The organism is Nocardia sp. NPDC051900 (assembly GCF_044452545.1).
In the GTDB taxonomy this organism is placed as follows: Bacteria; Actinomycetota; Actinomycetes; order Mycobacteriales; family Mycobacteriaceae; genus Nocardia; species Nocardia sichangensis.
Genome location: NZ_JBITBU010000019.1, coordinates 1 through 112,196 on the forward strand (window position 1 = coordinate 1; position 112,196 = coordinate 112,196).

Consider the following 112,196-nt stretch of genomic DNA (forward strand, 5'->3'; position numbering starts at 1 on the left):
GGCCGCGCGGCCCCCCCCCCCCCCCATCAAAAAAAACCCCCCCCCCGCCCGGGGGGGGCGGGGCGGGGGCGGGGGGGGGGGGGCGGGGGGGGGGGGGCCCCCCCGGGCCCCCCCCCCCCCCCCCCCCCCCCCACGCCCGTGCCGAGCCTTATTCAGCGTGCGCCAGAGCGACCCGCTGCCTCTCGGTATCGATATCGAGGATGCGCACCGTCAGAGTGGCACCGACCTGCGGTTCGGTGGACCACTCGGTGCGGTGCAGCAATCCGTGAATTCCTGGAGCGACCTCCAGGAACGCGCCGAACGGCGCGATCTGCACGACAGTGGCCTCCAGCACTCCGCCCCGAGCGTGTGCGGCGACGAAGTCCGGCCATCCGCGCTGCGGTGATTCCGAATGGGACATGTGTTTCACCTCCTTCCGGCGTCCCTGTAGTGACATGGGATTCGCGAAGAAGGCGGCGGGCCCCTGGCCCGCCTGATGATCACAGCGCGGCCGGGTAACCGTTCTGTGTGCGGCGTGTCGCCGACCCGGCAGTCATGGCGACGACCATAACCCAGCGCGACGCGGCACGGCAAGATCAAGAGCCGGAGAACAACGAAAAGCACAGTCCATCACGGACTTTGGGCGATGGATCAGCGGTCGATTTCCGCCCAGAACGCGCAGTCGTGTCTGGCGGCGAAATCGTCCGTCATCACGCTGCCGGTCGCCCGCATGAGCAGAGCGGATCCATCGGGGCCGTTTCCCGTCGACGCAGGCCAGGGCTGCCATTCGGGGGAACCCGGCGCGTTCGGGTCACCGGTGTGGGCGAAGGTGGTCCACCATCGCTGCATCTGCGCGGCGAAAGCGGCGGACGCGCCGGTCCAAGGAATCGGCACGCCCATGAATCTGGTCAACAGATAGTAGAGCTCGGCGGAGTGAAAGGCGCCGGGCAGAACCGGATTGGCGGCACCGAGCGGCGCCTGATCGAATTCGTACTGCCACAGTGGATGTCCGGCATCGCGCGCCGTTCGGCTGGTGGACATGGTGGGACAGGCGAGCTCGCTGTCGGTGATCACCGCGACCTGGGCTGCTGCCGGTGACGGGAATCGGTCCAGCGGATATCGGGCCAGGACGCGGTCCGCGTCGGCGCCGAAGGACCGGCGCACGAAACGCTCGTAGCTCGCCGCGTCCGGGATGTGGCCGCGGGCATAGTCGGTTTCGGCGACGATCAACGCACCTTCCGCGGTGGTGGTCCCGATGAGGATCGGCGCTTTCCTCGGATCCCCCACCAGGCCCTCGTCGAGTGTCCGAGTGATGACGACGCCGTCGATGGCGGGAAACCAAATGGGATTCTCCCCCTCGGATCGGGCGATCGGCGAGTCCAGGAGTCTCGATACGGGCAGTGCGCGCAGGCAGGCCAGCCGGGTCGCCGCGTCGCCGCATCCGACGCTGTCCGCATAGCGCTGCGAGCGCGCGAAGGCGTCGGCACGATCGCTCGGTGCCAGGGGCGCTTGGGCACAGGGACCGCTCTGGATGATCGCCTTGGCGAACAGGGCGTCGGAGCCGGGTGCGGCGAAGTGGGTGCAGACACTGACGGCGCCGGCCGACTCCCCGAAGATCGTGATGTTGTCCGGATCGCCGCCGAAGACGTGGGCGTTGTCGCGCAACCAGCGCAGCGCGGCTTGCTGATCCTGGATGGCGACCGTACCGGTGGCGCCGCCGGATTCGGCCGCGAGTTCGGGCAGTGCCAGGAAGCCGAACGGTCCGAGGCGGTAGTTGGGGATGGCCACGACGACGTCGCCATCCGCGGCCATCCGGGTGGGACCGTCGTATTCGGTGTTGGAGCCGTCGAGATATCCGCCACCATGGAAGAACACCATGATCGGCCGCGCGCGGTCGCGGTCGCCGTCCGGCGCGTAGACATCGATGGTCAGGCAATCTTCGCCGGTAGGCGCGAGCGACGGTATGCCGGGCAGGTATCCCGTCTGCGGACACTGCGGCCCGTGGTCGCGCGCAGGGCGCACGCCGGGCCACGGCGACACGGGGCGCGGCGGCGCGAACCGCGCTTCGCCACCGGTGGGCGCGGCGAACGGGATGCCGAAGTATTCGGTGATCCCGTCGACGGCGCGGCCGGAGATCGCGCCGCCGGTCACCACCACATCCAGCGGCGGCGACGCGACCACGGGCGCCGGAGCACCCGCGAACCACGTACCGGCGGCGACCGTCAGAGCGGTCGCGGTTCGCACGATCGAGCGAATCATGGCTGTGCCCTACCTCCGATGCGAGCGCTACGGTCGGCGGCGAGGCAGGCGGCCTCGTCCACCGCGGTAGCCGGCATCGATCGGCTCGGCGTGCGCCCTCGGATCAGGAGTCGACCGGACGCACGCGGCGGGAACCGAATCGCCGCTCGAACCCTTCACCTGGCAGTCACACGTGTACGGCGCCCGTGGACCCTCCTGGCCGACTGCGTCGACGGCGTTCGAACAACACCCGACAGCGGACGCCGTGCCCGGCCCTCATCGTCCATCCAACCCGCGGAAAGTCGCCGTTACCGATTGAGCTGCGGCAATGGCACGCGGCTGATGCTACAGCGGTCCGGTGCGCGTCGCGGTACAGACGCAGCCGTTCCGGTCGCCGCGGACCGGTGGCCACCGTCGGTACGCGTGCGACCGGCGACAGCCGAGTCGCGCGTCAGCTGTCGGCGAGCAACGCGAGTTCCTCGGCAAGAATCTCGATCGTGTCGCGGATCTGGTCTTCGGTGTGGCAGGCGGTGACGAGGAACCGCAGGCGCGCCAGATTCTCCGGCACCGCCGGGTACAGGATCGGGTTGACGTTGACGCCGCGGCGCAGCAGCGCGTTCGACAGTTTCAGCGTCTTCAGCCGGCAGGTCCGGAATGTCGCCGTCCTGGCTGTAGACGCCTTCGATCAGGATCAGCACCCGCCGGTACCGGCCGCGGATCTCGGTCAGCAGTTCGTCGAGGGCGGCGTGGTCGTTGTGCGGGAACGGGCGGCGGGTCGCGCCCGACAGCTTGCAGCCCTGCACGATGCTGTCGTGCGCGAGGCTGTCGTGGATCACCAGGTCCTCCGCGCCGATCAGGTGCCCGATGATCGTGACGTTCGTGGAGTGGCCGCCGACCAACGCGCTGCTGCCGAACCGCCCACTACGCCGCACAATCGACATCAACCCCGCACCCGACCCGATGCGAGCCGAGGCTCGCACGGAGGCGGGACACGCGAGTGCCGCACAGCAGGACGCCAAACAACCGGCTCTGCTGGACTGAGTCGCGGATACGGGGTAGAGCTCCGAAGCCTTCGGGGCTCTACGCGTCTGTCACCAGTGCCGACTCAGCAGGGCGGACGCTCGGCGGAGCGCAAATCGACGGTCGTCGCCGAGGTCAGGGCGACGGCCAGGCAGCGCAACTCCCCTGGTATCAGTATCGATCGGATCGCGCCCTGGAAACACTCGAGCATCGCGCCGTCGGACCACCGCACGTCGTAGCGGTACCAGCACCGACCCGCGCCGCCGGCGCGCTGGACGTCCCGCTCGACCCGCACGGCCAGTTCGGCGAGCGCCGCGCGAACCTGACCGGGCGCGCCGGTGCTGGCGATCTTCCACCACGGCCGATTGAAGTAACCTGGCTCGGAGATCTCGACCAGGTAGAGCAACGGCATCCCCACGACGTCGGAGGCGGTCATACCGCTCAGACTGCCGCAAAACGGACTGGACAGATGGGTGAAACGCCGGGCGTCATCAATGCGAGACCTACCGCCCGGCGCTGACCGCGTCAGGAGCCGACGCGGTCGAGCAACCAGCGTGGACCGACCGCATCCGCGCCGTGAACCGCCACGCGGTCACGCAGTCCCCGGTCCGCCGTCACCACGGTGATCGGACGGCGGCCGTCCTGCGCACGAGCCGCGGCCACCACACCGACGATGGCGTCGTCGCCCGAACCGTCCGCCCGCACCACGCGCACGCCGCCGACCTCCGGGTCCGCCGCATCGACCGCGGTCTTCGCCGCTCCCTCGAGCACCACGATCACCTCGGTGCGTTCCGCCAGACGTCCCGGCAGTCCGGTCATCCGCTCGAGCAGTCGCCGAGCGGCACCGGGGCGGTCGCGCCACCATCCGTCGGGTCGTGAACCGATGACATTCGCGGCGTCCACCACGATCAACCGAACGCCCTCCGCCGTCACCCCCTCAGTCTCCTCCCACGGTGAGCACCGCATCGGCGGCGGATTCGGCTCCCTCGGGCCGCGCCGCTCGCACCGCGGCGAGGGCGTTGATCCTGCCGTACCCGTACTTGTCGCTGTGGCCGTCGGACCCGTAGCCGCCACCCTGCGGATCGATCTTGTCGCAGGCGCCTTTCAGCAGGTTCTTCACCTCGTCCCAGGACAGCCCGGGATTCACCGACAGCATCAGGGCGACTGTCCCGGCTGCTCCCGGGCAAGCGCTGGACGTACCACCGAAGTCGTTGGTGTAGTCGCCCGCCGCGTCGCCCGACGCCGTCGTGCCGGGGTTGTAGCCGTCGGCACCGTGCCGGTCCACCGTCCAGATTCCGGGCGTGAGCGGGGCGGGATGCCCGAACGGGCGGTGCCCGATGTCGCTGCTGGGGAACGCACACCACACCGCTTTGCCGAAATCGCTGTACACGCTGCGCTTACCTGTGTCGTTGCAGGCCGCGACGGCGATGACCTTCGCGAAACCGGCATAGCCGTCGTTGTCCACGGACTCGTTGCCGTTGCCCGCCGCGAACAGCACCACACAGCCCTTGCCGCCGCGTCCGCTGGTGACGGCGTGCTCGATTGCCAGCCTGGTGCTCGCGGGCAGCGCCACGACGCGGTTGTGCGCCGGATCGCCCGGCTGGAACCATGCGCCGTCGGCCGGGCCCCAGCTGCACGAGATGACGTCCGCGCCGTGGTCGGCGGCCCACTGAAAGGCGTCCGCCTCGGCCTGCGAACCGAGCCCGGAGGCGAGCCGGATCGGCATCAGCCGGGCTTCCGGCGCTACTCCGGATGCTCCGGCCGTGCCGTTGGCGCAGGCCACGCCCGCGCACGCGGTGCCGTGATTGTCACCGTTGTCGGGGCCGGTTCCGAAACTGTCCTTCGGGCGCGGATCGCCGGTCTTCGCCGTGACGTCCCGTGGCGCGACGATCTTGGCGGCACCGGCGAATTCGGGATGGTCGATGTCGATGCCGTCATCGATGATCGCGATCGTCACCCCGGCCCCTCGGGTGATCGCGTGGGCGGCTTCCACTCCGGCATGCGCGTCGATCGTGACACCGCCGATGGTGGTCTTCTTCAGATGCCACTGCTGGGGAAAGATGGTCTTCTTGGCGCGGCTGCGGATCAGCTCGGGATGGCAGTACTCGACGTCGTCGCGATTCAGCAGCGCGGCGGCGATGTCGAACACCTGTTGGCCGGTGCCCTCCGTTGCCGCCGTGAAGTACGCATTGTTCGCGTACGAAACCTCTTGCTTCACAGTAAGATTCGCAGCTGCGAGCACAGCGAGACAATGCTCCCGATCGACGCGGTCGACGAACTTCACGAAGATGTTCTCCGTATAGAGCACCGGTTCCCCGGTGCCCGGATCCACCAGGACGTGCCCGGCGAACCGCACCTCCGGCGCGGCGTCGAGCACCGGCTTGCGCTGCTCCACCGATCTCGATCCCGCGGGCAGCCGGTAGACCTCCACCCCCGCCTCCGGGTAGGCCTGCACCAGTGTCGCGTCGTCGAGTTCGGCGCCGAGCGGGGTGCGCACCGACCCCGATTGCCGCCGGATCCCGCGACCGCTGTGCGTGCGCACCACGATCAGATCGGGACTCTGCGCCAGCTCGAAACCAGGATCGTCCTTCGTACCGAAATTCGCCGTGGGCACCATGATCTCCTTCGCCGGGGGGACCGAAGCACCAACTATGAACCAAAACTCCGGCCACCGCGGAAACACGGAGTAGAGCGACACTCTCGTGTCGGCGGCTCCCGCCTCGGCAGACCCATGGAACCCGCAGGTCTCGCGCCCGGGACTTCTCGCCGTGGATCCGGACCGGTACGCGAATCCACGGCGAGAGACGACGGGTCACGCGGACAGCCGCGCGACGGGTCAGCGGAAGGCCCGCCGGTACTCCTGCGGCGTCACCCCCACGGTCTTGCGAAAGACCTTCCGGAATGCGGCCACCGAAGGAAATCCCGTTCGAACGGTGATGCACTCCATCGTCAGAATGGTCGTCTCGAGCAACACCTGCGCCCTGCGCACCCGGGCGGTCTGGAGCCACTCGTTCGGCGTCATCCGGACCTGCTCGTGGAAGCGCCGGATCAGCGTGCGCTTGCTGACTCCGGCTCGTTCCGCGAGATCCAGCACGGTGATCTGCTCACTGAGCATCATCTCCGCCCACTCCAGTGTGGGGTTGATGGACTTGCTGTCCGCCTCCGAGCGCGGACGTTCCACGATGAATTGCGCTTGTCCCCCGTCGCGGGTCAGCGGCATCACCGACAACCTGGCGGTATCCGCCGCCACCGCGGTCCCGTAATCCGTGCGCACCATGTGGAGGCACAGATCCAACCCGGCCGCGGCGCCGGCCGAAGTCAGGATGCTCCCGTTGTCCACGTAGAGCACCGTGGGATCCACTCGAACGCGCGGATAGCTCCTCGACAATTCGGTAGCGGCCATCCAATGCGTCGTCGCGCGTTTTCCGTCGAGCAACCCCACCGAGGCGAGGGTGAACGCGCCCAAGCAGATCGATGCCACCCTCGCACCGCGCTCATGGGCGCGCATCAACGCCTTTCGCAACCGATCCGGTATCTGCGACCGATAACTCATCGCTCCCGGCACGACGATGGTTTCGGCCTCGTCCTCGAGATAGTCGATTCCCCCGAGACATGAGATGTCGAAGAACTTCGACGGAACGTCCGACTGCACCCCGCAGACCTGAACCTCGTACGCCGCGGTGCCGTCTTCCTGCATGGCCCGCCCGAAGATTTCGAGCGGAACCGAGAGATCGAACGGAATCACGTCGTCGACGGCCAGAACAGCCAATGACCTCATGTCCTCGACCTAGTCGACCCGCTGCTGCGAGTCCGGTCCCGTCACCACCAACCCGGCTCGGATCAAGCGCTTCAGGGCTCGCCCTTGCAGCACCGTCAACTGTGGCGCCAGCTCCGACCACCGGGCGGGACCACGGTTCAGCGTCTCCCACAGTTGCTCGCCACCGTCGCGCTCCAGGCACCGCACCTCGATGTCCGGGTCGGCCGCGGAGTAGATCCGATGGCAGGCAACGGCGTCGGCGAGCGGCGACGGCGCCGCGTCGCTGTTGGCGATGGGGTCCCGCCAGTAGGCGGCCAGTCCGTCGCGAACCACCTGCGGAATCTCGAACGGCGGCGACATCCCCTTGAAGCCGGGGATGTCCGCCGCCACGCCGGTGCGAATGCGTGCGTCCGGAGACAGCGCCACGATGTGGTCCTGCGCCAGTTCGACCGCGTCGGCCGCGGTGAAGGCCCGCAGGTACGGTCCTTCGTTGGCGAGATCGCGCGGATCTCGGGTGCCCTTGGTCATGATGTTCAGCAGGTCGGGCACCAGCGCGGTGTTCAGCAACGCCTGGAAGGTTCCCTCCGTCGCGTTGTCGGCTTCGACTCGCCTGCCTTCCGCGCTCCAGTAGGGGCTGTCCGGATGCGAGCGAGAGATCTCGTGGTACCACTGGTCGATACTCAGCGCCCAGGTCTCCGCCATCCCGCGCCACTCGACGTCGTAGTCCCGCCAGAGATCTCGTTTGGACTGCTCGTCCAACTCCTGGTCGAACGTCTTGCGCAGGACCAAGGCGGCCGCCCACGCTTGCGTGACGGCGAAGGACATGCCGGAGGAGAAGAGCGGATCGACGAAGTACGACGCGTCCCCCACCGCCATCCAGCGATCCTCGTACGAGCCGAAGCATTCGCTGACCCTGGAATAGTTGGTGGCCGTCAGCATCTCGTCACGGATCGGCTCCGCGTTCGCCACCAGATCCTGGAGCACCGGAATCGACTTGATCGTCTTCAGGAAAATGTCCGGATCACGCAGATCCACCCGCGCGATCGACTCCGGATTGGTCACGACGCCGATCGACCACACCGTCTCCCGCACGCCGTCGACCAGCCGGGGCGTCGGGATGTACCACACCCATCCGTGCTCGAACGCCACCGCGTAGATCGGGGACAGATCGTCCGCACGGAACACGTTCCAGTCCCCCGCCGCCCGCTGGGCGGGCACGCAATTGCGGTAGTGCGACCACACGGCTACGTTGCGGTAGTCCGAGAGCCACTGCTTGTCGCGCTGCGACCCGCGGGCGGCCACTTGATTCGCCCGGCCGGAAGCGTCGACGAAATAGCGTGCCGTGACCTCGGTTCCGTCCTCCAGCACGACCGTGGCCCGGTCCGCGTCGGCGAGGAACCGCATCACCCGCACGCCCTGGAAGACGTGCGCGCCGCAGGACTCGGCGTGCTCGAGCAGCACGGTGTCGAATTCGGCGCGGTTGATGTGCACCGACCAGCGGTACACACCGTCGACCAGATAGTCCGAGTGCTCGAAGAAGCCGACGAACGGCCGCTCGGTGTCCCACTGGTAGATTCCGCCGAACTTCTGGATCCAGCACTCGCTCGCCAGCACCTTCTCGAGCGCGCCGCTGGCTTGCAGAACGGGGACCAGCGGGTGCGCACCCGATTCGCCGATGTGCTCGCGCGGGAACACCTCGCGGTCGAACACCGCCACACGCAGATCGGTGTCGCGGCAGAGCATCGCGGCGAGCGTGGATCCGGCGGGCCCACCACCCATGATGACGACGTCGTAGTCGTCCGCTGGTCCGGAGATTGAATTAGCCATTGATATTCCTCCCTGATGGCCGATGTCTCAGATGATCTGGATGCGCTGGAGGTGCCGCGAGACCGACCCGGTGAACGAGTTCCGGCCGTGCAGCAGAGCGTGGTTCTCGGCCACGACGATGTCGCCGGTCCGCCACTCGTGGGCGTAGCAGTAGCGGGCGTCGTGCAGCCGCTCGCGCAGGTCCTCCATGACGCGCACGCCGTCCTCGGCCGAGATGCCGTCGACGGTCAAGAACAGCGGATTGGCGTAGCGCGCGGGATCCAGGGGCTCGGCGTATCTGATCGTCGTCTCGCCGGTGGCCGGATGGGTGCCGAGCAAGGGCCATTCGGCCAGGCCGCCGTAGTGCGCGAGTTTGTCGGTGCGGTACGTGATCGAGGTACGGGCCCACAGTTCTTTCAGGTCTTCCGGCGCGTCCCGATAGGTTTGGACGCTGTCGCAGAACACGGTCTCGCCGCCCGCGCCCTCGCCGCGCAGACATTGGAAGAGGAAGAATCGAGGCACCTGCTCGGCGAACGCGCCGTCCCAGTGGAACGGGACATCGCCTTTGTCGAACAGATAGTTGTCGGGAGTGTCCCGGACCACCAGATCCAGGATCGACCCGAAGTTCCATTGCAGGATCTCTCCCGCTGCCCGGCAATAGTTTTCGAGTTCCTGCTTGCCGAGCAGGCCGAATCCGCGGAGTACGACCACTTTCGCATCCAGCGCCAGCGCGAGCAGTTCCTCGACCGGCACATCGGCGAGGCTTCGTCCTTCCGAACCGGACTCCACCAGGCGGCCGAACGGCCGCAGCGGCTCCCCCTCGAGCAGTACCTCGTTCAAGCTTTTCGTCATGTGTCTCCTCAGGTTCACTGTGTTTCGATCTCTGGCGTCCGTCCGAGGACGAAATGACTGGGGCGACTGTTGCGCCATACCAGACGAGCACCCATCTCCTCGGCGTGCATCCGCTTGACCAGCGAGTAGTTCGTTCCGTCGTCGAGCACCACGCCGTGCCACGGAGTCAGCCAGCTGTCCTGGGTCCGCAGCAGATGGAAGCCGATCTTCTCGGAGTGATTCGTCTGCGGATGGATCGACAGCCGCACCGCGTCGGGGAAGATCTCTCCCATCAGACGGCTCCACGCCTGACTGCGCTGCACCACCGCGTAAGCGGTCTCCTTCGATCGGTTGCGCCGCTGCGTGGCCGACAAGTCGGGCAACAGCACGGCGTTGTCCTCGACCATGAACCGGTGTATTCCGTTGAACATGCGCCGGGCCGCGGGTTCCGTCCGGATCGCCTCGCGCAGCGCGTCGATGCCCTCGGAGTACTCGGCGAGCAGGCGGCGCCTGCGTTCGTCCCAGGACATCTCCGGCATGGCGTCGCGCAGGCCGTACAGGCCGACGGAGCCGCCGCCGGTCGAGCGGATGACGCGGCGGAGTTCGTCACCGTAGTCGTCCACGTGAACGTCCGGGATGCCAAGCGTGTCACTGAACACGTGGCCGTCGGAGCAGATGGTGACGATGGCGCCCGGCCGGTAGACGGCCGAGATCTGGTCACAGAATCCCTGCAGGGACTCGATCGCCAGAGTTTCCGCCATGTCGGGCAGCCGCCCCAGCGTCTTGCGGCGGTTGCGCGACTTCGCCGGGAACGCGGGGATGATGAAATGGACCGGCACGCCGGCCTCGATGTATCGGATCACTTTGCTCAGGTGCGGCGCGAAGCAGTCCGCACAGGGAGCCACATCGCACAGCGACTTCTCCTCGGCACTGCGCCGACGGGCGAAGACCATGCGAAGGATCCGGGTGGCAACCGACTCGACGTCGTCGTCGGGTCTCGGGTGGGCTTGTGGTCGCTCGAGCTCCTGGAGTCGCTCGGAGCCGTTGTCGACAGTCGTACTCATCACTACCTTCCGGACACACAAAAAGAGCGCACGCAACCGGACGGCACAGAAAAATTCCCGCGATCAGCGCGGAGCGAGCCGTCGGCATCTGCTTGCGATCAGAACGTCGTGCTGGGATACGGATTCAGTGCCGAAATTAATTCGATACCCGAGAACCGCGAGCCCCGATGCTCACAGCCGGATCCGAATCACCTACCCCAATTGATCCAGCACCCCCCCATGTTTTAAACGGTTCTGTGGTTTATAACACCAGGATAGCGCTGCCCGGACAGGGCGGCAACCATATTGTTTTCCACCGCAGGGAAGGCAATTCGGCGGTGCATGGCATCGCCACGCACCGCCGAACAGGTAATTCGATTGTTGCCGACAGTAAACCGAAGCGCCTAACTCGCCACCTTTTCCGCGACAACCGCGACGCGTTTCGGCCGGGCGAAGCGGCGCATCGCGGGAGATTCCACGAAGGTGAACAAAGACCATGCGGCGAGAATATTCAGGAGGAACAACGCGACGATCAGCGATACCGCGACCGGCGCGCTGAAGGTGGCGGCGTCCATCGTGCGGCGGACGTAGAACAGCGTCACGCCTTGACAGATGTAGAAGGCGAAGGAGATCTCACCGAGCCGCACCATGAGCCTGCTGGACAGGAACCGCGAGGCGCCGTCGAGGTCGGACTGGGCGGCGGACCCGATCAACAGCGCGAGGGGCACCGCGGTCGCCAGGACGAAGCCGACGTAGAACGGCGTGTACATGGCCACCACGTATCCCGCGACCACCGCTGCGAGAGACGCCCAGAGCGGCACCCGTATCCAGCGCCCCTCTTGCACTATCCGTGCCACGAACACGCCGAGGAAGAATTCGAACAGCCGCGACGGCGGAAAGAGATAGCCGAACCAGAGCTGCAATACGGGTATCGGTGTGAGCTCCGACTTCTCGGAACTCGGTATGACGAATGCGGTCAGCAGCACGATCACACAGATGCCGGCCACCATGGCGGCGGCGCAGTACCACAGGTATTTCGACTCGATGCGCAGTACGACCGGTATCAGGAACGGGAACAGAACATAGAACAGGAGCTCACAGGACAATGTCCAGGACGGTGTGTTGACCCCCGCGTTGATGTAATTCTGCGGGAACCAGGCATGGATCAGGAATAAATTCGGCAGCCATGCCTTCCACGGCGTGATAGCCGCCGCGAACAACACCATCGAGGCCACCCACAGCGTCAAGTGATTGGGAAATATCTTGACCACTCGCCGCCGAATGAACTGCAATTTGCTCGATCCCGGTTTCCACGACCAGGTCAGCACGAAGCCGCTCAAGACGAAGAAGAACGACACCCCGAGAAAACCCGCCTTGCCGACCACCCATGCCGCGTCGTAGGCGATATCCGGGTCGGCGAACAGATTGACCGGTTTGTAAGGCGGTATCGGCGAGGCGGGCAGCATCACATGGAATACGAACACCGAGAACGCCGCGAAGAACCGCAGTCCGGTCAGGGACGGCAGCCGTTTGCGATTGTCGACTTCCATCGCGATCAGCCCAGACCGACGACGAAGGGGAATTCCGGCCGGCCGCCCATCACGAAGGCGCCGGTGGACTGGATCACCTGGTCGTGCGCGATGATGTGCCGCGCCATCGTGTTCGTGTCACGCAGCCAGATGTCCAGCGGATTCGGCCGGTAGATCGAATCGGTGCCGACGAGTTCGCACAGCCGGGTGAGGATGCGCTGCGCGGCGCGGAACGCGTTGGTCCTCGCCAACGCGGTCGCGATCCGGAGATCGGTCGGCAAGTCCGCGAAACGCCTGTGGTCCAACGCGTTCCACAGCTCCTCCACCGTGTTGACGACAGCGCCACGCGCGACGATGTACTCCATCTCGCACTCACCGAGCAGGTACTGGGCGCGGTAGTTGTCCGCCCACTTCTGACCGGTCGCGTTCACCGTCTTCCCGTCCGCCAGGCCGCGGACATAGTCGAGGGCCGCACGGGCCGTGCCGAGCGGCACACCCGGCATGATGCGGGCCAGCGCCTCCGGTTCGGACAGCTTCCCGCGACAGCTCTTCCGTTCACTGAACGCGAAGGAATGGTGCTCCGGGACGAAGAGACCCTCGACCGCGTAATCGTTGCTGCCGCTGCCGCGTAAGCCCGTGGTGTCCCAGGTGTCGAACACGGCGACCTGATCGCGGGGCATGAAGAAGAGCCGGACGACCGGCGCGCCCTCCGCGGTCTCTTCCATGCGGCCGCCCGACGTCACGAAAGCGCCGCCGATGACCAGGTCCGCGTGCGTGATGGCGCTGCCGAACTTCCAACGTCCCGTCAAGCGATAACCGTTCGCCACCCGCTCGGCGCGGCCGGCCGGGAAGATCAGTCCCGCGGTGATCAGATCCTGGGTCGGCATCAGCTCCGCGACGGCCCGCTCGTCGAGATAGCCGGCGTAGATGCCAGTCGCGGCGCCGATCATGGCGCACCAGCCGGTGGCGGTGTCCCCGTAGGACAGCGCCTCGACGACCTCGAATTGCTCCAGCGACGTCAGGCCGGGGCCATCGATCTCCGCACTGAAACACATGCGGTACACACCGATCTCACGCAGCCGCTCGACGATGTCGGAGGGAAGCCTGCGCTGCGCATCGATCTCGCTGCGACGTGCCGCCAGATCGGGAACCAGCGAACGCACCGCGGTCAGCAGGGATGTCGCCGAAATTGTTGCTGCAGTCATTGCGGAACTCCTAAGCCAGAGAAGGTGCGTGCGGTCGCGGCCGCTCACGCTGGAGCAGTTCGATCGCCGAAGTGGTCTGCTCGGGACCGAGGGCCGAGTAACCGCCGTCCACGGTCCATTCGGCTCCGGTGACGAAGCTGGCCTTGGACGAGGCGAGAAACGCCGCGACTTCGCCGATCTCGCGTGCGTCTCCCGCCCTGCCCAGCATGTGGAACCGGGATGCCACCGCATCGGTGCGGGCTCGGTCCCCTTCGGTGATCTCGTTCATCACGCGAGACCAGGTCCAGCCCGGGGAGACACTGTTCACCCGGATCCCGTCGCCCGCGTATTCCAATGCGAGACTGCGGGTCAGCTGCAACAACCCCGCCTTGCTGACCGGGTATCGAACGCGCCCGGCCTGAGCTACTCGCCCGCTGGGCGAGGTGAAGTTGACGATGGAGCCCGCCGTGTCCCGCAGTCGGTTTCGGGCCTCTTCGCACAACATCGCCGTACCGACGACATTGGTGTTCAGCACCTCGAGCCACTCGGCCCGCGCATCTGCGCCAGGCCCGTCGTCACCGTAGACGCAGGCGATGTTGACCAGCGCGTCGATACGTCCGTGCGCGTCGGCCGCGTCCGCGACGAACGACCTGACCGACGAATCGCTGCGCAGGTCGACGGGTACGAAGAGAGCGCGCTCGCCGATCTCGGCGGCCGCCTTCTCTCCCCCGTCCGTATCCAGGTCACCCAGTATGACATTCGCCGAATAATCGGCGAAGACGCGAGCGACTTCGGTGCCGATGATGGTTGCCGCACCGGTTACGAGTACTGTCTTACCTTCGAACAACGTCGACTCCCCTCGGCTGCGCCCTCCGACCGGCGCAAGCCATGGATCGAAGTATTCCGAACGGAAAGAACGACCAGCCAGTACCTTTCGCGACAGACATGCACACCTTTGCGCCAGCCCGCGCCGACACCCCCGTGAATGTGTCGTAGATCACTCTCGACTCTCGCTCGTCGGGCCGGTGCGATATCGTCTGAGCGCAGGCAGTCCATGTTTCGGGGGATTCACACTGCGGTCGACGCGTCACGGAATACCCCGTGCGAGAATCGGATCCGCTCCTCCCCTCGATGTCGGAACGGAGTCGAGGCGTTGCCGAGCGACCAAATGATCTTCTTGTTGTTGGATCTCGTACTGATCGTGGCCGCGGCGCGTGTGCTGGGTTGGCTGGCCGAGCGATTGGGCCAGCCTCCGGTGATCGGCGAGATCGTGGCAGGCGTGCTCGCGGGCCCGACGTTGCTCGGGGCGCACTTGTCCGAGACCGTCTTCCCGCACGATATTCGCTCGTATCTCACGGCATTCGCGAACGTCGGCGTGATGATCTTCATGTTCTCGGCGGGCCTCGAGATGGATCTGCGGTCCGTCGCGGGACGGCGACGATCGGTCACCGCGGTCGCGCTGTCGGCCTACCTCACACCGTTCGCGCTCGGTTCCGCCGTCGCGGTGTGGGCGCTGGCCCGGCACGACGGCGGCAACCGGCTGAACTTCGCGCTCTTCATCGGCTGCGCCCTGGCCGTCACGGCGTTTCCGGTGCTGGCCCGCATCCTGCACGACCGCAAGCTGCTCGGCACCCGGCTGGGCCAGACGGCAATGACCTGCGCGGCATTGGACGACGTCCTCGCCTGGTGCGTCCTGGCGGTGGTCATCGGCATCGCCCGGCCCGGCCTCGGTCACCACTGGCGGTTGCTGTTGTTCGTTCCGCTGGTCGTGGTGTTGTGGTGGGCGGTGCGCCCCGCCCTGGACCGCATCGCGGGCGCCGGATCCGAGAAGAACCCGTCCAACATGGTCTTCGTCGGCGTCTCCGGCGCCCTTCTGCTGGGAGCGACCACCGAATGGATCGGGTTGCACCTGATCTTCGGCGCGTTCCTGTTCGGGGTCGTCTTCCCCCGGCGGCTGCGCACGGCCGTCGACAGCGGCGCGCAACTACTGAGCAGCATCTTCCTGCCCGCGTTCTTCGTGGTGGCCGGCCTCCAGGTCGACCTGGGCGGACTGGATCGCACCAGTATCGCCGAGTTCGCGGCGATCATGTTCGCCGCGCTCGCGGGGAAACTCGGCGGTACCTACTCGGCGGCTCGGTTCGGCCGGACCGGCCGGACGGAATCCGCCGCGCTGGCCGCGCTCATGAACACCCGGGGGTTGACGGAACTGGTGATCCTGAATGTCGGGCTCACGATCGGCGTCATCGACCAGCGGCTGTACTCGCTGCTGGTCATGATGGCGTTGATCACCACGGCGATGACGGCGCCGTTGCTGAAACTTTTCGGTGTCCCGCACACCCTGCGCGACGACGGCGCGCCCCAGGGCACGGGGAAGACCGAGCGCCGCGCGGATTCCGCTGTTCAGACGGAGGCCGCGGCCTCGTGAACCAACCGCACGCGGCTCCCGATCCCGCCGGCGCGCCTGCGGTCGACGGCCGCCACGTCCCAGCGGCTTTCGTCGACGTCGACGAAACGTTGGTCCGTTGTGTCACCTTCCTGTCCTTGTTCGTCTTCGACGCGCGACGCCGTGGTCGAGGCGAGGAAGCCGACGCCGTGCTCGAGGAGTTCCGCGCGCTGCGCGCGGCGGGGATGAGCCGCGGCGAATCCCATCGGTGGTTCTATCGGCACTGGGCCGGCCGCGAAGTCGCCGAGGTGTCGCGCACCGGCCGTGACTGGTTCGCGTCCCGTGCCGCGGATTCGGCGTTCTTCAATATCGCGGTGCGGCGCCGGTTGGACGAGTTGCGCCGCGCCGGGACTCGCATCGTCCTGGTGTCCGGCTCGTTCGTCCCCGCACTCCATCCGATCGCCGAAGCCGTCGGCGCCACGTCGGTCTTGTGCACGACGCTGGAGACCGCGGGCGGCAGATACACCGGTGAGGTGCCCGCGACGATGGTCGGAGCCGACAAGTCCGCGGCGCTGCTGCGCTACGCCGAGCGAACGGCCGTGGACCTGTCGTCCTGCGCGGCGTTCGGCGATCACCACTCCGATATCGCGATGTTCGACCTGGTCGGCCACCCGGTCATCGTCGGCGACACCGACCGGCGGCTGCACGGCTATCCCGCGGAACGGCTGCCCGGCTAGCTTCCCTGCTGCCTTCCGTTGCCGATCGTGAACATGTGCCGATACTGCCCCGGGCTGACACCGAGATGGCGCTTGAACAGAGCCCTGGTGTTCGCCGGGTTCCCGAGGCCGACGCGGTAGCCGATCTGGTCGATCGGGAGTTCGGTCGTCTCGAGCAGTTCCCGCGCCTGGTTCAGGCGCGCGCTGGTGATCCAAACGTGCGTGGAGGTTCCGGTCTCTTGCCGGAATCGCCGTATGAAGCTGCGGCGTGAGAGATTCGAACGCTTCGCGAGATCCTCGAGCGAGTGCCTGCGGTCGAGGTTCGCCAGAATCCACGCCCGTGTCTCGGCGAGCGCGCCGGAGGAGGTCTGCTTGGCGAACTGCCGGGTGTACTGGGCTTGGCCGCCCTCGCGCACCGGGGGCGCCACCAGATCGCGAGCCCGTTCGTTGGCGGCCGCCGCGCCGATGTCTTTGCGCACCACGTGCAGGCAGAGATCGATACCGCTGGTCACTCCGGCGGAGGTCAGCACATCGCCGTCGTCCACGAACAGCCGATCCGCGTGCACCTCGACGTCGGGGTATTCGCTCTGGAGCAACGGAGCGGCCCGCCAATGCGTCGTGGCAGGCCGGTGCGACAGCAACCCCGCGGCGGCCAGCGCGAAAGCCCCGGTACAGATCGACAGCATTCGCGCGCCGCGGCCGTGGGCCGCGCGTAGCGCTCGCAGCACCGGTTCCGGCGGCGGCGTCGCGAAGGACGCGTACCCGGGCACCACCACCGTCTCCGCGTCACGCAGCGCCTCCAGCCCGGCCACCGTCACACACGACAGCCCCGGAACCGAGGTCGCCGCCGTCCGAGAGACCGCGCACACCTCGAGCCGGTAGTTCGGGTCGGATCCGAACACGTCGATCGGGATCGCGGCGTCCAGAAGCACTACTTCATCGGGAATGACCACCGTGACCCGACGCTCTCCCCCATCCGGTTGCATGGCCCGATCGTAGCGGTGAACGGCACTCGGGCTACTACCCCGGTCTTCCGGCGCGCACATAGCCTCGCTCGAGTATGCGAGCCGACAAGCCGAAAGAAGGGGTTTGATGTCCGATTTGACGGACTTCTCGACCAGCAACGGAGGGTTCCGGAGCGTCGTCGTGACCGCTGTCGAGATGTCGACCGCCGTCGGCACCGGCACCGATGCGACATGGAAGGGACTGCTCGCCGGAGAGACCGGGATCGCCAAGGTGCAGGACCCCGACTTCGAGCGTTTCCAGGTGCCCGTCGACATCGGCGGCCAGTTCAAGCTCGATCCGACCGAAGAGCTCAGCCGCGTCCAGAAGCGCCGCATGTCCTACGTCCAGCAGGTCGCCTATGTCATGGGCAAACGGATCTGGGACACCGCGGGCCGCCCGGAGGTCGATCCCGATCGACTCGGCGTCTGCATCGGCACCGGTCTCGGTGGCGCCGACACGATCATCGAGTCCAACGACCTGATGCGGGAATCGGGCTACCGCAAGGTGTCCCCTTTCGCGGTGCCCATGGCCATGCCGAATGGCGCCGCCGCGGTGGTCGGGCTGGAGCTCGGTGCGCGAGCCAGCGTGATCACACCCGTCTCGGCGTGCGCTTCGGGATGCGAGGCGCTGGTCCACGCGTGGCGCTCGATCATCCTGGGGGAAGCCGACATGATCGTGGCGGGCGGTGTGGAAGGCCGTATCAACCCGCTGGCGGTGGCCGGATTCGCGATGATGCGGGCATTGAGCACCCGGATCGACGAGCCCGAGCGCGCGTCGCGCCCGTTCGACCGTGACCGCGACGGTTTCGTCTTCGGCGAAGCCGCAGCGCTGTTCGTGCTGGAGTCCGAAGATCACGCGCGGGCGCGAGGCGCGAAGCCCATGGCTCGCCTGATGGGGGCAGGCCTGACCGCGGACGGCTACCACATGGTGCTCCCGCACCCGGAGGGCGCGGGAAACATTCGCGCGATGCGCCGCGCGCTGGAAACGGCAGGCGTGAGCGGCAAAGACATCGACCACGTCAACGCCCATGCGACGGCCACCTCGTTCGGCGACCTGGCGGAGGCCAAGGGGATCCGGGCGGCCGTGGGCGACCACCCCTCGGTCTACGCCCCCAAATCCGCGCTGGGGCACTCCGTAGGCGCGGTGGGCGCGGTCGAAGCCGCCTTGACCGTGCTCAGCGTGCGCGACGGTGTGGTGCCGCCCACCTTGAACCTCGACAACCAGGATCCCGAGATCGATCTCGACATCGTGCACGGCAGCGCGCGCACCCAGAACATCGAGTACGCGCTGAACAACTCGTACGGATTCGGCGGCCACAACGCGGCCGTGGTGTTCGGCCGCTGCTGACCGCGGCGACGCCCGGTGCGCCCGCCACTCATGCGTGGCGAGTTCGCCTGCCGGAATCCTCGCCGCCGGTTCGACCGGTCCCGCGACGCGCGCGTTTTCCACGGGCGATCTCCGTCGCGAGCGCGTCGAGCGGTTGAGCGAAATGGCGCATCGGGTCCGCCAGCCCGGTCAGCCAAGCCCGCGCGGCCTCGATACCGGCGGGGTCGAGGGCGTACAGCCGTCGTGTGCCTTCGGCGCGGACGTGTACCAGCCCGGCGTCGCGGAGCACCTTGAGGTGCTGGGAGACGCCGGGCTGGGAGATCCGCGTGCGCTGCTGCACGGCGGCGACCAGCGCGCCCGCGGGCTGCTCTTCGGCCGCCACCATTTCGAGAAGAAACCGGCGGACGGGGTCGCCGAGCGCCTCGAAGATCTTCGCCGGCGATCGATCCATCAGGACTCGGCGCCGTCCTCCGGGACGACCGTATAGAAGTCGATCGTCCGCCGCGCCGCCGAGTTCGCGGCGTCTGGATCGTCACCGTCACTTACGGCCGCCTCCGCCCAGCCGAGTGCCGCCGTCCGGACGAACGTCAGGCCCTCGGGTGTGGTCGGGAAGGCCAGCCCCTCGGCCGGGTCCACCGGATCTCCGCTCGACAAGTGCAACCCGAGACCCATGAGGGCGAGATCCCAGCCGACGCCCACCGCGCCCGGCCCGTATTGCGCCCAGAACTCGGGGGCGACCGGCGCCTCGTGCAGCAACTCCAATTCGGTGCCGTCCGCGGTCGGCGTGAGCACGAGGGTGAGCCAGGAGATCTGCGGTCCCATCTCCCAGGTCACGGCGAGCCGCTCCGGCGCGTCGCACTGTTGGACGACGCCGTTGGCGTTGCCTTCGAGCTGATAGCGCCCGCCGACCCGCAGATCACCGCTGATCGGCAGGAACCAGCGCGGAATCCGCTCGGCATCGGTGAGCGCGTCCCAGAGATCCGCTCGATCGGTCGGGTAGTTCCGACGGGCTACAGCTATTCGGGTGGGTACGCCGTCGCGGGATCCGGTGCGGACCTCGCGGGTCACGAGCCCGGCGATAGCGGCGGGATCGGTGAGCAACGCCATGACAACCTCCTTGATAAGTTTTGGCTTATATTAGCGGCGCGCGGCGTGACCGCAAGACCGGTGCGGCGCCACCCCGCGAGACCGGACGCGCGCCGCCCCGATCAGTCGTCTGGAGACAACCCCGCGATCGCGCGCAGCGCGGAGATCATTCCCGCGACCGGGATGCCGGGATCGATCGACCGGAACAGACCCAGCCCGACGCCGAGGGCCAGCACGGCGACGGCGGCTTCAGCCCGGGGCATCGGGGTGTCGAGATTGTCCGTCGCGCGCAAGGCGGCGCCGACCATGCCCACGATGTTGTCGAGCCGGGTCGCCAACTCGGCGCGCAGGTGCTCGTCGCGCCGAGCGTGCACGCTGAACTCCAGTTCGAGATGCGTCCAGTCGGGCTCGCCGACCACCCGTTCGGCCCATTCCGTCATCCGGAGCAGTCGCTGCGCGGCCGTCGGCGCGGCGATGATCTCGGCGACCTCCGTCGCCCGCTCAGCATGAATTTCGTCGAGCACCGCCAGACATAACTCGTCCTTGGTGCGGAAGTTCGAATACACCGCCCCTTTGGTGAAACCGGCGGCTTTCGCGACCTTGTCCAGTGTCGTGGCCTGAAAACCGTCCTCCAGAAAAAGCCGCTTGGCGGTCGCGATCAAAACAGCGCGCGTCCGCGCCTGGCTCTGCGCCCGGGTCGGACGGGAACGCCACGCCCCCGCGAGCCGCCGACACTCATCGCTATTCCCGGACAATTTCGACCCCTTACAGATACTCTCAGTATCCGATTCTAGATGCCAGGGGTATCCCAATCGCAGGAAGGATCGCATCGTGAGGAGCCGAATACTCAGATTGGCCACAGCTTTGACGGGAACCCTCCTCGTGGTCGGGGGTGGGGCCGTCGCCGCCCCACACGCATGGACGGAACCTGCCGCGGAAACCGTCGCCGGCGACGATTTCTACATCCCGCCTGCGGCACCGGCGGGCGCACCGGGCTCCATCATCCGCACCGAAGGGTCGCGGCTGGCGATCTCGGTCCCCGGCGTCCCAGGGCAGATCCCCGCGACGTCGACGCGCATCATGTACACCAGCAGCGATACCCACGGTGCCCGCACAGCGGTGACGGGAACCTATCTGGAACCGTCCCAGCCGTGGACCGGTCCGGGCGAACGACCGCTGATCTCCTACGCGGTCGGCACCAAGGGGCAAGGCGATCAGTGCGCGCCGTCGAAATTGCTGGCGCAATTCATCCAATACCAGCCCCCGTTCGACGTGATCGTCGAATACGACGTACTGGCGATCTACACGCTGCTGGCCCGCGGCATGTCGGTGATGGTGACCGACTACCACGGTCTGGGCACACCGGATGTGCACGACTACCTCAACCGCAAATCTCAGGCCTACGCGGTCCTCGACGCCGCGCGCGCGGCGCTGCAATTGCCGGGCACCAGCCTGAATCCCGGATCGCCGGTCATTCTGTACGGATACTCCCAGGGCGGCATGGCCTCCGCGGGCGCGGCCGAACTGCAGCCGAGCTACGCCCCCGATCTGAACGTGCGGGGCGCCTACGTCGGCGGGCCGGTGGTAGATGACGAGTACTTCATCGCCTTCAACGACGGACGAGCCCCGCTCGGACCCGCCTTCGCGTGGATCCTCAACGGCATCGCCGCCAATTACCCCGAGACCCGGCCGGTGCTCGACGCCGAACTCAACGACACCGGTAAGGCGATCATGCGCGAGTCGATGGACAAGTGCGCCGTGCCGCTGGGACTGGCCCAGCAGTTCCCGAATACCTCACAGTGGACCACCAGCGGGCAACCACTGACGGCGGTGATCGATCAGTCGCCGGTGTTGAAGGCGGCGTTCAACGACCAGCGGGTCGGCACGATGACCCCGGGAGTGCCCGTCCTCATCGCCTCGAACCAGGCCGACGAGGGCGCGCCGTACGTGCCCGTGCGCGAACTGGCCGCCGGATGGTGCGGCGGTGGCGCACCCGTCCAGCTGAATGCGAATGCCGAGCTACCCAGCGTCATCACCGGGTTGCGGGTTACCCACGTACTGGCGTTCTTCCCGTCGCTGGGGGCCTCGCAGGACTGGATGACCGAACGGCTCGCGGGCCAGCCCGCGCCGACCAACTGCGGAGCGCTGCCCTGATTTGCGAAAGCACGACCAACTCGGATACCGTCAGTATCTGAATCGGAGATTCGCGCGGCGCGCCGCGCACAGTAGTTCTGCTCGTAGTGCCGCGAACTTCGTGCACCTTGGTCGGCCGCGGTTCGGTTTTCACGACCGAGCCGCGGCCGACTGCCTGCCCGGAGGAGCACAGGCGTCCGCGCGGCAGGCGGAGCCTCACCCCACGGTCTCCCGGCGCCCCGGAGCCGGTGCATTGATTTGCAGAAAATTTGCTATTGATCTTCGCTAGCTGGGTCGAAATCGGGACGGAAAGGTGCGGATGTCGGAGTTGGCTCACCCCCGCCGACCTGAGCCACTCAGGTGTGCGCAACGGTGACACTCGGACGTCTGGCACGAGTCGACCCGCGTCGGATCCGGCAACTTCGACCGTCCGAAGGCCGGCTGTCGAACCTCGGCTGTCGAAATCCGCAGCGCTTCCAGACAGTCGACGTCACAGCGGCGAACAAGCACACCGTTGCCGATCCCGTCTACGCCACGCCGAACCGAACAGGCGACACACGCGAGACGGGTCCCGAAAACCTCCCCACCGATCGGGGGTCGGACCGTGTGCGCATGATGAGGATTGCCCGCTCAGGCAGCGGTTTCCACGGTTCACCACCACCTGGCGAACTTCCAGTTATCCTGGATTGGCGCGCATGGTTCAGGTGTTGTCCGCAGTCGGAACTGTCGGTTGAGTGTCGTCCTCACGGATCGGCGAGATGACTATGACGATCTTCGAGCACACGCGAGCCCGCGACCCCAAGCGGTACCTCTGGATTCTCGGCTTGATCGCCCCGGGTTGCGCACTGCTGCCTTCCACGTTGGTGGCACACACCGGACTGGAACTGTTCTGGTGGATCGGCCCGATCATCGTGCTGGTGGTGATCCCGTTGCTGGACTGGTTCATCGGCGACGACGGAAGCAACCCGCGCGACGAAGACTACGAAGCGCTGTCCAACGATCGTTATTACCGTTGGTGCACCTTTCTGTTCCTGCCGATGCAATTCATCGGCCTGCTCATCGCCGGCTATATGTGGGCCAGCCATGAGCTGAGCCTCGCCGACAAGCTCGGCTTGGCGGTCACTCTCGGCTTCGTTTCGGGTATCGGTATCAACGCCGCCCACGAACTCGGCCACCGCGCCGAACATCTCGAACGGTGGCTGGCCAAGATCGCGCTCGCGCAGTCCGGGTACGGACATTTCTTCGTCGAGCACAACCGCGGCCACCACGTTCGCGTCGCCACGCCCGAGGACCCGGCCAGCGCCCGCTTCGGCGAATCGCTGTGGCAGTTCCTGCCGCGCACGATGATGGGCGGGTTCCGGTCGGCACTGGCGCTGGAACGCACGCGCCTGGCCCGTAACGGCAAACGTTGGTTCAGTCCCGGTAACCATTTGTTGCAGGCCTGGGCGATGAGCGCGGTGCTGTTCGGCGGCCTGATCGTGACCTTCGGCCCCGTTATCACGCCGTACCTCGCCATCCAGGCGCTCATCGGCGCGGGCCTGCTGGAAACCGTCAACTACGTCGAACACTACGGACTGCTGCGTACCCGCCGACCCGACGGGCGTTACGCTCGCTGCTCGCCGCGCGACAGCTGGAACAGCGACCGCCTGGTCACCAACATCTTCCTGTTCCACCTCCAGCGCCACAGCGACCACCACGCCAACCCCGGCCGCCGCTATCAGACCCTGCGCAGCTGCGACGTGGCGCCGCAACTGCCCGCCGGCTACGCCACCATGGTCGTGCTCGCCGCGATCCCCCCGTTGTGGCGTGCGGTCATGGACCCCCGCGTCCTCGCCCACTACAACGGCGACATGACGCTCATCAACCTCAAGCTCCGCAGACGCAGGCTACCGCTGCCCATCCGGTACCCGCGCGATGACGTGCGATGGGCCGCGGACCCCGGCACGCACGGCATGAGCCCGTCGACCGGCGACGACGACCTGTTCCCCACGGAGGCGAATCGCTGATGCGGCCGCCGTCCGGCAGGCGAGGGTACGGATTCAGTGCGGCAGGCGCCGAGCGTCGGGTTTGAGACAGGTGAACTGCATGACGTCGGTATGCCCGCGGCGGAAGTACTCGGCGGAACCGGTCAGATACCGCATATAGGCGTTATAGGTGTCCCGCCCGGCGAGCTCGACAGCCCGGTCCCGGTTCTCGTGGAGGGCGTCGGCCCAGCAGTCCAGTGTCGTGGTGTAGTGCGGTCCCAGTGCCTGGATGTCGGCGACGGTGAATCCGGCGTCCTCGGCGTATTCGGTGACCCCTTTGGGATGATGACCGGTCGGCAGCGGAAGCTCGCCGCCGGGGAAGATGGTCTCGCGCAGAAATCGCAAGAACGCGAAGTCGTCGCTGGTGATCTGGGTACCGTGTGCCCGCAGATGTTCGCGGCTGTAGCTGACCACGGTCTGCAACAGCAGCACCCCGTCGGAGGGCATGATCCGGTAGGCGAAATCGAAGAACTCTCCGTAGCGGTCCACCGGCAGGTGTTCCAGCGCTCCGATGCAGACGATCCGGTCGGCGCGCCGGTCGAAGTCCTCCCAGCCCTGCACGCGCACCCCACCGTACGGACGGCCCCGGATCAGCCGGTCGACGAGCATGTCCCGCACGTATCGGTACTGGTTACGGCTGCGGGTCAGCCCGATCGTGTTCACCCCGTAGGTGTCCATGGCGCGCAGCATGGTGGAGCCCCAGCCACAACCGACGTCCAGCAGGGCCATTCCCGGCTGCAGATCGCACTTGGCCAAGGCCAGGTCGATCTTCGCCGTCTGGGCTTTTTCCAGGGTGTCGTCAGGATGGGACCAGAAAGCACAGCTGTAGGTGCGGGTCGGGTCGAGGAAGAGCCCGAAGAACTCGTCCGGCAACTCCTCGCGGGAGAGCACCTCGTGGTAAAGGGGGGCGTGAACACTCATGATGGCGGATCTTTCGCACGAACCGGCACTGCTTGTTCAGCGGAAGCCGCCGGGCGGCTTCCGGCCGGGTACGGACCACGATGTGAACGCACCGACCACGCGCTGCCGACGGGGACGACCACGCTGTTTCGCCGTGGCCGGCCTCGGCCGACACCTCTTCACGCTACCTCGCTCCACCAGAACACGTCCTAGAACGGTCCATCTCGGCAAACTCGAGGCCACTCGCGGCTCGCCCGACTCCCTGGGGCCGGATCGGGCGGCAAGGCAGCGCGCGGGCTTCGACCGGCAGCCCGATGCGGATGCCGGTGCGTCCGGGCCGCTGCCACCCCGGCCGCAGCTGTGAACGTGCCGCGCGAGGTTGTCAGGCCTGCTCGTACTGCGCGCAAGTGTCGGGCTGTTCCGCTCGCGACATCGGAAAGATGCCCAGTTGCCGTGCGAGTTCGGTGACCAATGACGCGCCGTGCCCGGCCGCGGCGGCGCCGAAGACGAATCGGTCGGGGCGCAGCACGAGGACGCCGCCGGGGCGCAGTCCGGCCTTGCCGAACCAGCTGGTCAGAGTGCCGGTGTGGTCTTCGATGTCGGTGACGTCGTCGCGGCCGTCGCCCGGTTTGCCCTGCGGGCGTCCACCGAGCGGATACACGGTGACGAAGGCGGCGTCGAGACCACGCAGGAATGTTAATTCCTCCGGCCCGAGGGCCCGGCGCGGATCGGTGCCGTAGCCCAGGACCGCGAATCCGATGCCCAGCGCCTCGTCCAAGCGCCGGTGACGTCCGTTGTAGTCGCGGATGTCCGGTTGCGGGGCAAGGGTTCCCTCGATACCACGCAGCACGCGCCGGGGCAGACCGAGATAGGCGCCGCGACGGAAGCGCGGCCGCGGTTTCATTTTCGCGCCGCGGATCCAGCCGCCGAGCCCCGGCACCCGCAGCGCGGTGGTGAGCCCGATGTCCCTGGCCGCCGCGAGCAGCCTGTTGTCGAGCGAGACGATCTGCTTGTTCAACACCGACAGATCGATCATCGCCTTCGCGTGCGGCCTCCGCTCGGACTCGTAGCTGTCCAGGATGTCCAGCGCCGCACCGTGTTCGATGATCGCGGTCAGCTTCCAGGACAGGTTGTCCGCATCGCGCACTCCGGAATTCATGCCTTGGCCGATGAACTGCGGGGTCATGTGCGCGGCGTCGCCCGCGACGAGGATCCGTCCGTCGCGCCAGCGATCGGCGACAACCGCGTTGAAGGTGTAGACGAGTTTGCGCAGTACCTCCACTTCGTCCGGGTCGATGAAGCGTGCGATGTAGCGGCGTACGGTCTCCGGGTCCTCCATCTCCGCTTTGGTCTGGGATTCCGACAGCATGAACTCGAACCGGTGATGCCGGTCCGGCTGCGGGCAGGACACGATCGGCAGTTCCGGGTCGCACACGAAGTTGAAATACGGCAGATGCCGGAACGCATCGACACCCTCACGGGCTCTCAGATCGACGACCAGCCACCGTTCCGGAAAACTGGTGCCGGACATCTCGATACCGAGCTTGGTGCGCACCACGCTCCGCCCGCCGTCGCAGCCGACCAGGAACTTCGCCCGCACCCGTTCGGCCGTGCGCGGATCGGTGTCCGCCGGGCGCTTGCCGTAGCCCGTACCCCGGCATTCGGCGTGCTCGACGTGCACCCCGTCGGCATCCTGGTCGAAGTCGACCGCCTCGCGACCGCGCCGCACCGTGACGTGCGGATAGCGGTCGAGTGCCCGTTCGAGCGTGTTCTCCAGATACGGCTGGTACAGGAAGTTGACCACGGGCCAGCCCAGCGGCCGGTCGGTCTGATGGAACTGCGCCAGCACCGAGCCGTCCCCGCGCACCCACTGCACGGTCGAATCGACGTTCATGTCCGCCGCCAATTCGTCCGCGGCCCCGGCGGTCTGGAAGACCCGCATGCCTTCGTCATCGGTATACACCGCGCGGGCCATCCCGTAGTACTCCGGCTCCCGTTCCAGCACCAGCACTCGCACCCCTCGCCGTCCCAGCAGGTTGGCCAGGGTCAAACCGGTCGGGCCGAGGCCGACCACCACCACATCGACATCGAACTCGCTCATCGCGACAGTCCTCCCGTCAGTTCGGCGACAGTGGGTTCCGGAGTCCTGAGGGTCCGCAGGGCTTGCCGGAACTGGGCGAACTTGTCCAGCACCGTCTCCCCCACCGTGGTGTGGCCCCAGATGCTGATGCCCTGATAGGTGCTCGGTTCCCAGGTCGATTCCAGTTCCGGGCCGATCACCACCGGATTCCAGCCGACCTCCAGCTCGAAACCGGACGGCGTCACGCAATAGAACGACAGTTCGCGATCGTTGGTGTGCTGGCCGACCGACCACGCCATCCGGAAACCCAGGTCGGTGACCCGGCCGAACGCGGCCAGCATGTCCTCCAGGCTCGCGGACTGGATATTGATGTGCTGCACCCGGGTCCGCAGCGGATCGATCTTCATCCCGCGCAGGTTCGCGATCGCGATCGAATGGTGACGCTCGTTCACTCGCAAGAACCGGATCTTCATCGTCAAGCCGGAGATGTTCTCGTCGATGTAGTCCGTCAACCGCGCGTCGAACACCGTGTCGTAGTAGCCGCGCATCGACTCCGGCTCACGGGAGACGATCGCCACGTGGCCCATCCCCGCCTCCCCGGTGACCCAGCCGGAACTGAGCATCCGCAAGGGTTCCGGACTGGTCACCGGCGTTGTGAAGATTTCGGTGGCGATGCCCTTGGGGCCGGGGAAGCGCCACAGGCGCTGCACGCCGCGCGCGGCCGCCTGCTCGGCGGTGCATTCCTCGATCGGCACGCCGCGGTCGCTGACCCGGGCAAGGATGCGGTCGAAGGTCTCGTGGTCGTCCACCTGCCAGCCCAGCGCGGTGACGTCCTCTGCCGTGCCGTGCCGGATGAGGAAGCGGCAGGCGTGGTCGTCCAGACGGAAGCGCAACACGTCGGTGTCCAGTTCGTCGACGTGCATCCCGATGGCCAATCCGCCGAACCGACGCCAGTCGGCCAGTCGCCGCGAATGCACGACGACATAGCCCAGATGCACCGCGCCGAACACCGACCCACCGGTTGCCCGGCCCGTGCGCTCGCTCATCACGCCGCTCCCAGGAACGCGACGGCCAGCGCGTTGAACAGCTCCGCGCGCTCCCACTGCACCCAGTGGCCGGTCTCCGCCGCCAGGTAAAGATCGCAGTTGGGCATCCGCTCGGCGAGCATGCGCCCACCGCCGGGCCGGTTCACCTTGTCCTCGGCGCCCCAGATCACCAGCGTCGGATTGCGCACGCCCGACAACCGGGCGTCGCGGGTGAAGTCCATCCGCCACAGCGTTCGCAATGCCGACGGTCCCGAGGGACGCCGCAAGGGCGGATCGGCGAGCACGTCGGGATCGAGACTGGCCCGATAACGGTCGTCGATGATCTCCTCGGTGACACCGCTGGCATCGTGAACCAGATACTCGCGGATGAACTCGGCCAGCTTGGCCCGGCTCGGGCCGTCACCGCCGTAATAGGACAGCAGTGACTGCAAGCCTTTGGTCGGCAACGCGCGCGTGGTGCCCACCCCACCGGGGCCCATGAGGATCAGCTTCCGCACCTTCTCGGGTCGGTCCATGGCCAACCGCAACGCCGCCGCTCCCCCATAGGAGTTGCCGATCAGGTGTGCGGAGTCGATATCGAGGGCGTCGAGCAACCCACCGACCGCCGCGGCCAAGTCGCCGAACGGATCGGACTGGTCGATCCGCTTGGTCGAGCGCCCGTAGCCGGGCATGTCCGGAACGATCACCCGGAAACGCCGGGCCAGCGCCTCGATGTTGCGGGAGTAGTTCGACCTGCCGCTGGCTCCAGGTCCGCCCCCGTGCAAGAGCACCACGGCGGCACCCGCGCCTGCTTCGCTGTAGAAGATGTCTCGATTGCCGACCCGGATCATCCGCCCGGTCTCGGCGGCACTGCCGATTGTCATCACTACCTCCCAGATCGTCGATCTGATGTAATCATCAGTTATGTAGAAATAGTCTGTCAAGCAAAAATGATGAAATCATCAGAATTGCTTGCGCAACGCCCCTGGAGTGCGCCAGAGTGAGGGTCCGGACCTCTTCGAGCCCGGTGGGCCCGGAGAAAGGACTGCTGGAACCCCATGAATCGCATCGACGTGCATCAGCACGTGATCCCGCCGGACTATGCCCAAGCGCTGCGGGCGCACGGTGTGACCGCCCCGGGCGGGCGTGCACTGCCCGAGTGGAGTCCCGAGGCGGCGCGTGCGTCGATGACGCGGGCCGGGATCGCTTCGGCGGTGCTGTCGGTGTCGACGCCCGGCACCACCTTCCTGGCCGACCCGGCACAGGCGGCCGCACTCGCCCGCTCGGTCAACGACTACACCGCCGCGCTGGCACAGGCCGAACCCGGCCGGTTCGGGTTCTTCGCCACCCTCGCCATGCCCGACGTCGCCGCGGCCGCCGACGAGGCTCGACGCGCCCTCGACGACCTGCGCGCCGACGGCGTCGTGCTGCTCGGCAACGCGGCGGGGACCTATCTCGGCGAGGACGGGCAGGACGACCTCTTCCGGGTGCTGGACCGGCGATCGGCCGTCGCGTTCGTCCACCCGGCGGACCTGCCCGCGCCCGCCGTGCCGGGCGTCGCGCCATTCGCCGCGGATTTCCTGCTCGACACCACCCGCGCGGCATACCTGCTCGTACGCAATGGCATTCGGCGGCGGTATCCCAACATCCGCTTCGTCCTCGCCCACGCAGGCGGGTTCGTCCCCTACGCCGCACACCGCATGGCACTGGCCATCTTCAACGACACCGGGCGCAGCCCGCTGGACATCCTGGACGACTTCGCCGGGTTCTATTTCGATACCGCGTTGTCGGCGAGCGCGGCGGCACTGCCGTCCCTGCTCGCGTTCGCCGAACCCGGGCACGTGCTCTACGGCAGCGACTGGCCCTTCGCGCCCGAACCCGCGGTCCACTATTTCAACGCCGGGCTCGACACTTTTCCCGGATGTGACGACAGCACGCGACGAAACATTCAGCGCGACAATGCCATCGCGCTCTTCCCCCGCTTCGGCGCGACCGCACCGGCGCCGGAGCCACCGCTGCTCGCCAGGGCACGGACGAGCCTTCGGCGCAAACTCTTTCGCAGCGTGGCGCGGGCGATCGCCCGGCGCTGAACCCGGCTTCGGCGCCGGCCGTCGCACCGATCCTTCGGTGTCGGATCATAGGCGCGTGCCGCTCCGGGCGTCGGGTGTCAACCGCGAAGTCGTTCGAACTCCGTCGCACAGTGAGCGGAGAAGACCGTCACCGCGTCGCCGTTGTCGTGGACGAGTTCCCGTAGCCGCTGCTGATTCTTGATGCGGGACTGTCGCCGAGTGTCCACGTACCACTGGAAGATTCGCGCGCCCAACGGCATCGACGGCTTCGCACGCATCTGCCCGTGATAGGTATATGCGTCACCGGCGTGCAACAGCCAGCCGTTTCCGGTGTCGACAGCGACGCCGACATGACCGCGCGTGTGTCCGGCCAGCGGAACCATGAGGATTTCCGGCGGCAGCCCCCGCAGTTCACGCACCGCCTGGAACCCGAACCAGCGCTCCGCGTCGCTGTCGGTTTCGTCGTACACCGACCACTCGGGTCCGTGCTCGAATTGCACCGGCCGATACCGCAACTTCTCGCGCCTGCCGAAGGGGCCCGCGACGGCATCGAGTTCCGCCCGGTGCACATGCACGGTGGCCTGCGGGAAATCGGCGAGGCCACCGGCGTGATCGAGATCGAGGTGCGTGACGATGACGTCGCGGACGTCGTCGCGGGAAAAGTCCAGCGCCTCGATCTGCCGTGCGATCGGCTGGTCGAGAACCGGATTCGATTGCCGGATGAGTTGACGCCCCACCCAGACATCCGGCCGCGACAGCGCCTGCTCGCCGTAACCTGTGTCGACCAGGACCAATCCAGCGGAGTGCTCGATCAACAAACAGTGGCAAGCTCCGGCGGCCGTACGCCGAAACCCCGGCCGGCCGTCGAACAAACGGCCTCCGAAGGGACGAGTTCCCCCTGCATCCAGATGATGGACACGCACCAGTCCGCTCCTATCCGCGCCGTCCGGCCAGCCACGCTACACGCTGACGCTTCCGGACGCGATAGATACCGGCGGAGCTCGTGATACCAAGTGCGCGAACGCATTCGACCCGGGAGACCATGCGGCGGGAGCACGAGAGCACTCCCGCCGCGGACCTCGTCAGGCGATCTTCAAGGTGCCTCCGTCGATGACGTAGTCCGCACCGACGATATTCGCGGCTTTCGGTGACGCGAGGAAGGCGACGAGAGCGGCGACCTCCTCCGGCTCGCTGATCCGGCCGGAGGCGATGCCGAACTGCTCGGGCACGGCCGCGAGCAGTTCCTCCTGCGAAAGCCCCTGCGCGGCAGCGAACTTGGCGCCGACGCCGTCGGGTCCACGCCACAGCGGCGTGCCGACCACGCCGGGAGAGACGGTGTTGACCCGCACTCCGCGCGGCCCGAACTCCTCGCTGAGCCGCTTGGTGAGCGCGGTCAACGCGGCCTTGGCCTCGCTGTAACCGACCGGGCCCGCGGCGGGCAGATGCTTGTTGATCGATGAGATGGTGACGATCGAGCCGCGCCGTTCCAGCAGGCTGGGCAGGGCCGCACGGGTGACCCAGATCGCGCTGAACAGATTCAGGTCGAACAGCTCGCGCCACTGCGCGTCCTCGACCTCGAGGAATCCGCCCAACTCCAAGCGCGCGGCGTTCACCGCGCCGACGTTGTTGATCACGATATCGACGCCGCCCAGTTCTTCGAGGGCGGCATCGATCAACCGAGTCGCCCCCTCGGAAGTGGAGAGGTCGACGGGAACGGCCGCGACACTGGCCTTTTCGAGCTCGGGGGTGATGGTGCGCGCGGCGCCGACCACCCGGACACCTTCGGCGGTCAATGCCTCCGCCACCGCGAGGCCGATGCCGCGACTGGCGCCGGTGACGACGGCGGTCTTGCCGGACAGTTCGAGATCCATGAGGGAACCTTTCTTTCTTGAATTACAGGTCAATAATGTGGGCAGCAAGCGGGCCGACGGTCGGGCATCGGAATTCAAAGGCTGGTCAGAGCGGTATCGATGACGCGATGCAACGTGGGCGCATCGTAGGTCTTGGCCATCACTCGCAGGCCGACGATGGTGTTCATCAAGAATTCGGCCGCCGCCCGAGGGTCGGCCTCGGCGCGCACGTCACCGTCGCGCCGCCCCTGATCGATGCGAGCCTCCAACGCTCCGATCACGCGGTCCTGCATGGCGCGGACCGCGCGGGTGATCTCCGGGTCGTGTCCGCCCAGTTCCATGGCGGTGTTCACCGCCAAGCAGCCGCGCCGAACCGGCTGGGCCAGGTCGGAATCCACCAGACCGCACAGGAACGTGGCCAGACAGTCGCGAGTGGAACCCGGGCGGGACAGGATCTCGGCGGCCAGCTCGGCACCGAGCCGGTCGTAGCGATTCAAAGCCTGGTCGAACAACGCGCGTTTGCTACCGAAAGCGTGGTAGAGACTCCCCTTGCCGACCCCGGTGGCCTCGGCCAGCTGCGCGGGCGAGGTGTTGGCGTACCCATGGGTCCAGAACGCCTCCATGGCCCGCTCCACCACCGTGTCCGGATCGAAGTTGCGCGGCCTGCCCATGATCCGAACCGTAATAGTTTTCGACCGGCAGGTCAAGAAAGCGTGTGATTCGGCGCCTCTCCGGCGCGCATGCCGGGCCATCGGCCATGAGATCGGGGCGATCCTAAAGCTTCCGATCGATTCGTCGCGGCTCGATACTTCCGGCATGCATGCGACGACCACCGGCGGCCGGATCAGGCCGGACGGCGGTGCGGGACTGGCGCCGAGTTGAGTCACTCACCGCAATCCTCGGTCACCCGCCCACCGGTCATCCGCGATCGGGCTGCCGCTCTCTGGTGCTGCCTGGGGGCGGGCTTCGCGACGCTGCTCGACTCGGCCGCGGTCGCTTTCACGGCGCCGGACGTGCGGTCGACGCTCGGTCTGGCGAACTCGGACGTGCAGTGGTATCTGGCGTCGTACTCGCTGACCTTCGGCCTCGGGCTCGCCCCCGCCGGGCGGCTCGGCGACGCGTACGGCCGCCGCAACCTGTTCGTCGCCGGACTCGGGCTGTTCCTCGTGGGCGCCGTCCTCTCCGCGTTCGCCCCCGGCGCGTGGCCGCTGATCGCGGGCCGGTTGGTGCAGGGTTTCGGCGCGGGGGTGATCAGCGCGCAGGTACTCGGCGTCATCCAGGACGTCTTCACCGGAGCCGCCCGCCTGCGCGCTCTCGCGGCGTACACCACCGCGGGCGCGCTGGCCGCGATCGCCGGGCCGGTCCTCGCCGGAACGGCACTCTGGATGCTGCCGCCGGATCTGGGCTGGCGCGCCGTACTGGTGCTGCCCGTGCCGTTCACGCTCGCGACGGTCGCGCTCGGCCTCCGCGGGCTCCCTCGCGACGTCCGTGGGCGCCGCTCGACCGATCTGGACCTTCCAGGGATCGCGGCGCTCGGGCTGCTCGTCGTCATCGTCACGATCCCCGTCATCGATCCGGGTCTCCCCGCGCCAGCGGTCGCCGCCATCGTCGTCGCGAGCGGCCTTCTCGTCATCGGACTGGCCCTCTGGGAGCGTGCATACGCCCGCCGCGGCCGTCTGCCGCTGTTCGCGCCGCCCTTGATGCGCTCCCGGGGCTACGTCACGGGAAATGTGGTGGCGCTGCTGTGGTTCGGATCGATGCTCGCGTTCACCACGGTGAAGACGGTGTACTTCCTCCAGGTCCACAAGATCCCCGCGCTGGTGGTCGCGCTGGCACTGATTCCCTCCGCGCTGGCCCGGATCTTCGCGGCGCGTTGGGGGCAACGGCTTTTCGCGGTCCACGGGTCCGTGGTCGTCGCCTACGGGCTCGTCGTCCAAACCGCCTGCATGGCGGCGACCGCCGCCACGACACTGTTCCTGGACGGGTGGACTCTGTTCCTCGTGCTGGCCGCGATCCAAGTCGCCTGCGGTCTCACCAGCGGTGTGGTGGAGCCGCCGCTGCGGGCGGTGACGTTGGCGTTCTCACCCTCGTCGTTGCACGGGGTGGCCGCGTCCTTCCTGCAGTTGACGCAGCGACTGTCGGCCACGTTCTGCATCGCCCTCACCACCGGCGTACTACTGGCATTCGGTGGAGCCGCGTCGTCGGCGTCACTGGGCTGGGCGGTGCTGCTGTGCTTCGCGGCCTCGGCCCTGGCGACAGTGGCGGCGTTCGCACCCGACTTCCGCACCGGCGCGAATACGCAGCAGACGTCGATGGTTTCGACACACGCGCGATGACCCGCCCGAGCCTCCACGCGGGTCGATGCGTCGGAATCGCGGTGAGCGCAACCCGTGTCGGGTGATCGTGCGCCTCGCTAACGTTCTCTCGTCGGACGCTGTTGTGGAGGAGTGCGCGGTGACCACTGATTCGATTGTCGACGTCGATACCTCGCTACACCCGCTCGACGACCCGGTGCGGGCGTCGCTGCGTGGCGAACACCGCCGGTTCGCCGGCTGGGTGGGCCGGATCGGCCGCTACGACCCGGAGGTCGCCAGGTTCGTCGGCCACCCGCCGGTGCTGGACGAACGAGACTGGGCCGACCTGGCCACACTTCTCGGGCCGGGTGGCAGCACCGCGTTGCGCGGCTACGGCCACGTGCCGCCCGAGGGCTGGACGGTCCTGAACCAAATGGACTCGGTGCAGATGGACGGCACCGCCCTGCGCGTCGCCCACGACCCGGAACTGGAACCGCTGACCGCGGCGGACGTGCCCGAGATCCTCGAGCTGATCGCTCGCACCCAACCCGGCCCATTCGCTCCGCGCACCATCGAGATGGGCACGTATCTGGGGCTGCGGGTCGACGGCACGCTGGTGGCGATGGCCGGAGAGCGCATGCACCCGCCGGGCTGGACCGAGATCAGCGCCGTGTGCACCGACGGCGGATTCCGTGGCCGCGGCTTCGCCACGCGCCTGGTCCGCGCGGTCGGCGCGGGCATCCGCGCGCGGGGTGAGACACCGTTTCTGCACGCTTCCGCCGGCAATACGTCGGCGATCCATTTGTACGAGACGCTGGGATTCACGCTGCGCAAACGTTCGAAATTGACTGTCGTGCAGGCCCCTGCGCAGTCGTCGCCCACGAGTGTCATGGTTTGACGCACCACGTCGGGGGGTGATCAGTTCACGCTTTGTTAGAGATGCGTTTACAAATATTCATGCCCGGGCAGAACCTCGCGGATGCGAATGTCTCGCGGGGCATGACTGTCTCGAATTGCTCGCGCTGCGAAGGGCGACAGACCTGGGTATGCTCCCCTCGTTAGTCGAATTACGCTGCGGTCGAACACTTTTGGCAGACCGGTCGGTATGACGGCCGGGTTCGGCCGTGGCGCCGAATGCCGGCGGCGTAAGCAGGGGAGCTCAGAAGTGTCGAGGTGGCACCGGGTACACGGATCGCCAGGATTCACGATCCGGTCGGCAGGCCTGCGACTATTTTCACCCACTGCGTGTCGTCGGTCTCTCGCACACGCTTTCCTTCGGTAGCCGACCCGGCTATTCCGCGCAGGGCCGGATTCGCGTACGCCAGAGAAGTCGTGCGGATTCCGCTCTCGATCGTGCATTTCCTTTCCAGGAGCCTGTCTTGACTGATCCCTCGTCTCTTGCGCTGCCCTTCGATCGCCACGGTGCGCGCGGGTGAAGCTGTATTCGAACGAGTTCGCGGCCGACCCGCACGCCGCATACCGGCGGATGCGCAGCGATCACGGCCCGCTCGTCCCGGTCGAAGTAGCGCCGGAGGTGCCCGCGACATTGATCATCGATTACCGCACGGCATTGGACGTGCTCACCGACGCCGTGCATTTCTCGGCCGATCCCAGCGAATGGGAACAGAACGTGCCGGAAGGATGTCCGCTGCCGTGGGCGATGCGCTGGCGGCCGGACGCGTCGCGGACGGCGGGAGAGGAGCATGCTCGCTACCGGAACGCCGTCACCGGCAGCCTCGATCGCATCGACCTGCACACGCTGCGCGACACCGTGGAACGCACCGCGCTGTCGCTGATCAACGGTTTCTGCGCGGCCGGTTCGGCGGATCTGCTCAGCCAGTACGCGATCCCGCTCACCGTCAGGGTGCTGGAAGAGGTATTGGGATTCCCGCCGGAGGTCCGGCAGAACGCCTACACGGCGATGATGAGCCTGCGCGACGCCGCCGACGAGGCCTCGGCGGAGGCGAGCCATCGAACGCTCGCCGCGGCGATGCTCGAGGTGATCTCGGCCAAACGCGCGGCGCCCGCGGCGGATGTGGCGTCCTGGCTGGTACAGCATCCGGCTCGGTTGAGCGAAACCGAACTCGTGCAGCAGATGGCCTCGTTGTACACCACGGGCGCAGAACCGACGTGGAACCTCATCGCGGTCACCGTGCTGTTGCTGATGACCGATGAACGATTCGGCGGCGAACTGCTCGGCGGAGCGCTGTCCACCCGGGACGCCATCGACGAGGTGCTGTTCACCGATCCTCCCACTGCGAATTCCTGCGTGCGATACCCGAACCAGCCGCAGATCGTCGGGAATGTGTGGCTGCCCCAGCACCAACCGGTGTTGATCGGTTTGGCGGCGTGCAACAACGATCCCGCGGCGGTGGCAGGCGAGCGCCAGGGCAACCGGTCACACCTGGCCTGGGGCGCCGGGCCACACACCTGTCCCGCCCAGTCGGTCGCCATGGTCATCGTCCAGGAAGCGCTCGACCAACTGCTGGACGCCCTTCCAGAGATCCGGCTGTCGGTGCCCGCCGACCAGCTGGAGTGGCTGCCGAGCTCCTTCCACCGCGCACCGGCGGCCGTTCCGGTGACCTTTCCGGCGTCTCCACCCCTGGCGTTCGGTTGACAGCGACGGGGCGGGTCGCGGTGCGAGGCAACGCACCTCGACTATCCACCGAGCGTCTAAAACAATTAGCCATTTGTAAAATAATGACCTAATCTGGGTATGTGGCGACACACCGCACACCTGATCCCGCTCACCGCGTCCGCGACGCCGAACGCACCAAACGCTGCCTGCTGGAGGCCGCTTTGGAGGAGTTCGCCGCCAAGGGCTACGCCGGTGCACGGGTGGGTGACATCGCCCAGCGGGCCGGTGTCAACAAGCAGTTGATCACCTACTACTTCGGCGGCAAGGAAGGTCTCTACCGGGCGCTCCAGCAGAACTGGCTGGAGCGCGAGGCCGCCTTCAGCGATCCGGCGCTGCCGTTGGCGGAGGTGGTCACGAACTATCTCCGCGACGGTCTGCGCGACCCCCGCGGCATCCGCTTGCTCATGTGGCGGGGATTGTCCGATGCCGCGCCTTCCGGTACGCACCCGATCTCCGAGACCGACATCGCCGAGACCACGCGCCGGCAAGAGCGCGGCGAGGTCGCCGCCGACCTCGACCCGGCCGCGTTCCAGCTCGCGGTGATGGGGATGGTCATCGCCCCACTGCTGCTGCCGGTCCAGGTTCGCGAACTGTTCGGCGTGGAGGCCCAGACCGCCGAATTCGAGCAGCGCTACGGCGAACAGTTGCGCCGCATTCTCGCCCATCTCACCGATTCCCGCTCCGAAGGAGATATTTCATGACCTACCTCGTCACCGGCGTTCGCGGTCTCGTCGGCCGGACCGTCGTCGACCAGCTGCGCGCGGCCGGAAAACCGGTGCGCGCGGCCAGCTCTCGCCCCGCCGAGACCACCGTGCCGGACGATATCGAACTCGTCGGACTCGACCTGACCGACCCGGAATCGGTCACCGCCGCGCTCGCGGGTGTGGACAAGGTCTTCTGCTACGCCGCCGCGGAAGGCATCGGCAACTTCATCGACGCCGCCGAGGCCGCCGGTGTCGCCCACGTCGTGCTGCTGTCGTCCATCGCGGCCGAGAACGACCAGAATCCCATCGGCGCAAGGCATCTCGCGGTCGAGAACCCGCTGCGCGCATCCGGCCTGCCGCTGACCGTCCTGCGGCCGGGAGCCTTCGCCGCCAACGCCCGCACTTGGTTTCCCACCATCCAGGCCGAGCGCGTCGTCCGCGTCCCCTTCCCCGACCTGCACCTGACCCCCATCCACGAGGCCGATATCGCCGACGCGGCCATCGCGGCGCTCGACGACCCCTCCCACGCGGGCAAGACCTACCCGCTCACCGGCCCCGAATCCCTGTCACACCACCAGCAGGTCGCCGCCATCGCCGCCGCCCTGGGCGAGCCGGTCCGACTGATCGAACTGACCTATGAGGAAGCAGCCGACGTCTACTACCGCCCCGTCCTCGACATGTGGGCGAAGGCCGGCTCGGAACCGAGCCCGGTCGGCCCCACTTCCGAGTCGGTCACCGGCATACCCGCCCGCACCTTCGCCCAATGGGCCGTAGACCATGTGGACGACTACCGCTGACCGCCCACCCCTCCCCCACCGGCGATCCACCCCGGCCAGCCCAACACTTCAACCCCCTCTGACCAGCCGATTAGCACCCCTCCAGCCTCGTGCGGTAATCTCTTCGAGCGCCCGCACAGCGGACGCAACGGGCTGTGGCGCAGTTTGGTAGCGCACTTGACTGGGGGTCAAGTGGTCGCAGGTTCAAATCCTGTCAGCCCGACAGACGAGAAAGCCCCTCTGACCAGCGTCGGAGGGGCCTTTCTCATTTTCCGACTACCCGCAGAGCGGGACCAGAACGGGACCGCAGATGCTCGGAGAGCTTGTCACCAGCCCCGGTGATCTCCCGCCGATCCGGGTGGAGGTACCGCTCCGTCGTCCGGCTATCGGCATGTCCGGCGATCTTCTGGAGCACGTGCAGGCTCACCCCCGCATCGGCCATCCAGGTCAGTCCGGTGTGCCGTAGATCGTGCCGACGTAGATGCTCGTAACCGAGCTTGGTCACGACCTCATCCCAGTGCGTGGCATCGCGAAGCACGCCGGTCGCGATCCGTCCTCCGCGCGGGCCGCGGAACAACCGGGCATCGGGCTTGTCGGTGCCGACGCTCGCGATGCGCTGGGCTACCAGTTGCCGAACTTCTTCGATCAGCGGAACGTACCGCGCACGGTTGCCCTTGGTGCCCTTGTCCTCCATGCCGCCCGGTCCGGGTGTGGTCTGCCGCCGCACTCGCCAAGTCCAGGTTTCGGTGTCGATGTCGCCCACGCGGCAGCCGGACACCTCGCCGATACGGGACGCGGTGCACGCGGCGAAGATCACCACATCGGCCCAGCCCCGGTAGTGATCTGCCGAACGATTCACCAGGGCATCGGCCAGCGTCACAAGCGCCGACCAGTTGGGCAGCGCCAGCGACCGCGGATCATCGAGTTCGTCCTCGATCTGCTGATAGAGCTTCTGCCAGCCGCGCACCCGCGCCGGGTTCGTCTCCCGAATCTCGTCCCGTACAGCCTGTTCCATCACCCGCACCAGCACCGCGAGACTGTTCTTCACCGTCGACTTACCAGCACCGTCGTTGATCCAGCCAACCACCGCGCGATCCACCGCACCATTGGTCAGCATGGCCACCGGGAGATGCCCCAGCGTCGGAACCACGCGCTTGCGCCAGCCAGCCATGTAGGGGTCGGTGGTCTTCTTCTCCAGACCCCGCAACGCCAACTCCATGTTTGCCTCGCCGTAGTCCGCCAAGCGCATCGTCGCCGTCTTCGGGTCGATCCCCTGGGCCGCCTTCCGCTCCAGACGGGCAATCCACGCCTCTGCCTCCTCCCGAGTCTCGAACGGCTCCGAGACGGAGGGGCGCTTCTTTGTCACCGGATCAGTCCAGCGGACCCGCGCTTTGAACGGACGCCGACCGTAGTCCGACCGCTCTTCGATGTCGGACGAAAGTCGCACTCCAACAGGTATATTCGCCTGCTCAGCCATTACGCCGCCGCCTGGGATGGATCAGTACGCCGACCCTGCAACCACACCTCGATGTCTTCCGCCGCGTACTTCACCACCCGCGGAGAGACCCGCACGAACGCAGGGCCGCACGGAGGATTTGCGGTACGCCACCGCCGAAGACTCGACGGATCAATGCCGAGCAGCAATGCCAGCTCCGCCGTCGAATACCATTTGCCGTCAACCAGCCGTGTATCCATCACCCCTCCTCATGCAGCCTGTTGGATTTCCGAAGGTTGTTGTGCCCCAGGTGGACTGGCCGCGAGTAGCGCTCTTTCGTACTCGGCGCGCCAGGTGATGCGCTGAGACACCGCCGCCATGATCAGGTGATCGCGGGGCGGGACGTTCTTGTCGCCCGGTTCCACGGGCGTGACGATCAGGTGCGAACGATCCGGTTTGACGATCCCGATCGCAGCGAGGGTTTGCCGAACGAACTCGGCGCGATCGGCCTTGTGGTCGGGGAGGGTCTTGTTCGACCAGCGACGCGACACCAGCACCCGCCGACCGGGCAGGCCCAACGTGTCGCGGCGGTGGGCTTTGCCCTTGCAGCGGCCCGGCTGGGTCTTGACGGTGGCACCTTTGGGGACGATGCCGTAGCGCAGCCACACCGCACAGCGCGGCGAACACGGGGTGTGCTGGAGTTCGGCGTGGAGCCGGTCGTAGTGTTCGGCGGCGCGGCGGGACTTCGGTTCGATGATTTCGGCGATGCTCTTGGTGAGGTATTTGGTCAGGTATCGCACCTTCTGGTCGGCTTCGGGAGTGCCGCCCAGCACGCCGACCGGCTTGACCTGGACTCCGAAGCGGACCACATGGGCGGGCTCCAGTTCGTCCACCGAGTCCATCGTGTCCAGCGCCTTATCCCACCCGGTCAACGGCTGCCCGGTATCGGGATCGATGAAAGTGCCGGCCTTTGCATCCCACACCGGCATCCGGGAACCGGTGTAGACCTCACGGTCATGATGGGGCCACCACACCTGGTGATACGTCGCCGCGGTGACTGCCCGGAACACTGCGTGCGGGATCGATCCCCGGATCGCGATGTGCAGGTGTGGGGCACCGCGTTTCTGGGGTTCGACGGTGGCGAAGTACTGCACGTCCCAGCCGACCGCGCGGCGCAAGTTCTGTATCCACCGGTCGAACAACGCGGAGAAGTGCACGATGTCCCGCGCGGCACGGGTGTAGTCGTAGGTGTCCGGGTCGCGGGGTGAGCCGTCACCGCAGACGCGGCCCTTGGAGTCGATCGCGCCGTCGGAGTGCACCGACCCGTAGGAAGGCAGGGTGAGGGTCACGAACGTCGACGGCCGGTAGCGGCCCGCGTACTCGCGCCCGATGGTGGTCTTGGTGACCTTCATTCGGGGCAGGTCGGGTACATCTTGGCGGCGGCTGGTGGAGCGCTTGCGCCGATCCTTGCGCGATGCGTCCAGCTCCGGCAGACGGCCGCGGAACCCTGACTCGCGCAATTCTTTGTCGATGTCGGCTACGTCTTCGGCGGCGTCGTTCATTCGCTGCTGGTCGCCGTCTTCTTTCGCGGCCTGGTAGGCAGCGAACAGGTCCGAGCGTGTCTCGATCAGCTTCTTCTGCTGCTGGGTGGGCGTGCGCTTGTCGGCGACCGGTTCGGCGTCCATGTGCCAGCCCTCATGGCACTGCGTCATCCGCAGATACCGAGCCTTCTCCGCGCAGGCCGGGCAGACCGATTCGATGGTGGACTTGCACGGTGCGCCGATGTACTCCACCCGCAGCGCTTTCGGGTCTTCGGCGCGCATCGGAACCGGGCGACGGCAGACGTGCTGCTCATCGGCTACCGCGTGAGCGACATCCCGGAAATCCGGCAGGCTACGGCGCTGTGCCGCGGTCTGCCGGATCGGGACCACCGAGTCAGTGTCAGTGGTGGTGGGTTCCATCTACGCCGCCTTCGGCCTGATCCAGTGATCCACCCGAGGCAGGATCACCGTTTCCGCAAGCGAGTCCGAGCGGCGGAACGCCAACTCAACGGTGCCAGGGCCGATGATGGTGGCCCGGCAGTCCAACACGCCGAAGGCGTGCGCCAACTGCGTGACCCGATTCTCGAAGTCCGCCGGGCAGTGCCCATCGAGCATCCGCACCCGCACCCGATCCGTCGCCGGACCGATCTCCACCCCGAGCAGGCGGGGGATAAATGTGCGGTCGCCGCGGTCGATGCTCAGGTGGCAGGCCCGCATCAGCTTGACCCACCGCCGCCGGTAGCGGTGCCAGGTCAGGAACCGGACACGCGCGCGGCGGGTGACCCAGCGGTCGAACGCCTCGGGGCGGGCGCGCTGCCACCACAGCAGGCCCGCGACGGACACCCCGGCAGCCGCGAGCCCCACCGGCCACCCCCACAGCGCCCAGGCGGTGACGACGAGGGCGAGGGGGAGGGAAATCATCGGGAACAGCAGCAGCCACCACAGGCCGACCAGGGTTGCCGCCGCCAGGTTGAGCAGGCCGAGTGCGAACAGGTCGAACGCGTCCATGCGGGTGTCCTTGCGGATTTGAACGGTTTTGGTGGTCATCGGTCCGCCTTTCCGGTGGAGGGGTCGAACAGGCTCATCTGGTCGGGGCACTCCCAGCGCGGCAGGTCCCTGGCCTGGCTGCGGGTGCGACGCCGCCGCTTGGACTTGGTGACCTGTTCGGCCGCGGCCACCACGATCGGATTCGTTTGCCGTCCAGCGCCTTTGGAGGTGTCGTTGGTCATGCCGCCCACCCCGAATCCTCGCCGTTGTCGTCGTCGTAGTCGCTGACGTCCCAGCCCGGCAGCTCGCCGGTTTCGACCAGCAGAGCCACCGCGACCGCCAGCGAATTGCGTCCGGCGCGTTCGAGCTGGCAGCGCCGCCGCGCCCGCACGTGAACCACCGCGTCCGCCTCGAAGGTGTCGACCGAGTTCCTCATGCCGCCACCGGCCCTTCCGTGTCGGTGCCCTCACCCAGGTCATCGGGATCGAACCCGGAGTAGTCCTCAGCGGGGCCGGTGATCTGCGGTGCCGGGGAGTAGGCATCCACGATCGCGTCGATGTCGTCGTCGGAGACGAAGTACGCCCGTACCCGTACGAACTCGCTGGTGCCGTCTTCGCCGACGTAGCCGACACCCGGTGTGAGGTCGGAGATTTCGTCGCAGCGTGCGCCGCGGTCGCGTGCGCCTTGGCCGTGAACCATGGCGCTCTGGGTGGGTTCGTCCAGCCGCAGGCCGATGCGGACGGGGAACAGTTGCCGGTTGGGCATCGTCTCCTTGGACGGGTCCTGCAACGCCGCGATCACCGACACCGCCGCCGCACGCCCCTGCGACAACAACAGCCCCGTCAGACGCCGGAACTCCTGCTGTTCATCGCGGGTGGCGTACGACGACAGCGACGCCGCTTCATCGATGATGATCAGAATCAGCGGCTCATCGGTGCTGGGCACGATCTTGCGCAGGCCCGCCGCCCGCATCCTGGCGAGCCGTTCGCGCATCAGCTCGACGGCTTCGGCGAGCATGGCAAGGATGGTGGTGTTGTCGGTGGCGAAGCGGACGAACAACCGGTTTTCGCCCTTGCCGAACTCCGCGCCGCCCTTCGGGTCGGCCAGGTACAGGTCCACCAATCCGGCTTTGATGGCGGGGCCGAGTGCGGCGATGATCGACCACAGCACCGAGCCTTTACCCGAACCCGTGGCACCGGCGAGCAGGATGTGTCCGTAGAGCACCCGTACCCGCCAGGTGTCGAAGTCTTCGGTTACGCCGACCGGGACCGCTTCCAGGTCCACCCCCGCGGCGGAGACCGAGCCCGGCAGGGTGGCGGTGTCGGCCAAGGTGTCGAACACACGCAGCTCGAGACGGACCACCCCCGGGTGCGGGAAAACCACCCGCACCTCTGGTACACCGAGGACCTGGCACAGTGCGTCGCGGGTTTCGTCCTTGGACCAGTCGTTGCGGGTCTGCCCCGACAGCATCAACAGATCCACTTGAAGCCCGTAGTCGGTGTACACCCAGTCCTCCAGCACCGGGAAACCGGTCTCGACCGACCCGAGCTTCAGCGCCAGGAACATGCGCGGACGCTGCTCGGGATCAGCGATCACCAACACCGCCGTCCGCAGCTCCACCGGAGCAGCCGCGACAGCCTCACGGACACCACCAGCCGGTTGCATCTCCCCGCCGCACGCCGCGATCGACCGCAGCCACCACCACGCTGACGCCCCCGTGCACATCCCGCTGGCGAGCATGACCGTTCCCGCGATGCTCATCAGAACCCCTGACCTTCCCGGCCGCGCTCCAGCTCGCAGAACAGGCGGCACCCCTCCGGAGCCGGGGACGACACCGGAGCCTTATCGACCTCAGGCCGACCGAGAGCGGCGTCCTCGCAGAACATCACGCACCCGACCGGGGCCGGAGCCGGACCCGCAGTCGTGGAGGCGACGACCGAGGACGACGCAGCCGGGACCAGCGGGGCCGCAGTATCAGGTGTCTGATCGACCAGCACACCGACACCGGCCAGCACGCTCACCAGCGCCGAAACACCCGTCGCCACAGCAGGAACGGTTACAGAGAAACTCATTTCAACCCCCAACAGGGACAGCGATCGGCAGCATGGTCTGGACCGGTCGCGAAGAACGAACAGGAAGTTGCACCGGTGCGTCAGGCACCGGGCGAAGCTCAGCCACCCGCACCGGCTCAGGCACCGGCAACGGGACAGGCGCGGGCTCAGGGACAGACACCGGCACCGGCTCAGGCTCGGGTTCGGCCGTTGCCTGCTCTGTGGCAGGCTCGACCACGGGAGCTGGAGCCGGTTCGGGTGCCGAATCTCGTTGTGCCGCACGGATCAGCAGCGCCAACCCGTGTGTGTCGGCCAGCAGGGAAATCGGGGCGATCGCAGCCACCAGCGCCGAGGCCCACCACGGCAGTTCTCGACCGGCCGCGACCGCGTGCAGCGAGTTGCCCGCCACCGACACCACCGAGCCGATCACCAGGACGGTGACGAAGAACCGGCGTTCCGGAGCGTTGGCCAGGACCAGCACTCCGAACGTCGCGAGCAGGATCGTGCCGTCCACGATCAGCGGGAACAGCCACGCATCCCGCGCCGGAATGTGCGCCAGAACCGCGAGATCCTTCAGCGTCGCGAACGACAACCGGAACGCCGCCGCTCCGACCGCGATGATGATGACCACGGCGGACCAGCGCGCAAGACGCATCCCCGCCGACTGATCCGCCGTATTCATCGTCAGGCCGCCTTGTCCGACGATGCCGCCGCAGCCTCGACCGCATCGTGCTCGGCCAACACCACGGGCAACTGAGCCAGCAGCGACCGCGCATCCGCGATGCTCAGGCTCAAATACGCATGCGCGTCGACCAATTCGATGAACACCGTCGCCGGGATCACACCGCCGTCGTAGGTCGATTCGCGCTCGGGGTGATACTCGGCGGTGATCCCGTCATGGCCGGAAACGGTGGTGTGGAAGAACGACATGATCACGCCGCCTTCGCAGCCGACTTGGCACCGGAGTTGTCGCCCTTGATCCCGGTCGCGCGGATCGTCCAGCCGATCGACTTGAACTCACCCTGACCCGCGATCTTCGGCTTGACCTGCAAACCCTCCAACTCCACCGGCCGCATACCTCGAGCGATCTCCGGAGCCGCCGGGACCGGCTGCACGTCCGCGACGAACACCACGTCGAAGCTCGCCTGCTTCGCGTTCGCCGCCGCCGGGTCGGTGACCGTGCCCTTCCACAGCCGCTTCCCGGTGCCGTTGCCCTCCGCGTCCAGGTCCAGCCGCTGACGCTTGGGCGCGTTGCGGTCGGTGCTGAACTCCGTCACCGGCGTGATCTCCCCCAGCAGGAACAGACCCATTGGGAACGCGTCCTCGAACGCCGGGGTGAACCAAACATCCTTCAATGCCATTGCCGTAACTCCTTGTGTCAGTGGCGATTCCGCCTTAAACGAGGTCCGTGTAACCTCCGACACATCTAGAATCCCGCGACACACAGGGACGAAATAACCCGATATTTGGGACACTTTGGGACACTTTACGGTAGCATTGATGCATGACCAACGAACGTCTCCGCGGCGCAATGGCGGCAGCGGATCTCACGAAACACGCTCTGGCGGAACGACTTGAGATCAGCACCAAGACGGTTGAGCGGTGGATCACTCAAGACCGATGCCCCCACCCGGGACTTCGGCTCAAGGTCGCCCGCGAACTGGACTGCGACGAGACCTACCTGTGGCCTGAACTTTTGGCGGGTAGTCGATCTGCAACCGCCTCACTATCCGAACTAGTGCAAATCTGGCCGACTCGCCCCGAGGTACCACACGAGGTTTGGCGTTCGCTCATGCAACAGGCCGCTGACCACATTGATGTCCTGGTGTACGCAGGCGGATTCCTCGTGGAATCTCTCAACTTCGTAAATATCGTCCGCGCCAAAGCCAGTGCAGGCGTGCAGGTTCGAATCCTTCTTGGAGAAAGCGACTCGCCGGAAGTTCTCGCCCGAGCCCGCGAGGAAGGCTTGCCGTCGCTACCTCAGCGGTGCCAGTCAACGCTGGAATATCTCCGCGAAACGATGGACTTGCCGATGGTCGATATTCGCACCCACCGCACAACGCTGTACAACAGCATCTACCGTTTCGGCGACTCGATGCTTGTCAACACCCACAGCTACGGTGCCTACGCGGCGAAGTCCCCAGTTCAGCATTTGCAGCACGTCCCAGGTGGTCGCCTCTTCTCCTACTACATGGAGTCGTTCGAAGCTGCCTGGCTTACGGGACGTCCCGCACTATCCTGACCTCATGGGACGCCGCATTGACTACCACCAGGACCCCAACGCTCCAGCAGCCAATAGTGTCCGACCTAGCGCAGCAGCATTCGTCCACCGGCAAGGCGCGGTCCTCCTCATATGCAGGTCAGATAACGGCAACTGGTCAATGCCTGGAGGTGCGCACGACCCTGGCGAATCCCTTAGCCACACCGCCGTCCGAGAGACCCAAGAAGAGACCGGGGTCGATATCCATGTAACCGGAATCGTCGGAATCTTCACCGACCCGACCCACGTCATCCATTACACCAGTAACGATGAGGTCCGACAGGAATTCACCGTGGTCTATCGCGGCGAAGCTATCGGCGGACAGCCAACAACCAGCAACGAAAGCACTCGCGTCGAATGGGTGCCGGTCGATCAAATCCCGTCTCTGACTATGGACCCCAGCCAACGAAAGCGGATCGACTGGGCTCTAAACGAGAGCGAACCCTACATCGACCCTGACGCTCGCTGAGCTGCCATCCGCAACCGCGGCTCTGCCCGCGTGATGGCGGTATGAACCACGCTTCCCGGTTCGTACCTTCTCAGGATTTCGGCGAGTCGCTCATCCACCGTGAAGTCCTCGCCATTTGGCCCGGTGGAGAGGTCGGCCCACCACATGAAGTCATCGGCTGCATCGAGTCCTACCACGTCAACCAGTCGGAACTCTTCAAACAGGCCCGCGTCCAGGCCCCGGACGTCCGCCTCTACCTCTGCCGCCGTGTGAAACGCCACCAAGTGACACACGACGGGAGAATACCCGAGCGAACGCAACAGCCGCGCACCGTCGATTGGGTGAAACCCGGTGTCCGGATATCCATAGCCAACGTCATGCAAATACGCCGCCGTGATCGCATCCGCACGTAGGTCCACTGGCAATAGCTCAGCTACGCCCTCCATTCGCCGACCCACCGCGATCGAGTGATTCCGTCGCGATTCAGTCAGCGAAGACAGCAGTTCGGCTATGGCGTCGTTCACGGCTGCCATGCTACGCGCGAGTTGTTGCCGAATTTCGCCGTGCAGGATCAAGGCGGCGCGCTAGCGCGCGCCGCGCCACGCTGCGACACGCAGCGCTGCCTGATGAAGCGTCGGCCGCGGCGCGTCGGCGTGGCGCGGCACCCGCTAGCGGGCCGCAATTGATCGAAGCACTAGTCGAATCCGGCAGCCGACCGCGGTAGCCGTCCTCGCCACCCTGACCCGCCCGCAGCAGACCCGCTCACCGCGCCCGGACCAGCACACCAGCCCGCCGACCTCGCCACCGCTACCACCGCCGCGAATCCATCGAGCGACCCGCACACCCCGACCTCCCACGCCGACGCCCACGACGCCGACGACGAGCCCGCGACCGTCACGGCACCCGACGCCCTTCCCGAGCCAGGACCCACCACTCAGACGCCGACCGGCACCAGCGCCCCGACATCCCGTGATCCGACTGTCACCAGCGAGCCGAACCAGGCCACCCCGGCAGCCGCCCCTACTGACGGTCATGTCGACACCAACCCCTCCGCCGCGACCACGCCCGCACCAGCGTCCGCTGGAGCTGCCGGTGCAGCCGATGCCGAGCCCGCCAGTGCCCGCGTCACACGATCCGGTGCCGCCGCCCAGGCATCCACTGCTGGCACCAGCGCCGTCGCCGACCACGACAACTTCCTCCTGCCGGGGAGCGGCACGGACGACACCCGGTGTCCGGCGGGGCGGATGCCACCATGGCAGGCCCTACCCGATCCCGACAAGGCCAAGACGAGTCACCACGAAACCGCCTCACCAATTGAGCTGCCGCACAATGTGTTTGAAGTGAGACGGCTTCATGGCGAGCCTTGACGTGACCGTGCATGCCCCGCCACCGCGTCCTCCGTCCCACCAACCACCGGGAGCCGACCGAGCCCCGGAACCCCGCCAGGAGGAAGCCGTCATGGCCAGCAACGTCACCGTCACCATCACCGGCCACCTCGCCGACAACCCCGAACCCCGCGTCACGACCACCGGCAAGCTCGTCACCAACTTCACCGTCATCTCCAACGACCGCCGCTACGACCGCGACCGCAACGAATGGGTCGACGCCGCCAAGACCGTCATCCGGATCAACTGCTGGGGCGACCTGGCCCAACTCGCCGGAGACAGCCTGACCAAGGGATGCCGGGTCACCGTCACCGGTCACCGCCTGACCGCTGATCCCTACCTCGGGAAGGACGCCAAGCCCCGCGCCGCCCTCGAACTCACCGCCGACACCGTTGCCGTCGACCTGAAAGGCCAGTCCGCGCAGATCACCCGCTGGACCCGCAACGGTGCCAGCAGCGTCGACGCCACCGAGCCGCCGTTCTGATCCGCCCACGGTGACCGGGCCAGCTACAACCAGGTCCGGTCACCGAACCCGGCTACCGCGATCGACTGCCGAATTCGCCTATTACTTAGATTAAAGAGCCGCCCGCGGAAACCGGTCCGGGGCAAGTACTTCCGCGACCTGCCGGTCGCGCGATGATCCAGCCGAGCTGGTTGCGGTCCGGCGTGCACTCCTCCGATCGACCTGCCGGAGGTGTACCACACTGCCGGGGCACTCCAAAGGACAAGCCGCTACGCGGTGGCTTCGCCATCCTTTTCCGCGCCCCGACAGCGCGGTCCAGGTCAAGCCCAGGTCGACCGGAGGAGCACACACCACACCCGGTCACCCCTGGCATGTTCACCGATTTGACTGACGCCTCCGGCGTCACACGGGGCGCTGCCCCGGAACCCCGCTGCTCGCCGCAGGGGCAGGTCTCCCAGAGGGGCTGTTCGAACATACGTTCGCCTCGAATGAGCACGAGCGGCGGGACCAGAACGGGACCACACGCTACGAACGCTATTCACCGACCAGCACTTCTGGAGCGCGTCGAAACTTCGAAAACAACGCGCTGACATGCTATTTCAGCCCCAGGACCGACCTGGGGGTCAAGTGGTCGCAGGTTCAAATCCTGTCAGCCCGACCCAGGAAACCCCTTCCGACCAGCGTCGGAAGGGGTTTTCTCGTTCATCGGTATGGGGCCGGATTCGACCCGAGCCAGTGAAAATCTCATACTTTCGCCCTCGTCGCCGCGAGCCCAGCGTTCCAGGACGTCCCGATTGTCCGGAACGGTCTCCAGGACGTCGATGTAGTGCGTCTTGGCCACCGCGCGGGTGTTGCCGAGCTGGCGGGCGGCGCGTTCGGGGCCGCCGTAGGCGTGGTCGACCGCGGTGGCCGCGCCTTTGCGGAACGTACGCGGGGTCACCCACGCGAAGTTCTCGCCACACGCCGCGCCAGGTGCGGCCGAAGTTGTTCGGGTTGCGCAGCGACCCGTTGCGCGCCGGAAAAGCAGCCCCAGCGGGTTGGGAAGATCGCCCACTTCTAGGGCGGTGATCGAAATCCGTATCCACACCCCCGGCATCACCGAGCGGATGATCCGGGTCGCTGTCTCGGCCGCACCCGAACCAGCCCACCGAGTCCTGACACTCCGCCCGTCTGCCACTGCAGGCGGTCCCATTCTCCGATCAATTCGAGGTGATCGTCGTTGGCTGAACCCGTAGTACCAGTACCGGCACGGCCGCCGATCCCCGTGCGGTTGACGCACGCACCGCTGGCGCAGGGGCTTGTGGTCCCGCACATCACCCTCGCCCACCGCGCCCGCACCCGCCCGGTCTGGGGCAAAACTCGACGATCGACAGCTGCGAGAGACGCTGTCCCGCAGGCTGTGCCAGGTCTGCGGGCAGCCGCTGGATGACCGGGTCGTGCTCTACATCCGTCCTGCGGACCACCTGCCGTCCCGCCAGCATCGGGCACGCCTGGCGGGAGTAGCGGCCGCACTCGGGATGCACTCCCGGCTCCGGGGCGATGCCACGCGCGATCTCACCATCGGCCAGGTGAAGGACTCGATGCGGACGGAACACATCGTCCGCCAGTGACGCCCTAGCGTCAGCGGCAGACGTTGTCGTAGGGCAGGTTCGGCGCGTAGTAGTGCCAGGCCTTTTCGGAGATCGCCGTCCCGAGTCGTTGGCAGGTTGCCGCTTCCGGATCGAGCAGCGTCGTCAGCGCACCGCGGACATCCCAGACCCGGACGGTGCGCGGATCGCGGGAGACGAGATACCCGTCCAGCCGCAACCGCAGTGCGTCCACGGTGCCCAGATGACCGGGGAGCAGCACGGTGCTGTCCATGTTGTCGGTGGGCGCGAGCATGACGTCGCGGCCCAGCGCCATGGTGAGTATCCGCGGGTCCAGGTTGAAGGCGGACGAGTTGAGCACCCGCTGGGTCGCTTCTCGTAGCTGCGGCACTGTGGGATCGGTCAGGTCGTAGACCTCGGTGGCAGGGTTCTCGGCGGTGAAGCTGCTGGTTTTCAGCAACATGCGGCCGTCGGCGCTGACCGTCACGCGCCCGGCCGCCCCCGGCAGTTCCGCGAGCAGCCGAGACTTGTCCCGTCCACGAATGTCCCAGATACCGGTACGGTCCGATTTCGTGACCGCGGCGAGCAACCGGCCATCCGGCGACACCGTGTAGACGGGTTTCGGAGAACCGCCGACCGGGATCTCGTCGAGCTGCCGAGGTCGTGCCGGGTCGGTGATATCCCACAGCTGTACGACGTACCCGAAGCGGCTCTGGCTCTCCCGCTCGACGGCCAGGGTCGTCCCCGCGTGGTCCATCCGCACGGTCATCGTGTGCGTGTTGGGATACGTCAGGCCGATCCCCGAATTCGTCGCGACCGACCCGACCTGTACCGGGTCGGCCGGGTCTACGAGCGACCAGAGTGCGGTCGCGCCGTCGGCGCCACGCACCGCGACCAGATGACCGTCCCGCGCCATGCTCACATCGGCGGTTCCGTCGGCCTGCTCGGGTATTCGGCCGACCCGCACCGGGTGCAGCGGATCGGTCAGCCGCCACACCTCGAGCATCTCGGGTTCGGTGAGCGATGATTGACGGTCGACGATCAGTGTCATGCCGTCCGGGCTGAAGTACCCGTCGTCACCGAGGGCTTCGAATTCGGTCTCGACCTCTATCCCGGTGCCGCCGCCGAGATTCCACAAGGTCGTCCTTCCGCCCCGCCCACCGGACACCAGCGCACGGCCGTCCGCGGAATACGTCAGTGACCAGATCTGGCCCGTCAGTTCGGTGTCGAGGCTGCGTTCGACATGCGGGTGCAGCGGGTCACGCACGTCCCAAACTTGAACGCCTGCACCGCTTCCGCCGACGGTCAGCGTGCGTCCGGACGGACTGAATTCCGCTCGGGTGGCGCTCGGCCCGATCAGCCCGGTCGGTCCCGTGTCGGAGACGGTGCGCAGTGCCGTCGGCCGGGTGCGGTCGGCCAGGTCGATCAGGGTGACCGGAGCCCCGCGTCCGGTGAGCGCGACCAGGCGGTTGTCCGCGCTGAACGAGGCGAACTCCCGCGGTCCGCCGGTGATCATACTGAAGGACGCCGGGTCGGTCTCGATCGGCAAGGCGGTCGAAAACCGCGCCAGTTGCACAGGTGAAGCAAGATCCCGGGTATCCCACAGGACGTACCCGGTGTCGTCGCCGGTGACGAGCATCGAATTGTCTTTGCTGAATCCGAGCAGCCCGCCCGGCATGTCCGGCCGCGCGACCTCGGTGACCTGGTCGCCGATGCGGACCAGGGTTATCACGGAGGCGTTGTCGATGATTGTTCTGCGGACGCCGACTGTCCCGTCGGCGGAGATCAACGCGACCGTCCCGCCGCTGTCGGCGCGGCTGAGGGCGGGTCGCGCCGGATCGCTGATGTCCCACCACTGGACATCGCGCTCACGCTGGTCGACCGGTCGCGTCTTGTCGTAGTCATGGCCGAATACCACGAGGGTGCGGCCGGTCGCGTCGAACCGGAGATCGTCCACGTGCCGTACCCGGAATCTGCCGACCGGAGCGTTGGCCAGCTGGTGGCCGTCGACCCGCCACAGCGCCACATGGCCGATCTCGTCGGCGGCCGCCAGTAGACCGCCGTCGGGGCTGAGCGCTACCGCTGTGATGGCGTCGTCGGCCTCCTGGAATTCGGGCATGATGACCGAACCTCCGAATGGGCTACCGACCAAGGCCCTCGCCAGCTCCGCGCGGTTCCGCTCACTCGGCGCGATCCGCGCCGCGGCCAGTTGAAAGCTCAGTGCCGCACGAGGATTGGTCTCCGCATGGATCTGCCCCAGCAACTGCAGCTGACGCACGGCCGCCTCGTCGGCGCTTGCCCTGGCGCGGTTGCGCTGATCGATCGCGAGAGTCCCGTTTACCACCGAGAACACGGTGAGCGCCACCAAACCTATGACCACGCCGATTTTCAGGCGTTTGGTGAACGTTTGCCTGCCCTCGCTGGCGTGCAGGTACTCCTCTTCCGGCTTGTTGAGCCGAACGCCGCTGTCGCGTAACCGCAACGCCGAATCCAGCGCCGGACCGGACAGCAGCAGACTTGGATGTCTGCGGGCCTGCCACTCGGCGGCCCGGCTGCGGACCCGCTGCCGCTCCCGCATCCCCGCGCCATACTGGTCGATCCACTCCTGCAACAGCTTCCAGGCGTCCAGCAGGGCGTCATGGATGAGGAATACGGCGCCTCGGTCTATGCCGAGCAGCCGGGCTCGGACAAAGACGTCGAGCACCTGAGGGTCAGGCCGGAGATCGTCCAGCGCGACGACCCGGCTGGTTCGCTGCAGCTCGCCGTCCAGCGGGACCAACGCCAGAAACAGCTGGCGCGCTTCGGCTTTGCCCGCCGCGTCGAGCGCGGCGTATACGGCGTCGGCGCTCTTGGTCACCGCTTTTTCGATGCGGCCTGCCCGGATGTAGTCGGCGGCGGTGAGTACCCGGCCCCGACGCACCTGCCAGGTCTCCATCAACGCGTGCGACAGTAGTGGCAACACCTCCACCGAGCGGCCCGAGCGCGGCAGCGCGTCGGAAAGTATGATCTCGACGAGATCCTCTCCCGCCACGAAACCGGCTTGCTCGGCGGGCTTTTCGACCACCGCGCGGAGATCGGCGGGCGTCATCGGTGTCACTTCGACGGCCGCTCTGGCCGCCGGGCCGAGCGCCGGGTAGCTCAGGCAGCGCCCGAGAAAGTCGGATCGGAGGCAAACCACCGTCAGCCGGGCGACGCTGGCCAGTGCAGTCAGCTCCTCGATGAAGACATCGGCAACGGCGAGGTGGTGGGTGAACACGTCCTCGAACTGGTCGACCACCACGGCAATCGGTGTGGTGTTGCAGGTTTCGCGCAGCCGGGTGGCGTCGGTGAGCAGGTCGTCGACGGCCTCCTGGGAAATTCGGAGGGCCCCGGCCAATTCGGTGCGCAGCGCCGCCAGCGGATCGGTGCCGGGCACGAACGCTACTTGCCGCCATGTCTCCGAGCCGGGCAACTCCTTACCCTTGTCGAGCAGCGGCAGCAGCCCGGCGCCGAGTATCGAGGATTTTCCGACGCCGGACGCGCCGGTGAGCACGATCAGGTCTGTGGCGCGCGCGGCGATGGCCGCGGTCAGCGCGGCGGTCGTCTCAGCACGCCCGAAAAACCGTGACGCATCTTCCTTCTCGTACGCGGCCAGCCCGAGATACGGGTTGACGGCGTCGGTGGCGCCCGCATCCGGCGGCGGCTCCGGCTTCGGTTGTCGGTGGGCATGGTTGTTCGCGATGACCAGTCGTCCTGCGTTGCCGCGGAATTCGATGCCGATCCGTGGCTGATGGGGATCGAGGTCATGCAGCTTGCGATCGAGTAGCTCGGTCAGGCGGGCGAGCGTGGTCAGCGGTGGGCCATTCGGATCGCCTGCGGCGAGGACCTGCAGCAACGCGCCGGTGAACACGGTGTGCTCGGCGCCGTCGCGGACCAGCGCGGGTCCCCACGGCGTCGCGGACACCAGCAGCAGGCCGTCGGCGATATCGGAGCCGAGCCTGGCCCGGCCGGAGTAGCAGCAGTCGAGCACCACGAGCACCGTGCTCGCCGTGGACGTGGACAGTGCCGCCGGAATGGCGGAGAACTCCAAAGCCTGACTGGCGGGGCGGTTCTTGGTGATGTCAACGGTCGCCACCGTCGAGAGGAACAACTCGTTGCCCGCCGCGACCAGTCCGTGCCCGACGAAGTAGATCAGCAGGACATCGGTCGCCGCGGCGGCAGTGGCCCGGATAACCGCGTCCAGCATGACCGGATCGGGTGGATCGAGGACGACTCGGATGTTTGCCGGGGGAATGTCGCACGAATCCATCAGCCGCTGTTGGAGATCCGCCAACGACGTGCGCACTGCCGGGACGTCGGACAGCTTCGGGCTATCCGTGTGTTCGGTTCCGATGAGCAGTACGCGTGTACCTGCGCCGCTCAGTCCGGTCATGATTCGGTGTTGTCGCTGTCGGGTGAGTCGAGTCGGCCGATCAGCTCCGCCAGCGCGGCAGGGAGCTCGGCATCTTTGAGCCGCTTGATCCGCTTGGCGGACAACGTGACTTCGGTCTTCTTGTCGGTGCGCCTGATGCTGATCTTGATGTCCGAGGTATAGACGCGCAGAAAGGCGAACAACGCGGTGGCCAGCGGCACCAGTGTCTGCGGCTGTAGCGCGATCTGCAGGCCCTCTAGCACCGGTCCCAAAGTGCCTTTGGGGGCGGGCTTTTCGAGCAGGGTGACCCGGCCGCGCCACCGCGCATCGTTCAGTAGCTCGGTGTTCAGGTCGCGGAGTGCGTCCGCGCCTCCCGGCTGCGTTGATTCGACGAGAACGTCCATGCGCCTATCCCTCCACCGCCTCGACAACTAAGGATGTCGCATGTTCGCGTCAGTTGTTACACACTCGCGCAATCTGCTGTCCGCCGGTGGAATGAGCCCGGGCTTCGATGAGCGACGAGGATTGCGGCCAGGCTGAGCGCCACTCAGATCGCCGCCGCGCTCAAACGTGCCCGCCGCCGCGATATCCTCTCCCCGGGCTGATCGAGGTTGATGTGGTCCGCGAGACCGAGCAGGTGCTGGCGCTCCGACCGCCGATTCAGGGGTTCGGGACTGATCACGTGATCGTGGTCCCGAAGCGCCATGTTCGGTCGTTGCTGGAGTTGAAGCCAGGATTGGGTGCTCACTTGCTGCAGATCGTGCAGGAGGTCTCCCGCGACGTCATCGACGAGCATGGTGGTTGCCAGGTTTTGACCACCCTCGGCGATGAACAGCACAACCGGCACCTTCATGTGCATGTCGCTGTAGGAGAAGGGCTGGCGCCATACGTCACTCGACAGGTAGAAGACAGGTACTTTCATGCGGGTTCACCCCGGCCCGCTCGATAGAGAAGGTACGTAGCGTAAGGGGCGCTCCAACCCGGCCGCTCACCATGTGGAGGGAAGCCGTCGGCGGCTGATGCCCAGTAAGTCCTACTACCGGGAGGAACAACGAAGTTCGGAATCGATCCGCCACAATCGGGCCTTCGATGGAACCCGGCGCTGACAAGCCTGGCCACGACCGCGGAAGAACTCCGCTTCGAGTCGATCTGGTCCGTCGAACATCCGGCAATGCCCGAAAACTACGCGTCCATGCGGTCCACCGGAAGCTGGTGCGCTGGTGAGCGCTGAGGCGACCGTTCGTTCCAGGACCGCGCGCGTGGTCGGCCGGCGACCGGTGACACGCTGTCTTGCGGCGGTCACAACTCGGGAGCCGGAAGACCGGACGTGACTCCCGTCAGGCCGTTACTCGTCGGCCTCGCAGGGGCACGTCCAGGCGGTTGGCCAGCTCCTCGAGCGTGATGCCGAAGGTGTCGCGCACGATGACTCCGTCGGGTTCGATGTCGAAGACCGCGAGGTCGGTGTAGACCCGGGATACGCAGCCGACTCCGGTGAGGGGGTAGGTACAGGCCGGAACCAGCTTGGGCGCGCCGTCTTTGGTGAACAGTGTCATCATCACGAAGATCTGTTTGGCTCCGATGGCCAGGTCCATCGCGCCGCCCACGGCGGGGATGGCGTCGGGTGCGCCGGTGTGCCAGTTCGCCAGGTCACCGGTCACGGAGACCTGGAAGGCGCCGAGCACGCACACGTCGAGGTGTCCGCCGCGCATCATGGCGAAGGAGTCGGCGTGGTGGAAGTAGGCGCTTCCGGGGAGCTCCGTGACGGGGATCTTGCCCGCGTTGGTGAGATCGGGATCGATGTCGTCGCCCACCGCTGCGGGGCCCATGTTCAGCATGCCGTTCTCGGTGTGCAGTACCACCCCGGAGCCGGCTGAGAGATGGTCGGCGACGGTGGTGGGTTGGCCGATGCCGAGGTTGACATACGCGCCGGGCGGGATGTCCTCGGCGATCAGGGCCGCGATCTGATCCTTGCTGAGCGGGCCGGTGTTCATACCGCGACCACCTTGTCGACGTAGATGCTGGGGGTGACGACCGCTTCGGGATCCAGGGCGCCGGTCTCGACGACCTCGCTGACTTGGACGATGGTCGCGGTGGCGGCGGTCGCCATGACCGGACCGAAGTTGCGAGCGGTCTTGCGGTAGACCAGATTGCCCATACGGTCAGCCCGATAGGCGCCGATGAGAGCGAAATCCCCGCACAGGGGATACTCCAGAACATAAGTGCGGCCGCCGATCTCGCGGGTCTCCTTACCTGCGGCGAGTTGGGTGCCGACGCCGGTGGGGCAGAAGAACGCGCCGATCCCCGCGCCCGCCGCGCGGATACGTTCGGCGAGGTTGCCCTGCGGCACGACCTCGAGCTCGATCTCGCCAGCCCGGTAGAGGCTGTCGAAAACCCACGAATCGGACTGGCGCGGGAACGAGCAGATCACCTTGCGCACCCGCTTGGCGGCCAGCAGCGCGGCAAGGCCGGTGTCGCCGTTGCCCGCGTTGTTCGACACCACCGTCAGATCGGTCGCGCCCTGCTCGATGAGCGCTTCGATGAGCTGCACGGGCATGCCCGCCATACCGAAACCGCCGATCAGCACAGTACTGCCGTCGGCGATTCCGGCGACCGCCGCCGCGGTCGTCGCACAGACCTCCACCATCACCACACCTCCCGCATGTTCTCGAGCACGACCGCCAACCCCTGACCGACACCGATGCAGATCGCCGCCACACCCCACCGGCCACCGGACTCCACGAGACGGTGCGCCAAAGTGCCCACGATCCGCGCGCCCGAAGCACCCAGCGGATGCCCGATCGCGATGGCGCCGCCCTTGCCATTGACGATCTCCGGATCGGCCAGCCCTTGCGCGAGCCAGGCATCGACACAAGCCAGCGACTGCACCGCGAAAGCCTCGTTCAGTTCCACCGCGGACACATCAGCCCAGCCGATCCCCGCGCGAGCCAGCGCGCGATTGGCCGCCTCCACCGGCGCGTAACCGAAATCCTGCGGATCCAGCGCATGCGTCCCCCGGCCCGCGATCCGCGCCAGCGGATCGATGCCCAGCTCGGCTGTCTCGCTCGCGAGCAGGACCGCGGCCGCGCCGTCGTTGAGCGGGGAAGCGTTCCCGGCGGTGATCGACCCATCTTCCCGGAACGCCGGTTTCAATCGGGTCAGCTTCTCGGCAGTGGAGCCGGGACGGATGCCCTCGTCGCGGGCCAGGCCACCGACCGCGACGACGAGGTCGTCGTAGAAGCCCGCTTCCCACGCCGCGTCCGCCAAAAGGTGTGAGCGGGCGGCGAACTCGTCCTGGCGGGCACGGGAGATCCCGAACCGCTGCGCGAGCTGTTCGTTGCACTCACCCAGCGAGACCGTCCACTCCGCAGGCATCCTGTCGTTGACCAGCCGCCAGCCCAGCGTGGTCGAGACCGCGGTGACGTTCCCGGCAGGAAAGGACCGCGAAGGCTTCGGCAGCACCCACGGCGCCCGCGTCATCGACTCCACACCCCCAGCCACCACCACCTCCGCGTCACCGGTCTCGATGATCCGCGAGGCGCTCATCACCGCATCCAAAGATGAGCCGCACAACCGGTTCACCGTGGTCGCCGGCACCCCGGTCGGCAGCCCGGCCAGCAGCACCGCCATCCGGCCGACGTTGCGGTTGTCCTCACCGGCCTGATTCGCGCATCCCCAGATCACATCCCCCACCGCGTCAGGAGACAGGTGTGGAGCTTTGGCAAGCGCACCGGTCAGGGCCGCGGCGGCCAGGTCATCGGGGCGCTGATCGGCCAACGCACCCCCGAAACGCCCGAACGGCGTGCGCGCCGCGGCATAGACGAAGGAATCGGTCACGCCTCGACGGTAAACAGCACGATTAATGCAGTCCAATACTTATTTAACGCGTATTGATAAGTAGCGACGATAGGATGGCTGTGTGGACTTCGACCTGCGGACCCTGCGCTATTTCCTCGCCCTCGCCGACGAGCGTCATTTCGGCCGAGCCGCAGCTCGCGTCCACATCGCCCAACCAGCCCTGTCCCAACAGATCAAACAGCTCGAAACCCAACTCGGAATCCAGCTGTTCGACCGCTCGACCCGCCGCGTCGAGATCACCCCCGCGGGCGAACGCTTCACCGAACACGCCCGAAGGATCGAGGCGGCATGCGCTCGCGCCACCGACGACATGGCCGCATTCGCCCGCGGCAGCGCAGGCCGCGTCTCGGTCGGCTTCGTCGGCACCGCCACCTACGACGTCCTTCCCCGCCTGACCCGGATGGTCCGCACCGAACTTCCCGACATCGACCTGCGAGTGCGCGGCGAACTGCTGTCCCCGCAACTGCTCGACGGCCTGGCCACCGGCGAATACGACCTAGCACTGGTCCGGCCGCAACCAGGCTCTGAACCGGGATCAGCCCGAGGACTCCACCACCTCCTCGCACGGAGCCCGGACGCGCCGAGCATTGTGCTCGAAACACTGCGCACCGAACACCTTCTCGCTGTCCTCCCCGTCAACCACCCACTCGCCCACACCGATCCGGTCGATCTCGCCGCCCTGGGCGGCGAAACCTTCATCACCCATCCCTCCGGCGACCGGTCCACCATGCACCACCTGGTACTCGACGCATGCGCCCGCGCCGGATTCCGACCCCCCGTCCTGGAAGTCAGCGAAACCGCCACCCTCGCCGTCTCCGTAGCCGCCGGCCTCGGCGTCGCCCTCGCCCCCGAACCCGTTCGCAGCCTAGGACTGGACGGCGTCACCTACCGACCACTCCGGCAGCCGGAAACGGTCGATCTCATGCTGGCCCACCGAGAATCGGAAAACTCGCCCGGCGTGGCAACTGTCGCGGCGCTGGTCCGAGCCGCAGCGCACGCTACCTAGCAGACAGCTCAAGGCTCCACGGTCACCTTGATGGCCGCGCCGTTCTTGACGATCGAGAAGGCGTCCAGCACGTTTTCGAGGGGGATGCGATGGGTGATGAGGTCTTTCACCGGCACTTGCCCTGAGGAGATGTATTCGAGTGCGCGCTTGTTGTGTTCGGGTGCGGACCCGTTGGCTCCGTGGATGTGCAGTTGGCGCCGCGAGCGCGGCGCGTTCCGCCTCCCAAAAAATACAGCGGTGGCTGAATCCCGCACTGCGACAACATCGCACGGCAATAGACCATGCCGACGTAGCACCGACTCGTTGCAGAGCCCTCAGCCCGGTCGCCGGCCCACGCCACCACACTCAGGTGGCGAATTCATGTCCGCTCCATCGAGCCGGAAGTCGGCAACAGAGGGTCAGGTAACCGTCAATAGATATTGTATGTGATATGCATCACATACACTCAGCAAATTCGCTGGTTAGGCGACGAAGCCATGGCAGACCTGCGGCTTTCGATAGAAAAGTCCCTACTTGCCCTGTGCATAGTTAACCGTCTGTGCTTGAATTGTGACCAAGCCGACATCAAACGTTGGCCACCCGACACCGCGGCCGGCCCTGTGATGACGGGATGGTAGCCGCGCGAATGCGTGACGCTGCCGGAGAGTTGAGCATCCCACAACAGAAGACCGCTCCATCGGCGAGCCTCAGCGGCTCTCTCCAAGGGTCCGTGCAGCCCCTACGCGCTGTCGGAATCCGATCCGTCCGTACAAGAGATCGATGCACAATGCCTGACTGCCGACATCTATCCCAGCGCTGCGGCGCGAATCGCGAACGCATCGGCGTCGCCCTCGGCGCCACGGGCATGGTAGCCGTGGCCGCGCCTACCGTATACGCAGCCGACCGAGCATGTAGCTGTGTCAATACGCACGGCGAGGGGCGGCGACATATTCGAGTACCGGTAGATCAAATCTGATGCGGTGCATCAATTTTACCAAGGTGAGCCAGGAGCCGTGACACGTCACAAACCAGTCACCGCCCACAGCAACGCTCGCGATATACAGATCCGACTTGTGGTGATCCGAGCGCACCATCCAGAAGCGCAGGTTCAGAAAAACAACGACAACCGTCACCTAAGGAGCTGACAGTGCACAAGAAGGCCGAACAGGCACTCCATCAGGATTTCCACCGCTGGACCGCGCTGGTCGACCGGGCCGCACACGCGGAAAACGAAGTCGAGCGCGAGAACCCCGCCTTGGCTGCGGCAGAGCTGCAAGAGAAGTGGATCCGCACGGCCCCCGAAGGCTGGCGAACACTGCACAGCCAATGGTGCGACAGAATCGACCCGACGCGACCAGCCGATGCTGGAATACGCTCCACCTCGGGTCAGATCGCCGACTCGAACTGCGCATGCGCATTGTCGAGGCCGCTTCGAACTCGAGCACTCTCGCACCGATGACCCCTCAGGCAGGCTCGTCAGCGAGTCACCGTGCCACGCACGTCACGCGACAGTTCGCCGTACATGGCACGGCCGACGCGCGATAGCGTCGCCGGATCCTGAGCGCGTCGATCCAGCTCGCCTGGACGCTACCGATTCGCATGGTTGTTCGCAGCTACGTGGACCTGGACACAGTGCTCGTAACCGACGACTGATCGGCTCGGTCTCGACAGCGCTACACACAACCGGTTCCGATCCTCTTCGCGCATTTACTGGCGGGAGAACAATGGACGAGCACATCCACACAACAACGAACAGATTCTGCTCACGATGCAGAAGAGCGCTGTTATCGGAAGCGGATCAGCGTCGACGCCTGCACATATACTGTCTCGAGTCGGAGGCACATCCTCCTGCTCGAATGACCCCAGCCGACTGGAGGGCGGTGGCCGGTTGGCTCGATCCGTACCGATCCCAGCTAATGGGAAATATGGGGTCGGAGTAGTCCAGCCGACTGCGATAGCCGATAGCCGATAGCCGATAGCCGATAGCCGATAGCCGACGGTAGCGTTCTGGACCGTGTATCCGACGGCTCCTGACCCTCGGTAGGGATATGCAGTTCGCGCACGCCTGACCCGCCCCTTCTGACCGGCCTGCGTGCGAGTTTCCGGACGGCTCTCTCCTTGGTCGGCATGCCGATCAGATCGGAGTGAGCGTGAGTAATTCATAGAGTGTGCGCCACACTCGTGACTAGGTTGTCGAACATGGATAACGACGGACCCAGCCGTACAGCGCTCATCACCGCGTACGCCCGCGCCTATCACCAGATCGCTGACCGACCACAAATTTTCACCGACCCCCTGGCGGCACGTCTACTCGGCGTCACCACAGAGGACCTGGCCGAAAAGGGGACACCCACCACCGATCACCTCCGTGACGGGGTCAGCGATCGGCCCCGCCGACTGTTCTTCGCCGCCCGCGCGCGCTTCGCCGAGGACGCCGTGGCTGCGGCCATCGCCGCTGGTGTGCGGCAGGTCGTGATCCTCGGCGCCGGTCTGGACACCTTCGCCTACCGCAATCCGCGCCCGGACTTGCGTGTCTTCGAGGTCGACCACCCCGCCACCCAAGCGTGGAAACGCGAACGCCTTACTACCGCCGGAATCGACCGCCCTGAGACGTTGACCTTCGTGCCGGTCGATTTCGAAACCCAGACGCTGGCAGCGGCGTTGGAATCCACCGGATTCGAACGGACGGACCCTGCCGTCTTCGTGTGGCTCGGCGTCGTCTTCTATCTGACTCCCGACGCCGCCCACGCCACTCTCGAATACATCGCTGGTCAGGCCCAGCCGGTCGAGGTGGTCTTCGACTACCTGCAGCCCGCGGACACCGATGAGGACCGTGCGCACCAGCAGGCCCGCGCCGATCGGCTGGCCGGCCTCGGTGAACCCGTGTTCAGCTACTTCACGCCCGACGACCTCGCCGCACAGCTGCGCGCCCTCGGCTTCACCGACCTCGAAGACCACTCCGCCCCCGACCTCATCGCCGGCTACCTCGACGGATCCGAAAATTTCGAGGGCGAACCGCCCCCCGCACTGCGCGCGATCCGCATACTGCGCGCGAGCCGCTGAGTTCATCTGCCGCAGTTGCGGCCACCGGACCAGCGCCTACCACACTGTCGCTCATGCCTCTAAAATAGAGGCATGAGCGACAGTGTGGTTCTCTCCTTCTGGCAAGCCGACCGCTCGCGGGACCTCGCGCAGCATCTTGCGGACGACTCGATCTTCAGCAGCCCGGTCGCCGACTATCACGGGCGCGAGGACGCCACACACGTGCTGGGACTGATCTCGACAGTGCTCGGTGGTATCACCGAGACGAACCAATGGAGAGGCGAACGGGACGGGGTTTTCGCGTTCACCGCACAGGTCGAGGATCACCACTTGCAGGGCATGCTGCGCGAGGAACGCGACGCCTCCGATCGGATCACACACGTCACGTTGTTCCTGCGTCCGTTGGGAACCCTGCGCATCGCGATCGCGGAAATGTCCCGGCGGCTGCAGGATTCACCTCTGCCCAGCCAGGCCGGATAGCCATGCCCACCGACGCGCCACGACCCGGACATCCCGTCCGCGGCTCCTCGACCGGCCGCCCGATCATGGCCCTGTTCGACCTGATCGGGCGGCGGTGGACCCTGCGAGTGATCTGGGAACTCGACAGAGCCGCACACCCACCGACCTTCCGCGAACTGCGTACGGCATGCGGCGAAATCTCCTCGAGCGTGCTGACCCGTCGGCTCCATGAACTCACCGCGGCCGGCATCGTCGACCACGTGAACGGCTACTCGCTGACACCGATCGGACAACGACTCATCCACAGCTTGCAACCGATCACCGCATGGGCCCAAGACTGGGACCGCCAACTTCACTAGCCGCCGTGGTCAAACTATTGTCGTTGTCTTCCGCGAGTACTACGTGTGCCAGCGAATCCGGCGAGTCCGGCGGCGAACGAGTCGAACATCGGCTCGAAAAGGCGTCGCATCACCAGTGATTCGACCGGGCGTAGCACCGGTGCCGGGTCGAGGTGTACCTGCCAGACCATGCGGCAGCGGTCGGGGCCGAGCGGCTCGAAGGTGATGTCTTCGATCATTCCGCGCGCCAGCGGGATCGACATGGCATCGGCGGAGAACGTGAAACGGGCGGCGGGCTCCCAGGCCAGGAATCGTTCGCGCACCGTGATCCAGCGCAAGTGAATGTCGCGGATCGTTCCCACGTCATGCGGAGCATTTCCGTACCAGGTGGTGGCCCGGTACCCGTGGGCCCACTCCCCTTGGCCTTCCCCGGTGGCGAGAATGTCGAAGGTTCGCTGCGCCGATGCGTCCACGATACGTTCGCTGAGTAGGTGGCGGCGCATCGAAGAGATATCGCACAGGCTGCTGGGACGCAGAGCGTACATGGTCATTTCGCGGCGACCAATCCGCGGGTGAGGCGAATCGTGGTGCGGCGCGGCAGGTACCGCGGCAGACGCGTGGACACCGCGTTCGTCAGCCCGGATACCACGCTCGGCCGGGGCGTGCGACGGTCCAGTTCGCGCAGAGCCGTCGCCACCACCTGCTCCGATGTCTGCCGTCGGCCGACACTGGCGGCTTCGCCCGCCACCTCGAAGAACTCGGTATCGGTGGCGCCCGGGCACACGGCGAGCGCGGTGACGCCACTACCTTCCAGCTCGCCCCACAACGCCTCGGTGAAGGAGAGCACGAACGCCTTCGTCGCGCCGTAGACGGCCATGAACGGGATCGGTTGGAACGCCGCGGTGGAGGCGATGTTGATCACCGCTCCGCGGCCGCGCCGGATCATGTCCGGCAGTGCCGCCCGGGTCAGTTCCGCGACGGCGGTGATGTTGACCGCGATCTCCTCGCGCACTCGCGCGGGGTCGTGGTCGGCGAGCGGGCCGTGGGTCGCGAAACCGGCGTTGTTGACCAGCACGTCGATCGGGTGCTCGTCCGCGCTCAGCAGGGCGGCGAGGCGCTCGACGTCCGCGGGGATCGAAAGGTCCGCGGTGACGACCCGAGCCCGGATACCGAAGGTGTGTCCGAGGTCTGTCGCCAGCTCGCGCAGCCGATGCTCGCGCCTGGCGACCAGGATCAGGTCACACCGTCTTTCCGCCAAGGCCGTGGCGAATGCCGCGCCGATTCCGCTACTCGCACCGGTCACGACCGCCGTCGCGCCATCCCAGTTCTTCATGTCGCCTCCTGAAGGTGAACAGGTGTTCAGCTAGCTATACTTAACATCTGTTCAGTGATCCATGTCAAGGGAGCCTCGATGACCGATACACGCCAACGACGAGCGCGCGGAGAGGGCGAGCGGCTGCGCGCGGAGTTGGTTGCCGCCGCGATCGAGCTGCTGCTGGAACCGCAGTCGTTGCCGACGCCGTCACTGCGGGCCATCGCCCGGGCCTGCGGTGTCGCGCCCAGCGCGGTCTACATGCACTTCCCGTCTCAAGATGCGCTGAACTATGCCGTGACCGAGGAATTGTTCGGCCGGCTGCGGCATGCGCTCGACGCCGCGGACATGCCCGACGGCACCCGCGTCGACCGGCTTCGTTCGCTGATCGATGCCTATCTGACGTGGGCCGAGAATCATCCCGGCGCCTACCAGTTGCTGTTCGAACGACCCGATCCCTCGATCGAGCCCGGTACCGGGCCGGGACTGGATCTGCTGGATCGTCTGGCCGATGTGTTACCGGCCGCCGAGAAGTCCCCGGACCTCGCGCTGCGCGCGTGGTGCGCCCTGCACGGCGTGGTCTCGCTACGGATCCACAAACCTACGGCCCCTTGGACTTCGGAACCACGTGCCGACGCATGGGCAGTCGTCGCGGCCCTCGCCGGCCTACCGTGACCACCGGTGGCATCCACCCTGCGGCGCCCTGACCAGGCGGACGTTCGAGTGGGGACGATTTTCGCGACACCATCACCGTCGATATGAGGAATTTCGAGCAGTCGACGGCGGCGGATACACCGACGCGCGACGGCTACGGCGATTTTGTCAGGCCGCGGACGTGTGGCCATGCCTTGGCGAGTGCGAGGAGCTGGCGCAGCTCCGCGGTGAGATCCCGTGCCCCCGGTTGGATTTGGTGCCGCGGTGTGAGCCGGCTCGCGCGCGGGGCGTGCCCGGCAGCTTTTGTGGCGATGGCCTCGGCGACGCGACGGGCATAGATGTGTGGGTCGCCGCCGGTGGCGGCCAGATCGTCGGGGCAGTCGCTGTAGCGCTTGAGATGCAGCAGACTGTCGCGGATCTCGACCGTCATGCGGTGCAGACGGATGGCCGGGTCTGTTCGGCCGTCGAGGTCGCGCCGCGTCTCCATGACGATTTCCGGTACGGCTGCGGTGAGATCGGCCCACATCGGCTGCAAGCGGCGGCGATATCGGCTGGTGCGGTCCCATCCGACGTGGGCGACCAAGGCGCTGATCAGCGGCACCGTGACCACGGCGGGAGCGCCCACCGCCGAGAGAAGGAACCCGCACCATGCTTTCCAGTGCATTTCGGGATCGAATGGCGGTTGACCTGTCAGGACACTGACAAGCGAATCGATCGGGTATGCGACCGCGACAATCCCCATGCCCACCGCGGTGCACAGGACCACCGTGTACAGTGCGCGTTCCTGCCAGGGGCTATCGCCCGCGGCGCGCATCTCACGCACGCTTGCCCGGCTGACGAGCACAGCCGTCGCACCGAGCGGCAGGGAAAACGCGATCCAGATCACGACGGCAGGCCAGCCGAGGGCTTGGTCGATCAACTGGTCGGCGCGGCGGGCGGGCGTCCCTGCGATCAGGATGACAACGGTTGCGGTGAGGGTGAACAGGTAGTAGCGCCGCTGCCTGTGCCACGTGTGGGCGGGGTCTGCGCCTGCCCACAGCTTGGCGATGCCGTAGATATTCGAGACGGCCAGCACGGTTGCTCCCAGCGAGAGCTGCCGGGCGATGTTCACCACGTCGCTGTTGTCGCCGGGCAGCAGCCGGGTCAGTGACTGTTCGAACCACGACTCCCGCAACAGGTGTTCGAGGAGAGCTGCGGCGAGCGCGCGGTTGACGAGCCGGTCGACGACGCTGTCCGGCAACAGCCACCACCGACCGACGAGCGCCAACGCGATACCTGTCAGGACGGGCCAGGTGATCGAACCCGGGATCGGGGAAGTCATCTCACCGATGCCGGTTTCGGAAGAACGTCGAGCGGAACCGGCTCGCTGACCGCTTCGGCAGCATCGCTTCGACGAGCAACAGGTCGGCGAAGGTTTCGGCGGCGCGCTCGCGCTCACTTCCGTAGTCCTGGCGGCGCAGTACGCTGCGGATGGTTTCCAGCGACAGCGAGGGCATCAATTCGCGCAACGGCAGATCGGCCGCGGCACCATCGGTACCGCTCGCGGTTCCTCCGTGGCCGAGCAGCATATGACCGATCTCGTGGGCGATGATGTGATCGGCATGCCATTCTGTGTCGGCTCCGTACATGATCACGTCGTCGCCTGCACGGGCGATCCACAGGCCGCTTCCGGTGCCGCATCCGTTCTCCGAGAGTGCGCCGACATCGATCGGACACAACGTGATCGGCCGTTCCAGGTACTCTGCCACCCGCGCGATGTACTCCGTTACGTCCCATGGGTGGGGGATCGGTACCAGGCGACCCAGCTCCTCGAATCGCGCGGCGAGATCCTCCATTACGCCTTCCCCTTGTCGATCACGTGACCTATGCCGATACCGCGATGAGCGTAGCCGCCGACCGAGCATCGCCACGGACGCGGCTTGTCGCGCAGGCTTTCTCGCACCGATCGACGGATCGGCCGCGTGGTCATCGTCCGGTCGGCCTGACAGAGAAATGCGTAGTCGATCGTGACGGTTCGCTCATGTTCCCGAGGGGTTGCGCGAGGCCGCTATCCACGCCGCGACCTGTGTTCGCGAGGTGAAGCCCAGTTTGGTCAGCACGTGTTCGACATGGCCTTGTGCGGTGCGGGGCGAGATCACCAAGCGAGCGGCGATCTCCCTGTTGGTCAGGCCTTCGGCGACCAGTTCGGCGACTTGCCGCTCGCGTTTGGTCAATTTGCTGCCCAGGGGATTTCGCGCCGAGGGTGAGGCCGGTTCACCCAGGGCGTAGGCGATCGCGGCGTCGAGATCGAGCGCGGCGCCCTCCCGGTGGGCCGCGGCGTAGGCCTGCTCGCTGATGGCTTCTCGAGTTCGGCGCTCGCACTCTTCCTGATAAGCGAGCAGCTCTGGGAATTGGGTCGGCGCGGTACCCACGGACCGGCCGATCTGTTCGGCGGCCGCGAACAAGACGACCACGCGCTCGGCAGCTTCGTGGTCGGCGGCGATCCACGCCAGTGCTTGCAGGCACATGCTGAGGTTCGTGCGGTCGTCCACCTTCCTGCTCACCCGCAGTGCTCGCACGATGAGTCGAGTCGCCCGCACGGAATCTCCTCGACGCCACAACGAAATAGCCAGCGCCCACATCGCGTAGGCCTGATATACCGTCCCGCCGTGTTCTTCGATGAGCGCGAGAGAGCGTTCGAAATATTCGATGGCCCGCGCGCTGTCGTCACCCAGCCCGTGTGTGAGACCGAGAAAGGTCAGCGCGTCGACTCGGAAGAGGAGAGGGCCGCCTCGCTCGGTATACACCTGGAGGGCTTTCTCGAGATACAGGCGGGCGTCGGAAAGGTTTCCGTTGAACAGTGCGAGGAGTCCATCGGCGAAGTCGATGTGTGCGCGGATCAGCGGGTCGGTCGTCCGCTCGGCGAACGCGTGCCCTTCGCGTACCAGATCGGCCACCCCTGAGACGTCGCCCTGTACTGCGGCTATGAGGGAGGTCGCGAATATCGCCGCGGCCTGGTCGACGGTGACTGTGCCGGTGCGGCGGGCCAGCAGACGCTCCAGCCAGCGACGCTCCTCGGCGAGGGAGCCGTGGGAGAACCGGAAGGGCAACAGAGCGTTGGCGATCCGGATTCCGGCTTCGGGGCTGTCGGACACGCAGAATTCCAGCGCTTGCCGCATGTTCGGCTGCTCCCGGCGCAACCGACCGACCCACTCGAAGTCCCGAGGACTGATCAAGTCGGCATTCGCATCGAGCGCCAGCTGTTCGTACCAGTCACGGTGGCGACGGCAGAGTTCGAGGTATTCGCCGGTCCGCTCCCCTTTTTCGCGGCCGTAGTCACGCACCGTGTCCAGCATCCGAAACCGCACCACGCCCGCCGACTCTTCGCGAATGAGGATCGACTTGTCGACGAGGAACGCGACCGTATCCAGAATGTTCTCCGCTGCCAGATCCTCTCCGCAGACGTATTGCGCGGCCTCGAGGTCGAAGCTGCCCGCGAAAACCGACAACTGAGCCCACACTCGTTGTTGCACCGGTGTACACAGGTCGTAGCTCCAGTCGATGCACATGCGCAATGTCTGTTGCCGCGGCGGTGCGCTCCTGCTGCCGCGAGTGAGCAAGGCGAACCGATCGGTCAAGCGTCGCAAAATCTGTTCCGGCGACATCACCCGCAACCAGGCCGTCGCCAGCTCGATCGGCAACGGCAAGCCGTCCAGCTGCCGGCAGATCCGGGCGATGGGGCGTTGATTGTCCTCGGTGAGTTCGAACCCCGGCACGGCCGTGGCGGCCCGGTCGCCGAACAACCTCATCGCGTCATTGCGGGCCGGGTTCCTGGGTAGCCGATCCGGATCGGGGACGGCCAGCGGGTGGATCGGCAGAACCGCTTCCCCTGCGAGGCCGATCGGCTCGCGGCTCGTCGCGAGAATCCGCACTCGCTGACACGCGCGAAGCAGCGACTCCGCGAGTTCCGCCACCGCGGCCACCAGTTGCTCGCAATTGTCCAGCACGAGCAACAGTTCGCGATCGGCGAGGAACTCGGCGAGTACGTCGCGTAACGGCCGCATCGATCGGTCCTGCAAGTTCAGCGCGCCCGCGATGACGCTCGCCAACAGCGATTCGTCACGCAGCTCACCCAGCTCGACGAACACCACACCGTCGGCGAAGTCGCGTTGCGCAGTGGTGGCGACTTGCACCGCGAGCCGCGTCTTGCCCACTCCGCCGATCCCGGTGAGGGTCACCAACCGTGCGGTCGACAACGAGTTCGTCGCTTGCGTCAGCTCGGTTCGTCGATCGATGAAGCTGGTCAGTTCCAGCGGAAGCTTCCCCGAACCCGACGAAGCCTCCGTCGCTCGAAGCTGCCGCGACCCCGTCGAAGGAGACTGCCGGCCTGGTGACTCGGCCTCGGGCTCCCCCGCGAGCGAAGTGTGCAACGCCATTTCATCGACAGGGAAACCATGACGGGTCTGCGCTTCTCGGAGTTGCTCACCCAGTTCCGCGGCGGAAGGTCGGCTGTTCGGGTCACCGGCCATGGCACGTTCGATGATGGCGCCCACGGCCTCGGGAATGCCGTGCTCGCGCAGGTCCGGTACCGGCTCGGAGGTGATTCTGAGGAACTGGGCCACCAACTGCTCGCCGTCGCGGCGTTCGAAGGCCGCATGGCCGGTGATCGCGGCGAACAAGGTGGCGCCGAGGCCGTAGACGTCTGCGGCCGGGCCGGCCGCCTCGCCGCCGATCACTTCCGGAGCAGTGAAGGCGGGCGTCCCGGTCACGATGCCCGCGCCGGTGACGAACCCGCCTCCGATATGAGCGATGCCGAAATCCACCAGCGTGGGCTCGTCGTAGTCGGTGTAGAGAATATTTCCGGGCTTGACGTCGCGATGCAGCACCCCGGCGCGATGCGCCGTCTCGAGAGCCCCGGCCATTTTCACCCCCAGCCGCAGCACTTCCTCGAGTCCCAGCGGCCCGCTGCCGCGGATCCGTGCGTCCAGAGAGCCGTGCGGGTAATACGGCATGACGATGTAGGGGCGACCGTCGTCGGTGACGTCGGCGTGCAGGACATGCACGATATTGGGATGGCCGGTCAGCCTGCCCGCGGCCCGCTGCTCGCGTAAGAACCGGGCCCGGTTGTCCTCGTCCAGATCGGCGGTGAGGACCTTGACCGCGACCACTCTGTCGAGCGAAGCCTGCCTGCAGCAATACACAGCGCCGAAACCACCCCGGCCGATCTCGGCGGCGTCGTCGAACCCGGCCGCCGCCAGTTCCGCCGCGACCGAACCGGACGCGTCGCGTTGCGTCGCGAAGGGATCGGCATCGGTCATCGACTACACCGATTCACCCCATCCGAGCCCATTGGCAAACCCACCACTGCACACCTCCCGGTGACGTATCCCCAGAATATCGCCGGGATGTATCCAACGGGTCGCGCAGTAGAACTGTCAGGGCAAACGGGTGCTGACCGCGAAGACCGGGAACCTGCCTTCCGGGGGATGGGGCTGGAATTGAACCCGCACCGACGGGCCCGCGGACGAGGGGATCTCGCCTTCGAGCGATGTGTAGACCCACGGGCCTTCGTCGAGCTCCACGATGGCGATCGTCAGCGGCACCAACCCGCCCTGCCTGTCGGTCGGGGCCCGATCCACTACCCGCCATGACACGACGGAACCCGCACCCGACGACGGCACACTTTCGAGGTCGTCGGATCCGCAGGACGAACACCCGGACGTTATCGGCGCGAGCAACTTCTCGCACCGCATGCAGCGGTAGATCATCAACATGTCGTCCGCGCGCAGCGCACTGCCACCTCCGACGACGTTCGAAGTGTGCTCGACCTGGTTCGTGTGCATACGGGCCTCCCCGAGGCGGTGCTGGCAAGTTCCGCTCCAGACTGCCCCGCTGAGCCACGTCGAGCGACGGTGAAATTACCCGGGGGTATACCTATTTTTCGCACGATCGAGGTGCCGGACCGCACACCTCCTTGATTATATCCACGGCGTGGGTATAAGTTCGTCCTCACTTAACCCACACTGTGGATATCGGAGGCATGCGCTTTCCGTATCCGCGGTTTCCCTCCCCCAGCGAACTCACCGGCACATGGACCAACCCGGGCACCAGGCCCATGCGCAGTCACGGCCACAGCACTGATGGACCCGGCTTCGAAGGAGTACTCCCATGTCGTCCCGATTCCACCTGCCGCCCGAAGACGTGCTGCGCGCCCGCGAGAAACTGGTCCTCGACCACTTCCGCGACGAAGTCCGCCAGGACTGGGACGCCACCCTGTCGACATTCCCCCACCCGCACTACGAGATCATCGCGCAGATGCTCGTCCACGACGGCGACGGCGAAGTGCGCGGCTACTATCACGACACCCGCGTCGCCTTCCCCGATCAGGACCACGAACTCATCGCGCTCCGGCACAGCCATGACGCCGTCATCGTCGAATTCTGGCTGCTCGGAACACATCTCGGATCACTCGGCAAGATTCCCCCGACCGGCTCCCGGCACCGCACGAGGATGACGGCCTACTTCGTCTTCGACGAGCACGAGAACCTGGTGACCGAACGGATCTACTTCGACCAGCTCACCATTCTCCGACAGCTGGTGGGCGGACTGAACAAACGCGATCCTCGTGACCTGTGGAAGCTCGGCCGAGCCGCCGCCGGAGCCCTCGCCATGGCCGGCTCCGATCCGGACCCGCGCCTGCTGGCCACCACCCCACCCGACCTCGGCGATTGACCGCCGATACGCAGGACCCGTTACGGGCGTTCGGCCGTTCCTCCGCCGTTGTCGCGGGTTTCGATGGCCTTCACGGTCTTGTCCAGGGCCTGTCGCAGGACGCGTTTGCCGACGGTCCCGACCACGACTTCGAGGACGCGCCCCTTGAGGTTCTTGCCCTCGCGCACGATGACGACATCCACATCGGTCTTCCCGTCCGACCGGCGGTTGAAGGTGTAGGTGTGGCCCGAGTGGCCGCCCCATACGTTCGAGTCGGTGGTCGTCATGACGACCCGCTCGGGATTCGACCAGTCGTAGTGCAGGCGCTCCCAGATGCCGTGCGAGCCTTCCGTGACGTCGGCCTCACGGCGGCCCTGGTTGTGCACTTCGAGGTATTCGTCGGCGCTGTTGCCGAACACCTGCGAACGGCCCGGCCCGAAATCGGTGAGCGCCGCTACGAACTGCTCCGGTGTCGAGTTCGTCGTCTCCTTGAAGTGGATGGTGGACATTGCCTTCTCCTTTGCTTTGGGGTGATGGGTTTCGAGCCAGGAGGTGGGAACGATCTGCGCTACGCCGGGCCTCGGCGCAATGCCGCGCCCCCGTACCACTGGCACACCAGCAACGCCATCTCGACCTCGAGCCGGTCGTCGTCTATCGGCCGACCTCGCCGCGCGATCGCTCGCGTTATCCGGTACTTCACGGAATTGAAGTGCAGGTTCATTTCCGCGGCCGCGGCCTTGTAGCTCGATCCGGTGCGCAGGAAGACCCGCAACGTCTCGCGGAGCCGCTCGTCGTTGTCGTTGTCGGAGGCCAGATCGCCGAGTACCTCGCTCACCCAGTCCCGAGCTTCCGCCATGTCACCACCCAGCAGCGCCGCGGCGGACAGTCCCGGATCGGTCGCGGAGAAGACCGTCGGATCGTCCGTGCCGCGGGCGAGCGCGACCGCGCGCGCGGCCTGAGCGTGCCGATGGGACCGCTGGAAGCCCTCGACGCCGGCGCCGAGCGTGCCGATCGCGAAGCAGGGAGCGTCGGTCCGGTCGCGTGCGAACCTGCGTACGGCGCCGACCGGGTCGGCGGGAACCGACCGGTAGGGCAGCCAGGCCCATGCGCTGACCCGATCGACGGCGGCGAACAGCGGGCGCGCCGACGTGTTCGCCGCTTCGGCCAGTTCCCGCACGAACCGCTGTATCCGGGGCAGCTCGTCACCGTCGGTGCTCAGCTCCGGATACCACAGCACCAGCGCGAGGTGATGCCAGCGCAGCGGGTAGCGGATCGACTCGGTCGCCGCGTCGACGTCGACGGCGCTCGTCTCGGTCAGCACTTCGCGGACCTGGAGTGTGCGAATGCTGTTCTGATTCTCCAACCACTGTTCCCGCTCGCCCTGGTAGGCGGCGACGACCTGCCGGGTGATCGAGTCGATGTAGTTGAACAGCGTCGTAGTGATGGTCTGCAGGGCGTCGACACACTGCTGCGGCGTGATGTCGGCGGCGCGCACCTCCGCGAACACCAGTTCGCTCATCCGTCGCTGCCCCACCCAGTAGGCGCGAATCAGAGCATTGAGCGAAACCTCGTGCTGAGCAAGCCGTTTGGCGTATTCGATCGCCGCCGTCGGCGCCTGGACGCGCGCGACCGGGATATTGTGGCGCAGCGCCTGCAACAGTGTCTCGACATTCGCGTGCACGCTGGCCCCGAGCAGTTCCCGCGAATGCGTGTCCTCGCGCAGTTCGGCTATTTCTTCCTCGAGTTTGCGCCGGATGGCCGTGCCGATTTCCGTCACCCGCTCGTTCATCCGGGCGGCGATCCCTCCGACGTAGTCGTCGAGTTCGACTTCGCTATCGCGACGAAAGGTCGTCACACGATCATTGTAGGTACCTCGCTTCGACGCCACGGAAATATCGCGGGCGGCCCTCGAACGACAACCGCGTCGAGGGACCTGCCGACGTGCTCTCTTCGCTCGCTAGGAATTCGATCTGCCGCAAGGCACAATTAGGTCTATCGCGTTCGACAGATCACTTCGCCCATCGAGGGGGAGGAACTGACGACATGCACCGAGACGGCGAGCGCCCGAAAGGGCTTTCTGTTTCCGCGCTGGCGGCGGTGGCGAACCCGTCGTACTCGCGAATCGACACCTGGAATCTGCTCGACGACGCGTGCCGTCGGCTCGCCGATGTCAATCGGGCCGGGCTTGACGCCACCCACGAAGCCGCCCGGGTGCGGCGTCTTCTCGATCGACTCGGCACCTATGAGCGGTACTGGCTGTACCCGGGACCGGCGAGATTGGCGGCGTTCCGCGATTATCTCGCCGATCTCGCGACGGCGCGGCTCACCGACGAAGTGTCGCTGGCCGTGCGCCTGCTCTCCGAGTACGGCGACCGTGCGGCTTTGTTCGACACCTCCGCGCCGCTGGAAGATCAGGAACTCGTGGCGCGGGCCAAAGAGCAGCAGTTCTACACCGTCCTGCTCGGCGACGACGCTCCGCCCGACGCTCCCGCGGGCCTGGCGGAGAGCCTGCGGGCACTGCGCGACCCATCGGACGATGTGCAGTTCGACCTGCTCGTCGTGGCGAGCATCGAGGACGCCATCACCGCCGTCGCGTTGAACGGCGAGATTCAGGCGGCGATCATCCGGCACGACCTCCCCCTCCGTTCCAGCGACCGCGCGCCGTTGATGACCACGTTGCTCGGCGCCAACGAAGACGTCAACGTGACCGACCGCAACCACGACTGGGTGGAATGCGGCGAGTGGATCAGGAAGCTGCGACCGCATATCGACCTGTATCTGCTCACCGACGAGTCGATCGCCGCGGAGACCGAGGACGAGACGGACGTCTACGATCGCACGTTCTACCGCCTCAACGACGTCACCGACCTGTACAGCACGGTGCTCGCGGGCGTCCGCAGCCGGTTCGCCACACCGTTCTTCGATGCCTTGCGCGCCTACGCGGCCGCGCCGGTCGGCCAATTCCACGCGCTTCCCGTCGCACGTGGCGCCAGCATCTTCAACTCCAAGTCGCTGCAGGACATGGGCGAGTTCTACGGCCGCAACATCTTCATGGCCGAGACGTCGTCCACCTCCGGCGGGCTGGACTCACTGCTGGATCCACACGGCACGATCAGGGCGGCGATGGACAAAGCCGCCGAGACGTGGTGCGCCGATCAGACGTACTTCGTCACCAATGGCACGTCCACCGCGAACAAGATCGTCGTGCAGGCCCTGACCCGGCCGGGCGACATCGTCCTGATCGACCGCAATTGCCACAAGTCGCACCACTACGGCTTGGTGCTCGCCGGTGCGTACCCGCTGTACCTGGATGCCTACCCGCTCGCGCCGTTCGCGATCTACGGAGCCGTGTCCCTGCACACCATCAAGAAGGCACTGCTGGACCTCGAGGCGGCCGGACAACTGGACCGGGTGCGGATGCTGCTGCTGACCAACTGCACTTTCGACGGCATCGTCTACAACCCCCAGCGCGTGATGGAGGAGGTTCTGGCGATCAAGCCGGACATCTGCTTCCTGTGGGACGAGGCGTGGTACGCGTTCGCGACCGCCGTGCCGTGGGCGCGACAGCGCACCGCGATGGTTGCCGCCGAGCAACTCCGATCGACGTTGTCCTCGCCCGGGTACGCCGAGGAGTACCGCGAGTGGCGTGCGTCGATGCGGGGAGTCGACCGTGCCGAGTGGAGCGAGCGCAGGCTGCTTCCCGACCCCGAGCGTGCGCGGGTGCGCGTGTACGCGACGCATTCCACCCACAAATCGCTGTCCGCGCTTCGGCAGGCGTCGATGATCCATGTCCGCGACCAGGATTTCAAAGCTCTCGTCCGCGAGACGTTCGCCGAGGCGTTCCTGACCCACACCTCGACCTCGCCGAACCAGCAACTCCTGGCGTCGTTGGACTTGGCGCGCAGGCAGGTCGACATCGAGGGCTTCCAGCTGGTCCGCAACGTCTACGACATGGCGCTCGTGTTCCGCCACCGCGTCCGTAAGGACCGGCTGATCGGGAAGTGGTTCCGCATCCTCGACGAGGACGACCTGGTGCCCGACGAGTTCCGCCCCTCCGAAGTCATCTCCTACCGGCAGGTCAGACAGGGTGGCCTGGCGGAGTGGAACGAGGCGTGGCGGTCCGATCAGTTCGTGCTCGACCCGACCCGGGTCACCCTGTTCATCGGCAAGACCGGCATGAACGGGTACGACTTCCGCGAGAAGGTCCTGATGGACCGGTTCGGCATCCAGATCAACAAGACCTCGATCAACAGTGTGCTGTTGATCTTCACGATCGGCGTCACCTGGTCGAGCGTGCACTACCTGCTCGACGTGCTGCGCCGGGTCGCCACCGACTTCGAGCGAAGCCGGAGCGCGGGTGGCAGGGCCGATCGCGCACTGCAACAGCGCCGGGTCGAGGAGATCACCAAGGATCTGCCCGCACTGCCCGATTTCAGCGAGTTCGACAGCGCTTTCCGTCCCGACGGCGCCAGCCCGTTCGGCGATATGCGTTCGGCCTTCTACGCCGGGTATGCGGAGTCCGACCGCGAGCACGTCCTGCTGGGCGATGCCGGGCGACGGCTCGCCAAGGGGAAGCCCCTGGTATCGGCCACCTTCGTGGTGCCCTACCCGCCCGGCTTCCCGATACTGGTTCCAGGGCAGGTGGTCTCGACGGAGATCCTTTATTTCCTCGCCGACCTCGACGTCAAAGAAATTCACGGATACAACCCCGACCTCGGGTTGTCGGTCTTCACCGAAACCGCGCTCGCGCGGCTGGCCGCGGCTCGGCACCCGATTGTCACGGCATCCGACGGTGTCGGCGCCGGGAAGATCGAGGGTCGGCGATCAGCCGTCGGCGGCAAGGCGGTTCAGCCACTCCCGCAGTAGATCTTGCTCCGCGCTGCTGAGGGTCGTCTGCTCGGGCAGTGCGGCGCGCAAGGCGCGGGCGGCGCCTGCCGGGCCCGCGTCTCGCACCGCCGGTTGTTGGTTGGTGACGGCGGCGACCATCGACTCCCGCAGGGTGGTCAACAAGGCCGGGTTACGCCGCTCCTCGCGCAGCGAGAGCCAGGTGAGCACTGCGCCGCGCGCCGTGGCATGGATGATCTGGGCCGCGAGTTCCTCGTCGACGCGCAGCCAGCCGCCTGCGGCGAGGCGGCGGATTCGGCCCATCAGGATCTCCATGCCGGCCTTGAAGGCAGCCGAGGTGGTACCGACGGGTTCGGTGTACATCAACGTGTACAGCGCGGGGTTGGCCAAACCGAATTCGACCGCGACGTCCCAGCCGGCTCTGAGGTCCTCGATGGGGTCCGGCGGATCGGGGTCGACGTGCTTGGTGGCGAGGAACGCGGCGAAGCCGTGCTCGGCCACCGCGTCGAGCAGGCCGTCCTTGTCGCCGAACAGCCGGTAGATGGCCGGCGGCTGCAAGCCCGCCGCATCAGCGACCGCGCGCGTGGTGACCGCGTCGCGACCCCCACGCGTCAGCAGGTCGATGGCGGCCTCGATGACCCGCTGCCGAGTCTGCTCACGGCCCGTGGCCGTGCCGGACTCGACGGTAGTTGCGTCATCGGTGCCGCGTGCGCGCGATGTCATATATCAACGATACCGCTTCTCTGGTTCCATTGTTAGTATCAATGATACCGTTCAAGTGTTTCCATTGGAACCATCGCCGCAACACAGGAGCGCATCATGATCATCGTGACCGGAGCCACCGGACAGCTGGGACGTCAGATCGTCGAGAGACTGCTGACGCGCGTGCCGGCGGACCGAGTCGGCGTCAGCGTCCGCGACCCGCGAAAAGCGCGGGCTTTCGCCGAGCGAGGGGTACGGGTACGCGAGGGAAGCTTCACCGACGCCGCCGGCCTCGCCAACGCCTTCGAGGGCGCCTCTCAGGTACTCATCGTCTCCGTCGACAAAATGGGCGAAGAGTGCGTCGAACAACACCGCACCGCGATCGAAGCGGCCGTCGCCGCGGGCGCCCGGCGCATCCTCTACACCAGCCAGATGGGAGCCAGTGCCTCGTCGCACTTTCAGGCGTGCCGTGATCACGCCGCCACCGAGGACGCACTACGCGCCTGCGGCGTACCGTTCACGTCGCTGCGCAATGGCTTCTACGCCACCAGCGCGGCGCACTTCCTCGGCCACGCAGTGGAATCCGGTCAGCTCGAACTCCCCGCGGACGGGCCGTTCAGCTGGACCGCGCACGCCGACCTCGCCGAAGCCGCCGCCGCCATCCTGGCCGACGAAGGCCGCTTCGACGGCCCCACGCCGCCGCTCACCGGAGGGCAAGCGCTCACCTTCGACGACATCGCCGGTATCGCCACCCAGATCACGGGCCGCGCCGTAACGAGGATCACGACACCCGACGACAAGTTCCGGGATCAGCTGGTGGGCCAAGGCGTTCCAGCGCAGCGGGCGGATCAGTTGCTGGGCATCTTCGCCGCCAGCCGAGTCGGCGAGTTCGCCACTGTCGACCCGACACTGGCCACCCTGCTCGGTCGCGAACCCGTCACCTTGAGTACGGTGCTGCGCGATCAGCTCTCCCACGTTTGATGGTGTGTCGGCAGAGCGAGCCCGCGGCGATCAAAGCTGTTGCGGGCCATTGTGTTCACACGCTGAGTGACCGGCATTCGCTTCGATCCGGAGATCAGCGCGCGGTCGGCAGGATGATCGCCTTGTAGTCGGTCCACTCCGCTCGCCCGGCCGATGCGGCGGAGTCGGCGGTCGCCGCCGATTGGCAGGCTGCTGTATCCCGATACGCCATCCTCGGCGGTCCCGATTCCGCGGCCGCAGACGATGTCGCCGCCCGTGCTGATCGAGAACGCGATGCCGGGGACGACGCGCAAAGGTGTCCGCGTGGGCGACCGGAACCCGACACCTTGGTGGGATCGAACCACGAGAAGGGTGCGCTGCCGCGCACCCTGGGTGTCCTTTCGGCCCGGACCAGCGTCGATGAGTCTGGACAGCGTCATAAATGACGACAGCGGGACCGCCCCGCCACACCGACACGAAGGAGCACCCATATGACCATCGACCAGCGCTCGACCCACCGCACCCGCCGCTTCGCCCGCGCCATGGCGATCGCCGCAGCACCCGCCCTGCTGGGCATGGGGCTGCTGACGGCCGGCGCGGCCCAGGCCGGCCAGGACCCCAACCTACCGACCTGCTCCTGGCCCAACCTGGCATGCGGGCCGCAAACCAACCTGACTCCCGGCGGCCAGACCAACCTCACCCCCGGCAACGCGGCCAGCGCCACCAGCATCCCCGCCGACCGCACTCCGGGCGGGCCCCACCGGCCGCCTCACGTCCGGCCGATCGCGGGGTAGCGCCAGTTGATGATCACGGTGCGTACGTGCGACCCCGCCGCACTCGAGCGGGGTCGCGGCGAAGTCCGGTGACCATGTGGGTCGGACGCTATCGCGAATCACTCAAAGAAATCACCCCGATGTTGAGATTCTTCTTCAGCAGCCCCGGGTCCATCTTTTCGGAACTGATGCCTCCGATCGTCTCGTACATACGAAAGTAGTCGAGGACGGAGATTCCAGCTACCTCACGTCGATTGTCAGGTACGCGGCCCCCCTGGAGGACAGATGCTTCGAGGTTGCTCGGATCGTTGCCGCGGCTCAGCAGGGCCAGTCGCGCAGTAGATTCACTCGCAAGCAGAGATCCGGCGCCATCGACGAACACCGCTGCTCGGGTTCCGAATTTCAACGGATGCGCGGAGCCGATCGCAATACCGGCACGTAAGTAGTCGAACCCGAAGTTGACAGTGCCGTAAGTGATTTCGGAATCATATCCTCGACGTAGAGATTCGGGAGGCTGCCCGGCAAGGTTGACGCCCACGTTCGAACCCAAAAAGTGGTACACCCGACCGGCCCATGCCGCGGTAGTAATGGCGACCTCCTCGTTCTTCGTCACGACATGAATTCCCTCGTCAGCAATGGCCCTCAAATACACCGACAAGATCAGAGCCGGAGTACTGTCACGCGGCTTCATCTCTACCATATTTCCGATATAAGCGGCCGCCGCGCCCATGATCTGGAGCTTGCTCTGCCGGTAAGACAGAACTCGGCTGGACGCTTCGCGGCCGACAGCGAAAGTCTCCATCAAGAATTCATCGAGAGTTTCTCCGGAGTCGTACCGATCGCGGAATTCGTCCGTCTTTTCGCGGAGCTCGCCGTCCGCAAGCGCTTCCATCTCCGGCGAAGTAGCCAAGACCTGATCGGCCAGGTGACTCAGACGTTCGATCATCTTTGCAGACCTTCGGCGGCGAAATGCATCCAACAGACCGAACTCGGCCGAAGGACGATTCCTGACTTCTACTCGGCGCGCATGCTCTCTCCGTTCGCGGCGTGACGCCGGGGCGGGCCTGCTGTGTACGACGACTGGAGGACGACCGCCGACAGTGCCGACTCGCGTAGGCGCATACGCGACCCGGAGCACTTGTAGTGCGGCGTCGGCCAAGGATCGACAATCCGGATAACGGTCAACGGGTTCTTTTGCCATTGCTTTCGCAATTATGCCGTCCAGCGCCGGCGGGATCGCCGGATTGATTCGACTCGGCCGTGGTGGCGGCTCGTAGATGTGAGCGTGCATGACCGCGGGATCATGGTCTCGGGGAAAAGGAACTTTTCCAGTGATCATTCGGAAGAAGCTGCAGCCGAGAGAGTAGACGTCCGCTCTGCTGTCCACCTCTCCCCCGAGGATCCGCTCCGGTGCCATATAGGCCATAGTGCCGTGGACCGTCCCCGTGGCCGTGAGGTTTGTGGGACTGAGCAGATTTCGCGCTATGCCGAAATCTGAAATCCAAAGCCGCTCTACGCCGGAATCGGACTGTATGAGGAAATTAGCGGGCTTGATATCGCGATGCAGAATTCCCGCGCGGTGCGCATAGTCGAGACCGCTGGAAGCCTGTATCAGCAGGCCGACCGCCCGGTCCGGAGTCAATCCCGAGTTGCTGGCGAGTTCCTCACAGTTGACGCCGTCTATGAACCGCATTGCTAGCCACAGCTGCCCGCCATCGTCGCCATGGCCGAGAATATCGACGATATTGGGATGATGCAGCGTTGCCGCGAGCTCGGCTTCGAGCCGAAATCTCTCGACAGCCACACGAAATTCATCCAGTTCTTTGCGAGTTCGGCCGGGCTCAGCCTCGAGAACCTTCAGTGCGACAGGCGACGATCCGTCGTCATACGCCAGGTAAACCGTGCCCTGGGCTCCCGCTCCCAGCGTTCGCTCGATCGTGAATCCGGCCAACCTGTCACCACGCTCAAGCATAATGACCGCTTCCCCTCCGATCCGCTGCACGCAAGCGGCTCCAGGACAGCGCCGACTGGACTGCCGGGCTTCTCATACTTTTCTATCACTGTCGCACCAGCCACCGGCTCGGGACAGCGATATGCCGGTTGCACTCCCGATTCGGGGCTGACCGACCTTGCCTGGGCGGATGCTCGACAATTCTGGGCACCGCGCCCAGGAATTCTTGTCAGATGTTCAGCGGAGAGGTCGGGGGGAAGGTGACCGGCAATTCGGTCAGGGCGCGGTGGAAGGGGCCCGGTCGCCAGTCGGGGGTTCGGTTCGGCAGGTTCAGTTCGATCTCCGGCAGTGCGTCGAGGAGTTGGTCGATGGCCTCTTGCGCGATCAGGTAGGCCAGCGGACGCGCGGGGCAGGCGTGCGGGCCGAGACCCCAGGCCAGGTGGGAGCGGTTGCCGGTCAAGTCGCCGGTGCGGATCGCGGGGTCGTTGTTGCACGCGGCCATGCTGATGACGACGGGCTGATGCGCGGGCAACCAGACGTCGTCGATGAGGATCGGGTGACGGGGATAGGTGATCAGCAGGTTCGCCAGTGGCGGGTCGTTGAACAAGACCTCGTCGATGGCATCGCGGGACGACAGGTTTCCGCCGAGGATGCTGTCGCCGAAGCGCTCGTCGGTGAGGATCAGCAGCAGGGTGTTGGTGATCAGGTTCAGCTGGAATTCGATGCCGCTGCCGTACACCTGGGACACGTGGTGCGACGCCTCGACGTCGTCGAGCCGGGCGGGATGCCGCAGCAGTACCGAGGTGATGTCGCGCTGGGGTTCGGCGCGTTTGAGTGTCACGAGGCTCATCAGCGCCTCGCCGAGCATCTGATTGCCCTTCTCGGCGTCGACACCCTCGAGGAGGGCGGCCGTACCGGCGGCGACCTGCGCCCCGATCTCCGGCGGGCAGCCGAGCAGATAGTTCACCGCTTGGAAGACGAGCGGGAACACGTACTGGCGGATCAGCTCGGCGGACCCGTCTTCGCAGAACGAGTTGATCAGCGGGGTGGCCAGTCCTTCCACGACGGAATGGAGGGCATACAGGTCGACCTCGTCGATGCTGGCGGTGATCGCCCCACGGTAGCGGGTGAAATCGGTCCCGGCGCTGCGACTGGCCATGGGCCGCCACTCGAGCAGGGGAAGAATGGGGCAATCCGCGGGGATGTTCTTCTGCCAGGCGCGCGGGTCGGCCGGGAAATGGTCGGGATCGTTGAGGATCCGCACCGCGGTGCCGTAGCCGATCACCAAGGTGGCCGGGACGCCGGGGGCCAACTCCACCGGCGCCAAAGACCCGTAGCGCCTGCGCATCTCGCGGTACACACGGTGCGGATCGGCCGCGAACTCGGGCGAGTACATGGGCACTCGCTGTTCGTCGGATTCGATCGGCGAGCCGTGGAGGACCGGGCACGACTCAGCCGGAGCATGAGATTGCGGCGTACTCAAAGAGCGAACTCCAAACATTGGTGTTGCACAACGTGACTGCTGAACTACCGCTCCCTGCCTGGACACTGCACTGGAGCGAACTCACGGCGACTGTGCCGGAACCAAGCGATGGTATAGCGCGCGTGGACCGTGACCCTCACCGCGGACGAGAACAAGCTTCGCAGAATGCCCGCCGATCCGCTGCGCGGCCGGAATCGACCCGGCCGCGACAACACGGAGGCGGTGGACGAACTCGGGGCTCAGACGCCGAGAGCGTCCAGTGAGTCGTGGTCGTCGATGGCCGTGGTGATTCGCTTCAACAGCGTCAGACAAGTCTCCACCGGCTGCATCTTGGGTTGATACGCCGCCCTGCCGATCGTGAACGCCCACGCCGCGTACGCGAACATGGACTGTTGCCGGTACGCCAGCCACGCGTCCTCGAACGACGGCGCTTGGCCGCCGAGGGCTCCGAGTTCGTCCAGGTAGGCCGCCAGCAGTTCGCGGTCCCAAGCGCGCCGGTCCTCGGGCTCGCATCCCGAATTCACGGTATAGGCGAAGTCGTGTGCCCAGCCTCCCCGCATCACCACCTGCCAGTCGACGAATCCCATTCGCCCGGCGGCGGTTCGATATGTCTGCCCGATGTGCGGGTCACCGTGCAACAGAGTCTGCGGAAGCTCGTTCGTCGCGTTGTCGATCGCACGCTCGACACCGGCCCACAGCCGGTCGGCCTGGTCGTGCAGGGCCTCCGGAACCACCGCCGCGGCGCGGCGCAGGCCGACCTCGCAACGCTTCTTCATGTCGATGGCGGCGAGGTATGCCCGCAGCGCCTCGGTGGTGGTCTTGAGGTCCGCGATCGACGGGTGATTCCAGAAGGTGCGGTGGAGTCGAGCCAGATTGCGCACCAGGTCTTCGATCTGGTCCCGGGCGACCGGGGCGTTCGGCTCGACGAACTGCGCACCACGGGTCGAGGCGATGTCCTCCATCAAGGCGATCGATCGCCAGGACGCGGAATCCGCGGCACCCCAATAGCCGATCGGCGCCTCGATGTCGACCTGGGGGCGGAAGTCACGGAAGAAGCGGGTTTCGCCGTCGATCATCTTCCCGCCACCGAGCAGGATGCGTTGCGAGAAGGCCGTCGTCGTCTTCGCGAAGAGGTCGGTCGGCAAGCCCGCCTGCCGTCCCGCGTCGTTGTAGTCGACGCGAATCGCGACGCGGGTTGATGTTCCGCGGCTGCCGTTCGCGGTTTCGAACGAGAGCACTTCGGCCCCGGGGACATCGCGGCACAGCACGGCCGTCAGCCACTGTGGGGTCAGCGTCTCACCCGACACCGGGACGTCCTCGACGTCGCGCGCCTTCGGCCGGAACACTTTCTCGCCGATGATGTGAGCACCGACCGTGACGGACCGTCCGAGCAACCAGAGCTTGTGGTTCATACGCTTGCCTCGATTCCGGAGTACGACATGACCGCCCGAGCAGCCGGATCGCCGGCGCACGGGTCCGCAGGACAGTAACGCACTCTCGAAACAGCTGTACCGCAATGCGATTGCCGAGCCGATGCGGGCGGTTGCTACTCGGTGGTCGCCTTCTGCGCGATCTTCGTCAGCCGTTCCCAGGCGGGCGAGGTGACTCCGACGGATTCGTTCACCAGGCGGACCAGTTTCGGATCCAGCGCCGGGGTGGTCCGGCCGGCTCCGGTGCGTCTGCCGATGATCCACCGGCGGGTGCGGTCGGCGAGGTCCACCAGCCGCGGGTCGTCGGGGGACCAGTCGAATGCCGCGTCGTAGTCGAGGTAGATGGCCCGGAATCGCGGATCGTCGATGGCGTCGAGCTTGTCGGCGACCCAGTCCGACGCCTGTTCCGGAGCGACCGATTGCAGCAGAATCCAGATGTCGCGCTCCATCCGGACCGCCCGGTCGCTCACCCCGAGTGCGCGCAGGCGCGCGAGGTATTCGGCGACATCGGCGGACACGAACAGTCGATCGCCTGACCCCAGTTCGGCGATCTGCTCGCGGGTGCGGCGGATCTCCTCGGCGCGTTCGGCGAGCATGCGGTCGATCTCGGCGATCGCCGCCGCGAACTCGTCGGAATTGGCGGTCAGCAATTCCTTGATCCGCGCCAGGGGCACGCCGGATCGCGCCAATGTCTTGATCTTGACCAGATCGATGGCGTCCTCGGCGCTGTAGCGGCGATAGCCGGAGGAGTCGCGCGGCGGCTCGGGCAGCAGGCCGCGTTCGTGGTAGACGCGCACGGCCTTGATCGTCACGCCCGCATACCGCGCGAGCTGCCCGATCGTGATCATGCTTGTCTCCCTTCGGTGCCCGCCGCCGTCATCGCACCCGGGCGAACAAGCGACCGGCGAGATCGATTCCGGTCACGGCGGCGGAATCGTCACGGGTGAAGAACCCGCGTTGTCCTTGCAGACCGCCTTCGGTGACGATGTACTCGTCCGCGTCGCCGGCCAGCAGGCCGAGGGTAGCCGGTGGCAGGTCGGGCGGCAGATCGGTCACCGCGGCGGCACGAATCTCGGGTTTGATGGCGCATTCGATCGTCACCCTTGCCCCGTCGGTGTCGAGGGTCAGCCGCATCATCTCGTTCTCGGACTCGGACGCGAGCAACGCGAATCCGTCCACCGGGAGCACGGCCGACACGGTGAGCATGAGCATGGTCCTGCGCGAGAGTCCGTCGTGGCCCATCGCAACCCCTGACGTAGGTTTCGTCGATGCGTCGACGGGCTCGACGTTATCGAGACAACCGTGCCACCCCGTGAACAGTGGTTGAGCTGTGCCGGTCGGTTGGCCGCCGGTTTCCTGAATAGGCCTGTGTTCGCGTCAGCCGCAGTTCACTGAGCATTCGAACAAGCTCGCCGAGCTCGCCGCCGACACCGTCGGCTCGGCGGCCTGGTTGCACAGGCTCACGCCTTCGTCAGCCGGTTGGCGGACATGGAAAAAAGGTTGTCCCAGTGATGATCGAGACGCTGTTTCGCCTCGGTCGGCGGCACGGCGCTCAGCGTGCCGTGCTCGTTTTCGACGAGTAGTTCCCACCTCCGGAGTCTGCGCAGTCCGTCGCGGATCTGGAAATCGAAGGTTGTGCCCCATTGCCGCCGGAACCAGTCCTCCACGCGCCGATCGAGTTCGGTGGCGGTGAGCGGCCGGTCGGCGGTGCGCAGGAAGTGGTATGCCAGCACGGCTTCCTTCACCTCCGAATCCTCGGCGGCACCGAGCAGATGGTGGAACACTCCCGCATCATTGTCGAGGTTGCGGAAATAGAGATGCTCCGACAGCGTCTTCATCAACTTGATCTTGCGGTTCTTGAACTTCGCGAACTGACGCACCAGATAACCGCCGAAGGCAGCCAACCCGGCGCCGAGGGTCACCAGCGTGGCTTGATCCAGCCGCACGGATTCCTCGCGCAACCCCACCCAGAACGCCAGCAGCAAGAGCAGCGGCCCCAGCGAAGCGACCAGCTTGGTGGCGACCACGACGATCCCCGAGACCACCGCGGGCACACCGATCAGCAGTTTGTCCAGTGGCCGCATCCGCACGCGAACGCTGGGATACAGCATCTCGAGGTCGTTTCTCGGGACGTTCTGGAACAACTTCACCAGCACACCGCCGTTGGGCCGATCCGCGACCGCCTCCGCGCGCTCGGTGAACGCGACGTACACCAGAACCTTGCCGTAGCTGATGAATTCGATGCTGCGCCGCCGTAGACCGAACAGCCACCGCACCTGCTCGGTGCGCCGCGCGACCCCGCGGCGGAAGAACATCGCCGTTTCGATGTCGTCAGCGTCGACTTCCAACCGCACCTTCACCAGCGAGTGCTCGGCGAACGCACGATCGATCTCAGCGGCATCGATGCGGGTGAAATCCGCCGACTCGGCCAGCGCGACCAGCTCGCTCTCCACCCGCGCCCGCGCGGCGGCCCGGTGCTCGGGGGTGGCAACGCGGATCGCCCGTTCGTCCTCCGCTGGATCGACCACCTGATAGGCATCGAGCAAAGCCTCACCGCGCACATGGAACTCGTTGTGCACCAACGCCGCCAGCAGACGCGCGAACTCTGTGAACGACTCGCGCTCCGCTTCGGGGAGTTCGTCGGCACACAGCGATATCACCGCGCTCTTACGGAACGGCAGGAAGTGTTCGGCGTCCATCGGCAACTCCTCTCGGCGGACCCGCCCGTCGGTCACAACCCTATGGGGAGGCCGCAATCCACCGCACAGCCGACGGGGTCGGTCCACGACGACGGTGGAGGCGATTCGCGGACGCCTGGCCCGAGCACCGAGGACATCACGATGCAAGATCCGGATTCGCGCTACGCCGCGCAGTTGGCCGGGGTACGCGACCCTGCACGGACCACCACAGTGCACCGCGGATACGCCGAGCGCGGCGGTGGACGTTCGGTCCGCCGCCGCGCTCGATCTGTTCAATTGTTCAGCTCATGTGTTGCGAGGTGCAGCGGATCACTGTCCGGGCTGGCACTGCGGCGGCGGGCCGTCCGGGTGATCACCGGGCGGAGGACCCTGACGGTCACCGGGCGGCGGGCCCTGACGGTCGCCGGGAGGGGGACCCTGGTGGTCGCCGGGGGGCGGGCCCTGGTGGTCACCGGGCGGAGGGCCCTGGTGATCGCCGGGAGGCGGGCATTGCTGTCCGGGCACCGGTCCCTGGGGCGCATCAGCGCCGGCCACACCGGCTCCGATGCCGAGGGCGCCGAGCGCGAGCGCACCGGCCACGGCGCTCATTGCCAGCTTCGATGTGAAACTCATCTGCGTTCCTCCTGTTGTCGGATCAGGTCCGAAACCGTCGGCCACCGCTCTGAGGCCGACACGAGAATCGTTGAGTCTCAACATTTGTCCCTCGTTGGCGGAAGCTGTGTGCCAGCTGTGAACCGACCGGCTTCGCATACCCGCGCCTCCGCCGCGCGAGCCCGTTTCCGCTGGTCGCACCCTCACAGCAAACACATAGCCGCACCACAGCGGACCCCAAGCGTTGCTCGCCATGGTGAAACGATGTCCGCGACGACCACCGGGAACGGGCCGGCCGAACGAATTGTCGTGCGCCGCGCCGACGGCAGCCCGATCACCGTGCTCGTGGTCGACGACGAGCCCGTTTTGGCCGAGATGATGTCGATGGCGTTGCGCTACGAGGGATGGGAGGTCACTACCGCGGGTGACGGCCGGACCGCCGTCGCCAAGACCCGCGAAGCCCGCCCCGATGTGGTGGTGCTCGATGTGATGCTGCCGGACATGACCGGGCTAGAGGTGCTGGGCAAACTACGCGCACAGTATTCGGACCTGCCGGTGCTCCTGCTGACCGCCAAGGACTCGGTCGAGGACCGCATCGCCGGGCTGACCGCGGGCGGCGACGACTACGTCACCAAGCCTTTCAGCATCGAAGAGGTGGTGCTGCGGCTGCGCTCGCTCCTGCGCCGAACCGGCGTCGCCACCGAGAACAGTGACGCGCAGCTGGTGGTCGGTGATCTCGTGCTGGACGAAGACAGTCACGAGGTCACCCGAGCGGGCGAAGTGATCGTCTTGACCTCCACCGAGTTCGAATTGCTCCGGTTCTTCATGCGCAACCCGAAACGGGTACTGAGCAAGGCACAGATTTTGGATCGGGTGTGGAGTTACGACTTCGGCGGCCGGTCCAACATAGTCGAGCTGTATGTCTCCTACTTGCGGAAGAAGATCGACAGTGGACGCGCGCCGATGATCCACACCCTGCGCGGTGCCGGGTATGTCCTCAAGCCCGCAGGCTGAGGCGGCGCGCCGGGTGCTGATGCCACGGCGCTGGTCGCTGCGGGCACGGCTGTTGGTCGGGCAGGTGCTGTTACTGGTGATCGTGGTCGTCGGTATCGGCGCCGCGACCGAATTCGCGCTGCGCCAGTTCCTGGTACACCAACTGGACACCGAACTGATCGATGTGCAGAAGCGTTCGCTCGGCGAGGTCGGCGGTGGCCCGAGCCTAGGCCCCCGCCCCAGCGGTGAGCAGCCGCCGCCGCTGCCTCCACCCCCGCCACCGCCGCCGAACAACGGCCCGGGACCCGACTTCCTCAACCGGCGCGGTATCCAGCCCGACATGATCGGCGCCATCGTCCACGAAGGCAGCGTCACCAAGGCGGGCCGCAACGCGGCCGACGGCACGCAGGAAGCGTTGTCGCGGGCCGCGCAAGAGCAGCTCGCCGCGGTGGCGGCCACCGGGAATCCGGTCGACGTCGATCTCCGCGGCCAGGGGCGGTATCGAGTGGTCGCGGACACCACCTGGTCGGGCGACATCGTGGTCACCGGCCTGCCGTTGACCGCCGTCGACGCGACGCTGTTGCGCGTTCTGTTGATCTTGGCGATCGTCACGGCGGTCGTCTCGATCGTCGCGACACTGGTCGGCATCTGGCTCATCCGGCACGCTCTCGCGCCGCTGGATCGGGTCGCGGCGACGGCCGCGCGGGTGGCCGGACTCGAACTGCGGCGCGGCGAGGTGGTACTGCCCGTCCGGGTTCCGGTCGCGGACGCCGATCCGCGCACCGAGGTCGGACAGCTCGGCGCGGCGGTCAACCGGATGCTCGATCACATCACGGGTGCGTTGTCGGCACGCCACGACAGCGAGACCCGGGTCCGGCAATTCCTCGCCGACGCCAGCCACGAGCTGCGCACCCCGCTGGCCGCCATTCGCGGCTATGCCGAACTGGCACAACGCAAACGAGCCGAGGTGCCCGGCGAGGTGGCCAATGCGATGGCCCGGGTGGAGTCCGAGTCCCGGCGGATGACGGGTCTGGTCGAGGACATGCTGCTGCTGGCCCGGCTGGATTCCGGACGCGGGCTCGAACACGAGCCGGTGGACCTGACCCAGCTCACGGTGGACGCGGTGAGCGACGCGCACATCGCGGGACCAGAACTTCACTGGGATCTGGAGTTGCCCGACGAGCCGGTGGTGACCACCGGTGACGCGGCTCGGCTGCATCAGGTGCTGGCGAACCTGCTGACCAACGCGCGGGTTCACACCGGCCCTGGCACAACGGTGCTCACCTCGCTGGAATTCCACGGCGACGGAGGAGCCGTGCTGCGGGTGACCGACGACGGACCCGGAATCCCGGAGAGCTTGCAGCCGACTGTGTTCCAGCGTTTCGCGCGTGGCGACTCGTCGCGCTCGCGGCGTGCGGGCAGCACCGGCCTCGGTCTGGCGATCGTCGCGGCGGTCGTCAAGGCGCACGGCGGTGACATCTCGGTGGCCAGCGAACCCGGCCACACCACATTCACCATGCGTCTGCCCGGTGCCGGAAGCGGCTAGTCGGCGGACACGGCCTCCCGGATGGCTTTCACGGCGGCGGTCGGGGCGTAGCCGGGGGGGACACCTTCGACGAGGATGAGGTCACCCTCGATGTGCCGGGTGCGCAGCGGTGCGATCTCCCGGTACGCGGGCGAGTCCCACCACGCTCGCGCCTCGGCGATCCCGGGGAAGCCCAGCATCACCACGGCGCCGGGCCAGCTGCCTTCTTTCACCTCGTGCGGTGTCGCGTGCACGAGGTAGTGGCCGCCATACGGCTCGAGGGTCGACGAAAGACGTTCCATGTAGTCCGCGATCTCCGGGTGCGCGGCGGCGTCTTGCAGGTGAGCTATGGCGTAAGCGGTCATAGCGTGATCGTGGCATGGCGATCGACCAGAGTCGATTACCTGCCGGGTAAGCGGCGCTCGTCTCGCGGGGTGTACTGGGGAACCGACGAGCGGCAATACGAGCCCGCACAGAGCGCCCCGACACCGTGGTCACGGCTGGAACCGGTCCGTGGGCGCGGCGGTCGCCGTGCGGCCGTGCACCGGGAGAAGGTGCGGGCGTTTGGCGGTACGTCCGTCGCCGGAGGAGCGTCCGGTGAGCCGCCTACCGAGCCAAGGACCCAGGAAGGTCGCGGCCCAACGCATTTCGCTCATCACCGTGGCCATTCGGGTGCCGGCGGGCAGCGGCGGCGTCAAGGGCGCGGCCCAGCTTTCGTCGGCGCCGGGTAGACCCAAGGCGTGCGCGAGAGCGTCGGCGATGCGCTGATGTCCGAGCGAGTTGGCGTGTAGCCGGTCGGTGCTCCACAGGCGGGGATCGGTGACGGCGGCGTGGTGGGCGGTTTCGGCGAGGACGACGCCGTGCCGTGCCGCCGAGGCGCGGATGCGCTGGTTGAGCGCGGTGACGCGACCGCCGAGCGGGCGCGCGAGCGGGGTGATGCGCGCGAGGTCGGGGAAGGTCAGCGTCGCCACGACCGCGCCGTTGGCGGTGAGGGCGGCGAACATCGCGTCCAAGTGTCCGGCGACCTCGTCGGCGTCGAAATTCGGCCGCAGCAGGTCGTTGACTCCGGCGACCACGGTCGCGAGGTCCGGTCGCAGCGCCAGGGCGGCATCGAGTTGCTCGGCGCGGATCTGCCGGGCGAGTTTGCCCCGAACCGCGAGATTGGCGTAGAGCAGGCCGGGATCGGCCTGCGCGAGGCGTTCGGCGAGGCGGTCGGCCAGGCCGCGCAATCCGGTCCGGTCGTCGCCGTCGCCGACGCCCTCGGTCTGACTGTCGCCGAGCGCGACATAGGTTCGGTAGGTCACAAGCCCAACTCCACATCGGTGATCGGGTAGGCCACACACGAATGGGTGTAATCGAATCGAGCGTCGGAGAGCCGAAGTTTCGCCTCCTCGGCGTTGTGCACCTCACCCTTCAGAATCCGCACCCGGCACAGGCTGCATTCGCCGGAACGGCAGGCGGCCTCGGGACGAATACCGTTGTCTTCCAGAGCGTCCAGTAGTGGACGGTTGCGCGGGGTGCGGAAGGAGGTGTTGCCGACGGTGACGGTGACCTCCTCCGCCGGATCGATACCGGCGGGCCAGTGCGATTGGGCGGTGGGATCGCTCGGCGCGCCGTTGGCCTCGAAACGGATGCGTTTGCGCGGGTGGCCCAGCGCGGTGAGCTGCCCGAGGGCGTAGGGGTACAGCGCCTGCGGGCCGCACACGTAGACCATACGGCCGTCGAGTTCGCCCACCAGCCGGTCGATGGTTTCCGCGGTGAGGAAGCCGGTGGCTCCGGTCCAGCCGGCGGCGGGTTCGGCGATGACATGGTCCACGTCGATGCCGGGGTGGGTGGCGGCGATCTCGTCCAGTTCCGCGCCGAAGATGATGTCGGAGGCGTCGCGGGAGCCGTAGATCAGGTGGAAGGCGCGATCGAGGCCCAGATCGGCGATCTCACGAATCATGCTCATAGCCGGAGCCACGCCCGAACCGCCCGCGAGGAACACCACGTCGTTGCCGTGAAAAAGCGGGTTGTGGTGGAAGGTGCCCATCGGGCCGGTGGTGGTGAGCACCTGCCCGATCTCGGCGGTGTCGACGAGCAGGTTGCTGACGCGTCCGCCGGGGACACGGCGGACGGTGAGGTCGTAGTGGGTCAGCCGGGACGGGCTGGAGGAGATCGCGAACGGGCGGCTGGTGCCGTCGATGAAGACGTTCACGTACTGGCCCGCCAGGAAGGGCGGCAGCTCGAGCCGGTCGGCGCGCTCGAGCCGCAAGGTCTTGGCGGTGGCGGTCTCCTCGATGATCGCGGTGACCACCAACCGCAGCCGCTTGGGGTGGTAGGCGTCGATGGTGGCGCGTGTTTCGGCGGCATAGTCGCGCGTATCGGGGACGCGGGCATCGATCTCGGCGAGGATCTCCGCCGCCCCGTCGAACCGTTCTGCGAGTGGGTGCTTCACGTAGTGTCCTCCGATCAGGCGGCTTTGGAGCGCAGGAGACGGCGGGCGACGCGCGCGCCGGCCTCCAGGGTGGGCTGGAATCCGCCGATCCCGGCCCAGGAGCCGGCCAGATGGAGTCCGGGAACATGGGTTCGGCGTTCGCTGTCGCGGAACAGCCAGCCTTCGGTGGCGTCCTGGTCGTAGCCGTAGATCGCGCCGCCCGGATGCCCCAGGTAGCGCATCATGGTCAACGGTGTCGCGACGTCGACCTCTTCGATGGCGTCGCGGATGCCGGGGGTGACGGTTTCGCACAGGTCGAGCAGGGTTTCGGCGTAGGCGAACTTGGTGCGCGCGTACTCCGATGCGGCGATGTTCTTCCAGATGTCGGCGTACTGCAACGTCATCAGGCTGACGTGCGTGGCGCCGGCGGGCGCGAATCCGATCGGCGCGACATCGTAGGAGCTGACGCAGATGCCCCGCGCGGGCTCGAACGATTTCCATGCCCGGTAGGTGCGGTCGTCGTCGGCGTCCATGTTGACGAACGTCGTGCTGGTGGTGAAACCCAATTCGGCCGGAGTCGCGTCCAGACCCATGTGCAGCACGAAGCCGGAGACACCGATTCGCCTGGTGGCCAGATCGTTGTGCACCTCGGCGGGCACGTCGACGCCTTCGAGCATGCCGTAGGTGGTCGGCAGCGACGCGTTGGAGACGACGTCGGCAGCGGTGACCTCCGAACCGTCTTCCAGCCGCACACCCAGAACCCGGCCGGATTCGGTGAGAACGGCCTCCACGCCGGTGTTGAACCGCACTTCGCCCCCCGCGGCGAGGAAGGCGTCGAGGATGGCGGTGGACATCGCCTGCGACCCACCGCGCACATGCCAGGGCTTGAACTCGAAGTAGGCGAACAGTGTCAGCGCCAGATCCTGGAATCGCAGTCTCGATGGCGGCTGCCCGAGATAGGTCCAGTACATGCCCAGCGCGACCTTGATGCGGTCGTCATCGAAGAACTCGTCGAGCACGTCCTTCAACGGCCGCAATCCGTACTCGAACAGCACCGGGTCGATCTGCTCGACCGGCATCCTCCGCATGGCGGCGATCTGCCAGAAGCTCACCTGCCGGATCAGGTCGAAGAATTTCGCGGCCCGGTCGCGGTTGCCGGGGAACTCGGCCTCGATGGCGGCGACCGCGCCGTCCCAGTCCGCGGGCAAGGTGAGATCCAGCCGACCGGGAATCACGGCACGATAGAGGTCGTGTTCCTGCACGAACTCCAGCTTGTCGGCGATGCCGAGTTGCCGGAACAGCCCTTCTCGCAACGACATCGGCTGCCCATCGACGCCAACGCCGGACAGCTGGTGCAACGCGACCTCGAACTCGAACCGTCCACGGCGAAAGGATGTTCCGCAGCCACCGGGAATATTGTGCCGCTCGAGCAAGAGGGTTCGCGCGCCCGCGCGCTGCAGGGTCGCGGCGGCGGTCAGCCCGGCATTGCCCGCGCCGATGACGATGGCGTCGTAGTCGCTCACGCGCCGGCGGCTTCCCGCTCGAGCTGCGCGGCGGCCTCGGCCTTGATCCGCTCGAACTGCTCACCCATACGCGCCGCGAGGGCCTGTGCCGCCGAGAGCGGACGCACCATGACCATGAAGTCGTCGATCTTGCCCTCCTCGTCGAAGTGCAGGAAGTCGCAGCCGGTCAGCCGCTTGCCGTCGACGGTGGCCTCGAACACGAACGCGTGATCACGACCGTTCGCGTCGGCGATCTCGCGCACATAGCGGAAATCTTCGAACACGCGGATCACCGCGCGCAGGATGGCCGCGGTGATCGCCTTGCCCGGGTACGGCTGGAATGCCACCGGACTGGTGAACACCACGTTGTCGGCCAGCAGCGCCTCGATGGCGGCCTCGTCACGAGCTTCCACGGCTACGCGGAAGGGGTGCATCTCCCACCTCCTATACTCAAGAAATTTAATAGGTGACTTGAACCGTATCCAGGTCGAGTCGACCTGTCCATAGCTCGAAGGACAGATATTTGATTAATCTTCTCGAGTGGTAGCCTGAGCCGATGGCGCTACGTAACGCGGTGCTGGCCGCCCTGCTCGAGGGCGAGGCTTCCGGCTACGACCTGGCCAAGAGCTTCGACGCCTCGGTGGCCAACTTCTGGATGGCCACGCCCCAGCAGCTGTACAAGGAGCTGGAGCGGATGGCGGCCGATGGCCTCATCGAGACCCGGGTCGTGCAGCAGGAGCGCAGGCCCAACAAGCGCCTGCACGCCATCACCCCCGCCGGGCGCGCGGCTCTCCACGAATTCGTCGAGAAGCCGGCGAAGCCCACCGCCATCCGCGACGAGATGATGGTGAAGGTGCAGGGCATGGACGTCGAGGACGCCCCCGCCGTGCGTGCCGCGGTAGCGGACAAGCTGGAGTGGTCCAAGTCGAAACTGGCCCGCTACGAACGCCTGCGTTCCCGGTTGCTGGACGGCCGCAGCGAGCAGGCGTACCTGGCCGAGGCCGAGCGAGTCGGCCCCTATCTCACACTGCTGCGCGGAATCTCCTTCGAGCAGGAGAACATTCGATGGGGAGAGTTCACGCTGTCGGTGATCGATCGGCGGATCGCCGCGCACGTGTGACCGTCGCGGCGAAAAGCCCACACCACCAGCCGATACGGCGTTCTTTCTACACCGCCGCTCGGGCCGGTTCCGGTTCGCGGTCCTCGATCCGCTCGGTCGCGCTCGCCCGCGCGAGTGGACTTACCCGATGCAGCGCCGCGTATCCCACGCTCGCCAAGACCAGCGCGACGAACACCCCCAGGTTGCTGCTGCCCAGGCCACCCGCGCGGGCGGCGGGCGTGAACAGGTAGCCGAGCAGCGGGCCGACATGCGGATCGGGCGAGGTGACCAAGCCGAGCCCGGCGATGGTCGCGACGATCAGACAGCCGACCCCGACGCGGTTCACCTTGCCGTAGCCGCCGACCGGGCTGTACAGGGCCGTCCGGTCGTAGCCGACGCGGCGACGCTGCCACAGGTCGACCACGAAGATTCCGGTCCATGCGGCCATCACCACACCGGTGGTGGTCAGGAACGCCTGGAACGGAGCGAAGAACCCGGGGGCCGCGAATGCCACATAGCCGCCGGCAGCGGCGATCAGGGCCGCGTCGATCAGAACGGTGTAGTGCCGGGATATCCGGACGCCCAACGTCTGCAGCGCGAGCCCGGAGGAGTAGAGGCCGATGATCGAGCCCGACACGAAGCCCACCAGCGCCAGGATCAGGTAGGGCACCAGAAACCAGGTGGGCAAGTGGGCCGACAGCGCGCTGATCGGATCGGTGGCCGCCGTCGCCGCGATGTCCGGATCCCCCGCCGCGAGCACCGTGCCGAGTCCCATCAGAACGAGGGCGGGAGCGGTGCCACCGAACGTGATCCAGCCGACCAGCGCGCGTTTGCCTGCGGCGCGGGGCAGGTAGCGGGTGTAGTCGGCCGCGCAGTTGACCCAGCTCAAGCCCAGCGTGTTGGCGACCAGCATCACCCCGCCCACGAACGCGCCCACGCTGACCTGTCCGTGCGTCGCGAACGAGATCCTGGGCAGCGTCAGCACTACATAGACCACCGACAGCGCGGTGAATGCGAGGGCGAACCACTTCTGGATCCGCAGGATCACGTGACAGCCGTAGATTCCGATCACCGTGGTCACCACGATGACAGTGACGAGAGTGACGACCATGAGCGGCGCGGTGTCCATATCCGGGTCGAGCCGGTGCGCCACCGTGCGGGCCGCGAGGGTCGCCAGCACCGCCGAGAAGGTCTCCCATCCGACCAACGCCAGGTAGCTCAGCAGTGCCGGAATCTTGTTGCCGTGGAATCCGAACGCGGCGCGGCCGGCCACCATGGTCGCCGCTCCCCCTTGCTGCCCGGCCAACGACACCAGGCCGAGCAGGAGGAAGGAGAGCACCGCGCCCACCGCGGCGGCCAGCGCCGCCACATGCCAGTCCAGGCCGAGTGCGGTGACGTACGGACCGAACGACACCAGGACCACATTGCAGCTGGTGCCCGCCCACGGCCAGAACAAGGCGCGTGGCTTGCCTCGACGTTCCTCGTCCGCGACCCATTCGGCGCCCTTGCGCTCGACGGACCAGTCCGACGGTTCTGCTGAACTCCCGACCATGTCGAATCCCATCGTCGAGGTGGGAGGAACCGCCGACCCAGTCTCACCACCGTGCACCTATATAACGTGCCGTTATGTGTTGGCCCATTGTAAGTGCGAGAACGCCGATGGGGAACCAAAGTTGATAACACAACCAAAACCACAGCGCGGTGGCTTCACGGCGTTGGAAGCACCCGTGGACTGGTGACAGATGAGCGGCCGTGCGGTCGTCAGCTCACTAATGCCTGCGGCGACAGTGTCTTCAGCATCCCGTTCGCCCAGCGCAGTTGCCGCAGCGTTTGCGGGTGGCAGCGCTGACAGAGGTCGACCAATTCGAGGTCCTGTGCCGCTTGGGCTCCTTGGGCCAGCAGTTCCCAGTCGAGGGACACGCCCGCCGCGACGCGGTGCAGACGGCGCAGATCGGCGAGCAGAAGCAGGGCCGGTTCCGGCCGACGGCCCAACCGGGCGCTCAGACGTTCCTGCAGAGCCGCGCCGAGGGCGTCGGTGCGGGGCTCGGGGCGCAGCTTCAGCCCGTATCGGCGGCCCGCGTCGGCAAGGTCGGCGATGTGGTCGAGGGACCAGCGCCGAATGTCCAACGCCACGTGCCGGATTTCGTGTTCGGTGACGTGGCGTGCGGAGATCGCGGACAACTCCCGGGCGAGTTTGCGCTCGGATCGGTGCAATTCGCGCAGCGCGATGCGGAGTTTCATCGGTTCGGGACCTCGAGCAGTTCGTCGTCGAGTGCCGCGGTCCCGCCCACGGTGGCGGCGATCCCCGACGTGATCGGCGCGGACGCGGTGGCGGTGGGGGCAGGCGCCGGATGCCCGTCGGCGCCCGCGAGCCGTTCGAGCTTGGCGGCGGCGGTCTTGAAGATCGGCTGTTTGGAGGCGGGATCCCAGTCGGTGATGGTCATTTCGTTGGCTGCCCGCTCGCGCTCAGCGGCGGGCTCGTCCCAGTAGCCGTAGTGGAACGGCACGAACAGCACGCCCGTGCGAATGCCGGTGATCCGCGCCCGTGCCCGGATCGCGCCGCGCGGCGAGGAGATCCGCACCATATCGCCTTCGGCCACGCCGAGTTTCGTCGCGTCCTCGGTAGACAGTTCCACCCACACCTGCGGGGCGGCCGCCTGCAACTGCGGCGCACGCGCCGTCTTGGTGCGAGTGTGGAAGTGGTAGAGGGTGCGGCCGGTGATCAGGGCGAAGGGATAGTCGTCGCCGGGCTGCTCGTGCGGCGGAACATAGCGGGCGGCCTTGATGATCGCCTTGCCATCGGGATTGAGCGCGCGATACTCGGTCGGTTCCACCGGCGTTCCCGTGACCAGGTCCTTGCCGTAGCTTTCGCAGTACTGCGGGGAAGCGAAGAACTCGCCGTTTTCATACAGTCGCTCGGCCCCGTCGGGATGCTCGTCGTTGCAGGGCCATTGGATGCCGCTGCCGCCACGCAGGCGTTCGTAGGTGATCCCGGTGTAGTCGCAGGGCCGCCCGGCACTGCACTTCTTCCAAGCCTCGAACGCCGATTCCGGGTCGCGCCACGGCGGCAATGGGTCGCCGTCTTTGTCCCGGAAGTCCATGCGCCGGGCGTAGTCGAGGAAGATGTCCAGGTCCGCTCGCGCCTGACCGGGTGGGTCGATCGCTTTGTCGGAGATGTGCACGGTCCGATCGGCGTTGGTGAAGGTGCCGATCTTCTCGCCCCAGGTCGCCGCGGGAAGGACGACGTCGGCGAGTTCGGCGGTTTCGGTCCGGAACAGATCCTGCACCACCAGAAACAGTCTCTCCTGAGCGAGAATGGACCGGATGCGGCCCAATTGCGGCAGTGACACCGCCGGATTGGTGGCGCTGATCCACAGCATTCGAATCGTGCCCTGCTCCGCGTAGCGGAAGATCTGCATCGCGTGCGTCGGGGGCGCGTAGTGCGGAATCCGGTGCGTCTCGATGTTCCACAGCTTCGCCAATTCGGCGACGTGCTCGTCGTTGGCCCAATTGCGGAAACCGGCCAAGTCGCCGTCCGCCCCGCACTCCCGGGTGTTCTCGGCGGTGGGTTGGCCGTTCATCTGCAATATCCCGCACCCTGGCTTGCCGAGCATCCCGCGCAGGATGTGAATGTTGTTGACCTGCACCGCAGCCGCCGTCGCCTGGTGGGATTGGTAGAAGCCCTGCAACACGGTCGACAGCAGTCGTCGCGCGGTGCCCACCAACTCGGCCGCCCTGCGCACGTCCGCGGCGGCGACGCCGCAGATCTCGGCCACCCGCTCCGGGGTGTAGGCGGCCACCGTCGAGGCCAATTCGTCGAATCCGACGGCGTGGGCGTCGATGTAGTCGCGGTCGATCCAGTCGTGCTCGATGATCTCGCGCAGCAATCCGTTCATCAGCGCGACATTCGTTCCCGGCAGCGGAGCCAGATGCACGGTCGCGGCCTTGGCTACGGGCGTCGGGCGCGGATCGACGCACAGCAACGCCGGGGGTTGCGCTCCGGCCAGGCGGTCGAGCATGCGAGTCCACAGGACGGTCTGGGTTTCGGCGACGTTGTGTCCGAACAACGCGATGACGTCGGCGTGGTCGACATCGGTGTAGCTGCCGGGCTGGCCGTCACTGGCGAACGACTCTTTGAGTGCCTGGGCCGCGGTGGCGGTGCACAACCGCGTGTTGCCGTCGAGATGGTTGGTGCCGATCGCCCCGTGCGCGATCACACCGAGGGTGTAGTACTCCTCCAGGAACAGCTGCCCGCTGGTGTAGAAACCCAGCGCACTGGGCCCCTGCTCGGCGAGCAGCTCCTTGCTGCGCTGGACGACGCGGTTCATCGCCGTGTCCCAGTCGGTCTCGACCAAGCGCCCGCCGACACGGATCAACGGCCTGGTCAGCCGGTCGGGTGACGCGTTCGCCTGCCATCCGAACAGGTCTTTCGGGCCGAGCCGACCGTGATTGACCCGGTCTCCCGCGCGTCCACGGACCCCGACGATGCCGCCGTCCTTGACGGCGATGTCCAGCGCATCACCGTTGCTGTGCAGGATCGACGCCGACTGTACCCACTCGTCGACGTCCTGCTCCCGAACTCCGTCCGCCAGATGCATGTCCACGCGGGCGGGCCACGGCTTTCCCGGTTCGTACGGCGTCCGGTGGCCCCAGGGTTCGGCTATGCGGTCGTGCCTGATCACGACCCGCGCATACCCCACACATGGTGCGGCAAACAGAGTCGGCGGGGTCGTGCCACACTGGCGTAGATGGAGCGAGCGAACGCTTTCCACGACGAGAGATCCGCACCCACCGCCGGTGGGGAGAGCACTCGCACGGTGATCGTCGCCTTCGGCGCGAACGTCGCGGTGGCGGTGGCCAAAACGGTCGCCGCGACGCTGTCCGGCTCGGCGTCCATGGTCGCCGAAGCCGCACATTCCTGGGCGGACACCGGCAACCAGATCTTCCTGCTCGTAGCCAACCGTCGAAGCGCTCGCACCGCGGACGCGAAACGACCCCTCGGGTACGGACGCGAGGCATATGTCTGGTCGTTGCTGGCGGCGGTGGGACTGTTCGTCGCGGGCGCCGCGGTGTCGGTGTGGCACGGGATCACCGAACTGCTACACGAAGGTCGAGGTGGACAGGATTACGCGATCGCCTACCTCGTGCTCGGAATCGCCTTCGTATTGGAGGGAACCTCGTGGCTACAGGCCACGCGGCAACTCGGCGGCGAGGCCGAGAGCTTCGATCAAGACATCCTCGAGTACGTACTGAAGACCTCCGATCCGACTTTGCGCGCGGTTTTCGCGGAGGACAGCGCCGCACTGATCGGCATCGTCATCGCCTTCGCGGGAATGGGGCTGCACCAGCTCACCGGCGCGGCGGCCTGGGACGCACTCGGATCGGTGCTCGTCGGCGTGCTGCTCGGGGTGATCGCCGTAGTGCTCATCGACCGTAACCGGCGCTTCCTGACCGGTGAGCCCGCCTCGCCCGAACTCCGCGCCGCCGCGGCGGCCCGCATCGAGGAGATGCCCGAAGTGGCCTCGGTGCGCTTCGTGCGCCTGGAATACGTCGGCCCTCGGCAGGTCTTCCTCGTCGCGAGCGTCGACCTGGTCGGCGACCCGGCCGAGTCGAGCATCGCCCTCACGCTGCGCGCGCTCGAGCGCGAACTCGAACGCAACCCGCATATCGCCGACGCGGTCCTCACGATCGCCGCTCCCGAGAACGACTGAAGCCGAGTAACCCAGGCACAGGCCGAAGTACTCCGGGTGATCGTGCACGAGCCGGGTACCGTTCCCGGGCACCTGGCCGCGGTGACCGGCATGCGCCCCAGCAACGTCAGCACCGCGCTGCGCCACCTGACCGAACTGGGAATGATCGAACGCGAGACCGACCCCGCCGACCGCCGCAGCAGCCGGATCATGCCCACCCACAAGGCGAGCGCGAGGCCGGACCGCCACTCCGGTGACTCCCGCCGGAGGGGATCGCACCCGCCGATCAGTTCGTGATGGCGTCGAACATGCCGGGCTGATAGGAACCTCCCGGCATGCGCGTGATCACGCCGAGCCGGTTGGAAGCGTTGATCATGGCGACCAGGTAGACCAGCGCGGCGATCTGGTCGTCGTCGTAGTGCTCGCGCACCTCGGCCCAGGTCTCGTCGGAGACGCCTCGGTAGGCGTCGGCGAGCCGGGTACCCTCCTCGGCCAGCGCCAGCGCGGCCCGTTCGGCCTCGGTGAACACGCTGGACTCGCGCCAGGCGGCGACCAGGTTGATGCGGACCGCGGCTTCACCGGCGGCCGTCAGGTCCTTGGTGTGCACGTCGGTGCACCAACCGCAGCCGTTGATCTGGCTTGCGCGCAGCTCCATCAGCTCCATCGTGGCCTTCGGCACCGTCGACTGCAGGATCGCCAGGCTGGTGTTCGCGAACCGCTTGCCGATCTTGGCGCCGATCTCGCTGTCGTTGAGATTGATACGGGGTCCCATGACGTGGTCCTCACTCGTGATGTCGTGTGCTGTGCACTGAACGAACACCAGACGTCGGCTGCCCGAGCCTCGTAACAGCGCACCGAAGTGACCTGCGCCACTGCGTATCGGTGTTACGAGACGGCCGGGACAGGCGTCTGATGGGTGACACAGCCGAGAGGGAACAGGAGCCACTTCATGGCCGACACATCGCAGAAGACGCCAGGCGATCACCACCCCGCCCCGGCTACCGCGGCGTTCGTCACCCACCGGAATCTGCTGTTCACCGTCGCCTACGAGATGCTCGGCTCGGCCGCTGACGCCGAGGACGTGCTGCAGGAGACCTGGCTGCGGTGGGCGGGCGTCGACCTCGGCACCGTCCAGGATCAGCGCGCGTACCTGGTGCGGATCGTCACTCGCCAGTCACTCGACCGGTTGCGGACACTGGGGCGGCGCAAGGAGTCCTACGTCGGCCCGTGGTTGCCCGAGCCGCTGCTCACCGCGCCCGACGTGGCGGAGGACGTCGAGCTCGCCGACAGCGTGTCGATGGCCATGCTGCTCGTGCTGGAGACGTTGACGCCGATCGAGCGAGCGGTCTTCGTCCTGCGCGAGGTATTCGATCTGAGCTACGACGAGATCGCCGAAGCCGTCGACAAGAGCCCCGGCGCGGTCCGCCAGCTCGCGTACCGGGCCAGGGCGCACGTCGCGGCACGCCGACCGCGCGGAGTCGTTTCGCCCGCCGAGACCCGCAGCGCACTCGAGGCGTTCCAGCGAGCGACCGAAACGGGCGATCTACAGCATCTGCTCGACATCCTCGCGCCGGACGTCGTCCTGCTCGGTGACGGCGGCGGCGTCGTGCAGGCCACCCTCGCGCCCGTCCTCGGAGCCGACAGCGTGGCCAGGATACTGGCGGCCGGGCTGGGCAGGCTCGCCGCGGTGTCGAGGCAGCCCGCGCAGGTCAACGGATATCCGGCACTGATCTTGCGACGCGACGGCGAGATCGACACCGTCCTGGCGCTTCGCATCGACGACGGCCTCGTCACCGGCCTCTACGCCGTGCGCAATCCGGAGAAGCTGTCCCGCATGGAGCGGGAGACGGCGCTGTGCCGCTGACGAAGGGGAGGGTCCGGCATCGGCGCCCCCGGGTTGTAGACGGCGTCGAGGACGGGATCGTTCCACACGCCACCGGAGAGCACGGCCCGGTCGCCGGGCACGATCCGGAGCGAGGAGCCGCTGCGCTCGGCTCCCTCGAACAACCCGAGCGCTGGTAAGGCTCTCGGGCCCCACGGGGAGCCCACTGCCACGAATGCCGCGGACAGCACCGCCCAGCGCGCCAGCAGCAACGGCAGCGCGGGCACACCCTCCTCCACCACTGCCACGCCCGGCTCGGCCCTGGCCACCGTGTCGGCGGGCCGCGATTGCCGATCGGCATGCCCGATATGGGCGGCCAGCCACACCGGCAGCCGTTCTCACGGAAACACTTCCGGGTCCGCTCGATAGATCTCGGGCAGGAAGAGGTGGTTGTCGGGGAACGGTTCGGCGTCGTAGTCGCACGGGAAACGAACGCTGTTGCGGAAAACTAGTTTTCGATGTCCATCGATCGATTCATGCTGCGCGCGATCAGATTCGCTTGGCCTTTGATGAAGGCTCGACTCACTGCGGTGTAATCAATGTCGGAGGGCCAGCGGCGGGGACGTGTCCGCAACAAGCGGCAGTCAGCGATCGGTGAGCCGAACGGGGCCGCGTATCTGGCGGGCCACCGCGCGGAACCAGCCGATGTCGTGTCGGCCGCCCTCGGCGTCGAAGGCGGGCCGGAGTTCGTACCAGCGCAGGCCGGGGCGCAGGTGATGCACGCCGTGCAGGTTGAAGCTCAGCGCCAGTACTTCCAGTGGCGCGGGCAGTTTCAGGTTCAGCGCCTCGAGCGGCTCGTCGAGATCGGTGCCGTAGTGATAGGCGTTGTCCGACAGCGAGACGATCACGCCGCGCCCGGCCAGCGCCGCGAGCAACATCCACCAGTGCGGACCGTAGGCGGCGAACGCCGCACCGTGCAGCACCACGACGGCGGCCGCGTCGACGCGGAACTGCCGGAACACTTCGGGTCGCGCGAGGCGTTCGAGCAGCGGCCCCGCCACCGTGTCCGGCCCGTCCACCGCCCGGGCGAGCCCGTGCACCGCCGCGACGGGCAACGCCGCCAGCATGATCGCCGCCACCTCGAGCAGATACAGCCCGCCGAACAGCCGCAGGTAGTACCCGGGCGCGACCTTCGCCCAGGTGGAACTCGCCGGGTCGTAGACCTCGGCCCGCTCCCGAGTCCGGTTGTAGCGGTGGTGCAGCAGGTGACCGGCTTTGAGCAGCGCTAACGGCGACCCGTACAGCACGGCGAGCACGCGCCCGTACCGGTCGTTGCGAGACCGCGAGTGGTGCAGATTGCCGTGCACGGCCTCGTGGATCACCGACCAGAATGTCGTCGTCAGCAGTACCAACGGCAGCAGGGCCCAGCCCCATGCGGGGTCGCCGGAAATCAGTAGCGGGAGCCCGAAGAGCTGGGCGATATTCAGCACGACCGCCGTGGCGGTCAACCACGATCCGATCCGCCGTCCGTCGTCGCGCCGCTGCGCGTGGACAGCGCCACCGGTGCGCCGTTCGGTCATCTCGCCCCCGGTCACCTCTCCGGTCTTCTCCGGAAACCGAGCGTGCACGACCTGCCCCACCAACACCCCTACAGGGGCTGTCGCCGCTCTTACATCAGTGCGACGAAACGGTGTTGCGGGAGAACGGTGTACGACGGCCACCTGTCCCGAGCGATCGACACCGGGGACTGACGACCGATGCTCGTGGCGAGAGCGGGCGGCGTGGTACCGAGACCGGAACGAACCGATAACGGTTCCATGAATCGCGGGCTCGCCCGGTGGCACGCCGGGAAAGGCGAGAACCATGAAACTGACAGTCATCGGCGGTACCGGGCGGATCGGCTCGCAGGTGGTGCGGAAGCTGGCCGCGGCCGGGCACGAGGCCGTGCCCGCGTCGATGTCCACCGGTGTCGACGTGATCACCGGAGAGGGCCTGGACCGGGCGCTGGAGGGGGCCGAGGTCGTCATCGACCTGGCGAACTCGCCGACCTTCGACGAGGCGTCGGTGGATTTCTTCCGCATCTCCATGCGCAACCTGCTGGATGCCGGGGAGAAAGCGGGTGTCGGGCATCAGGTCGTGCTGTCCATCGTGGGCGTCGACCAGGTGCCCGGCCTGGACTACTACCGGGCCAAGAGCTTGCAGGAAGACCTGCTGCGGCTGGGCCCAACGCCGTACTCCATCGTGCGCGCCACCCAGTTCTTCGAGTTCATGGACGCGGTGCTGTCCTGGACCTCCGACGACGACACCGTCCGCCTGCCCGCCACCCCGATCCAGCCGATGGCCGCCGCGGACGTGGTCGACGCGGTCGTCGAGGTCGCCACCGGCGCTCCGCTGGGCGGGGTCCGCAATGTCGCCGGTCCGGAGGTCTTCCGCCTCGACGACCTCGGCAGGCTCACCCTGGCCGCTCGCCGCGACAGCCGGACCGTCGTCACCGACGACACCGCGGGCATGTTCGCGGACGTTCCCGGCGACGTTCTCACGGCGGGCCCGGACGCCCGTCTGGCCGCTACGCACTACCGGGACTGGCTCGAGAAGCACGAGAGCACCCCGTGATCGACATCGCGGTTCATTCGGTTGCCACGGTCGCCATGGACAACTCCCAGAAGTCGGCGTAGCGGCCACCGAGACGCAGCAGCTCGTCGTGGCTGCCCTCTTCCACGATCCGGCCGTCGTCCAGGAAGACGATGTGGTCGGCCCGCCGGACGGTCCGCAGCCGGTGCGCGACCATCACCACCGTCCGGCCCGCCATCAGCCGTTCGATGCCCTCGTGGACGGCGGCCTCGTTCACCGGGTCCAGCGCGGAGGTCACCTCGTCCAGGAGGACGATCGGCGCGTTCTTCAGCAGAGCTCGCGCGATCGAGACGCGTTGGCGCTCACCGCCCGACAACAGTGCGCCGCCCTCGCCGACGTTCGTCGCCCATCCGCCGGGCAGCCGATCGATGACTTCGTCCAACCCCGCCGCGGTCGCCGCCGCGCGCACCTCGGATTCGGTGGCGTCGGGACGGCCCAGACGCACGTTCTCCTCGATCGTGCCGTCGAACAGATAGACGTTCTGGAAGACGACGGCGATCCGTTCCATCAACACTTCGGTGCTGATCGCGCGCACGTCCACGCCGCCAACGCGCACGGCGCCGTCGTCCACGTCGTAGAACCGTGCGAGCAGTTGCAGCAGTGTGCTCTTGCCCGCACCCGACGGTCCGACGATGGCGACCCGCTGTCCCTCGGGTACCGACAGCGACACGTCGTCGATCACGGTACGACCGCCGTGCCGGAAGGCGACGGACTCGAACGCCAGGTCGTTGCCCACCGGCCGGATCGGTTCGCGAGGTTCCGGCAGCGGCTCCGTGCGCAACACGGTGTCGAGCCCGCCCAGCACGGTACGCGCGCTGCGGAGTTTGCCGCCGATCTCCGAGAGCGACAGCAGCGGATCCGCGCAGCGGGCCACCAGCACCAGCATCGCCACCATCTGCGCCGCGCCGACGTTCCCGCCGAGCGCGAGGTAGGCGCCAAGGGCCAGCAGCACGGTGAACATCGCCTGGACCGTGAGCGTCAGCCCCACGATGCCTGGCAGCGCCGACAGCACGGCACGGCGGGACGCCCGCTCCAGTCCCGACAGCGCGTCGTCGAGCAGCCGGAATCGCTCGGCGGTTCGGCCACCGGCTCGCAGGACCGGCTGTGCCTGGAGATACTCGACGACTCGCCCGGTTGCCTCCTTGGTGCGTTCGACGCGTTCGGCGTCGGCGGCGGCCATCGAACGTCCCGTCCAGATCTGGATCGCCGCCACGATCGGCACGGCGGCCAGCGCGGCCAGCCCCATGTGCCAGTCGAAGGCGAGCAGCACGGCGACGATCGTCAGCGGAGTCACAGCGGCGGCGATCGTCGGCGCCAGCAGATGCGCGATCACGCTCATCGCCTGCAGCACACCCTCGCTGGCGAGCACCGATACCTCTCCGACGCGACCGGCGGTGAACCAGCCGAGCGGCAGCCGGGCCAGGCGATCACCGAAACGGTGGTAGACACCGCGCAGCAGCGTGGTCCCCACGAGGAAGCCGGACAGATCGCTGCGATAGCGCAGCGCCGCGTAGCACGCGATCGCCGCCCCGAACGCGAGCAGCCACGGCCAGGCGTCCGTGGGCGTGCTCCCGAACAGCGCTCGCAGCACCGGAACCAGAAGTGCGTAGGACAAACCTTCCGCTACCGAGGTCGCCGTCATCAGGGCCACGGTGCGTCGTACGGGCTGGGCGTACTCGTCGCCCAGCACGCGCAGCAGCATTCGGATCATCGGCGCTCCTCTCCTCGCGATGTCTCGTCGGCGAGCGGTCGTGCAGGCACGCTCCGCTGCCTGCTCCATGGCCCGAGCTCACGCCGGAGCATGCCACCGAGGGTTTCGACCTCTTCGGTGAGCGTGGACCGGTGCGATCGCCAGAATTCGGCGAATTTCCCATTGCGGGAGAGCAATTCGCCGGGCTTGCCGCGCTCGGCGATCGACCCGTTCTCCAGCAGCACGACGGTGTCCGCGTCGGCGATGGTCTCCAGCCGGTGAGCGACGACCAGGATCGTCCGATCGCCTTCCAGCGTCGCCAGGGCTCGGCGCACCGCCTGCTCGGTGTGCGGGTCGGCGAAGGCGGTGGCCTCGTCGAGCACCAGCACGGGAGTATCGGCGAGCAGTGCCCGGGCGATCGAGATCCGTTGCGCTTCACCGCCCGACAGCTCGGCCTCCGCACCGAGCACCGTGTCGTAGCCGCGCGGCAGCTCGAGAATCCGATCGTGGACGTTCGCCAGCCGGGCGGCGCGCACCACGTCGTCGCGGTCGGCGTGCGGTAGCGCCAGTGCGATGTTGTCCGCGACCGACGCGCGCAGCAACCGCACGTCCTGGAAGACGAAGGAGACGATCCGATAGAGCGCCCGGCTGCCGAGCTCGCGCAGGTCGACCCCGCCGAGCAGCACCGAACCGTGTGTGGGGTCGAAGAATCGAGGAAGGAGCTGAACCAGCGTGGATTTTCCGCTGCCCGACGGCCCGACGATCGCGGTGACCGTCCCCGGCTCCAGGACCAGGTCGATGCCGCGCAGCACCTCGTGCTCGGCGTCGTAGCCGAATCGCACCTCCCGCAGTTCCACCCGGTGCCCCTGCGGCGCGACCGGGCGCGAAGGTTCCCGCAGCGACGGCACCGCGAGGACCTCCCGGATCCGGTCGACCGCGCGCCGGGCCGCCCGCAAGTCGTCGAAGCCGTGGCCGAGCGCCGCCACCGGTGCGGTCAGACCGAGTCCGAGCAGCAGGAAGGGCAGCAGGTCAGCCGGGGCCATGGCGCCGCCGGTGATCAGGACCGCACCACCGGTCAGCACGACCAGCAGCACGAACGGCGGCGACAACACCACCTGCATCGCCGCGCCGAGTCCGGCTAGACCCCGCACCATGCGAAGGAAGGAGTCGGTGAAATCGTTTGCGGCCGTGCGGAATCTGCGGTGCGCGCGCTCGCCCGCGCCGAACGCCTTGACCACCGAGATGCCCTGTACGAACTCGACGGTCGCACTCGCGATCCGCGCCATCCCCGCGTCGAACTCCTGCTGCGCACGCAGCCGGGCCGGGGTCATCATCAAGGGGACCAGCGCCACGGCCAGCGCGACCGGTATCAGCGTGATCAACGTGAGCCGCCAGTCGACGGTGAACAGGTAGGTCAACGACACCAGCGGAACGACGAACGCGGCGACGAGCTCGCCGGGGGTGTGGGCGATGAGTGGATGCACGGTGCCGACGTCCTTGCCCACGATCTTCGACAACTCGCCGGAACTGCGCCGGGAGAACCAGCCGATCGGCACCAGCCCCAGTCGCGCGGCCAGTTTTCGGCGCAGCGACAGTTGCACCCGGCTGTCGAGCAGGTGCCCGATGCCGGACGACGCGGCCGTGAACACCAGCCGGACGAACAACCCGGCCGCCCCCGCGATCACGATCATCCGGACATGGCCGTGATCGATCGGGCCCGGCGACAACAGCGTTCGACCCAATTCGACGACCGCGAGCAGCGGCGCCAGACCGGCCACGGCACCGATGATCTGCAAGACGACGACGGCGGCGAAACCGCCCAGGTACGGGCGCAGCAACCCCGTCCCATTTCCTCCCGCCGGCGAATCGGCATCCGACGGGGGCGGTGTGGACTGCTTCCTCGCCTCGGCGAGGTCGATGGTGGTCATCGTTCTCCCCTCTTCGCAATCCCTTTGCGGCTACGCGCTTTGCGAGCCGGTCGCGGGGTGCAGCGCGCGGCGCAGCGCGGCGGCGAATTCGGCGCTCTGGCGCTGGGACACATCCGCGGACAGGATCGCCTGCGACCCGTGGAACGTGCCGGGCCATTGGTGCAGCTCGACCGGCACGCCCGCTTGCAACAGGCGCAGCGCGTACTCGATGTCCTCGTCGCGGTTCGGGCAGTACTCGGCGGTGGCGATGTAGGCGGGAGGCATACCGGACAGATCCGTCGCCCGCGCCGGAGCGGCGTACGGCGTCGCGGGCGCGGAACCCAGATAGTGCTGCCACATCTGGGCCACTTTCGCCCGGGTCACGAACGGCGTATCGGTGAAAGTGCGCGCCGACCAGGCCAGCTGGCGGTCATCGAGGACGGGTTGGTTGAGCAGTTGGAAGCGGATCGGCGGCCCTTGCTCGTCGCGGGCCCGCAACGCGACCGCGGTCGCGATTCCCGCCCCGGCGCTGTGGCCGCCGATCGCGATCCGCGCCGGGTCGATGCCGAGCTCGACCGCGTGCTCGGCCGTCCAGATCAGCACCGCGTAGACGTCGTCGTGCGCGGCGGGGAACGGATGTTCGGGGGCCGAGCGGTAGCCGACCGAGATCACTGTCACACCGGAGTTGTCCGCCAGCATGCCGGCCCACGGATGTTCGGTGTCCAGATCGCCCATGACGAATCCGCCGCCGCGCAGCCAGATGAGGGCAGCGCCCTGCGCCCGGTCCGGCCGATAGATTCGTATCGGTACGTCGAAATCGCCCGGCACCGTGCGATTTTCGATCGACATGCCCGCGATGTCCGGTACCGGAAGGGCGGCGACCAACTCGGCGAGGCGCTCTCGGGCGGCGCGGGGGTCGCTCAGGTCGGCCGGGGGGAAGAACGCGACTGAGGCTTCGAGTTCGGGATCCAAGATCATGCCGTCGATGGTCGCGCCCTCGGCACCAGCTGGGCTTCCGCCGACGGGAGTCGCCGTCTACGTGAACGCGCGTACGCCGACGGCGATCGGCTGCGCAGGTCGTCGTAGCCGAACGCGCGACCGTACTCGCCAGTGCTACGGCACTGTAAGTCAACGTGATTCGAGAGGCCGCGAACGCCTCGGCAGCGAGGTCAACCCGCTGATCGCTACGAGGTGAAGCCGGTCAGCCCGGTCTGGTAGGCGATCACGACGAGCTGCGCTCGGTCGCGCGCACCCAGTTTCACCATCGCGCGGCTCACATGGGTGCGTGCGGTGGCGGGACTGAGGAAAAGCGCGGCGCCGATCTCGTCGTTGCTCATGCCCTGTCCCACCAGCGCCAGGACTTCGCGCTCACGGTCGGTCAGCACGGCGAGCCGGTCCTCGGCGGACTTGGCTGCCCGGCGCTGCGCGGTGAACTGACCGATGAGCCGCCGGGTGATCCGAGGTGCGAGCAGTGCGTCACCAGCGGCGATCACTCGGATGGCGTGCAGCAGTTCGGCCGGGCCCGCGTCCTTGAGCAAGAACCCGCTCGCGCCCGCCTGCAAGGCGTCGAAGACGTTCTCGTCGGTGTCGTAGGTGGTGAGGATGAGCACCTTGACCCGCTCCATCCCGGCGGCCGCGGCGATCTGGGCGGTGGCGCGTATCCCGTCCAGTCGTGGCATGCGGATGTCCATCAGGACCAGGTCGGGGCGGGTGGCGCGAGCGAGTTCGACGGCTTCCGCGCCGTTGGTGGCTTCACCGACCACCGTGATGTCGTCTTCCAGGTCGAGCAGAACCTTGAAGCCGGAACGGACCAGGCGTTCGTCGTCGGCGAGCAGGACTTTGATGGGTGGTGTGGCGTTCACGAGCGCGATCCGACCGGAGTCAAGGGTAGGCGGGCGGTGACCTCGAACCCGCCGCCGGGACGCGGCGTCGCGTCGAGTTCACCGCCGAGCAGCCGGCAGCGTTCGCGCATCCCGACGATGCCGCGTCCGGTCGTGGTGCTGCTATCCGTGCGGACCGGTGCGGCGGCGCGACGACCCTCGTCGGCGACCCGTATCCGCAAGGCGTCGATGCCGGGTTCGAGCGCCACGGTCACCCTGGTCGGACCGACGTGCCGGATCACGTTGGTGATCGATTCCTGCACGATGCGATATGCGGCGCTGCCCACCGCGCTCGGGAGCGGCGTGACCGGGGGAGTCTGCGCGAAAGCGATGTCGAGCCCGGCATCGCGGGCCTTGCCGACGAGCTCGTCGATCTGGCCGAGCCCCGGGTAGGGTTCGCGCTCGTCGCCGTCACGCAGTACACCGAGGATCGCGCGCATCTCGCGCAGCGCCCGCGAACTGGTCTGCTCGATGGTGCGCAGGGCTTCCCGGGCCTGTTCCGGTCGCTTGTCGAGCACGTGTGCGGTGACCCCGGATTGCACATTGATGATGGCGATCGCGTGGGCGACCGTGTCGTGGACTTCGCGGGCGATCCGCAGGCGTTCGGCGTCGACCCGCGCTCTGGCTTCCTCGTCGCGGGACCGTTCGGCCAGTTCCGCTCGTTCTTGCGCATCGGCGGCGATGACCCGGCGGGATCGCACGGACTCACCGAGGATCGTGCTGATCACCGACGCGCCGATCCGGAAGAACACCCATCCGATGGCTACCAGCGGCTTGATATCCGCCGCGGCGATCAGCCAGCCGACGGCGAGGACCGCGATGCCCGCACCGGCGATCATCAGCGTCCGCCGCCCGTCGCCGTAGGCGGCCAGGGTGTACAGGGCGACGAAGAGTCCGAGATAGGAAAGCCGATCGGGGAAGCCGAGACCGAAATAGATCAGACTGGCCAGCGCCGTCACGCCGAACACCGCGACCGGCTGCCTGCGGCGGGCGGCGACCGCCAGGCCGCTGACGATCAGCAGGACATATCCGAAACCCGACACCGGCGTGTAGGCCGGCTCGAGCGGCACCGGTATCGCGGCACTCTGCACCTGGATCACGGTGACGAACAGCGCCAGCAGGACATCCGGGAACCAGGCGGGCCGACGCGAGAACCAGGCGGACAGCCGTCGTGCCACCGCCTGCTGAACCATGCCGTGAGCGTACGGCATCCGCGAACGCTCGCGCTCCGGACCGGATGCGCGATCGACTACGACGACCGACGCAGCCGATCACGATCTCCTACGCGGATTCGCGTAGGCCGGAAGCCGAGTATGAACGGCGCGATTCG

Annotated in this window: 108 protein-coding genes, 1 tRNA gene and 3 pseudogenes; 35 read left to right on the forward strand and 77 right to left on the reverse strand. The window is 66.9% G+C overall.

Features of this window, described 5'->3' with window-relative positions:
* Positions 1-148 precede the first annotated feature (148 nt).
* From ACIA5H_RS28075 to ACIA5H_RS28085, 3 genes and pseudogenes are all read right to left on the reverse strand, one after another.
* Complete coding sequence (locus ACIA5H_RS28075) at positions 149-400, reverse strand: S1 RNA-binding domain-containing protein (protein WP_355076594.1); 252 nt, start codon at positions 398-400, stop codon at positions 149-151.
* 230 nt (positions 401-630) lie between these two features.
* Entirely contained in the window at positions 631-2,238 is a 1,608-nt protein-coding gene (locus tag ACIA5H_RS28080; RefSeq protein ID WP_397078418.1) for a carboxylesterase/lipase family protein, read from the reverse strand.
* A gap of 617 nt (positions 2,239-2,855) precedes the next feature.
* Positions 2,856-3,116 (reverse strand): annotated as a pseudogene (locus tag ACIA5H_RS28085) (aminotransferase class I/II-fold pyridoxal phosphate-dependent enzyme); the annotation flags it as partial.
* On the opposite strand from ACIA5H_RS28085, the gene ACIA5H_RS28090 reads away from it, so the two are divergent.
* Entirely contained in the window at positions 3,082-3,258 is a 177-nt protein-coding gene (locus ACIA5H_RS28090) for a hypothetical protein (protein WP_397078684.1), read from the forward strand. The pseudogene ACIA5H_RS28085 and the gene ACIA5H_RS28090 overlap by 35 nt on opposite strands.
* 64 nt (positions 3,259-3,322) lie before the next feature.
* On the opposite strand, the gene ACIA5H_RS28095 is transcribed toward ACIA5H_RS28090, so the two are convergent.
* The 10 genes from ACIA5H_RS28095 to ACIA5H_RS28140 all read right to left on the reverse strand — a co-directional run bounded on the left by ACIA5H_RS28095 (position 3,323) and on the right by ACIA5H_RS28140 (position 14,234).
* Positions 3,323-3,673 (reverse strand): hypothetical protein, encoded by a 351-nt coding sequence (locus tag ACIA5H_RS28095; RefSeq protein ID WP_355076603.1) that lies wholly within the window; start codon positions 3,671-3,673, stop codon positions 3,323-3,325.
* 89 nt (positions 3,674-3,762) lie between these two features.
* A complete protein-coding gene (locus ACIA5H_RS28100) occupies positions 3,763-4,170 on the reverse strand; it encodes a hypothetical protein (RefSeq protein ID WP_397078420.1) in 408 nt (135 codons plus the stop codon).
* A gap of 4 nt (positions 4,171-4,174) precedes the next feature.
* Positions 4,175-5,854, reverse strand: a complete 1,680-nt coding sequence (locus ACIA5H_RS28105; RefSeq protein WP_397078422.1) for a S8 family peptidase — start codon at positions 5,852-5,854, stop codon at positions 4,175-4,177.
* A 219-nt stretch (positions 5,855-6,073) separates the two neighbouring features.
* A complete protein-coding gene (locus ACIA5H_RS28110; RefSeq protein WP_397078424.1) occupies positions 6,074-7,015 on the reverse strand; it encodes a GlxA family transcriptional regulator in 942 nt (313 codons plus the stop codon).
* A gap of 9 nt (positions 7,016-7,024) precedes the next feature.
* The gene (locus ACIA5H_RS28115; protein WP_379252682.1) at positions 7,025-8,821 is read right to left on the reverse strand and encodes an NAD(P)/FAD-dependent oxidoreductase; all 1,797 of its coding nucleotides are present in this window, start codon (positions 8,819-8,821) and stop codon (positions 7,025-7,027) included.
* A 27-nt stretch (positions 8,822-8,848) separates the two neighbouring features.
* A complete protein-coding gene (locus ACIA5H_RS28120) occupies positions 8,849-9,652 on the reverse strand; it encodes a TauD/TfdA dioxygenase family protein (RefSeq protein ID WP_379252681.1) in 804 nt (267 codons plus the stop codon).
* 14 nt (positions 9,653-9,666) lie between these two features.
* Positions 9,667-10,695 carry an L-tyrosine/L-tryptophan isonitrile synthase family protein gene (locus tag ACIA5H_RS28125; RefSeq protein ID WP_397078427.1) on the reverse strand — a complete coding sequence of 343 codons (1,029 nt, stop codon included), beginning with the start codon at positions 10,693-10,695 and terminating at the stop codon, positions 9,667-9,669.
* 383 nt (positions 10,696-11,078) lie between these two features.
* Positions 11,079-12,224, reverse strand: a complete 1,146-nt coding sequence (locus ACIA5H_RS28130) for an acyltransferase family protein (protein ID WP_397078429.1) — start codon at positions 12,222-12,224, stop codon at positions 11,079-11,081.
* Between the two features lie 5 nt (positions 12,225-12,229).
* Complete coding sequence (locus ACIA5H_RS28135; protein WP_397078431.1) at positions 12,230-13,456, reverse strand: acyl-CoA dehydrogenase family protein; 1,227 nt, start codon at positions 13,454-13,456, stop codon at positions 12,230-12,232.
* Positions 13,419-14,234, reverse strand: coding sequence for an SDR family oxidoreductase (locus tag ACIA5H_RS28140; protein ID WP_397078433.1), 816 nt, complete (start codon positions 14,232-14,234; stop codon positions 13,419-13,421). The genes ACIA5H_RS28135 and ACIA5H_RS28140 overlap by 38 nt, the downstream gene beginning before the upstream one ends.
* Before the next feature lie 306 nt (positions 14,235-14,540).
* Here ACIA5H_RS28140 and ACIA5H_RS28145 point away from each other — a divergent pair, with 306 nt between their 5' ends.
* Together ACIA5H_RS28145 and ACIA5H_RS28150 are read left to right on the forward strand one after the other, a co-directional pair.
* Entirely contained in the window at positions 14,541-15,812 is a 1,272-nt protein-coding gene (locus tag ACIA5H_RS28145; protein WP_397078435.1) for a cation:proton antiporter, read from the forward strand.
* The gene (locus tag ACIA5H_RS28150; RefSeq protein WP_379252675.1) at positions 15,809-16,507 is read left to right on the forward strand and encodes an HAD family hydrolase; all 699 of its coding nucleotides are present in this window, start codon (positions 15,809-15,811) and stop codon (positions 16,505-16,507) included. Before ACIA5H_RS28145 ends, ACIA5H_RS28150 begins: the two co-directional genes overlap by 4 nt.
* Here ACIA5H_RS28150 and ACIA5H_RS28155 read toward each other — a convergent pair.
* Entirely contained in the window at positions 16,504-17,472 is a 969-nt protein-coding gene (locus ACIA5H_RS28155) for a helix-turn-helix domain-containing protein (RefSeq protein ID WP_355076625.1), read from the reverse strand. The genes ACIA5H_RS28150 and ACIA5H_RS28155 overlap by 4 nt on opposite strands.
* Positions 17,473-17,578: 106 nt before the next feature.
* Here ACIA5H_RS28155 and ACIA5H_RS28160 point away from each other — a divergent pair, with 106 nt between their 5' ends.
* Positions 17,579-18,838: a KasA/KasB family beta-ketoacyl-ACP synthase gene (locus tag ACIA5H_RS28160; RefSeq protein ID WP_379252673.1), complete on the forward strand. Its 1,260-nt coding sequence runs from the start codon at positions 17,579-17,581 to the stop codon at positions 18,836-18,838.
* Between the two features lie 28 nt (positions 18,839-18,866).
* On the opposite strand, the gene ACIA5H_RS28165 is transcribed toward ACIA5H_RS28160, so the two are convergent.
* The 3 genes from ACIA5H_RS28165 to ACIA5H_RS28175 form a co-directional block, all read right to left on the reverse strand.
* Positions 18,867-19,268, reverse strand: coding sequence for a metalloregulator ArsR/SmtB family transcription factor (locus ACIA5H_RS28165; RefSeq protein WP_355076628.1), 402 nt, complete (start codon positions 19,266-19,268; stop codon positions 18,867-18,869).
* Positions 19,268-19,924, reverse strand: a complete 657-nt coding sequence (locus ACIA5H_RS28170; protein WP_397078439.1) for an SRPBCC family protein — start codon at positions 19,922-19,924, stop codon at positions 19,268-19,270. Before ACIA5H_RS28170 ends, ACIA5H_RS28165 begins: the two co-directional genes overlap by 1 nt.
* A gap of 101 nt (positions 19,925-20,025) precedes the next feature.
* Positions 20,026-20,565, reverse strand: coding sequence for a TetR/AcrR family transcriptional regulator (locus ACIA5H_RS28175; protein ID WP_397078441.1), 540 nt, complete (start codon positions 20,563-20,565; stop codon positions 20,026-20,028).
* A gap of 169 nt (positions 20,566-20,734) precedes the next feature.
* Here ACIA5H_RS28175 and ACIA5H_RS28180 point away from each other — a divergent pair, with 169 nt between their 5' ends.
* Both ACIA5H_RS28180 and ACIA5H_RS28185 read left to right on the forward strand, forming a co-directional pair.
* Positions 20,735-22,057, forward strand: coding sequence for a lipase family protein (locus ACIA5H_RS28180; RefSeq protein ID WP_379252668.1), 1,323 nt, complete (start codon positions 20,735-20,737; stop codon positions 22,055-22,057).
* 737 nt (positions 22,058-22,794) lie between these two features.
* Positions 22,795-24,042 (forward strand): alkane 1-monooxygenase, encoded by a 1,248-nt coding sequence (locus ACIA5H_RS28185; RefSeq protein ID WP_379252667.1) that lies wholly within the window; start codon positions 22,795-22,797, stop codon positions 24,040-24,042.
* A gap of 33 nt (positions 24,043-24,075) precedes the next feature.
* On the opposite strand, the gene ACIA5H_RS28190 is transcribed toward ACIA5H_RS28185, so the two are convergent.
* From ACIA5H_RS28190 to ACIA5H_RS28205, 4 genes are all read right to left on the reverse strand, one after another.
* A complete protein-coding gene (locus tag ACIA5H_RS28190) occupies positions 24,076-24,981 on the reverse strand; it encodes a class I SAM-dependent methyltransferase (protein ID WP_397078444.1) in 906 nt (301 codons plus the stop codon).
* Between the two features lie 361 nt (positions 24,982-25,342).
* Complete coding sequence (locus ACIA5H_RS28195; RefSeq protein WP_397078446.1) at positions 25,343-27,061, reverse strand: bifunctional 3-(3-hydroxy-phenyl)propionate/3-hydroxycinnamic acid hydroxylase; 1,719 nt, start codon at positions 27,059-27,061, stop codon at positions 25,343-25,345.
* Positions 27,058-28,086, reverse strand: a complete 1,029-nt coding sequence (locus tag ACIA5H_RS28200) for a VOC family protein (protein WP_397078448.1) — start codon at positions 28,084-28,086, stop codon at positions 27,058-27,060. Before ACIA5H_RS28200 ends, ACIA5H_RS28195 begins: the two co-directional genes overlap by 4 nt.
* Positions 28,086-28,949 (reverse strand): alpha/beta hydrolase, encoded by an 864-nt coding sequence (locus ACIA5H_RS28205; RefSeq protein WP_397078450.1) that lies wholly within the window; start codon positions 28,947-28,949, stop codon positions 28,086-28,088. The genes ACIA5H_RS28200 and ACIA5H_RS28205 overlap by 1 nt, the downstream gene beginning before the upstream one ends.
* Before the next feature lie 174 nt (positions 28,950-29,123).
* Between ACIA5H_RS28205 and ACIA5H_RS28210 the strand changes: the two genes are divergently transcribed.
* Positions 29,124-30,155, forward strand: a complete 1,032-nt coding sequence (locus ACIA5H_RS28210; protein WP_379252662.1) for an amidohydrolase family protein — start codon at positions 29,124-29,126, stop codon at positions 30,153-30,155.
* 77 nt (positions 30,156-30,232) lie between these two features.
* Here ACIA5H_RS28210 and ACIA5H_RS28215 read toward each other — a convergent pair whose 3' ends face one another.
* From ACIA5H_RS28215 to ACIA5H_RS28225, 3 genes are all read right to left on the reverse strand, one after another.
* Entirely contained in the window at positions 30,233-31,057 is an 825-nt protein-coding gene (locus tag ACIA5H_RS28215) for an MBL fold metallo-hydrolase (RefSeq protein WP_397078452.1), read from the reverse strand.
* A 159-nt stretch (positions 31,058-31,216) separates the two neighbouring features.
* Positions 31,217-32,005, reverse strand: a complete 789-nt coding sequence (locus tag ACIA5H_RS28220; RefSeq protein ID WP_379252660.1) for an oxidoreductase — start codon at positions 32,003-32,005, stop codon at positions 31,217-31,219.
* A 74-nt stretch (positions 32,006-32,079) separates the two neighbouring features.
* Positions 32,080-32,655 carry a TetR/AcrR family transcriptional regulator gene (locus ACIA5H_RS28225; protein WP_379252659.1) on the reverse strand — a complete coding sequence of 192 codons (576 nt, stop codon included), beginning with the start codon at positions 32,653-32,655 and terminating at the stop codon, positions 32,080-32,082.
* A gap of 207 nt (positions 32,656-32,862) precedes the next feature.
* Here ACIA5H_RS28225 and ACIA5H_RS28230 point away from each other — a divergent pair, with 207 nt between their 5' ends.
* The 6 genes from ACIA5H_RS28230 (at position 32,863) to ACIA5H_RS28255 (ending at position 38,619) form a co-directional block, all read left to right on the forward strand.
* Positions 32,863-34,320, forward strand: a complete 1,458-nt coding sequence (locus tag ACIA5H_RS28230) for an MFS transporter (protein ID WP_397078455.1) — start codon at positions 32,863-32,865, stop codon at positions 34,318-34,320.
* A 118-nt stretch (positions 34,321-34,438) separates the two neighbouring features.
* A complete protein-coding gene (locus ACIA5H_RS28235) occupies positions 34,439-35,176 on the forward strand; it encodes a GNAT family N-acetyltransferase (RefSeq protein ID WP_379252657.1) in 738 nt (245 codons plus the stop codon).
* A gap of 534 nt (positions 35,177-35,710) precedes the next feature.
* Entirely contained in the window at positions 35,711-36,895 is a 1,185-nt protein-coding gene (locus tag ACIA5H_RS28240) for a cytochrome P450 (protein ID WP_397078457.1), read from the forward strand.
* A 101-nt stretch (positions 36,896-36,996) separates the two neighbouring features.
* Positions 36,997-37,617 (forward strand): TetR/AcrR family transcriptional regulator, encoded by a 621-nt coding sequence (locus ACIA5H_RS28245; protein WP_397078459.1) that lies wholly within the window; start codon positions 36,997-36,999, stop codon positions 37,615-37,617.
* Positions 37,614-38,417 (forward strand): SDR family oxidoreductase, encoded by an 804-nt coding sequence (locus tag ACIA5H_RS28250; protein ID WP_397078461.1) that lies wholly within the window; start codon positions 37,614-37,616, stop codon positions 38,415-38,417. The genes ACIA5H_RS28245 and ACIA5H_RS28250 overlap by 4 nt, the downstream gene beginning before the upstream one ends.
* 128 nt (positions 38,418-38,545) lie before the next feature.
* Positions 38,546-38,619, forward strand: a tRNA-Pro gene (locus ACIA5H_RS28255).
* 42 nt (positions 38,620-38,661) lie between these two features.
* Here ACIA5H_RS28255 and ACIA5H_RS28260 read toward each other — a convergent pair.
* From ACIA5H_RS28260 to ACIA5H_RS28310, 11 genes are all read right to left on the reverse strand, one after another.
* Positions 38,662-39,762, reverse strand: coding sequence for a tyrosine-type recombinase/integrase (locus tag ACIA5H_RS28260; protein WP_397078463.1), 1,101 nt, complete (start codon positions 39,760-39,762; stop codon positions 38,662-38,664).
* A 110-nt stretch (positions 39,763-39,872) separates the two neighbouring features.
* A complete protein-coding gene (locus tag ACIA5H_RS28265; RefSeq protein WP_280240656.1) occupies positions 39,873-40,091 on the reverse strand; it encodes a helix-turn-helix domain-containing protein in 219 nt (72 codons plus the stop codon).
* Between the two features lie 9 nt (positions 40,092-40,100).
* Positions 40,101-41,792 carry a replication initiator gene (locus ACIA5H_RS28270; protein ID WP_397078465.1) on the reverse strand — a complete coding sequence of 564 codons (1,692 nt, stop codon included), beginning with the start codon at positions 41,790-41,792 and terminating at the stop codon, positions 40,101-40,103.
* Positions 41,793-42,419 (reverse strand): hypothetical protein, encoded by a 627-nt coding sequence (locus ACIA5H_RS28275; RefSeq protein ID WP_397078467.1) that lies wholly within the window; start codon positions 42,417-42,419, stop codon positions 41,793-41,795.
* Complete coding sequence (locus ACIA5H_RS28280; protein ID WP_397078469.1) at positions 42,416-42,601, reverse strand: hypothetical protein; 186 nt, start codon at positions 42,599-42,601, stop codon at positions 42,416-42,418. Before ACIA5H_RS28280 ends, ACIA5H_RS28275 begins: the two co-directional genes overlap by 4 nt.
* A complete protein-coding gene (locus ACIA5H_RS28285; protein ID WP_397078471.1) occupies positions 42,598-42,795 on the reverse strand; it encodes a hypothetical protein in 198 nt (65 codons plus the stop codon). The genes ACIA5H_RS28280 and ACIA5H_RS28285 overlap by 4 nt, the downstream gene beginning before the upstream one ends.
* Positions 42,792-44,120 carry an FtsK/SpoIIIE domain-containing protein gene (locus ACIA5H_RS28290; RefSeq protein ID WP_397078473.1) on the reverse strand — a complete coding sequence of 443 codons (1,329 nt, stop codon included), beginning with the start codon at positions 44,118-44,120 and terminating at the stop codon, positions 42,792-42,794. Before ACIA5H_RS28290 ends, ACIA5H_RS28285 begins: the two co-directional genes overlap by 4 nt.
* Positions 44,120-44,431, reverse strand: a complete 312-nt coding sequence (locus tag ACIA5H_RS28295; protein WP_397078475.1) for a hypothetical protein — start codon at positions 44,429-44,431, stop codon at positions 44,120-44,122. Before ACIA5H_RS28295 ends, ACIA5H_RS28290 begins: the two co-directional genes overlap by 1 nt.
* Before the next feature lies 1 nt (position 44,432).
* A complete protein-coding gene (locus ACIA5H_RS28300; RefSeq protein WP_397078477.1) occupies positions 44,433-45,092 on the reverse strand; it encodes a DUF2637 domain-containing protein in 660 nt (219 codons plus the stop codon).
* A 2-nt stretch (positions 45,093-45,094) separates the two neighbouring features.
* A complete protein-coding gene (locus ACIA5H_RS28305) occupies positions 45,095-45,340 on the reverse strand; it encodes a hypothetical protein (RefSeq protein ID WP_397078479.1) in 246 nt (81 codons plus the stop codon).
* A gap of 2 nt (positions 45,341-45,342) precedes the next feature.
* Positions 45,343-45,771, reverse strand: a complete 429-nt coding sequence (locus tag ACIA5H_RS28310) for a hypothetical protein (protein ID WP_397078481.1) — start codon at positions 45,769-45,771, stop codon at positions 45,343-45,345.
* Positions 45,772-45,914: 143 nt separating this feature from the next.
* Between ACIA5H_RS28310 and ACIA5H_RS28315 the strand changes: the two genes are divergently transcribed.
* Both ACIA5H_RS28315 and ACIA5H_RS28320 read left to right on the forward strand, forming a co-directional pair.
* Positions 45,915-46,652: a helix-turn-helix domain-containing protein gene (locus ACIA5H_RS28315; RefSeq protein WP_397078483.1), complete on the forward strand. Its 738-nt coding sequence runs from the start codon at positions 45,915-45,917 to the stop codon at positions 46,650-46,652.
* A 4-nt stretch (positions 46,653-46,656) separates the two neighbouring features.
* Positions 46,657-47,139: an NUDIX domain-containing protein gene (locus tag ACIA5H_RS28320; RefSeq protein ID WP_280240669.1), complete on the forward strand. Its 483-nt coding sequence runs from the start codon at positions 46,657-46,659 to the stop codon at positions 47,137-47,139.
* Here ACIA5H_RS28320 and ACIA5H_RS28325 read toward each other — a convergent pair.
* Positions 47,115-47,642: an HD domain-containing protein gene (locus ACIA5H_RS28325; RefSeq protein WP_397078485.1), complete on the reverse strand. Its 528-nt coding sequence runs from the start codon at positions 47,640-47,642 to the stop codon at positions 47,115-47,117. The two genes, ACIA5H_RS28320 and ACIA5H_RS28325, sit on opposite strands and share 25 nt — an antisense overlap.
* 934 nt (positions 47,643-48,576) lie before the next feature.
* Here ACIA5H_RS28325 and ssb point away from each other — a divergent pair.
* Positions 48,577-48,987 (forward strand): single-stranded DNA-binding protein, encoded by a 411-nt coding sequence (gene ssb / locus ACIA5H_RS28330; protein ID WP_397078487.1) that lies wholly within the window; start codon positions 48,577-48,579, stop codon positions 48,985-48,987.
* 628 nt (positions 48,988-49,615) lie between these two features.
* On the opposite strand, the gene ACIA5H_RS28335 is transcribed toward ssb, so the two are convergent.
* Positions 49,616-49,906 carry a hypothetical protein gene (locus ACIA5H_RS28335; protein ID WP_397078489.1) on the reverse strand — a complete coding sequence of 97 codons (291 nt, stop codon included), beginning with the start codon at positions 49,904-49,906 and terminating at the stop codon, positions 49,616-49,618.
* Between the two features lie 358 nt (positions 49,907-50,264).
* Here ACIA5H_RS28335 and ACIA5H_RS28340 point away from each other — a divergent pair, with 358 nt between their 5' ends.
* Positions 50,265-50,576, forward strand: coding sequence for a hypothetical protein (locus ACIA5H_RS28340; protein ID WP_397078491.1), 312 nt, complete (start codon positions 50,265-50,267; stop codon positions 50,574-50,576).
* Between the two features lie 10 nt (positions 50,577-50,586).
* On the opposite strand, the gene ACIA5H_RS28345 is transcribed toward ACIA5H_RS28340, so the two are convergent.
* Both ACIA5H_RS28345 and ACIA5H_RS28350 read right to left on the reverse strand, forming a co-directional pair.
* On the reverse strand, positions 50,587-54,963 hold the full coding sequence (locus ACIA5H_RS28345; RefSeq protein WP_397078493.1) for a caspase family protein: 4,377 nt from the start codon (positions 54,961-54,963) through the stop codon (positions 50,587-50,589).
* Positions 54,960-55,346 carry a hypothetical protein gene (locus ACIA5H_RS28350; RefSeq protein ID WP_355156942.1) on the reverse strand — a complete coding sequence of 129 codons (387 nt, stop codon included), beginning with the start codon at positions 55,344-55,346 and terminating at the stop codon, positions 54,960-54,962. Before ACIA5H_RS28350 ends, ACIA5H_RS28345 begins: the two co-directional genes overlap by 4 nt.
* 107 nt (positions 55,347-55,453) lie before the next feature.
* On the opposite strand from ACIA5H_RS28350, the gene ACIA5H_RS28355 reads away from it, so the two are divergent.
* Positions 55,454-55,891: an HIT family protein gene (locus tag ACIA5H_RS28355; RefSeq protein WP_397078496.1), complete on the forward strand. Its 438-nt coding sequence runs from the start codon at positions 55,454-55,456 to the stop codon at positions 55,889-55,891.
* A 388-nt stretch (positions 55,892-56,279) separates the two neighbouring features.
* Here ACIA5H_RS28355 and ACIA5H_RS28360 read toward each other — a convergent pair whose 3' ends face one another.
* The 3 genes from ACIA5H_RS28360 to ACIA5H_RS28370 are packed head-to-tail and all read right to left on the reverse strand — an operon-like array spanning position 56,280 to position 58,776.
* Positions 56,280-56,933: a 3-oxoacid CoA-transferase subunit B gene (locus tag ACIA5H_RS28360; protein WP_397078498.1), complete on the reverse strand. Its 654-nt coding sequence runs from the start codon at positions 56,931-56,933 to the stop codon at positions 56,280-56,282.
* Positions 56,930-57,586 (reverse strand): 3-oxoacid CoA-transferase subunit A, encoded by a 657-nt coding sequence (locus ACIA5H_RS28365; protein ID WP_397078500.1) that lies wholly within the window; start codon positions 57,584-57,586, stop codon positions 56,930-56,932. Before ACIA5H_RS28365 ends, ACIA5H_RS28360 begins: the two co-directional genes overlap by 4 nt.
* Positions 57,586-58,776 carry a thiolase family protein gene (locus ACIA5H_RS28370; RefSeq protein WP_397078502.1) on the reverse strand — a complete coding sequence of 397 codons (1,191 nt, stop codon included), beginning with the start codon at positions 58,774-58,776 and terminating at the stop codon, positions 57,586-57,588. Before ACIA5H_RS28370 ends, ACIA5H_RS28365 begins: the two co-directional genes overlap by 1 nt.
* An 82-nt stretch (positions 58,777-58,858) precedes the next feature.
* Here ACIA5H_RS28370 and ACIA5H_RS28375 point away from each other — a divergent pair, with 82 nt between their 5' ends.
* Complete coding sequence (locus ACIA5H_RS28375; protein WP_397078504.1) at positions 58,859-59,803, forward strand: LysR substrate-binding domain-containing protein; 945 nt, start codon at positions 58,859-58,861, stop codon at positions 59,801-59,803.
* An 8-nt stretch (positions 59,804-59,811) separates the two neighbouring features.
* On the opposite strand, the pseudogene ACIA5H_RS28380 reads toward ACIA5H_RS28375, so the two are convergent.
* Positions 59,812-60,000, reverse strand: a pseudogene (locus ACIA5H_RS28380) (alcohol dehydrogenase); the annotation flags it as partial.
* Positions 60,001-60,702: 702 nt separating this feature from the next.
* On the reverse strand, positions 60,703-60,915 hold the full coding sequence (locus tag ACIA5H_RS28385) for a hypothetical protein (protein WP_397078506.1): 213 nt from the start codon (positions 60,913-60,915) through the stop codon (positions 60,703-60,705).
* Positions 60,916-60,929: 14 nt separating this feature from the next.
* On the opposite strand from ACIA5H_RS28385, the gene ACIA5H_RS28390 reads away from it, so the two are divergent.
* The 4 genes from ACIA5H_RS28390 (at position 60,930) to ACIA5H_RS28405 (ending at position 63,642) form a co-directional block, all read left to right on the forward strand.
* Positions 60,930-61,241, forward strand: a complete 312-nt coding sequence (locus ACIA5H_RS28390) for a hypothetical protein (RefSeq protein WP_379252607.1) — start codon at positions 60,930-60,932, stop codon at positions 61,239-61,241.
* Positions 61,242-61,981: 740 nt separating this feature from the next.
* The gene (locus ACIA5H_RS28395) at positions 61,982-62,845 is read left to right on the forward strand and encodes a class I SAM-dependent methyltransferase (RefSeq protein ID WP_397078508.1); all 864 of its coding nucleotides are present in this window, start codon (positions 61,982-61,984) and stop codon (positions 62,843-62,845) included.
* A gap of 72 nt (positions 62,846-62,917) precedes the next feature.
* Positions 62,918-63,304, forward strand: coding sequence for a hypothetical protein (locus ACIA5H_RS28400; RefSeq protein ID WP_397078510.1), 387 nt, complete (start codon positions 62,918-62,920; stop codon positions 63,302-63,304).
* Between the two features lie 2 nt (positions 63,305-63,306).
* The gene (locus tag ACIA5H_RS28405; RefSeq protein WP_355076676.1) at positions 63,307-63,642 is read left to right on the forward strand and encodes a helix-turn-helix domain-containing protein; all 336 of its coding nucleotides are present in this window, start codon (positions 63,307-63,309) and stop codon (positions 63,640-63,642) included.
* Positions 63,643-63,656: 14 nt separating this feature from the next.
* On the opposite strand, the gene ACIA5H_RS28410 is transcribed toward ACIA5H_RS28405, so the two are convergent.
* Both ACIA5H_RS28410 and ACIA5H_RS28415 read right to left on the reverse strand, forming a co-directional pair.
* The gene (locus tag ACIA5H_RS28410; RefSeq protein ID WP_379252604.1) at positions 63,657-64,172 is read right to left on the reverse strand and encodes an SRPBCC family protein; all 516 of its coding nucleotides are present in this window, start codon (positions 64,170-64,172) and stop codon (positions 63,657-63,659) included.
* Positions 64,169-64,954, reverse strand: coding sequence for an SDR family NAD(P)-dependent oxidoreductase (locus tag ACIA5H_RS28415; RefSeq protein WP_397078513.1), 786 nt, complete (start codon positions 64,952-64,954; stop codon positions 64,169-64,171). Before ACIA5H_RS28415 ends, ACIA5H_RS28410 begins: the two co-directional genes overlap by 4 nt.
* A 78-nt stretch (positions 64,955-65,032) precedes the next feature.
* On the opposite strand from ACIA5H_RS28415, the gene ACIA5H_RS28420 reads away from it, so the two are divergent.
* A complete protein-coding gene (locus tag ACIA5H_RS28420) occupies positions 65,033-65,608 on the forward strand; it encodes a TetR/AcrR family transcriptional regulator (protein ID WP_397078515.1) in 576 nt (191 codons plus the stop codon).
* 133 nt (positions 65,609-65,741) lie between these two features.
* Here the strand turns inward: ACIA5H_RS28420 and ACIA5H_RS28425 are convergent, their stop codons facing one another.
* The 4 genes from ACIA5H_RS28425 to ACIA5H_RS28440 form a co-directional block, all read right to left on the reverse strand.
* Positions 65,742-66,908, reverse strand: coding sequence for an MAB_1171c family putative transporter (locus ACIA5H_RS28425; RefSeq protein ID WP_397078517.1), 1,167 nt, complete (start codon positions 66,906-66,908; stop codon positions 65,742-65,744).
* Between the two features lies 1 nt (position 66,909).
* Complete coding sequence (locus ACIA5H_RS28430) at positions 66,910-67,422, reverse strand: hypothetical protein (RefSeq protein WP_397078519.1); 513 nt, start codon at positions 67,420-67,422, stop codon at positions 66,910-66,912.
* 183 nt (positions 67,423-67,605) lie between these two features.
* A complete protein-coding gene (locus tag ACIA5H_RS28435) occupies positions 67,606-70,884 on the reverse strand; it encodes a protein kinase (RefSeq protein ID WP_397078521.1) in 3,279 nt (1,092 codons plus the stop codon).
* A gap of 117 nt (positions 70,885-71,001) precedes the next feature.
* A complete protein-coding gene (locus ACIA5H_RS28440; RefSeq protein WP_355076687.1) occupies positions 71,002-71,409 on the reverse strand; it encodes an OB-fold domain-containing protein in 408 nt (135 codons plus the stop codon).
* Positions 71,410-71,734: 325 nt separating this feature from the next.
* On the opposite strand from ACIA5H_RS28440, the gene ACIA5H_RS28445 reads away from it, so the two are divergent.
* Positions 71,735-72,298, forward strand: a complete 564-nt coding sequence (locus ACIA5H_RS28445; RefSeq protein ID WP_355076689.1) for an ester cyclase — start codon at positions 71,735-71,737, stop codon at positions 72,296-72,298.
* Between the two features lie 20 nt (positions 72,299-72,318).
* Here ACIA5H_RS28445 and ACIA5H_RS28450 read toward each other — a convergent pair whose 3' ends face one another.
* Together ACIA5H_RS28450 and ACIA5H_RS28455 are read right to left on the reverse strand one after the other, a co-directional pair.
* Complete coding sequence (locus ACIA5H_RS28450; protein WP_355076691.1) at positions 72,319-72,786, reverse strand: hypothetical protein; 468 nt, start codon at positions 72,784-72,786, stop codon at positions 72,319-72,321.
* Positions 72,787-72,845: 59 nt separating this feature from the next.
* A complete protein-coding gene (locus ACIA5H_RS28455; RefSeq protein ID WP_397078673.1) occupies positions 72,846-74,066 on the reverse strand; it encodes a PucR family transcriptional regulator in 1,221 nt (406 codons plus the stop codon).
* 254 nt (positions 74,067-74,320) lie between these two features.
* Here ACIA5H_RS28455 and ACIA5H_RS28460 point away from each other — a divergent pair, with 254 nt between their 5' ends.
* The gene (locus ACIA5H_RS28460) at positions 74,321-77,143 is read left to right on the forward strand and encodes an aminotransferase class I/II-fold pyridoxal phosphate-dependent enzyme (RefSeq protein ID WP_397078525.1); all 2,823 of its coding nucleotides are present in this window, start codon (positions 74,321-74,323) and stop codon (positions 77,141-77,143) included.
* On the opposite strand, the gene ACIA5H_RS28465 is transcribed toward ACIA5H_RS28460, so the two are convergent.
* Entirely contained in the window at positions 77,102-77,845 is a 744-nt protein-coding gene (locus tag ACIA5H_RS28465) for a TetR/AcrR family transcriptional regulator (RefSeq protein WP_356965518.1), read from the reverse strand. The genes ACIA5H_RS28460 and ACIA5H_RS28465 overlap by 42 nt on opposite strands.
* Before the next feature lie 96 nt (positions 77,846-77,941).
* Between ACIA5H_RS28465 and ACIA5H_RS28470 the strand changes: the two genes are divergently transcribed.
* Positions 77,942-78,805: an NAD(P)H-binding protein gene (locus ACIA5H_RS28470; RefSeq protein ID WP_397078527.1), complete on the forward strand. Its 864-nt coding sequence runs from the start codon at positions 77,942-77,944 to the stop codon at positions 78,803-78,805.
* On the opposite strand, the gene ACIA5H_RS28475 is transcribed toward ACIA5H_RS28470, so the two are convergent.
* The gene (locus ACIA5H_RS28475) at positions 78,787-79,098 is read right to left on the reverse strand and encodes a hypothetical protein (protein WP_397078529.1); all 312 of its coding nucleotides are present in this window, start codon (positions 79,096-79,098) and stop codon (positions 78,787-78,789) included. The genes ACIA5H_RS28470 and ACIA5H_RS28475 overlap by 19 nt on opposite strands.
* A 177-nt stretch (positions 79,099-79,275) precedes the next feature.
* On the opposite strand from ACIA5H_RS28475, the gene ACIA5H_RS28480 reads away from it, so the two are divergent.
* The gene (locus tag ACIA5H_RS28480) at positions 79,276-79,578 is read left to right on the forward strand and encodes a hypothetical protein (protein ID WP_397078531.1); all 303 of its coding nucleotides are present in this window, start codon (positions 79,276-79,278) and stop codon (positions 79,576-79,578) included.
* An 88-nt stretch (positions 79,579-79,666) separates the two neighbouring features.
* On the opposite strand, the gene ACIA5H_RS28485 is transcribed toward ACIA5H_RS28480, so the two are convergent.
* From ACIA5H_RS28485 to ACIA5H_RS28515, 7 genes are all read right to left on the reverse strand, one after another.
* On the reverse strand, positions 79,667-81,559 hold the full coding sequence (locus ACIA5H_RS28485) for a protein kinase (RefSeq protein ID WP_397078533.1): 1,893 nt from the start codon (positions 81,557-81,559) through the stop codon (positions 79,667-79,669).
* 178 nt (positions 81,560-81,737) lie between these two features.
* Complete coding sequence (locus ACIA5H_RS28490) at positions 81,738-83,009, reverse strand: cytochrome P450 (protein ID WP_397078535.1); 1,272 nt, start codon at positions 83,007-83,009, stop codon at positions 81,738-81,740.
* Between the two features lie 221 nt (positions 83,010-83,230).
* Positions 83,231-84,403: an aminoglycoside phosphotransferase family protein gene (locus tag ACIA5H_RS28495; protein WP_379252592.1), complete on the reverse strand. Its 1,173-nt coding sequence runs from the start codon at positions 84,401-84,403 to the stop codon at positions 83,231-83,233.
* 134 nt (positions 84,404-84,537) lie between these two features.
* Positions 84,538-85,269 (reverse strand): MerR family transcriptional regulator, encoded by a 732-nt coding sequence (locus ACIA5H_RS28500; protein ID WP_397078538.1) that lies wholly within the window; start codon positions 85,267-85,269, stop codon positions 84,538-84,540.
* Positions 85,270-85,297: 28 nt separating this feature from the next.
* On the reverse strand, positions 85,298-85,663 hold the full coding sequence (locus ACIA5H_RS28505) for a hypothetical protein (RefSeq protein ID WP_379252590.1): 366 nt from the start codon (positions 85,661-85,663) through the stop codon (positions 85,298-85,300).
* A gap of 218 nt (positions 85,664-85,881) precedes the next feature.
* Positions 85,882-87,120 (reverse strand): TMEM143 family protein, encoded by a 1,239-nt coding sequence (locus ACIA5H_RS28510; RefSeq protein ID WP_397078541.1) that lies wholly within the window; start codon positions 87,118-87,120, stop codon positions 85,882-85,884.
* Between the two features lie 309 nt (positions 87,121-87,429).
* Complete coding sequence (locus ACIA5H_RS28515) at positions 87,430-87,732, reverse strand: hypothetical protein (RefSeq protein WP_355081378.1); 303 nt, start codon at positions 87,730-87,732, stop codon at positions 87,430-87,432.
* Between the two features lie 288 nt (positions 87,733-88,020).
* Between ACIA5H_RS28515 and ACIA5H_RS28520 the strand changes: the two genes are divergently transcribed.
* Positions 88,021-88,725 (forward strand): response regulator transcription factor, encoded by a 705-nt coding sequence (locus tag ACIA5H_RS28520; RefSeq protein ID WP_397078675.1) that lies wholly within the window; start codon positions 88,021-88,023, stop codon positions 88,723-88,725.
* Entirely contained in the window at positions 88,703-90,250 is a 1,548-nt protein-coding gene (locus ACIA5H_RS28525; protein WP_397078544.1) for a sensor histidine kinase, read from the forward strand. Before ACIA5H_RS28520 ends, ACIA5H_RS28525 begins: the two co-directional genes overlap by 23 nt.
* Here the strand turns inward: ACIA5H_RS28525 and ACIA5H_RS28530 are convergent.
* The 5 genes from ACIA5H_RS28530 to ACIA5H_RS28550 form a co-directional block, all read right to left on the reverse strand.
* Positions 90,247-90,594, reverse strand: coding sequence for a DUF1330 domain-containing protein (locus ACIA5H_RS28530; RefSeq protein WP_355081382.1), 348 nt, complete (start codon positions 90,592-90,594; stop codon positions 90,247-90,249). The genes ACIA5H_RS28525 and ACIA5H_RS28530 overlap by 4 nt on opposite strands.
* Positions 90,595-90,723: 129 nt before the next feature.
* Entirely contained in the window at positions 90,724-91,533 is an 810-nt protein-coding gene (locus ACIA5H_RS28535) for an SGNH/GDSL hydrolase family protein (RefSeq protein ID WP_397078546.1), read from the reverse strand.
* Positions 91,530-92,666, reverse strand: a complete 1,137-nt coding sequence (locus ACIA5H_RS28540) for a 2Fe-2S iron-sulfur cluster-binding protein (RefSeq protein WP_397078548.1) — start codon at positions 92,664-92,666, stop codon at positions 91,530-91,532. Before ACIA5H_RS28540 ends, ACIA5H_RS28535 begins: the two co-directional genes overlap by 4 nt.
* A 14-nt stretch (positions 92,667-92,680) precedes the next feature.
* On the reverse strand, positions 92,681-94,168 hold the full coding sequence (locus tag ACIA5H_RS28545; RefSeq protein ID WP_397078550.1) for a phytoene desaturase family protein: 1,488 nt from the start codon (positions 94,166-94,168) through the stop codon (positions 92,681-92,683).
* A complete protein-coding gene (locus tag ACIA5H_RS28550; protein WP_397078552.1) occupies positions 94,165-94,581 on the reverse strand; it encodes a nuclear transport factor 2 family protein in 417 nt (138 codons plus the stop codon). The genes ACIA5H_RS28545 and ACIA5H_RS28550 overlap by 4 nt, the downstream gene beginning before the upstream one ends.
* 122 nt (positions 94,582-94,703) lie before the next feature.
* Here ACIA5H_RS28550 and ACIA5H_RS28555 point away from each other — a divergent pair, with 122 nt between their 5' ends.
* Complete coding sequence (locus tag ACIA5H_RS28555) at positions 94,704-95,267, forward strand: PadR family transcriptional regulator (protein WP_355080075.1); 564 nt, start codon at positions 94,704-94,706, stop codon at positions 95,265-95,267.
* A gap of 46 nt (positions 95,268-95,313) precedes the next feature.
* Here ACIA5H_RS28555 and ACIA5H_RS28560 read toward each other — a convergent pair whose 3' ends face one another.
* The 3 genes from ACIA5H_RS28560 to ACIA5H_RS28570 form a co-directional block, all read right to left on the reverse strand.
* Complete coding sequence (locus tag ACIA5H_RS28560; RefSeq protein WP_397078554.1) at positions 95,314-96,798, reverse strand: purine-cytosine permease family protein; 1,485 nt, start codon at positions 96,796-96,798, stop codon at positions 95,314-95,316.
* A 209-nt stretch (positions 96,799-97,007) separates the two neighbouring features.
* The gene (locus tag ACIA5H_RS28565; protein WP_397078556.1) at positions 97,008-97,487 is read right to left on the reverse strand and encodes a hypothetical protein; all 480 of its coding nucleotides are present in this window, start codon (positions 97,485-97,487) and stop codon (positions 97,008-97,010) included.
* The gene (locus ACIA5H_RS28570) at positions 97,484-99,925 is read right to left on the reverse strand and encodes a molybdopterin oxidoreductase family protein (protein ID WP_397078677.1); all 2,442 of its coding nucleotides are present in this window, start codon (positions 99,923-99,925) and stop codon (positions 97,484-97,486) included. Before ACIA5H_RS28570 ends, ACIA5H_RS28565 begins: the two co-directional genes overlap by 4 nt.
* A gap of 69 nt (positions 99,926-99,994) precedes the next feature.
* Between ACIA5H_RS28570 and ACIA5H_RS28575 the strand changes: the two genes are divergently transcribed.
* Both ACIA5H_RS28575 and ACIA5H_RS28580 read left to right on the forward strand, forming a co-directional pair.
* Positions 99,995-100,957: a cation diffusion facilitator family transporter gene (locus ACIA5H_RS28575; RefSeq protein WP_397078558.1), complete on the forward strand. Its 963-nt coding sequence runs from the start codon at positions 99,995-99,997 to the stop codon at positions 100,955-100,957.
* A gap of 18 nt (positions 100,958-100,975) precedes the next feature.
* Positions 100,976-101,233 (forward strand): annotated as a pseudogene (locus tag ACIA5H_RS28580) (MarR family winged helix-turn-helix transcriptional regulator); the annotation flags it as partial.
* Here ACIA5H_RS28580 and ACIA5H_RS28585 read toward each other — a convergent pair.
* Positions 101,223-101,708: a carboxymuconolactone decarboxylase family protein gene (locus tag ACIA5H_RS28585; RefSeq protein WP_356965537.1), complete on the reverse strand. Its 486-nt coding sequence runs from the start codon at positions 101,706-101,708 to the stop codon at positions 101,223-101,225. The pseudogene ACIA5H_RS28580 and the gene ACIA5H_RS28585 sit on opposite strands and share 11 nt — an antisense overlap.
* 177 nt (positions 101,709-101,885) lie before the next feature.
* Here ACIA5H_RS28585 and ACIA5H_RS28590 point away from each other — a divergent pair, with 177 nt between their 5' ends.
* Positions 101,886-102,800 (forward strand): RNA polymerase sigma-70 factor, encoded by a 915-nt coding sequence (locus ACIA5H_RS28590; protein WP_355080084.1) that lies wholly within the window; start codon positions 101,886-101,888, stop codon positions 102,798-102,800.
* Here the strand turns inward: ACIA5H_RS28590 and ACIA5H_RS28595 are convergent.
* Complete coding sequence (locus ACIA5H_RS28595) at positions 102,737-103,144, reverse strand: hypothetical protein (RefSeq protein ID WP_397078561.1); 408 nt, start codon at positions 103,142-103,144, stop codon at positions 102,737-102,739. The genes ACIA5H_RS28590 and ACIA5H_RS28595 overlap by 64 nt on opposite strands.
* A 258-nt stretch (positions 103,145-103,402) precedes the next feature.
* Complete coding sequence (locus ACIA5H_RS28600; protein WP_397078563.1) at positions 103,403-104,386, reverse strand: fatty acid desaturase family protein; 984 nt, start codon at positions 104,384-104,386, stop codon at positions 103,403-103,405.
* A 235-nt stretch (positions 104,387-104,621) separates the two neighbouring features.
* On the opposite strand from ACIA5H_RS28600, the gene ACIA5H_RS28605 reads away from it, so the two are divergent.
* Positions 104,622-105,371 (forward strand): SDR family oxidoreductase, encoded by a 750-nt coding sequence (locus tag ACIA5H_RS28605; RefSeq protein WP_379252577.1) that lies wholly within the window; start codon positions 104,622-104,624, stop codon positions 105,369-105,371.
* 13 nt (positions 105,372-105,384) lie between these two features.
* Here ACIA5H_RS28605 and ACIA5H_RS28610 read toward each other — a convergent pair whose 3' ends face one another.
* The 5 genes from ACIA5H_RS28610 to ACIA5H_RS28630 all read right to left on the reverse strand — a co-directional run bounded on the left by ACIA5H_RS28610 (position 105,385) and on the right by ACIA5H_RS28630 (position 112,059).
* Positions 105,385-107,100: an ABC transporter ATP-binding protein gene (locus ACIA5H_RS28610; RefSeq protein WP_397078565.1), complete on the reverse strand. Its 1,716-nt coding sequence runs from the start codon at positions 107,098-107,100 to the stop codon at positions 105,385-105,387.
* Complete coding sequence (locus ACIA5H_RS28615; protein WP_397078568.1) at positions 107,097-109,007, reverse strand: ABC transporter ATP-binding protein; 1,911 nt, start codon at positions 109,005-109,007, stop codon at positions 107,097-107,099. The genes ACIA5H_RS28610 and ACIA5H_RS28615 overlap by 4 nt, the downstream gene beginning before the upstream one ends.
* Positions 109,008-109,037: 30 nt before the next feature.
* The gene (locus ACIA5H_RS28620) at positions 109,038-109,964 is read right to left on the reverse strand and encodes an alpha/beta hydrolase (RefSeq protein ID WP_397078570.1); all 927 of its coding nucleotides are present in this window, start codon (positions 109,962-109,964) and stop codon (positions 109,038-109,040) included.
* Between the two features lie 206 nt (positions 109,965-110,170).
* The gene (locus ACIA5H_RS28625; protein WP_397078572.1) at positions 110,171-110,848 is read right to left on the reverse strand and encodes a response regulator; all 678 of its coding nucleotides are present in this window, start codon (positions 110,846-110,848) and stop codon (positions 110,171-110,173) included.
* Positions 110,845-112,059, reverse strand: coding sequence for a sensor histidine kinase (locus ACIA5H_RS28630; protein WP_397078574.1), 1,215 nt, complete (start codon positions 112,057-112,059; stop codon positions 110,845-110,847). Before ACIA5H_RS28630 ends, ACIA5H_RS28625 begins: the two co-directional genes overlap by 4 nt.
* Positions 112,060-112,196: the final 137 nt, after the last annotated feature.

What these genes read in the sequence shown, in the direction of transcription:
- ACIA5H_RS28190 (WP_397078444.1), bottom strand. Translation starts at nt 24,981, where the DNA reads ATGAGTGTTCACGCCCCCCTTTACCACGAGGTGCTCTCCCGCGAGGAG.
- ACIA5H_RS28420 (WP_397078515.1), top strand. Translation starts at nt 65,033, where the DNA reads ATGACCGATACACGCCAACGACGAGCGCGCGGAGAGGGCGAGCGGCTG.
- ACIA5H_RS28250 (WP_397078461.1), top strand. Translation starts at nt 37,614, where the DNA reads ATGACCTACCTCGTCACCGGCGTTCGCGGTCTCGTCGGCCGGACCGTC.
- ACIA5H_RS28115 (WP_379252682.1), bottom strand. Translation starts at nt 8,821, where the DNA reads ATGGCTAATTCAATCTCCGGACCAGCGGACGACTACGACGTCGTCATC.
- ACIA5H_RS28075 (WP_355076594.1), bottom strand. Translation starts at nt 400, where the DNA reads ATGTCCCATTCGGAATCACCGCAGCGCGGATGGCCGGACTTCGTCGCC.
- ACIA5H_RS28355 (WP_397078496.1), top strand. Translation starts at nt 55,454, where the DNA reads ATGAGCGACGAGGATTGCGGCCAGGCTGAGCGCCACTCAGATCGCCGC.
- ACIA5H_RS28265 (WP_280240656.1), bottom strand. Translation starts at nt 40,091, where the DNA reads ATGGATACACGGCTGGTTGACGGCAAATGGTATTCGACGGCGGAGCTG.
- ACIA5H_RS28425 (WP_397078517.1), bottom strand. Translation starts at nt 66,908, where the DNA reads ATGACTTCCCCGATCCCGGGTTCGATCACCTGGCCCGTCCTGACAGGT.
- ACIA5H_RS28165 (WP_355076628.1), bottom strand. Translation starts at nt 19,268, where the DNA reads ATGGATCGATCGCCGGCGAAGATCTTCGAGGCGCTCGGCGACCCCGTC.
- ACIA5H_RS28305 (WP_397078479.1), bottom strand. Translation starts at nt 45,340, where the DNA reads ATGTCGTTCTTCCACACCACCGTTTCCGGCCATGACGGGATCACCGCC.
- ACIA5H_RS28630 (WP_397078574.1), bottom strand. Translation starts at nt 112,059, where the DNA reads ATGGTTCAGCAGGCGGTGGCACGACGGCTGTCCGCCTGGTTCTCGCGT.
- ACIA5H_RS28585 (WP_356965537.1), bottom strand. Translation starts at nt 101,708, where the DNA reads ATGGGACCCCGTATCAATCTCAACGACAGCGAGATCGGCGCCAAGATC.
- ACIA5H_RS28125 (WP_397078427.1), bottom strand. Translation starts at nt 10,695, where the DNA reads ATGAGTACGACTGTCGACAACGGCTCCGAGCGACTCCAGGAGCTCGAG.
- ACIA5H_RS28345 (WP_397078493.1), bottom strand. Translation starts at nt 54,963, where the DNA reads ATGACCGGACTGAGCGGCGCAGGTACACGCGTACTGCTCATCGGAACC.
- ACIA5H_RS28550 (WP_397078552.1), bottom strand. Translation starts at nt 94,581, where the DNA reads ATGCACCCCTTCCGCGTAGCCGTGGAAGCTCGTGACGAGGCCGCCATC.
- ssb (WP_397078487.1), top strand. Translation starts at nt 48,577, where the DNA reads ATGGCCAGCAACGTCACCGTCACCATCACCGGCCACCTCGCCGACAAC.
- ACIA5H_RS28530 (WP_355081382.1), bottom strand. Translation starts at nt 90,594, where the DNA reads ATGACCGCTTACGCCATAGCTCACCTGCAAGACGCCGCCGCGCACCCG.
- ACIA5H_RS28560 (WP_397078554.1), bottom strand. Translation starts at nt 96,798, where the DNA reads ATGGTCGGGAGTTCAGCAGAACCGTCGGACTGGTCCGTCGAGCGCAAG.
- ACIA5H_RS28270 (WP_397078465.1), bottom strand. Translation starts at nt 41,792, where the DNA reads ATGGAACCCACCACCACTGACACTGACTCGGTGGTCCCGATCCGGCAG.
- ACIA5H_RS28505 (WP_379252590.1), bottom strand. Translation starts at nt 85,663, where the DNA reads ATGGGCCACGACGGACTCTCGCGCAGGACCATGCTCATGCTCACCGTG.
- ACIA5H_RS28445 (WP_355076689.1), top strand. Translation starts at nt 71,735, where the DNA reads ATGTCGTCCCGATTCCACCTGCCGCCCGAAGACGTGCTGCGCGCCCGC.
- ACIA5H_RS28510 (WP_397078541.1), bottom strand. Translation starts at nt 87,120, where the DNA reads ATGGACGCCGAACACTTCCTGCCGTTCCGTAAGAGCGCGGTGATATCG.
- ACIA5H_RS28295 (WP_397078475.1), bottom strand. Translation starts at nt 44,431, where the DNA reads ATGAGTTTCTCTGTAACCGTTCCTGCTGTGGCGACGGGTGTTTCGGCG.
- ACIA5H_RS28350 (WP_355156942.1), bottom strand. Translation starts at nt 55,346, where the DNA reads ATGGACGTTCTCGTCGAATCAACGCAGCCGGGAGGCGCGGACGCACTC.
- ACIA5H_RS28290 (WP_397078473.1), bottom strand. Translation starts at nt 44,120, where the DNA reads ATGAGCATCGCGGGAACGGTCATGCTCGCCAGCGGGATGTGCACGGGG.
- ACIA5H_RS28440 (WP_355076687.1), bottom strand. Translation starts at nt 71,409, where the DNA reads ATGCACACGAACCAGGTCGAGCACACTTCGAACGTCGTCGGAGGTGGC.
- ACIA5H_RS28415 (WP_397078513.1), bottom strand. Translation starts at nt 64,954, where the DNA reads ATGAAGAACTGGGATGGCGCGACGGCGGTCGTGACCGGTGCGAGTAGC.
- ACIA5H_RS28460 (WP_397078525.1), top strand. Translation starts at nt 74,321, where the DNA reads ATGCACCGAGACGGCGAGCGCCCGAAAGGGCTTTCTGTTTCCGCGCTG.
- ACIA5H_RS28280 (WP_397078469.1), bottom strand. Translation starts at nt 42,601, where the DNA reads ATGACCAACGACACCTCCAAAGGCGCTGGACGGCAAACGAATCCGATC.
- ACIA5H_RS28160 (WP_379252673.1), top strand. Translation starts at nt 17,579, where the DNA reads ATGTCCGATTTGACGGACTTCTCGACCAGCAACGGAGGGTTCCGGAGC.
- ACIA5H_RS28090 (WP_397078684.1), top strand. Translation starts at nt 3,082, where the DNA reads ATGATCGTGACGTTCGTGGAGTGGCCGCCGACCAACGCGCTGCTGCCG.
- ACIA5H_RS28400 (WP_397078510.1), top strand. Translation starts at nt 62,918, where the DNA reads ATGAGCGACAGTGTGGTTCTCTCCTTCTGGCAAGCCGACCGCTCGCGG.
- ACIA5H_RS28455 (WP_397078673.1), bottom strand. Translation starts at nt 74,066, where the DNA reads ATGAACGAGCGGGTGACGGAAATCGGCACGGCCATCCGGCGCAAACTC.
- ACIA5H_RS28110 (WP_397078424.1), bottom strand. Translation starts at nt 7,015, where the DNA reads ATGAGGTCATTGGCTGTTCTGGCCGTCGACGACGTGATTCCGTTCGAT.
- ACIA5H_RS28525 (WP_397078544.1), top strand. Translation starts at nt 88,703, where the DNA reads ATGTCCTCAAGCCCGCAGGCTGAGGCGGCGCGCCGGGTGCTGATGCCA.
- ACIA5H_RS28495 (WP_379252592.1), bottom strand. Translation starts at nt 84,403, where the DNA reads ATGAACCACAAGCTCTGGTTGCTCGGACGGTCCGTCACGGTCGGTGCT.
- ACIA5H_RS28575 (WP_397078558.1), top strand. Translation starts at nt 99,995, where the DNA reads ATGGAGCGAGCGAACGCTTTCCACGACGAGAGATCCGCACCCACCGCC.
- ACIA5H_RS28095 (WP_355076603.1), bottom strand. Translation starts at nt 3,673, where the DNA reads ATGACCGCCTCCGACGTCGTGGGGATGCCGTTGCTCTACCTGGTCGAG.
- ACIA5H_RS28205 (WP_397078450.1), bottom strand. Translation starts at nt 28,949, where the DNA reads ATGACAATCGGCAGTGCCGCCGAGACCGGGCGGATGATCCGGGTCGGC.
- ACIA5H_RS28225 (WP_379252659.1), bottom strand. Translation starts at nt 32,655, where the DNA reads ATGGGCAGGCCGCGCAACTTCGATCCGGACACGGTGGTGGAGCGGGCC.
- ACIA5H_RS28120 (WP_379252681.1), bottom strand. Translation starts at nt 9,652, where the DNA reads ATGACGAAAAGCTTGAACGAGGTACTGCTCGAGGGGGAGCCGCTGCGG.
- ACIA5H_RS28405 (WP_355076676.1), top strand. Translation starts at nt 63,307, where the DNA reads ATGCCCACCGACGCGCCACGACCCGGACATCCCGTCCGCGGCTCCTCG.
- ACIA5H_RS28155 (WP_355076625.1), bottom strand. Translation starts at nt 17,472, where the DNA reads ATGCAACCGGATGGGGGAGAGCGTCGGGTCACGGTGGTCATTCCCGAT.
- ACIA5H_RS28555 (WP_355080075.1), top strand. Translation starts at nt 94,704, where the DNA reads ATGGCGCTACGTAACGCGGTGCTGGCCGCCCTGCTCGAGGGCGAGGCT.
- ACIA5H_RS28080 (WP_397078418.1), bottom strand. Translation starts at nt 2,238, where the DNA reads ATGATTCGCTCGATCGTGCGAACCGCGACCGCTCTGACGGTCGCCGCC.
- ACIA5H_RS28105 (WP_397078422.1), bottom strand. Translation starts at nt 5,854, where the DNA reads ATGGTGCCCACGGCGAATTTCGGTACGAAGGACGATCCTGGTTTCGAG.
- ACIA5H_RS28320 (WP_280240669.1), top strand. Translation starts at nt 46,657, where the DNA reads ATGGGACGCCGCATTGACTACCACCAGGACCCCAACGCTCCAGCAGCC.
- ACIA5H_RS28480 (WP_397078531.1), top strand. Translation starts at nt 79,276, where the DNA reads ATGACCATCGACCAGCGCTCGACCCACCGCACCCGCCGCTTCGCCCGC.
- ACIA5H_RS28450 (WP_355076691.1), bottom strand. Translation starts at nt 72,786, where the DNA reads ATGTCCACCATCCACTTCAAGGAGACGACGAACTCGACACCGGAGCAG.
- ACIA5H_RS28200 (WP_397078448.1), bottom strand. Translation starts at nt 28,086, where the DNA reads ATGAGCGAGCGCACGGGCCGGGCAACCGGTGGGTCGGTGTTCGGCGCG.
- ACIA5H_RS28275 (WP_397078467.1), bottom strand. Translation starts at nt 42,419, where the DNA reads ATGACCACCAAAACCGTTCAAATCCGCAAGGACACCCGCATGGACGCG.
- ACIA5H_RS28360 (WP_397078498.1), bottom strand. Translation starts at nt 56,933, where the DNA reads ATGAACACCGGCCCGCTCAGCAAGGATCAGATCGCGGCCCTGATCGCC.
- ACIA5H_RS28170 (WP_397078439.1), bottom strand. Translation starts at nt 19,924, where the DNA reads ATGGCGTTGCTCACCGATCCCGCCGCTATCGCCGGGCTCGTGACCCGC.
- ACIA5H_RS28395 (WP_397078508.1), top strand. Translation starts at nt 61,982, where the DNA reads ATGGATAACGACGGACCCAGCCGTACAGCGCTCATCACCGCGTACGCC.
- ACIA5H_RS28590 (WP_355080084.1), top strand. Translation starts at nt 101,886, where the DNA reads ATGGCCGACACATCGCAGAAGACGCCAGGCGATCACCACCCCGCCCCG.
- ACIA5H_RS28620 (WP_397078570.1), bottom strand. Translation starts at nt 109,964, where the DNA reads ATGATCTTGGATCCCGAACTCGAAGCCTCAGTCGCGTTCTTCCCCCCG.
- ACIA5H_RS28565 (WP_397078556.1), bottom strand. Translation starts at nt 97,487, where the DNA reads ATGAAACTCCGCATCGCGCTGCGCGAATTGCACCGATCCGAGCGCAAA.
- ACIA5H_RS28310 (WP_397078481.1), bottom strand. Translation starts at nt 45,771, where the DNA reads ATGGCATTGAAGGATGTTTGGTTCACCCCGGCGTTCGAGGACGCGTTC.
- ACIA5H_RS28300 (WP_397078477.1), bottom strand. Translation starts at nt 45,092, where the DNA reads ATGAATACGGCGGATCAGTCGGCGGGGATGCGTCTTGCGCGCTGGTCC.
- ACIA5H_RS28430 (WP_397078519.1), bottom strand. Translation starts at nt 67,422, where the DNA reads ATGGAGGATCTCGCCGCGCGATTCGAGGAGCTGGGTCGCCTGGTACCG.
- ACIA5H_RS28610 (WP_397078565.1), bottom strand. Translation starts at nt 107,100, where the DNA reads ATGATCCGAATGCTGCTGCGCGTGCTGGGCGACGAGTACGCCCAGCCC.
- ACIA5H_RS28195 (WP_397078446.1), bottom strand. Translation starts at nt 27,061, where the DNA reads ATGAGCGAGTTCGATGTCGATGTGGTGGTGGTCGGCCTCGGCCCGACC.
- ACIA5H_RS28435 (WP_397078521.1), bottom strand. Translation starts at nt 70,884, where the DNA reads ATGACCGATGCCGATCCCTTCGCGACGCAACGCGACGCGTCCGGTTCG.
- ACIA5H_RS28500 (WP_397078538.1), bottom strand. Translation starts at nt 85,269, where the DNA reads ATGATCACGATCGGGCAGCTCGCGCGGTATGCGGGCGTGACGATCAAG.
- ACIA5H_RS28615 (WP_397078568.1), bottom strand. Translation starts at nt 109,007, where the DNA reads ATGACCACCATCGACCTCGCCGAGGCGAGGAAGCAGTCCACACCGCCC.
- ACIA5H_RS28605 (WP_379252577.1), top strand. Translation starts at nt 104,622, where the DNA reads ATGAAACTGACAGTCATCGGCGGTACCGGGCGGATCGGCTCGCAGGTG.
- ACIA5H_RS28465 (WP_356965518.1), bottom strand. Translation starts at nt 77,845, where the DNA reads ATGACATCGCGCGCACGCGGCACCGATGACGCAACTACCGTCGAGTCC.
- ACIA5H_RS28410 (WP_379252604.1), bottom strand. Translation starts at nt 64,172, where the DNA reads ATGACCATGTACGCTCTGCGTCCCAGCAGCCTGTGCGATATCTCTTCG.
- ACIA5H_RS28220 (WP_379252660.1), bottom strand. Translation starts at nt 32,005, where the DNA reads ATGGATCTCGAACTGTCCGGCAAGACCGCCGTCGTCACCGGCGCCAGT.
- ACIA5H_RS28315 (WP_397078483.1), top strand. Translation starts at nt 45,915, where the DNA reads ATGACCAACGAACGTCTCCGCGGCGCAATGGCGGCAGCGGATCTCACG.
- ACIA5H_RS28130 (WP_397078429.1), bottom strand. Translation starts at nt 12,224, where the DNA reads ATGGAAGTCGACAATCGCAAACGGCTGCCGTCCCTGACCGGACTGCGG.
- ACIA5H_RS28210 (WP_379252662.1), top strand. Translation starts at nt 29,124, where the DNA reads ATGAATCGCATCGACGTGCATCAGCACGTGATCCCGCCGGACTATGCC.
- ACIA5H_RS28365 (WP_397078500.1), bottom strand. Translation starts at nt 57,586, where the DNA reads ATGGTGGAGGTCTGTGCGACGACCGCGGCGGCGGTCGCCGGAATCGCC.
- ACIA5H_RS28185 (WP_379252667.1), top strand. Translation starts at nt 22,795, where the DNA reads ATGACTATGACGATCTTCGAGCACACGCGAGCCCGCGACCCCAAGCGG.
- ACIA5H_RS28285 (WP_397078471.1), bottom strand. Translation starts at nt 42,795, where the DNA reads ATGAGGAACTCGGTCGACACCTTCGAGGCGGACGCGGTGGTTCACGTG.
- ACIA5H_RS28470 (WP_397078527.1), top strand. Translation starts at nt 77,942, where the DNA reads ATGATCATCGTGACCGGAGCCACCGGACAGCTGGGACGTCAGATCGTC.
- ACIA5H_RS28515 (WP_355081378.1), bottom strand. Translation starts at nt 87,732, where the DNA reads ATGAGTTTCACATCGAAGCTGGCAATGAGCGCCGTGGCCGGTGCGCTC.
- ACIA5H_RS28490 (WP_397078535.1), bottom strand. Translation starts at nt 83,009, where the DNA reads ATGTTTGGAGTTCGCTCTTTGAGTACGCCGCAATCTCATGCTCCGGCT.